83 protein-coding genes (1 of these 83 running past the window's edge) are annotated in these 115343 nt (G+C 62.9%); 47 read left to right on the top strand and 36 right to left on the bottom strand.

Annotated elements, in window-relative coordinates; genetic code table 11:
* The 27 genes from ACO06O_RS04220 to ACO06O_RS04090 form a co-directional block, all read left to right on the top strand.
* On the top strand, positions 1 to 1709 hold the final stretch of the coding sequence (locus ACO06O_RS04220; RefSeq protein WP_421876612.1) for a hypothetical protein. It extends 2287 nt beyond the left edge of the window; the window shows 1709 of its 3996 coding nt (coding positions 2288-3996); its start codon lies beyond the left edge, outside the window; it ends in the stop codon at positions 1707 to 1709.
* 126 nt (positions 1710 to 1835) lie between these two features.
* Positions 1836 to 3683 carry a hypothetical protein gene (locus tag ACO06O_RS04215; RefSeq protein WP_421876610.1) on the top strand — a complete coding sequence of 616 codons (1848 nt, stop codon included), beginning with the start codon at positions 1836 to 1838 and terminating at the stop codon, positions 3681 to 3683.
* A 60-nt stretch (positions 3684 to 3743) separates the two neighbouring features.
* Positions 3744 to 6395 (top strand): hypothetical protein, encoded by a 2652-nt coding sequence (locus tag ACO06O_RS04210; RefSeq protein WP_421876608.1) that lies wholly within the window; start codon positions 3744 to 3746, stop codon positions 6393 to 6395.
* 49 nt (positions 6396 to 6444) lie between these two features.
* A complete protein-coding gene (locus tag ACO06O_RS04205; protein ID WP_421876606.1) occupies positions 6445 to 7575 on the top strand; it encodes a hypothetical protein in 1131 nt (376 codons plus the stop codon).
* Positions 7575 to 9953, top strand: a complete 2379-nt coding sequence (locus ACO06O_RS04200) for a DUF7483 domain-containing protein (RefSeq protein WP_421876604.1) — start codon at positions 7575 to 7577, stop codon at positions 9951 to 9953. The genes ACO06O_RS04205 and ACO06O_RS04200 overlap by 1 nt, the downstream gene beginning before the upstream one ends.
* A 27-nt stretch (positions 9954 to 9980) precedes the next feature.
* Positions 9981 to 10634 (top strand): DUF4376 domain-containing protein, encoded by a 654-nt coding sequence (locus tag ACO06O_RS04195; RefSeq protein WP_421876602.1) that lies wholly within the window; start codon positions 9981 to 9983, stop codon positions 10632 to 10634.
* A 5-nt stretch (positions 10635 to 10639) separates the two neighbouring features.
* Entirely contained in the window at positions 10640 to 10822 is a 183-nt protein-coding gene (locus ACO06O_RS04190) for a hypothetical protein (protein ID WP_421876600.1), read from the top strand.
* Complete coding sequence (locus ACO06O_RS04185) at positions 10819 to 11274, top strand: hypothetical protein (RefSeq protein ID WP_421876598.1); 456 nt, start codon at positions 10819 to 10821, stop codon at positions 11272 to 11274. Before ACO06O_RS04190 ends, ACO06O_RS04185 begins: the two co-directional genes overlap by 4 nt.
* A gap of 46 nt (positions 11275 to 11320) precedes the next feature.
* Complete coding sequence (locus ACO06O_RS04180) at positions 11321 to 11569, top strand: hypothetical protein (protein WP_421876596.1); 249 nt, start codon at positions 11321 to 11323, stop codon at positions 11567 to 11569.
* 13 nt (positions 11570 to 11582) lie between these two features.
* Positions 11583 to 12425, top strand: a complete 843-nt coding sequence (locus tag ACO06O_RS04175; RefSeq protein WP_421876594.1) for a hypothetical protein — start codon at positions 11583 to 11585, stop codon at positions 12423 to 12425.
* A gap of 223 nt (positions 12426 to 12648) precedes the next feature.
* Positions 12649 to 13464: a phage capsid protein gene (locus ACO06O_RS04170; protein ID WP_421876591.1), complete on the top strand. Its 816-nt coding sequence runs from the start codon at positions 12649 to 12651 to the stop codon at positions 13462 to 13464.
* Positions 13465 to 13487: 23 nt separating this feature from the next.
* On the top strand, positions 13488 to 13889 hold the full coding sequence (locus ACO06O_RS04165) for a hypothetical protein (RefSeq protein ID WP_421876589.1): 402 nt from the start codon (positions 13488 to 13490) through the stop codon (positions 13887 to 13889).
* A gap of 182 nt (positions 13890 to 14071) precedes the next feature.
* On the top strand, positions 14072 to 14200 hold the full coding sequence (locus ACO06O_RS04160; protein ID WP_421876587.1) for a hypothetical protein: 129 nt from the start codon (positions 14072 to 14074) through the stop codon (positions 14198 to 14200).
* Positions 14201 to 14203: 3 nt separating this feature from the next.
* Entirely contained in the window at positions 14204 to 15754 is a 1551-nt protein-coding gene (locus ACO06O_RS04155; protein WP_421876584.1) for a portal protein, read from the top strand.
* A gap of 539 nt (positions 15755 to 16293) precedes the next feature.
* On the top strand, positions 16294 to 16683 hold the full coding sequence (locus ACO06O_RS04150; RefSeq protein WP_421876582.1) for a hypothetical protein: 390 nt from the start codon (positions 16294 to 16296) through the stop codon (positions 16681 to 16683).
* A 155-nt stretch (positions 16684 to 16838) separates the two neighbouring features.
* On the top strand, positions 16839 to 17216 hold the full coding sequence (locus ACO06O_RS04145; protein WP_421876580.1) for a hypothetical protein: 378 nt from the start codon (positions 16839 to 16841) through the stop codon (positions 17214 to 17216).
* Positions 17209 to 17739 (top strand): hypothetical protein, encoded by a 531-nt coding sequence (locus tag ACO06O_RS04140; RefSeq protein WP_421876578.1) that lies wholly within the window; start codon positions 17209 to 17211, stop codon positions 17737 to 17739. Before ACO06O_RS04145 ends, ACO06O_RS04140 begins: the two co-directional genes overlap by 8 nt.
* A gap of 783 nt (positions 17740 to 18522) precedes the next feature.
* The gene (locus tag ACO06O_RS04135) at positions 18523 to 19074 is read left to right on the top strand and encodes a hypothetical protein (RefSeq protein WP_421876576.1); all 552 of its coding nucleotides are present in this window, start codon (positions 18523 to 18525) and stop codon (positions 19072 to 19074) included.
* Positions 19075 to 19221: 147 nt separating this feature from the next.
* Positions 19222 to 19374: a hypothetical protein gene (locus tag ACO06O_RS04130; RefSeq protein WP_421876574.1), complete on the top strand. Its 153-nt coding sequence runs from the start codon at positions 19222 to 19224 to the stop codon at positions 19372 to 19374.
* 32 nt (positions 19375 to 19406) lie between these two features.
* Positions 19407 to 19727, top strand: a complete 321-nt coding sequence (locus ACO06O_RS04125) for a hypothetical protein (RefSeq protein WP_421876572.1) — start codon at positions 19407 to 19409, stop codon at positions 19725 to 19727.
* Positions 19728 to 19766: 39 nt separating this feature from the next.
* Positions 19767 to 20072, top strand: a complete 306-nt coding sequence (locus ACO06O_RS04120) for a hypothetical protein (RefSeq protein WP_421876570.1) — start codon at positions 19767 to 19769, stop codon at positions 20070 to 20072.
* Between the two features lie 30 nt (positions 20073 to 20102).
* Positions 20103 to 20570: a hypothetical protein gene (locus ACO06O_RS04115; protein WP_421876568.1), complete on the top strand. Its 468-nt coding sequence runs from the start codon at positions 20103 to 20105 to the stop codon at positions 20568 to 20570.
* Positions 20551 to 20955: a hypothetical protein gene (locus ACO06O_RS04110; protein ID WP_421876566.1), complete on the top strand. Its 405-nt coding sequence runs from the start codon at positions 20551 to 20553 to the stop codon at positions 20953 to 20955. The genes ACO06O_RS04115 and ACO06O_RS04110 overlap by 20 nt, the downstream gene beginning before the upstream one ends.
* 72 nt (positions 20956 to 21027) lie before the next feature.
* Positions 21028 to 21336: a hypothetical protein gene (locus tag ACO06O_RS04105; RefSeq protein ID WP_421876564.1), complete on the top strand. Its 309-nt coding sequence runs from the start codon at positions 21028 to 21030 to the stop codon at positions 21334 to 21336.
* A complete protein-coding gene (locus ACO06O_RS04100; RefSeq protein WP_421876562.1) occupies positions 21333 to 21587 on the top strand; it encodes a helix-turn-helix domain-containing protein in 255 nt (84 codons plus the stop codon). Before ACO06O_RS04105 ends, ACO06O_RS04100 begins: the two co-directional genes overlap by 4 nt.
* Positions 21588 to 21862: 275 nt before the next feature.
* Complete coding sequence (locus ACO06O_RS04095; protein WP_421876560.1) at positions 21863 to 22027, top strand: hypothetical protein; 165 nt, start codon at positions 21863 to 21865, stop codon at positions 22025 to 22027.
* Complete coding sequence (locus tag ACO06O_RS04090; protein WP_421876558.1) at positions 22024 to 22404, top strand: hypothetical protein; 381 nt, start codon at positions 22024 to 22026, stop codon at positions 22402 to 22404. Before ACO06O_RS04095 ends, ACO06O_RS04090 begins: the two co-directional genes overlap by 4 nt.
* A gap of 1 nt (position 22405) precedes the next feature.
* Here ACO06O_RS04090 and ACO06O_RS04085 read toward each other — a convergent pair whose 3' ends face one another.
* Positions 22406 to 22711, bottom strand: coding sequence for a hypothetical protein (locus tag ACO06O_RS04085; RefSeq protein ID WP_421876556.1), 306 nt, complete (start codon positions 22709 to 22711; stop codon positions 22406 to 22408).
* 67 nt (positions 22712 to 22778) lie between these two features.
* On the opposite strand from ACO06O_RS04085, the gene ACO06O_RS04080 reads away from it, so the two are divergent.
* Complete coding sequence (locus ACO06O_RS04080; protein WP_421876554.1) at positions 22779 to 23195, top strand: 3TM-type holin; 417 nt, start codon at positions 22779 to 22781, stop codon at positions 23193 to 23195.
* Between the two features lie 194 nt (positions 23196 to 23389).
* On the opposite strand, the gene ACO06O_RS04075 is transcribed toward ACO06O_RS04080, so the two are convergent.
* Together ACO06O_RS04075 and ACO06O_RS04070 are read right to left on the bottom strand one after the other, a co-directional pair.
* Positions 23390 to 23584 (bottom strand): helix-turn-helix transcriptional regulator, encoded by a 195-nt coding sequence (locus ACO06O_RS04075; RefSeq protein WP_421876552.1) that lies wholly within the window; start codon positions 23582 to 23584, stop codon positions 23390 to 23392.
* 67 nt (positions 23585 to 23651) lie between these two features.
* Positions 23652 to 24872, bottom strand: a complete 1221-nt coding sequence (locus tag ACO06O_RS04070) for a tyrosine-type recombinase/integrase (RefSeq protein WP_421876550.1) — start codon at positions 24870 to 24872, stop codon at positions 23652 to 23654.
* 262 nt (positions 24873 to 25134) lie between these two features.
* Here ACO06O_RS04070 and ACO06O_RS04065 point away from each other — a divergent pair, with 262 nt between their 5' ends.
* Entirely contained in the window at positions 25135 to 25953 is an 819-nt protein-coding gene (locus ACO06O_RS04065) for an AEC family transporter (protein WP_421876548.1), read from the top strand.
* Here ACO06O_RS04065 and ACO06O_RS04060 read toward each other — a convergent pair.
* The 7 genes from ACO06O_RS04060 to ACO06O_RS04030 all read right to left on the bottom strand — a co-directional run bounded on the left by ACO06O_RS04060 (position 25945) and on the right by ACO06O_RS04030 (position 31739).
* Positions 25945 to 26466, bottom strand: coding sequence for a hypothetical protein (locus ACO06O_RS04060; protein WP_421876546.1), 522 nt, complete (start codon positions 26464 to 26466; stop codon positions 25945 to 25947). The two genes, ACO06O_RS04065 and ACO06O_RS04060, sit on opposite strands and share 9 nt — an antisense overlap.
* The gene (locus tag ACO06O_RS04055; protein ID WP_421876544.1) at positions 26460 to 26939 is read right to left on the bottom strand and encodes a GFA family protein; all 480 of its coding nucleotides are present in this window, start codon (positions 26937 to 26939) and stop codon (positions 26460 to 26462) included. The genes ACO06O_RS04060 and ACO06O_RS04055 overlap by 7 nt, the downstream gene beginning before the upstream one ends.
* Positions 26940 to 26954: 15 nt before the next feature.
* On the bottom strand, positions 26955 to 27296 hold the full coding sequence (locus ACO06O_RS04050) for a cupin domain-containing protein (RefSeq protein WP_421876542.1): 342 nt from the start codon (positions 27294 to 27296) through the stop codon (positions 26955 to 26957).
* Positions 27297 to 27389: 93 nt separating this feature from the next.
* Complete coding sequence (locus ACO06O_RS04045) at positions 27390 to 28166, bottom strand: SDR family oxidoreductase (RefSeq protein WP_420417669.1); 777 nt, start codon at positions 28164 to 28166, stop codon at positions 27390 to 27392.
* A complete protein-coding gene (locus ACO06O_RS04040) occupies positions 28156 to 29313 on the bottom strand; it encodes a glycosyltransferase family 4 protein (RefSeq protein ID WP_421876540.1) in 1158 nt (385 codons plus the stop codon). Before ACO06O_RS04040 ends, ACO06O_RS04045 begins: the two co-directional genes overlap by 11 nt.
* Positions 29310 to 31223 (bottom strand): asparagine synthase (glutamine-hydrolyzing), encoded by a 1914-nt coding sequence (asnB, locus tag ACO06O_RS04035; RefSeq protein ID WP_421876538.1) that lies wholly within the window; start codon positions 31221 to 31223, stop codon positions 29310 to 29312. Before asnB ends, ACO06O_RS04040 begins: the two co-directional genes overlap by 4 nt.
* Positions 31224 to 31256: 33 nt before the next feature.
* Positions 31257 to 31739 carry an Lrp/AsnC ligand binding domain-containing protein gene (locus ACO06O_RS04030; RefSeq protein WP_421876536.1) on the bottom strand — a complete coding sequence of 161 codons (483 nt, stop codon included), beginning with the start codon at positions 31737 to 31739 and terminating at the stop codon, positions 31257 to 31259.
* A gap of 123 nt (positions 31740 to 31862) precedes the next feature.
* On the opposite strand from ACO06O_RS04030, the gene putA reads away from it, so the two are divergent.
* Both putA and ACO06O_RS04020 read left to right on the top strand, forming a co-directional pair.
* On the top strand, positions 31863 to 35024 hold the full coding sequence (putA, locus tag ACO06O_RS04025; protein ID WP_421876534.1) for a bifunctional proline dehydrogenase/L-glutamate gamma-semialdehyde dehydrogenase PutA: 3162 nt from the start codon (positions 31863 to 31865) through the stop codon (positions 35022 to 35024).
* Between the two features lie 78 nt (positions 35025 to 35102).
* Positions 35103 to 36293, top strand: a complete 1191-nt coding sequence (locus ACO06O_RS04020; protein WP_421876532.1) for a di-heme oxidoredictase family protein — start codon at positions 35103 to 35105, stop codon at positions 36291 to 36293.
* A gap of 23 nt (positions 36294 to 36316) precedes the next feature.
* On the opposite strand, the gene ACO06O_RS04015 is transcribed toward ACO06O_RS04020, so the two are convergent.
* From ACO06O_RS04015 to ACO06O_RS04000, 4 genes are all read right to left on the bottom strand, one after another.
* On the bottom strand, positions 36317 to 37990 hold the full coding sequence (locus tag ACO06O_RS04015; RefSeq protein WP_421876530.1) for an ABC transporter permease: 1674 nt from the start codon (positions 37988 to 37990) through the stop codon (positions 36317 to 36319).
* On the bottom strand, positions 37984 to 40005 hold the full coding sequence (locus ACO06O_RS04010) for an extracellular solute-binding protein (RefSeq protein WP_421876528.1): 2022 nt from the start codon (positions 40003 to 40005) through the stop codon (positions 37984 to 37986). The genes ACO06O_RS04015 and ACO06O_RS04010 overlap by 7 nt, the downstream gene beginning before the upstream one ends.
* A 54-nt stretch (positions 40006 to 40059) precedes the next feature.
* The gene (locus tag ACO06O_RS04005) at positions 40060 to 41481 is read right to left on the bottom strand and encodes a DUF4856 domain-containing protein (protein WP_421876526.1); all 1422 of its coding nucleotides are present in this window, start codon (positions 41479 to 41481) and stop codon (positions 40060 to 40062) included.
* Positions 41482 to 41705: 224 nt separating this feature from the next.
* Entirely contained in the window at positions 41706 to 42752 is a 1047-nt protein-coding gene (locus ACO06O_RS04000) for a Glu/Leu/Phe/Val family dehydrogenase (RefSeq protein WP_421876524.1), read from the bottom strand.
* A gap of 231 nt (positions 42753 to 42983) precedes the next feature.
* Here ACO06O_RS04000 and ACO06O_RS03995 point away from each other — a divergent pair, with 231 nt between their 5' ends.
* Positions 42984 to 43910 (top strand): nucleoside hydrolase, encoded by a 927-nt coding sequence (locus tag ACO06O_RS03995; RefSeq protein ID WP_421876522.1) that lies wholly within the window; start codon positions 42984 to 42986, stop codon positions 43908 to 43910.
* On the opposite strand, the gene ACO06O_RS03990 is transcribed toward ACO06O_RS03995, so the two are convergent.
* Positions 43907 to 44830, bottom strand: a complete 924-nt coding sequence (locus ACO06O_RS03990; RefSeq protein WP_421876520.1) for a LysR family transcriptional regulator — start codon at positions 44828 to 44830, stop codon at positions 43907 to 43909. The genes ACO06O_RS03995 and ACO06O_RS03990 overlap by 4 nt on opposite strands.
* A gap of 110 nt (positions 44831 to 44940) precedes the next feature.
* Here ACO06O_RS03990 and ACO06O_RS03985 point away from each other — a divergent pair, with 110 nt between their 5' ends.
* Both ACO06O_RS03985 and ACO06O_RS03980 read left to right on the top strand, forming a co-directional pair.
* Positions 44941 to 45360: a VOC family protein gene (locus ACO06O_RS03985; protein ID WP_420417681.1), complete on the top strand. Its 420-nt coding sequence runs from the start codon at positions 44941 to 44943 to the stop codon at positions 45358 to 45360.
* Positions 45353 to 45709 (top strand): nuclear transport factor 2 family protein, encoded by a 357-nt coding sequence (locus ACO06O_RS03980; RefSeq protein ID WP_421876518.1) that lies wholly within the window; start codon positions 45353 to 45355, stop codon positions 45707 to 45709. Before ACO06O_RS03985 ends, ACO06O_RS03980 begins: the two co-directional genes overlap by 8 nt.
* 9 nt (positions 45710 to 45718) lie before the next feature.
* Here ACO06O_RS03980 and ACO06O_RS03975 read toward each other — a convergent pair whose 3' ends face one another.
* The 6 genes from ACO06O_RS03975 to ACO06O_RS03950 all read right to left on the bottom strand — a co-directional run bounded on the left by ACO06O_RS03975 (position 45719) and on the right by ACO06O_RS03950 (position 50089).
* A complete protein-coding gene (locus tag ACO06O_RS03975; RefSeq protein WP_421876516.1) occupies positions 45719 to 46318 on the bottom strand; it encodes a 2-hydroxychromene-2-carboxylate isomerase in 600 nt (199 codons plus the stop codon).
* A 44-nt stretch (positions 46319 to 46362) separates the two neighbouring features.
* A complete protein-coding gene (locus ACO06O_RS03970; RefSeq protein ID WP_421876514.1) occupies positions 46363 to 47031 on the bottom strand; it encodes an N-acetylmuramoyl-L-alanine amidase in 669 nt (222 codons plus the stop codon).
* Positions 47028 to 47909 carry a DMT family transporter gene (locus tag ACO06O_RS03965; RefSeq protein ID WP_421876512.1) on the bottom strand — a complete coding sequence of 294 codons (882 nt, stop codon included), beginning with the start codon at positions 47907 to 47909 and terminating at the stop codon, positions 47028 to 47030. The genes ACO06O_RS03970 and ACO06O_RS03965 overlap by 4 nt, the downstream gene beginning before the upstream one ends.
* Complete coding sequence (locus ACO06O_RS03960) at positions 47906 to 48643, bottom strand: TerB family tellurite resistance protein (protein WP_421876510.1); 738 nt, start codon at positions 48641 to 48643, stop codon at positions 47906 to 47908. Before ACO06O_RS03960 ends, ACO06O_RS03965 begins: the two co-directional genes overlap by 4 nt.
* A 109-nt stretch (positions 48644 to 48752) precedes the next feature.
* Positions 48753 to 49529, bottom strand: coding sequence for a DUF3750 domain-containing protein (locus ACO06O_RS03955; RefSeq protein WP_421876507.1), 777 nt, complete (start codon positions 49527 to 49529; stop codon positions 48753 to 48755).
* An 89-nt stretch (positions 49530 to 49618) separates the two neighbouring features.
* Positions 49619 to 50089, bottom strand: a complete 471-nt coding sequence (locus ACO06O_RS03950) for a hypothetical protein (protein ID WP_421876505.1) — start codon at positions 50087 to 50089, stop codon at positions 49619 to 49621.
* Between the two features lie 467 nt (positions 50090 to 50556).
* On the opposite strand from ACO06O_RS03950, the gene ACO06O_RS03945 reads away from it, so the two are divergent.
* The 12 genes from ACO06O_RS03945 to ACO06O_RS03890 all read left to right on the top strand — a co-directional run bounded on the left by ACO06O_RS03945 (position 50557) and on the right by ACO06O_RS03890 (position 61923).
* Entirely contained in the window at positions 50557 to 51462 is a 906-nt protein-coding gene (locus ACO06O_RS03945) for a division plane positioning ATPase MipZ (RefSeq protein WP_421876503.1), read from the top strand.
* Positions 51463 to 51516: 54 nt separating this feature from the next.
* Positions 51517 to 52302, top strand: coding sequence for a hypothetical protein (locus ACO06O_RS03940; protein ID WP_421876501.1), 786 nt, complete (start codon positions 51517 to 51519; stop codon positions 52300 to 52302).
* A 44-nt stretch (positions 52303 to 52346) separates the two neighbouring features.
* Positions 52347 to 53075 (top strand): VWA domain-containing protein, encoded by a 729-nt coding sequence (locus ACO06O_RS03935; RefSeq protein WP_421876498.1) that lies wholly within the window; start codon positions 52347 to 52349, stop codon positions 53073 to 53075.
* Positions 53072 to 53791 carry a DnaJ domain-containing protein gene (locus ACO06O_RS03930; protein ID WP_421876496.1) on the top strand — a complete coding sequence of 240 codons (720 nt, stop codon included), beginning with the start codon at positions 53072 to 53074 and terminating at the stop codon, positions 53789 to 53791. Before ACO06O_RS03935 ends, ACO06O_RS03930 begins: the two co-directional genes overlap by 4 nt.
* 120 nt (positions 53792 to 53911) lie before the next feature.
* Positions 53912 to 55144 (top strand): SLAC1 anion channel family protein, encoded by a 1233-nt coding sequence (locus tag ACO06O_RS03925; RefSeq protein ID WP_421876494.1) that lies wholly within the window; start codon positions 53912 to 53914, stop codon positions 55142 to 55144.
* A gap of 36 nt (positions 55145 to 55180) precedes the next feature.
* On the top strand, positions 55181 to 55846 hold the full coding sequence (locus ACO06O_RS03920; RefSeq protein WP_420417694.1) for an orotate phosphoribosyltransferase: 666 nt from the start codon (positions 55181 to 55183) through the stop codon (positions 55844 to 55846).
* Between the two features lie 21 nt (positions 55847 to 55867).
* On the top strand, positions 55868 to 57577 hold the full coding sequence (locus ACO06O_RS03915) for a peptide ABC transporter substrate-binding protein (protein WP_421876492.1): 1710 nt from the start codon (positions 55868 to 55870) through the stop codon (positions 57575 to 57577).
* Positions 57578 to 57584: 7 nt separating this feature from the next.
* On the top strand, positions 57585 to 58553 hold the full coding sequence (locus ACO06O_RS03910) for an ABC transporter permease (RefSeq protein WP_421876490.1): 969 nt from the start codon (positions 57585 to 57587) through the stop codon (positions 58551 to 58553).
* Entirely contained in the window at positions 58550 to 59446 is an 897-nt protein-coding gene (locus tag ACO06O_RS03905; protein ID WP_421876488.1) for an ABC transporter permease, read from the top strand. The genes ACO06O_RS03910 and ACO06O_RS03905 overlap by 4 nt, the downstream gene beginning before the upstream one ends.
* A gap of 181 nt (positions 59447 to 59627) precedes the next feature.
* Positions 59628 to 60113 (top strand): hypothetical protein, encoded by a 486-nt coding sequence (locus ACO06O_RS03900; RefSeq protein WP_421876486.1) that lies wholly within the window; start codon positions 59628 to 59630, stop codon positions 60111 to 60113.
* Between the two features lie 120 nt (positions 60114 to 60233).
* Positions 60234 to 60623 carry a DUF423 domain-containing protein gene (locus ACO06O_RS03895; protein WP_421876484.1) on the top strand — a complete coding sequence of 130 codons (390 nt, stop codon included), beginning with the start codon at positions 60234 to 60236 and terminating at the stop codon, positions 60621 to 60623.
* Positions 60624 to 60705: 82 nt separating this feature from the next.
* Positions 60706 to 61923: a hypothetical protein gene (locus tag ACO06O_RS03890; RefSeq protein WP_421876482.1), complete on the top strand. Its 1218-nt coding sequence runs from the start codon at positions 60706 to 60708 to the stop codon at positions 61921 to 61923.
* A gap of 10 nt (positions 61924 to 61933) precedes the next feature.
* On the opposite strand, the gene ACO06O_RS03885 is transcribed toward ACO06O_RS03890, so the two are convergent.
* From ACO06O_RS03885 to ACO06O_RS03835, 11 genes are all read right to left on the bottom strand, one after another.
* Entirely contained in the window at positions 61934 to 62359 is a 426-nt protein-coding gene (locus tag ACO06O_RS03885; RefSeq protein WP_421876479.1) for a universal stress protein, read from the bottom strand.
* Positions 62360 to 62371: 12 nt separating this feature from the next.
* Positions 62372 to 65191 (bottom strand): TRAP transporter permease, encoded by a 2820-nt coding sequence (locus ACO06O_RS03880; RefSeq protein ID WP_421876476.1) that lies wholly within the window; start codon positions 65189 to 65191, stop codon positions 62372 to 62374.
* A 142-nt stretch (positions 65192 to 65333) separates the two neighbouring features.
* Positions 65334 to 66299, bottom strand: a complete 966-nt coding sequence (locus tag ACO06O_RS03875; protein WP_421876474.1) for a TAXI family TRAP transporter solute-binding subunit — start codon at positions 66297 to 66299, stop codon at positions 65334 to 65336.
* Positions 66300 to 66481: 182 nt separating this feature from the next.
* Positions 66482 to 67522, bottom strand: a complete 1041-nt coding sequence (locus ACO06O_RS03870) for a TAXI family TRAP transporter solute-binding subunit (RefSeq protein WP_421876472.1) — start codon at positions 67520 to 67522, stop codon at positions 66482 to 66484.
* A 145-nt stretch (positions 67523 to 67667) separates the two neighbouring features.
* Positions 67668 to 68681, bottom strand: coding sequence for a TAXI family TRAP transporter solute-binding subunit (locus ACO06O_RS03865; RefSeq protein WP_421876470.1), 1014 nt, complete (start codon positions 68679 to 68681; stop codon positions 67668 to 67670).
* A gap of 9 nt (positions 68682 to 68690) precedes the next feature.
* Positions 68691 to 69554, bottom strand: coding sequence for a 3-keto-5-aminohexanoate cleavage protein (locus ACO06O_RS03860; RefSeq protein WP_421876468.1), 864 nt, complete (start codon positions 69552 to 69554; stop codon positions 68691 to 68693).
* Positions 69555 to 69557: 3 nt separating this feature from the next.
* Positions 69558 to 70895, bottom strand: coding sequence for an aspartate aminotransferase family protein (locus ACO06O_RS03855; protein WP_421876466.1), 1338 nt, complete (start codon positions 70893 to 70895; stop codon positions 69558 to 69560).
* Between the two features lie 26 nt (positions 70896 to 70921).
* Positions 70922 to 71623 carry an ABC-type transport auxiliary lipoprotein family protein gene (locus tag ACO06O_RS03850; RefSeq protein WP_421876463.1) on the bottom strand — a complete coding sequence of 234 codons (702 nt, stop codon included), beginning with the start codon at positions 71621 to 71623 and terminating at the stop codon, positions 70922 to 70924.
* The gene (locus tag ACO06O_RS03845; RefSeq protein ID WP_421876461.1) at positions 71620 to 72999 is read right to left on the bottom strand and encodes an MlaD family protein; all 1380 of its coding nucleotides are present in this window, start codon (positions 72997 to 72999) and stop codon (positions 71620 to 71622) included. The genes ACO06O_RS03850 and ACO06O_RS03845 overlap by 4 nt, the downstream gene beginning before the upstream one ends.
* A gap of 20 nt (positions 73000 to 73019) precedes the next feature.
* A complete protein-coding gene (locus ACO06O_RS03840) occupies positions 73020 to 73793 on the bottom strand; it encodes an ABC transporter ATP-binding protein (protein WP_421876459.1) in 774 nt (257 codons plus the stop codon).
* Positions 73794 to 73797: 4 nt separating this feature from the next.
* Positions 73798 to 74928: an MlaE family lipid ABC transporter permease subunit gene (locus tag ACO06O_RS03835; RefSeq protein WP_421876457.1), complete on the bottom strand. Its 1131-nt coding sequence runs from the start codon at positions 74926 to 74928 to the stop codon at positions 73798 to 73800.
* A 95-nt stretch (positions 74929 to 75023) separates the two neighbouring features.
* Here ACO06O_RS03835 and ACO06O_RS03830 point away from each other — a divergent pair, with 95 nt between their 5' ends.
* Positions 75024 to 75539 (top strand): adenine phosphoribosyltransferase, encoded by a 516-nt coding sequence (locus ACO06O_RS03830; protein WP_421876455.1) that lies wholly within the window; start codon positions 75024 to 75026, stop codon positions 75537 to 75539.
* Positions 75540 to 75547: 8 nt separating this feature from the next.
* Here ACO06O_RS03830 and ACO06O_RS03825 read toward each other — a convergent pair whose 3' ends face one another.
* The 4 genes from ACO06O_RS03825 to ACO06O_RS03810 all read right to left on the bottom strand — a co-directional run bounded on the left by ACO06O_RS03825 (position 75548) and on the right by ACO06O_RS03810 (position 115246).
* Positions 75548 to 76756, bottom strand: a complete 1209-nt coding sequence (locus tag ACO06O_RS03825; protein ID WP_421876452.1) for an amidase — start codon at positions 76754 to 76756, stop codon at positions 75548 to 75550.
* Between the two features lie 43 nt (positions 76757 to 76799).
* A complete protein-coding gene (locus ACO06O_RS03820) occupies positions 76800 to 78116 on the bottom strand; it encodes an HlyD family type I secretion periplasmic adaptor subunit (RefSeq protein ID WP_421876450.1) in 1317 nt (438 codons plus the stop codon).
* 58 nt (positions 78117 to 78174) lie between these two features.
* On the bottom strand, positions 78175 to 80754 hold the full coding sequence (locus ACO06O_RS03815) for a type I secretion system permease/ATPase (protein WP_421876448.1): 2580 nt from the start codon (positions 80752 to 80754) through the stop codon (positions 78175 to 78177).
* A 196-nt stretch (positions 80755 to 80950) separates the two neighbouring features.
* On the bottom strand, positions 80951 to 115246 hold the full coding sequence (locus ACO06O_RS03810; RefSeq protein ID WP_421876446.1) for a DUF5801 repeats-in-toxin domain-containing protein: 34296 nt from the start codon (positions 115244 to 115246) through the stop codon (positions 80951 to 80953).
* Positions 115247 to 115343: the final 97 nt, after the last annotated feature.

The following is a 115343-nucleotide window of genomic DNA, read 5'->3' as shown; positions in this document are numbered from 1 at the left end:
AGAATTCGGAGAACGCGGCAATCATCGACAAGACCACCACCACCTTGGAACAGTTCGCCAAGCTTTTCGAGAACGGTAACGGTTTGGAAGCCGACCTACTGCCGTACTACGACCGTCTGGAAGAGGCCGGGGTATCCCAGGATCGTCTGGAGGAAATCCACCAATTCATGGAAGGAAAGCGTGCGGTCGGTCGCGGCATTACCGAGGCCGGTCAGTCCGACGCCTTCACGATCCGCGATCAACAGGCCCGCCTAGCCGCCGGTCTGATGGAGATCGATTCCGCCCTGAACGCCGGGACGATTGACCCGCAGGAAGCGGCCCGTCGCATGGAGAATATCGGGGCGCTGATTGAGGCGCAGAATGCCCGTTTGGAACAGATCGCGGAAGCGCCCCATGCGGTTGTACTGGACGGCGACGAAATCGACTACGGCACCCCCGAGGGGATCGCCCGCGCCCGCCAGCTTGTCGTGGAACGTGCCGGGGTTCACCCGAATACTGTCCCTGCCCTGCCGAAGACGGTTGCCGATCAGGTAGTCGCCGAACTTCGCAATGCGGAAACCACCGATGATCGCGCCAAAGCCTTGCTGGGTCTTTCGGAACGTTACGGCGCGGAGTGGAACCGCGTTGCGGATCAGCTTGAACTTACCGAGTTCGAACGCATGGCCATCGGGACCGGATCGCAGGAAGCGGCAATCCGCCTGTTGCGTGTCGAGGAAAACCGCGACGCCTTCAAGGGGCTGATCAAGGATAACGAACGCGATATTCAATCCGAGTTCGACGCCCATTTCGGCGATCTGTACCAGGGCGATCAGGTTCGCCGTTCGCAGCTATTCGATGCCTTCGAAACCCTGTATGGCTTCTATGCCCAGACCAGCAGCGCGCCGGGCCGCTATGCGTACCGCGATCTGGTCACGGCAAGCGGTCGCCGTATCGTGGAGGTCAGCGGGTCCAAGCTGATGGTACCGGCGTCCGCCAACGTCCAGGCGATCCAATCCACCATCGATCAGGTTTTCCGCAACCCGGCCAAGTTCGGCCTGTCGGTAGCGCCGTTCGAACTCTGGTCGGATATCGGCCCCGATGCGTTCCGTCCGTCCTACGTGAACGGTCACGTCATGTTGGGCACGAACGATACCCTTCAAGGGTTGCAGGTTCAGACCGGCGGCGGGTTGGCCCAGCCCCTGGCCATCGGGTTGGATGGAAAGATCAAGCCGTACGACGGCCCGATCCTGGAACGCCCGGAACTCTGGCAGACCGAAAGCCTGACCCTGGACCCGGCCAACTACCAGGAGGGGATCGAATGGATCGACGCCCTGGCGGGGGAAGCACGTACCCGAATCCTCAGCGGGGAACTCGGGGTGGATGACTTTGCCCTCCTATCGGTTCGCATGGACGGTCCAATCGAGAATGCGCCAATGGACTTCTGGCGACTTCAGGGACTGTCCCACTACCTCAAGGATAAGGACGAGGTTCCCGCCTTCGCACAGGCTTACCTGATGAAGAACCTGACCGGCTATACCGGGGCGAGTAACGCCATGGGGCCGAACGGTCCGGTCGGCGGTCGCGACGTGGTGAATTACTTCTGGAAGCACCGCACCCACGGCGTCACCTACGGCGGCGTGGAAATGTCGCCGCTCGCCACCCTAAGCCACACCTTGCAGGAACGCGCGGACAGTCCGTTCCGAGGTATCGGCGGTTTTGGAGCGCAGTAACCGATGGGAAATCACTCGCCATTCGTCAACACTGGCCCGGTATCAGGATTCAGCCGGAAGGATATCGGGTTCGGATCGTCCTTCGGACTCGGCTTCCGTGAGGGGTTGAGGAACACCACTGTGGGCATGGCCCGCAACACCCTGTTGCGCGACCGTGCCAGCCTGAAGTTGGACCCGGCCATTTCCGAAGACGATTGGCGCAGCAGTATCTATTATCGCCCCGGCTTGGAGTACAAGCCGAGGATGACCACGATATGGGCACGCGCCATCGCGGAGAATTACGACCGTGAACGCCGCAATGCCGTCCGACTGGAATCCATGTCCGGGTCATCTAAGGCCGGTTACTTTTTGGGTGCCCTTGGCGGCGGGGTATTCGACCCGATCAACCTCATTCCGTTCGGAATCGGCGCGACTTCCGTCAAGAGCCTGGGCGGGGCGATCCGTGCCGGTGCGGCGACCAACGTAGCGGCGGAAATCGCGATCACCCCGATGAAACTGGCCAGCGACCGCACCTTGCAGCGCGACGTTGACCTGGACGATTACATGATCGATTTGGGCTTCGCCGCGACCCTTGGGGGTATCTTCGGCGGTGCCGGTCATGCCTTGGGATCGGCGACCCGCGCCCTTCGTATTCGTCACCGACTGACACCGGACGCCCAGGCCAGCCTGGATCAGGTCATGGCACCGCCCGAGGGCGTCGATACGCCGAACCTGGACGTGCCCGAGGTTCGCCCCGAGGGTATCCGTGAGACCGTCCAGGATCGCCCAAACGTCCCCGAGGGGGCGAACCAGGCCCCCGTCGATTTGGACCCGCCCCAGCCGCGTCCGCGCCTTGTGCTGGACGATGGAACCGAGGTCGGCCCGGTCCAGGGCGATACCGCCGTTGGCCGTACGTTTGACAGGAACCAAACACCCCGCGTGACGTTCGACCAGATCGGCCCGCAACCCGCGCCGGGGCGCTTCGATGCGCCGCCGCAGGTTCAGCCCGTTGAGAGGATCGGCGCGTCGATCCGCCCGATCATCCTGGAAAGCGAGTCGGTAAACGGGATGCTGGATGTACAGTCCGGCGCTTTCCATTCGGCCCGCCGTACGGTCGATGGCACGACCACGACCCGCAAGTTGCCCGACATTGCGGAAGCCGAGTTCGGTACCAGCTTCACTGGCGCAATCGAAGCCGGTACCGCCGTCAGTCTGGCGAAGCGCAAGGACCGCGTAACGATCACCGGCAACCCGGATTCGCTTTCCCGACTGGCGGACACGATTGAAGACTTCATCCGAAACGACGAACTTTCTGTCGAAGTCGTCGTGCAAACCCCCAAGGGGAAGAAGACCCTACGCCTGGACGAAAACGGAGACCCCGAGGTCCAGCAGCTATCGGAGTTCCTGGACCTAAACCGTGAGGCCGCTTCGGCGGGGCCGCGCCGTGAATTCGTCGTGGAGTCGGAAGGTCAGGCCGTGGAAGCGTCCGATCTGATCCTGGAAGGCGTCGGACGTTTCGAACGTACCCGCATCCGCATCGGCGATGACGTTCATGACTTCGATGATTTCGAGGCGCTGCGCGTGTTCCTATACGGGCTGGGCAACCGCAACCGCATGGCCAACGTTCACGACGTTGCCGCCAAGCTGCAAACCGGCGACGCAACCCCGGCGGAAATCAACGCCGCCTTGGAATCGCCGGAAATCGATTACGCCGATGACGCCGCCCGCGTCCTGGAAGAAACCCAACGTGCCCAATTCGAAGCCGCCCAGGCCCGCGTCGGTACGGAAGCCGCCGAGGTGACGACCGCCCGCGAAATCCTGGGGGATAAATATGTCGAAGACGAAGACGGCTTAGCCGGTCTGTACGCGGACGCCGATACCAGCCGCCCCGAGGTCAAATCCATTCTTGATGAACGAGACCAGACGGTGGAGCGCCTGAAGACCAGCCGCAAGGCGCTGAGGGATGTCTTCGCCTGTATGTTTGGGGGCAAGTAACCGATGAACCAATGCGTACTCGACTTCTACAAAACCCCCTTGGGAAACCTTGGAGAGGAAGTGTCCGACGCTGAAATGGCGGCGGTGGAAAGCCTGATCCGTGCCTGGGAAGGTACGCTGAAGAAGAACGGCATCGACCCGAGTGACCGAACCGTCATCGATGAAGCCGCATTCAATCGCTTCTCCCAGGCCGCAAGGGACGCGGAAACCGCCGGGGAATACGCGGACGCCCTGGACCAACTAATCGATATCCAGATCAGCAAGCAAACGACGGCGGAAGCCTTGAAGTTGGCCCGTCGCTACATGAGCACGAAGGCGCGCATCGGTCTGCTCGAAAGGGTTCGCGGACTGGCCGAAACCTACAAGGGGAAGACCGAGGAAGCCGCCCGCAAGGCCAAGGGCAAGGCCCTGAAGGATATCGTATCGCGTTCTGTCGGATCGAAGGTCGATATCACCCTGGAGGAACTAATCCAGGCGACGCATCGCGATTCGTTCAACCTGGGTCTGCTACCCCGCCTGGACAAGGTGTTGGGCGGACCGAACCGCTACGCCGAACTTCGCGACCCGGAACTGTCTCAGGATGTGGTTCGCGAAGCCATGGCGCTGATGGCCGGACGTACCGACCGCGCAACCCGAAGCGATAAGGCGTTCGACGTGGCGAAGGTTCTGGTGGAGGAACTAGACTTCCTGCGCTTCAAGAACAACCGCGCGGGCGATCACATGCAGCCCAAGCGCGGCATGATTCAGCCCCTCCATGACTGGACAAGCATCCGCGATAACCGCGACGCTTTCGTCACGACCCTAGCCGAGTCCCTGGACGAAAGCGTCCATGGGGATATTGGACGCCGCCGTGCCCTGGCCGAGAAGATGTACCGGGATATCGAAATGAACCACGGGATCATCGACGTGAACGCCATGGGCGATACCACGCCGCGTACCGACTTCGGCGACCCGCTCCTGTCTGAGGCGCTGAAGGACGGCAGGGGGATCGACCCGGTTCTGGTCTTCAAGGACGGCGATAGCTGGATCAATTACAACAACCGCTTTGGCCAGCGTGATTTCATGGCGACCATCCTGAGCCAATTCGAATACATGAGCCGCCGCAACGCGCTGATGACCATGTTCGGCCCGAACTGGCAAACCACCTGGAATGAATTGGTCAAGTTCGCCAGTTCCACGGATGGAACCCGCAATGCCAACTCGACGCTGCGAAACCAACCCGACCTGAAACAGGCCGAATATCAGTTCCGCCGTCTCGCCTTGCCGACCATTCCGCAACGTCCGGCCTGGACCGCCGCGATGCAGACCGGGCGCAACGTGGAGATCGCATCCAAACTCGGATCGGCGACACTGGCCGCGCTTCTGGACGTGCCAACCGTCATGGCGTTTGGGTCCCGCATTCAGGATATGCCGGTCATGCAGAACATGGGCCGTATCCTCTCCGGCTACGGAAGTGGATCTTCGGAGGCAAGAACCTATGGGCGATACCTTGGTACTGCCGTGGAAGCGATGAACGGTTCCATCGTGGATCGCTTCATGGCCGGTGCCGATACCGCCGTGGGGAAACTGTCGAACGGTTCGTCCCGCATGGCGCATTTCGTCATGAAGGTTTCCGGTTTGGAATGGTGGACAGATAGCCTTCGTGCCGGTGTGACCGCGATGATGCGTTCCGACCTGGGCGACAAGATCGCGCAACGAATCGCGTGGTCTGAACTGACGCCGAAGTACCGCGACACCCTGTCCCGAACCGGAATCGGGGAAGCCGACTGGACCCGCCTGCTTAGGGAACAACCGCTGGACGCCGAAGGTAAGTTCGATCCGCTGGTCCTACGTGAGGCCGATACCCTGGACCCGAACGCGGAACCCGGCGTTACCCTGACGCACCGCCTGTTGGCTTGGTTCGATGAAGGCGCGACTTCCATGGTCATCGGACCGGACGCCCGCGACGTGGCGGCAACCGGTCTGTACTTCGAACCCGGTTCGGCGTCCGAACAGGTCGCCCGTACCCTGCTCGGGTTCAAGACGTTCCCGATCACCTACACCCGCAAGGTATTGGGGCGCACCGTCCACCAGCGCACGACCGTGGCGGATAAGGTCAACACCATCGCGACACTGACCGCGCTTACCGTCCTGAGCCAGTGGGTGGTGATGAACGCCCGCGAAGTCAGCAAGGGCAACCAATTGCTGGACCCGGCCCAGGCCGGTAACTGGCTGGAAGCCTTCACGTCATCCGGGGTGTTCGGACTGATCGGGGATTTCTATGCCGATACCGGGGGTAAAAACTTCTTCCGCATGCTGTTCAACGGCGAAATGCCGGAGCGCGTGGACGCATCCCGCCTGTTCCTGGGACCGTTCTTCACCGATGTAATGTCGATCATGGATAGCGGTGCCCGTACGGCTGGTGCCGGTGGACGCCTTCTTTTGGAGGAAGCCGGTCTGGTGGATCGTTCCCAAGAGGATATCGAAGGCGCACTGCGCGGCGGTACCCGCGATCTGTTCCGCACCATGTCGGGAACCGTACCGGGGCAATCCCTGTGGTTTGCCCGTGGCCTGTACCGCTCTGCCATCTACGACACCATGTTCGACTTCGTGGACCCGGAAGCCTACGACCGTGCCCAGCAGCGCGCGGAAAGGCTGGCCGAGGACAAGAACCTGAACGGCGAACTGCGCGGTCCGTACGGTCGATGGCTGGATCGCGCGTTCGGACGTTAATCAGTCAGGTAGGTCGGTAAATACCCTCAGCTACTGAGGGCACCGACCTATGACGATTACGACCACCGCAACCCGAATTGCCTATTCCGCGACTGGCGGCGCAACCTACAGCGTTCCGTTCGAATTCTTCGATGATTCGGACCTTGACGTTTTCGTCGCGGGAACCCAGCAGACCCTGACGACCCACTACACCGTTTCAGGCGGCGACGGTTCGAACGGCAGCATCACGTTTACCAGCGGCAACATCCCCACGGCGGCTACCGCCATCGTTATCGCCCTGGACCTTCCGCTGAAGCGCGACACCGATTACCAGCAATCCGGCCCGTATCTCGCTGATACCGTCAACCTGGACCACGACCGCGCCTGGGTCGCGATCAAACAGCTTTCGGAGGGGTTGGAACGCGCGATCCAGGTTCCGATCACCGATGGCAGTTCCGGTTACGATTGGCCGACGCCGACCGCTTCTACCGTGATCGGATGGAACAGCGCGGGCACCGCCCTGGAAAACGTCACCCTGGCCAGCATCGGTTCGGCAATCTTTCCGGGATCATCGACCGACAACGCGGTGCCACGATTCGACGGAACCGGCGGGCAATCCTTCCAGGGTTCGGGCGTCACGATCAGCGACGGCGACGACCTGACGGTTCCCGGCGTGATTGCCGACGCCGTGTTCACGTCGAACGACTCGGTCGGTACGTCGTCCCGCCTGAACTTCATCTCTTGGAACTCCAACTTCGGCCCGATCATCCGCGCAACCGGGGCCAGCAACTCGGGTCTCAACTTCGATTCTAACGGCACCGGCCCGTTCCGTTGGACGCATTCCAACGGCGTTACCACGCTGGCCACGCTGAACGCGACCGGCCTAACCCTGACCGGGAACCTGACCGCGAAGACCGGATACATTCCGTTCACGACGGACAACGACGGCACTCTCGATATGAGCGCCGCGCAAAACTTCAAGGTTACCCCGTCCGGCAACGTGACCCTGCAATTCAGCAACGAAGTGAATGGCCAATCCGGCTGGATCATCCTGGATAACAGCGGCGGTCACACGATCAGCTTGGGGGCCGAAGTGAAGGTACCGGGCGGCAGTCTGAGCCTGGGAACCGGCACGCACATTCTGAGCTACGTCAGTGACGGAACCAGCGTCTATGTGACGGCGGCAACGGAGGTCAGCTAATGCCGATCTTTCCCGCCGCCGCTATTGCTTCCGGTCAAGTCTGGGACGCCGATACCGTCGCCGCATCCGCGTGGTTCGACGGTAGCGCCGACTATCTGGCGAAGACATGGGGGAGCGCCCCGAACGATGGGTCGAAATGGATCGTGTCGGTTTGGGTCATGCGAACCGGGTTTGGTTCGTCGCCATTCATCTTCGAAAGCCGCACGGGCGGTCCCGGTTCTGGTCGCATCAATCTATACTTCAATTCGAACGCAATCTCGGTATCCGAGGATTCCGGCACGGCGATTACCACGAATGCGGTTTATCGCGATACCGGCTGGTTCCATCTGGTTCTGTCCCTGGATTCCGACGACGCTACCGCCGCCGATAGGCTGAAACTTTGGGTGAACGGGGAGGAAGTCACCAGTTTTGCATTGGACAACCGCGCGGCCAACATCGCATCCGGTGCGACCTACAACTGGATGGCCAACGGCGTTGAGAACGTCATCGGCACCTACAACAAATCGACGTTGTTCTTCGATGGATACATGGCGCAGTTCACCTCGCTGGACGGCGTATCGATCCAGAACGGCGACTACTCGATTACCGACTTCGGCGCGTTTACCGCCGCCGGAACCAACGGTTCGATCTGGTCGCCCATCGCGGATAGTGCCGCCGTCGCCATGGCGAGTGCGACCGGCGGCAACAGTTTCAGCCTAACCTCGGGAATCGGTGACGGCACCGACGCCAGTTCCAACTCCAATGACTTCACCCCGACCAGCATGTCTCAGGCGGCAAACGGTTCGGCCAACAGCCCGTCCAACCACTACGCCGTAATGAATCCGAATATCACCGGGGAACATCCGGCCACCTTCGCGGAAGGGGCACGCCGCGTAAGCCGTGCCAGTGCGGACGCCAGTGTTACACCTTCAACTCTGGCCTTTCCCGGTACCGGCAACTTCTACGCAGAAGCGCAGATCATTGCGGATGCCACTACCGGGCAGGCAGCAGTGGGTATCGATTACGCGCCGCAGATCGGCAACTACAACGTCACGGCCAACAACAACTATCTGGGCCGCACGGCAACCGCTTATGGTCTGACCTCCAACGGATCGCAAACCAACTGGCGCAACAACGATAGTTCAACGCAACTCGGTTCCGGGGCGGGATGGGCCGACAACGATATCATCGGCCTGCACTACGATAGCGGCGATCTGACTGTCTATCTGAACGGGGCGTTGGTCGGGACGATCAGCAGTATCGATACCTCGGTACACTGGCATTTCGCATCGGCATGCGAGTCCGGCGGCGATGTTCGCTGGTACTTCCAGGAAGACGAATGGACCTACTCGGCCCCGTCCGGCGCGAAGGCGCTTTGTACGGCGAACCTGAATACGGCGGCGTATCAGGGCGCGGACTATTTCAATGCCGTGCTTTACACGGGGAATGGTGCAACTGGACAGGCCGTTTCAGGTTTCGGGTTCCAACCGGACTTAGTGTGGGGGAAACACCGCGACCTAGCGGAGAACCACAACATTTTCGACGCGGTTCGCGGTGCGGATAAACGCCTGCGAACAAACGCAACAGATGCTGAAGCCACGACCTCGTACTTCGATAGCTTTGATAGCGATGGATTTACCCTGGACGGAACCGGCGACATTAACGCCGCCACCTACGCGGCTGTTTCCTGGGGCTTCAAAGCCGGTGGATCAGGTGCCGCAAACGCGGACGGTTCGATCAGCAGTACCGTTAGTGTGGCGGACGCCGGTCACTTCAGTGTCATCACCACGACTATGACGGGAGGCACAGACCAAATCGGTCACGGGCTCCCGGATGCGCCAGAATTGGTTATTATGAAGGACCTCTCGAACGCAACCAATTGGTACGTTTACCATAAGGATGCCGGGGAAACTAACGAGCTATATCTGAACCTTACTAACGCCGCGTCGGCCTCTGGACGTTGGGGTAATCTAGCTCCGACCTCGACGATAATCTACGCGCTGCTCGCCGCCTCTGATGCGGTCCTCTACGCATTCCGCTCCGTCCCTGGCGTCTGCAAAGTCGGATCGTACATCGGTAACGGCGCGGCGGGTGGTCCGTTCGTGTGGTGCGGGTTCCGCCCGCGTTTCCTGATGATCAAGGTCGCCAGCGGCGGCACCGGCAACTGGGAACTCTGGGATACCCAACGCCTCGAATACAACCCGCATACCGATAGCCTTCGTGCGAATAGCAGCGCCGCCGAGGTCACGTTCGCAAGTGGCGGACTGGATATCCTATCGGATGGCTTCAAACACCGCCAAACTAGCGGCGACATGAACACCAGCGGATACACCTACGTCTACCTAGCAATAGCCGACGTCGCCGGGGGTGGGAACCTGCCGCCGGTACCGGGACGATAAATAACAATAACAACGAGGGTACCCGCCATGTTCGCCGAAGTCAGAGACGATTCCGTAGTTCGCGTATTCCGCGCCGCCCGACCGATTGAGGTAGAGGGCGTGCGTTACCCCGCGTCGATCTTCCGGGACTTCACCAGGGCGGCACTCGCATCCCTTGGGTATCACCCGATCCAGAAGCAACCGGAGCAAAACCGCGCGTTCCACTTCGCAAATTCACCGACCTACGCGCTGGTCGATGGTGACGTTGTGGAAACCATCACCTTCACCCCCTGGCCGCTAGATCGCGTTCGTGACAAACGAAAAGCCGACGTGAAAGCCGAGTTTTCCGGGCGTATGGCGCAGGGGTTCGTCTACGACGATACGATTCCGGTTGATATCGACGCGAACTCGCAGCGGGATATCGACACCGAATTCACCGCCGCGACCGACCTGACGAACTTCCCGACGTGGCCGGAAGACTATCAGTGGCGCGGGTACGACAACGCTTTCTACGGCCTGGACCGCGCCGGGGTAGTCGCCATGGCGAAGGCCGCACGCGACCATAAGCGCGCCATGTACGCCGCAAAGTGGACCCATGAATCCGCCATTGATGCGCTGAATTCTATCGCCGATCTGGCCGCGTATGACGTGACCACGGGCTGGCCCGAAACCGCCGCCGAATGGTTGGCCGACCAGGAGTAACTGACATGCCCGAATTGGAAGTCCGCGTCACCGTCCTGGAAACCCACGAGAAGTACCAAGACGAAAAGATCGACCGCAACCAAAGCAGCTTGGCCCGCCTGTATGTCGGACTCGCATCCATCGGGATCAGCGCCGTTGGCGTGCTGGTCTACTGGGTCATGACCAAATCGGGGATTCCACTGCCATGACCAACACGCTTGAACATCGCCTATTTTACTGCACCCCGATGCGCCGCATTTTGACGGCGCTGATCGCCGGGCTATTCATCGCCTGGGCCTTCATCATGGTGACCCGAAACCCGGTCGAGGTACTAGCCGTCACGGTGCCGGAAGGGACCTATTCGGCGGGGGATTATCTAACGGTTGAATACACGGTGAACCGTCGCGAATCCTGCCCCAGCGATATCGTTGAGTTTTGGGTGGATCACGACGGGATTGCGCGAGTTCGTGCCACCATCGAAGGCGGCTACAGCCCGGTCGGAACCACGACGGTGCCGGTCCGATTGACCATTCCGGTAGAGATGGCGGGTTCCGAAACCGCAACATACTTCGGCTTTATCGAGAGTTACTGTCACGGCTGGTTCGGTCTGAGGAAGTCCATCACGACGTTCCCGGCGTTTACGGTCAGGCTAACCGACTGAGTTCCGTAAATAGGTTCGAACCGAAACGAACCGAACGGAACCTATCATGACGCGATGGACGCATAATCCAAAGCCGGACCCCAATACCGGCGACTCCGACCGAATGGACGAACGCTACGCGATGGTCTTCGGTTCGGAACAGGGCCTGAAGGTCCTAGACGACCTGCTAAAGCAGGTCGAATTCCCCAGCATCAACGACCGAGAAATCAACGCCAATACCTGCATCTGGAAAGAGGCGCGTAGGGCGTTGCTTTTGTATGTGCAGAACCGCGTCAAGCGCGGCACCCCAAAGTAGGAGGAAACCCCCAATGCCCGAAGCAGAGACCGCCCAGGCGGATAACGCGGCAACAACCGGCAATCAGACCGAAGGTGCCGCCGATACCCAGGAAACGCAAACCGATACCCAGACCCAGGAACAGCCCGTCGATATGGGTTTCCTGAACGGTATGGATGACGACGCCGAACAGGCCGAGTCGCGGGAAACGGATATCCAGGACAAGGATGATTCCGAAACCGATACCCAGGAAGACCGCCCCGAGTGGTTGCCCGAGAAGTTCAAGTCGCCGGAAGACATGGCGAAGGCTTATGCGAACCTGGAAAAGAAACTCGGCGAGAAACAGCCTTCCGCCCCGGAAAGCTACGACTTCGATACGGCGATCCAGGAACACGGTTTGGCGGAACTGTCCGACGATGAACGCACCATGATTACCGATGGGTTCAAGGAACTGAAGATGACCCAGGATCAGGTCAACGGGGTCATCGGGATGTACAAAACCCAGCTTTCCAGCTTCGCGGCCCAATACGGCCCGCCCGTCGATCAGGAAGCCCAGGCGAAGGCGCTGAGGGAATCCTGGGGTGACGACCTGGAGGATCGCCAACAGGCCGTCAGGTCATTCGCCCGCACCCTGGACCGTGACGTGCTGACCCATCCCCTGGGCAAGACCGCCAAGGGGATGGAACTGCTGTACTCCATGATGAAGGACCGTCGCGGCGTGGAAATCCTGAACTCGGATACCGCCGGGTCCGCCGATATCGAAAGCCGCCTGAGCGAAGTCGTGGCGGACCCGGAATACTGGGCGAATACTCCGCGCGGCAAGAGGCTTCAGCAAGAGGCGAGCGAACTGTCCGGGAAACTATCCCAGGTCAAGTAATACGGATAACCGAGTATCCGCACGGAACCCCCCGCAGAAATGCGGGGGGTTTGTCGTTTGTGGTCGGTAAATAAAGAAGACAACCCCGTACGGCCCGATCACGAGGCGCAACTCTGGCCCGCATCTAGTGCGGAGAACCGGATTCCAGACGACCTTACTCATACGGATAACCGACGCGGTGGATTGGCGAAAACCCAAACCATCTAGTCGGAGGAATATCCCGATGAGTACCACAATCGATAATACCTTCATTACCCAGTGGACGGCGGAAGTTCATCACAACTTCCAGCAGTTGAACTCGAACCTGCGTGGCGCGGTTCGTACCGTCAACAACGTCGTGGGTGAAGCCTACAAGTTCCCGGTGATCGGTACCGGATCGGCGACCAAGAACAAGGCCCGCCATGCCGACCTTCAGCCGATGGACGTTTCCCACAGCATCAAGACCGCAACCCTGTCGAACTGGCACGGCGTCGAATGGATCGATGACCTGGATCAGTTCAAGACGAACGCCGACTACCGCCGTGAGTATCTGACAACGGTGACCGGCGCGATCAACCGTGGCCTGGAGGAGGAAATCGTCACCGCGATGGCGACGACCACCAACTCTGCAACGGCGGGCGCGATGGACACCGATCTGGTCGCGGAACTCCACAAGGAACTGACCAAGAATAAGGTGCCGATGGGAGACCGCTATCTGATCATTCACTACGGTGCGCTCGAAGACATGCTGAACGACGCCAAGATCGCGTCCAACGACTATCTGTCGAAGGAAGCTTTCACGACCGGCTTCGTGAAGGGCGTCATGGGCTTCAATGTCATCCTGATGGAAGACGCCGACCTTCTGCCGGTCGATACCGCATCGAAGCACACCTGCTTCGCCTTCCATAAGTCCGCGCTCGGACTGGCCATCGGCAAGGACATCTCGCTCCGCGTCGATTACCGCTCCGACAAGGACCTCTGGCAGGTCATGGGCAAGCTGTCGGCTGGTGCCGTGGCGGTTGACCCGGCTGGGATCATCTCCGTGGAAGTCGATGACTAAGCGGTAACAGGAGGATAAGAACAATGACCCAGATTACCTACAGCGACTTCCAGGTCATCAAGATGACCGCAACCCTTAACGCCGTGGCGGATAGTACCGGGGAAGTCACCCTCGGTACGGTTCCCGCCGGATTCGTCGTGGTGCAAGCCTTCGTCGATATCGAACAGTTGACGACAAACAACGAAATCGATATCGGCCCGGACGGCGGAAACCTGGATGCGATCTTCGACGGTCTGGACCCGAGTTCCGGTGCGGTTGCCGCATCCTGGAACACGGCGACGGTTCCCGGAGTGGACGCGACCACGCTGAACCGTTACGCGGCTGACACCGTTCTGGTGGCAACCAACGTCGGTTCCGCCGCAACCCCGTCCAGCGACAAGACCCTGAATCTGTACCTGATTGGGTACCGCGACTACACGGTCTAACCGGACGCGCAAGCAGAAGCTAGAAGGGCCAGCCTTAACCGGGCTGGCCCTTTGCGTTGATGGGTAAATAACTCCAGGAACCAAGGAGGATACCCGCAATGTGTGCAGGACCACTAGCCCCGCCGAAAACAAACCTTCCGCCGCCGCCGCCGCGTCCCGAAGAAGCCGTGGAGCAGCGCGAAATGGAAGCGAAGCGTGCCGCTGAAGCTGAACGCCAGCGCCGCGCCAAATCCCGCGCCAAGAACACCACGCTGAACCCCGGAACCGGGTTCCTCGGCCTGGACCAGGAAAGCGACGGTCTGGGGCTTTAATCGATGGATCAGACGAAGGCCGCTCAGATCAAGAAGAGGTACAAGCTTGCGTGTTCCAAGAAGGAACATCACGCGGAGCATATCAACGAATCGTACCTCTACACATACCCGGCACGCGAACCAAAGCGTGAAGCCGGTGAGTCGGTCTACCGTGAACTCTACGATAGTACGGCAACCAAGAGTGCGGATCAGCTAATCAGTACGATCCTGTCATTCCTTATCCCGAACGATTCGAAGTGGGCCGTCCTGGACGTGGAACCCGAGTTGGTGAAGAACCGACCGCATGGGGAACTGCGTCGCCAACTGGCTGGACAGACCACGATACTGTTTCACCACCTGAACCAATCGAACTTCTACATTGCCGCCGCTGAGGCCCTGAAGGACGTGATCGTCGCCGGGTCCGCATGTCTAGCCGTGGAGTACGACGATAGCGGACTGCGCTACACGGCGGTCCCGGTGCAGGAACTGGCCTATATGGACAACGGTCGCGGCGACGTGGACACGGTGTTCCGCGATCACGAACTGCCCGCCCGTACGCTGGTCGAAATGTACCCGGACGACGCCCCGCAGGAACTCAAGGACATGGCGCGCGACAACCCGGACAAGCCGGTGCCGGTAATCGAGTCGATGACGCCGAACGGAAAGCGTTCCGACTACGCGCTGCACCTCAAGAAGGGGTGGCACAAGCTGTTCATGAAGACTGTAAATTATATGCCGTTCGTCGTGTTCCGCTGGACGAAGGGCGCGAACGATACCTGGGGCGACTCCCCGGTTCGCCAAACGCTGGCCCATATAAAAACCGCAAACAAAATCGTGGAATGCATGCTGGACCACGGCGACTTCGCCGCGCATGGGGCGTGGTTCACCGACGACGAAGGCATGAAGGACCAGACTCTGTATCCGGGCGCGGTTCTCTACACTTATGGGGAGGGGCTGAAGCCAATCCCGTTCCCCGGCGATCTGCGCGTGGATAACGCCCTGCTGGAACAGACCCGCGCCCAGATCAGGGAAGGTTTGTACTCGGATGCGCTTCCGCCGCCCGATCCGGCCAACCGCATGACCACGGCGGAAGTCACCGTAAGGCAGGGGCAGTTCCTTCGCAGCATCGGGCCGAACGCGATCCGCTTGGAAAAGGAATTTCTGAAGCCGATTGTCCTGGCGACGATTCGCCTGCTTCAGAATGCCGGGGTCATGGAATCATTCAAGGTGGACGCCAAGCCGATTACGCTGCTGACCTACTCGCTGGTCCGTCGTCAAATGGCGATGGAAGAAATTACCCGAACGGTCGAAATGATCGGACTGGCGACCAGCCTGTTCGGGCCGATTGGTCTGGCCAACATCGACGTGCCGAAGCTGACCCGACATATTCTGGAAGCCGGTGGGGTATCCCCCCAGATGCTGAAGCCGATGGAGCAGGTCGAGCAGGAAATGCAGGCCATCAACACGGTCCAGGCCATGATGGGCGCGCAACAGGCGCAGTCCGGTCAGGGCAACCCGGAAACCGCGCAGGCAACCGGACAGGCATTGGGCGGGCTGGTAGCCGGTCAAGGCTAAGCCGTAACACCGTTCGGATTGTCAGGAATAAACCGAAAGACCCATCTAGGAAACCCGGCTGTTCAGTCTGCCGGAACCTGAACGGAACGCCGGACAATACCGGAACATCCGTTCTCTTTAAACCGGATCGAAATCCACCCCGGATTTCCGCCCGGTTTCGCCCGATCCTGCACACTTGGCACGAATCGACGCGGTGCGATACTCGGGTTCCCGGATTTCAACTCTACACGCTGGACGGGCACCCAAGGCGCGACGGTCGGTATATGGAAGGATCGGAACCGATTCCCCGTCGCACGGATATTTACCCGAATGTGTCTGGAATCCTGTCCGCCTCAAGGTGTGCCCAGAAATGGCCTTGTTTCGCCAATGGCACCGCGCCGCCTACAATGGGGTTGCAAGTCGCTCCGATACCATGTTAGAGAAGTTCAGCCCGGATGGTCTGGGCTGTTATTGGAACTGTAAATGCGCCGAACCCCGGACGGTAACCCCGTCCAGGCCCTAGGCGTATCATCATCGTGAAAACAGAGGAGAGTATGACAATGGCGAAACAAGCTTCGATCCTTGCCGGTCTGACCGCGACGGACGTTACCAAGCCGAAATCGACGAAGACCAGCAGCATTGCGGACGCCCGCGAAGTGTTCGTGAAGGCCGCGAAGACCCAAATCGAGACCATCGATAAGGAAATCGCCGACCCGGAAGCCACCCAGGGCATGCGCCGCTGGTACTTCGAAAAGGGCGGTGCCTACTTCGTCGCCCCGTACTACGGGAACCGGCAAATGCCCGTGAACGGTTCGCCCAGCTTCCAAGCGGGGGATTCCCTGGCCGCATGTAAGACGGTCCTGGAAACCCTGATCAAGGCCGCTGAAGCCGGGGAACTGGACAAGGCAATTTTGGACGCCAAGGCGAAGGGAACCCCCAAGGCGAAGTAACCCAAGTCGATACCCCGAACGAGAACCCCCAGGCTAACCCCCTGGGGGTTTTTGTTTGTCCGGGTTGTCGCCATCGGTCCCGCCGTGATATAAGGGCGAATCGCCAATGGCGACAAATAGCGATTGGAACCGCTAGAACCGTGAAAGGAAAAGGAATGTCACAACTCGCATACGGAACCCTAGAAGCGGTCCGGTCTATCGGATCGGATTGGGGATGGTGCGCGGCTTCGAATATCGACTTGCCGGATATCGGAACGGTGCCCCGAAAAGATATCGACTGGAAAGGATGCGACCCGGTAACGGACGAAAACACCGCCTGGGAAGTCTTCGAAGTCATCGCCCAACACTATCAGGAAACCGCCCGGTTATTCGGAACCGAGTTCAAGGGGTACGTTCAGGACATCGATTCGCGCCCGGATACGGCCCAGGCATGGGAAGCTTTCGAAGCCGGGGTATCGGATGGGCTATACCAGAATTTCGAAGAAAGGGTGAACCGTTCCGGGTTCTATCAGGGGGGAACCGACAATGCATAATCGACTGGACGCGGAAAGCTTCGCCCTGAATGAACTACTGGAATGTCTGAACTACCAGCCGGACCTGGAATCGGCACGGGAAGCCGCAGAGAACAATCTGTATGCTACGGAGTTCGCCTTCTACGATCTGGACGACATTTTCAGCGACTACGAACAGGACCACTATTCGGACGCGGACGAACTGACCAGCGGAACCGAGTACAAGGCCGGTGATTGGCGCAGCGCACGGGAAGCCTACGCCAACGCCCTGGCACTGTCCGCATGCCGTGCCGAACTGGACGACGCGGTAACGACCATCAAGGAACGCCTGGACGATCTAACCGAGACCGTCGCCGAATACACGGACCAGGAACCCAAACCGGAAACCGGATGGGGTTGCACCCATGGATGGGCCGCACACGACCTGGAAACCGACTCGGGGGTATGCGTGTGGAAGTCCCGCCAACTGGACGGAGTGAACGGCGCGGCGGTGCAGTTGGGTTGCGGCTACTGGGCAAGCGTCACCTGGAACCCGGACGCCTAGCACGTCGCACCCTGTAGAGCCTGAGAGAACCCCCTAGGATCGCCTGGGGGGTTTTCCTTTGCCTGGACGCCTGAGAGCCTACAGCCAAGCCTGGACGGGCCGTAGCGGCTTCCCTGGCGGTGCCACACCCTCACGGCCTGGACACACCCCAGCGACGCCTGGACGGTCTACCAGGGCGCGGCAAGTGTCTACCAGGGCGCACCATCCTATGAGGGTATCGGAGCCAAACCCATACAACCCCACAAGATCACGCATCGGTAACGGTCTGGGTACGCATGGTCGGACGCCTGGGCGGATAGTCGGGTAAATACCTGGGCAAACAGGGCACGATACAAGGATTCCCTAGGCTGTTCGGTACTTCCATAAATAGTTGCGTATCGTGCCCCGCTTTGTCCCCTCGACAATGCGGCTTTAGGTATGCTCAAACCCCAAGACCCTAGCCCGATCTGTTCTCATCCCGTACACACGAATGAGAACATCAGGCGTGTTCTCGTTCCCCCAACCCGATAGACCCTCAATCGCACCACGAATCCGCGCCGTACGTTGTCCTAGTGTTGTCCTAGCCTGGGATGTACGTGCGCAAACCATTGGAAAACCTATGTTTTTCCCCGTGGTGTACGTTCTGGCATGACAATTCGACTGTTCCGAGGGTACCCCCCGCCCGGTACCCGGTTCCCCTTTGTTCTCTTTTCGCGCCGTGGGGGGGTGCCTTTAAAAACACGCGCATTTTTCTGAGAATCGTACTAGGCGTCGCTTATTGTCCACCGAACCTGGGACCACGCGATGGGTAAAGAACCGTCCGATAAGCCGTCGATAGAAGTCTCTGCGATACGAGAACCGACCCCGGAAGAATGGGAACAGGGAAGGCGGTTTTTAGAGCAGGAAACGGAAGCCGAAAAAGATGCCGACGAGGCACTACAGTTGGCAGTTCAGTCTCTTCAGTCTGATATCGCGGAGGATGCCCGCCGCGCTATGCGGAACCTGACTGTCAGTTCCCTGACGGTGATTCTTCTTAGGTATACCGGTTGGCCTATGAACCAGCTTAATCTGTTAGGCATTGCGTTGCCCAAGGAACACCTCTCAACCTATCAAATTCTCATGCTGGTAGGGGTGTCCTATTTCATGGTGGGTTTCGTTGTTCGGTACCTTCGGTCTTTTATGTTCCGGTACTATACTAGAAACCTAACCAAAACCGGGGTTGCGATTGCATTCTATGATATTGCACCGATTTCAACAGTTAATAAGATATTCTTTTATCTGCGTCGCCTAGACGCGCTGGTAGCTTTTCTAACCGGCGCATACGCGATCTGGATATTGGGTTACGCTATTTCCTGATACTATTCCTGCCGATTACTTCTGCGGAAACGATTCGTCCTTCCTTCGCCGAAACCCGGCGAACCCTGGAACTGTTACCCAAAGTGCATACCTTTTGGTCTAGTCGGGTAAGTAACTCGGCAACCAATAGATCGAGAGGAAAAGGCAATGACCGAATCCTTACTATCCGAAGCCGAAGCCAGGGCGTTGTTCCCGATGGGTACGATGGTCCTGGACATGGGCTGGTACGCGCTATTGCCGCCGGTTCTCGTCGGGCTGGTCCTGTTCGGGGCGCTGTACCTCTACACCCACCTAAGATGAACCCCAGGTCGATAAGAGGAGGAATAACCCCCATGACCGAAATCACCGATACCTACATCCGAACCGTTCTGGAACAGTCCGGTATCCCCGTGGACGAAGACGGATTGCGAGAGGCCGTCCACCGCGTCAATTGGATGAACGAGAACGGTTACAGCCGGATCACCCAGGGTGTGGCCGACCGTCTGCTGCTTCTGCATGCCGAACGCCTGTTCTACTATATGAATCCGAGTTCCTACCGCTGGTACCAACGTATCGGCATGGCCCTGTACTTCCTGTTCGGATCGATGACCGGGAAGGTCCGCGCCTTCAGGCAGAACCAGCGCATCGGAATTGCGCCGTTCACCCAGGTGTAACCCCATGCCGATTCGAAACGGACAACAGGATGAACCAAAATGACGGTAGAAGAGCACCTAGAAATTTTTTGGGCGGGCGTGATCTGTGCCGGTGCGGTCTTCATTTGCATCACCGATGATCCGACCGTTCATACCGTTGCCATAATCAATGTCGCTGTCTGGTTCTGGTACTACGTCACCAAAGCGGGCGTCGAATTCAGCAACAAGGTCACGAACCCAGTGGTAGCGAACGCGCTAACCCCAGTCTTGTTGGTTCTGACTTTGCCGATGTTGATCGTTTCGTATGTCCTTTACCGACTCGGTTCGGTTGTCCGCAGAACCGAAAGGCTCATTACCCGGTCCTAACCGGACCCAACAATAAGAGGGAAAATCCCCATGACATTCCAAGTTCCGCAAACCAATCGCATTGTCGTCACGGATGACGAATACCGCTGTGAGGTGGAAATCCTTGACCACAACCTGATCATTCGCGTCGAGACACCTTACTTCCATGCCGCCCAAGGCAACGTACAGAAAGGCGGATTGGGCAACTATGGCGGAGTCGAACTGTTGATCGACGGGTTTCTCGAAGACAGCCGTAAAATGATCGATTGCCCAAACCCGGACGGTGTTTTGGAGCGCATCCGATACATGCTCCATGAAGCTTTGTTCCAACTCGCCATTAATATTGCGGTCATACAGTTCCGCGATTTGGACGAAGCCGAATTGACCGGATGGACGCATGGTTTCAATTCAGCATTCGGGTTCCGCGTCCGAAACACATTATCCCCACTGTACAATTCGGAAGGAACCCCATGCCAGTCCGCAAACTGGAATATGCCCCATGCCGGTCCGCAACGCTGATCTTATTCGGGAACTTGACCTGAGCCGGGACCGGCTTGACCGGAACCCCGATGCTGGTCCTGGGGCGGCGATGACGCCGGAACTCGCCCGGATGCTCGACCACATGGTTTGGAACTATGCGCGCAAGCCGAACTTCAACGGCTACTCCTATCTGGACGACATGAAGGCCGATGCCTTGGTCAACCTATGCCGGGTCTGGCCGAAGTTCGATCCTTCCCGTCAGAAGTACCCGAATCCGTTCGCCTACTTCACGACCTGCATTCACCGGGCGTTTCTCAGCGTGATCGAACACGAGAAGAAGGCCGCGACCATTCGGGATGACCTGATGGAGCAAAACGGCTTCCAAGGTTCCTATAACCGTCAGGTGGAGAACGCCACCGTGTAGGACCGATGGCGACTATCCATGTTGCCAATGGCGACACGCCGCCTGTACAGTGTCACCGGAAGGAGATCGACCATGCGTGTACTCATTGCGGCCCTGGGCCTGTCCGTGGCCCTCTCAGCGCCGGTCATGGCTCAGACCGCGCCCGAGACCGTGACCGAACCGTCCGGGCCGACCGAACTGGAACCCTACTTCTGTGGTTCGTTCATCTGCTACCGTCCGAAGACGCCCGATCCGACCCATCGTTGGCTTTGGGATGCGCAGACCGAGTATTGGTCGGGACGATTCCAGACCGATCCGCAGACACCCCCGATGACGCCGGAACAGTCCGACCGGAACCTGGACGTGCTGTTGAACGGTGCCCCGCCGTTGCGATCCGAATGAACCCCGAGGAATTTGCCCTGCTGGTCGCCCGGAACGTCCGGGCCTGTCGGGTTCGGTCTGGACTATCCCAATCGGAACTCGCTGATCGCGCCGGTCTGGAATCCGATTGCCTTGCCCAGGTCGAAGCCGGGTCCGTCCCGGTCAGTTCCCACGTGCTGTTCGAACTCGCCCACGCCTTGGAGTGTCCCGTCCAGGGTTTCGTCCAGGAAAACCAATCCGAACCTAAATACGCCGGGGGAAGCCCGCCATAGCGTTCGCGACGTTGGCTATGGACAGGCCCTCTGTTTCGTTTGGCCCCGGCGGTGACCCCTTTCCCCCGCCGGGGCCGTTGCGTTCCGCCCTCTTGAGTTCCCGTCAATTCCCGCTACATACCCATGCAGTACCGACCGCGCCCGCTTGGGCGCTCCATCGGGCGGGTCCGTCCAACATGGCGGCGGCTAGGGGTTCGACCCCCCTGGGACCCTCTGAGGCTCAATCCTGAGCCCGCCCCGGCATGACGCCGGGGAACCGTATGGAGTGTCCCGATATGGCCGAAGTAATTCTGTTCCCCGTACCCGCCCCGCAACCGTCTGTCCCGACCCCGATCCTGGATCGGCTGGTTCCGTCCGGTGAACGTCACCCCCTGACGTTTGACCGTTTCCTGGACCGGCTAGTGCCTGCCGTGGTCCGTCCCGTGGAGGAAGCGGCATGATCTACCAGCATGGCGAAGACTTCCTGAACACGGATTCGTCCGAATTGGTTGGGCGCGTCTGCTACTCACACCCGAAGGGGCAGCGCGTGCTGGAACTGCACACCGACACCCAGGGCCGTTTCTGGAAGGTCGATATCGGACAGGCCAAGGGGAAGCCGTATCACGAAGCGGAACTGCTCACGCTCAATCAGTTCGCCTACTACGTGACGAAGTGGTTTTCCCATACCGGCGTCCGCGAAGACGAATACAGAATCGAGGTCATGGAAGCCGACATGGTGGAAACGCTGATCGAAGCCGCGCCGCATCTCGGGGCGAACATCTCGTCCGAATCCATGCAGAAGGTGGCGCTGATGTACGACCTGCACCACGCCGAATAGGTCATTCCACCGGGTTGGCCAGATCGCGGGCCGTAACCGGGGGGAGGATCGCACGCATGGTCTCGAATAGCACGTCCGCGTCCGCCTGGGATTGGGCGGGCCAAGTGACGTAGCGACCATTGACGTACCCGACGTAGATACGGGGCGGTGACGATTCGTCGCCCTCTACCGGCTTGCCGAAGTCCGGGTCCAGACCCGCCCTTTCATTCGCCTTGCGACGCTGAGCGCACCAATGACGCGCAACCCATTTGTCGCGGTCGAACTCCTTTTTGCAGAACACGCACTTCTTAACCTTCTTCAGAGTCATGGTCGCTACCTCCTGGGGTACTTACCCCGGAAACTAAATACTCCTGCACCAAGCGGGAGTTTTCATCATGTCGTTATTCGCACTAGCAGGAACCCTTCTGGGCGGTATCTTCTCGGTCATCGATAAGTCGGTAGCCGACAAGGACGAAGCGGCGCGACTGAAGGCGGAACTCCAAACCCGCTACCTGGAAGGCAGTCTGATCGAGTACAAGGAAGCCGCCAGCATCATCCGTGCGGAAGCCCAGTCCGAACACTGGCTGGCCGCTACGTGGCGTCCGATCCTGATGATGGTTATCGTCGCGATCATCGCGAACAACTACATCCTGGCACCCTACGTCGGCTTGTTCGCCGGACCCGAATACAGTCTAACGCTGGAACTCCCCGACGTTATGTGGGAAACCATCAAGATCGGCCTGGGCGGATACATCGTGGGCCGATCTGCGGAGAAGGTAGCCAAGGAATGGAAGGGGCGTGGTGAAGGATAGGCCGACGAATAGGGACTTCCGGGAGTTGGTCGCCGAATCCGGTATGGACCGCGATCAATTGTCTGAGGTTCTGGGCCTGGACCGGAAGACCGTGTACCGCTACCTCACCGATATCAACCTACCCAGCGCCCGCCGGGTACCCCATCCTGTTTACCGGCTGTTGTGGCTATACTTGCACGCCAAGAAGAACGGCGTCAGTGTTGGCTTTCCGAAGTAGCGACCGCGTGGATATTGATCCACCGTTCCAAGTCGCGGCGGCGGTATCGAATCTGACGCCCGAAACGGATGAACTTCGGCCCCTTGTTCAGGCAACGCCAGTTTTCCAGTGTGTGGGCTGAGAAGCCGAGTTCCCCCGCCGCTTCTTCCGTCGATAGCAGATTCGTTTCCATTCCGATTACTCCAAGAAAATACCGGGCACCTTTCGGTACCCGGTATGTAGCGGGAATACGACCGGCGTCAACCCGCCAGCGACAACCCCATGGCCTGACCGACGCGATTACCGATCTTGGTCTGGGCGTCGGTACGGCGTTCGTCGCGGAACACCTGATAGTGTTTGCGAGTCGTTTCGGTCTTGGCGTGGTTGATCGCCTTCGACACCGTATCCAGGTCCAGGAGTTCCGACCCGACGTTGATCCACGTGGATCGCAGCGAGTGCAGTTTGTAGTCTTCCAGGCCCACCGCAACGCGCAGCTTCTTCCAGACGTTCGAGAAGGTCGCCGCCGGAACGTCTCGGTACATGCCGGTGTATTTCAGTTGGACGAAAAGGTAGTCCGTATCCAGGTTCTCCTGCTGGTGGACGTTTCGGACCTGCTGGATGATGAATCGTACCGGGTCGGTAAGGGCCGTCGTCTTCGTGCCGGTCTTCTTCGCGGTCTTATGGTCGGTCCATCGGATCAACCCGGCTTCTTCGTCGATCTGGTCCCAGCGAAGGGTACGCGCTTCCCCGTGACGTGCCCCGGTGACGGCAATGAACAGGATACCCAGCAGGAACATCGGATTTTCCTGACGGCGCTGAACCCAGTCCAGGGTCACTTCCCCGAGAGTCCGAAGCTGTTCCGGCGTGATATCGCGCTTGTGCGACCCGGCGGGGTACTCCTTCACGCGGCGCGTCGGCTTGACGTAATCCTCGGGAAGGTACCCGCTATCGATGGCGTAGTTGTAGGCCGTCGCGATGTACCCCTTCATGGCGTTGAACGCGCCGGGGGTATCCGCCATGTCGCGGCGCAATTGGAGCATATCGGATCGCTTGAAATCGACCGCCTTGTATTCGGCGTAGTCCGAAACGTAGTGGTCGAACTGATAGGTGATCTGCTTGACGATAAGCGGCTTGGACTGTCCTTCCAGCTTCTCCGTGACCCAAGCCATGTAGAGTTCGCGCAGAGTCATCGAATCCTTGCGCTGGTTGCGCACCGCCGCCGGGTCGATACCTTCGACACGCGCCGACTTGAATTCGTAAACCTTCGTTCGGGCCGCTTCCAGGTCCATGCCGGGATGGTCGCCCAGCTTCATGCGCTTGGACTGACCGTTCGTTCCACGGTACGCATAGACGAACGATTTGTTCCCCTTCGGCGTCACCTTAACCCCGAACGCGGGTAGGTCCGCATCCCAGTAGATAACGTCCTTCGATTCGCCCTGGACAGAAGCCAGCCACTTCTTGTTGATCTTAGTCTTTGCCATTTCTCGTTCCTCACGGTGAAAGTTCCAACTACGCGGATATATCCCGATTTCCCATGTCCGCAACCCGCGCCAGTACAACCTCAGTACAACAAGACAATACATGATGCGGTAACTAACGGTATTTACCGGGAAGTCGATATACCGCTGACTCGCAACGGTTTCGCCACAATTTCAAAGCGTTGTCTTTTCAATCAATGGCTTACCGAAGCGGCTGGAATCCTAGAACGTTTTTTGGAACCTGAACGACAAGATCGTCTATTGGGTGCTGTTCCCGGCCCTGTTGTTCCACACGACATCGACCCTGCAGCTTTCCAGCGGCATGTTCGGATCCTATGCCGCGATCATATTGTCGGGTTTCGGCGGGGCGGTGATCTTCAGCTTGATCTCGGCGCGCCTGTGCGGCATGCCGGGAACCATCGGCAGTTCGGTACTGCAGGGCGCGGCGCGGCATAATACGTTCATTGCCCTGGCCGTGGCCGACCGGGTCTTTGGAACCGACGGCCTGGCGCTCGCCGCCCTGGTCACGGCGGTACTGATCCCGGTCACGAATATCGTCATCGTAACGCTGATGGTCGGGATGCTGCCCCAGAAGGAGGACCGCAGCGTCGTCCGGGCGATCCTGCGCGATCTGGCGCGCAACCCGCTGCTGATCTCCGTCCTACTGGGCGTCGTCTTCAACCTGTCGGGAATCGGTCTGATCCCGGTGCTGCACGATACGACCGACATTCTGGGCGGCGCGGCGCTGCCCATCGTGTTGCTCTGCATCGGTGCCAATCTGCGGCTGACGCAGATGAAGGCCAGCACCGTGCCGGTCGTCCTGTCCATGGCGGGCAAGTTCCTGATCTTCCCGGCCGCCATGTTCGCCGCGATTCAGATCGTCGGCATGCAGGGACTGCCGGCCCTGATCGCGATGATTTTCGCCTGTGTGCCGACGGCGGCGTCCAGCTTCACCCTGGCGCGCCAGATGGGCGGCGACGCGCCGCTGATGGCGGCCATTGTCACGCTTCAGACCCTGGTATCCTTCATCACCCTGCCGATTGCGATCGTATTGCTGGGCCGCGTCTTCGGCGTCTCATTCTGACGGCAGTTCCGCGTACCATTGGCGTTGCAGATCCTCGTCCACATCCGGATCCGCCAGGACCAGACGGATCGTATCCTTCTCGTAATCCTCCAGCCGTACCGTCAGATCCGGCTCCCAGACGCGCAGATAGGAGCCGGAAAACATGGCGTTGCGTTTCGCCACATCCGGTTCGCCGAACCGTTCGCGCAGGCGCGCGTCCACCGCTTCCAGATCGAACCCATTGGGATACTTGTCCTCGACCTCAATGCGATAGACGGTGCCGTCATCCGGCCGCACCGTGAAGAAGATGCCGAAATGGTATTCGCGGTACCGGCACAGGGTTCCATGATGGCGGCGGTATCCGTGCTGGATCGCCGGTTCGCAGAAGAACCGGAAATGGCTCAACGTCTCCAGCGCCGCCTCGCGCGACATGCCCAGCGTCAGGCCGCGCAGGTTGCGGACCGCCTCCTCCGCCTGAACCGGCCCCGACAGACAGAGGCAGGCGGCAAACAAGGCGGTCAGGCGTGTCAGCATGTCAGGCCGCGTTTCTCATGCCACTCGGCCAGAGATTCCGACGGGTACTCGTCAAATCGCGGGTCATTGTCCTTACCCTCCGTTTCGCACCAGGGCGCCTTGTAGCGGACCATCAGATGGACATATTCCGGTGGCGTGGGCAGCGGTGTGTCGATGGCCGATGCGAAGGGATGGACGAGGTCGGGCCAGCGCGGGTCATAACACCACAGGCCGGATCCGCATTTGCCGCAGAAATGCCGGCGCAGAGGACTTAAGCCGTCTTCGAAGTCGTCGTTTTGCGCCTGATAGACGGTCACCGCATCCCGCCCCTCGACGGTCAGCGATTCCGACCGCGCGCCCAGATTGACGGCAAAGCCACCCCCGCCCTGCGTCTTGCGGCAGATCGTGCAGTAGCAGCGGTTATAGGGGTAGGGTTCCGGCGATTCGACCGTGAATCGGACCGCGCCGCAATGGCAGCTTCCTTCCAGTTTCATCGGGCGGCCTCCGGCTTACTCATGACCGACCGGGTGATAGTCATAGGGGCCGATCCCCTGCACCAGGATCAACCGCGCCTTGTCGGACCCGATATTGCGCACCTCGTGGGCGACTTTCGGATCCATCGCGCAGGAACCACCCGCGGTCAGCCGGTGCATCGATTTCGGGGCACGGGATTCGATCTCGACTGTGCCGTCCAGGCAATAGAAGCGGTCGACGATGTTGGAATGCCAGTGCCAGGGCACCTTTTCCCCCGGCGCCAGCGTCATTTCCAGGACTCGAAGGGTCGGCGTTTCCTCGACGACTTCGATCCGTTCCACATGGAACTGTTCTTCCCAAGGTCGGGTATCGGTCATGGCGCATTCCTAAACCGGAGGGACAAACCTTATGGTCGCGCCGATCCGCGCCGAATGCAAATTCGGACCGATCCCGTCTTCGTGAACATTCGGCTATCGCAGGTACTGGGTATCCCCGTCGACGCTGAGCGCCTGGCCGGACAAGGTCCCGCAATCGTCCGACGCCAGGAACATGGCCATGGCGACAATGTCGGACGGCGGGATCAGCCGGTTCATGGAGGCAAGACCGGTATACATCTGCTTCATCTCGTCGAAGGGCACGCCCCGCGCGGCGGCCTTGGCGGCGATGACGCGGTCGATCCGCTCGCCCTCGACCGCGCCGGGCAGGATCGCGTTGACGCGGATATTGTGCGGACCCAACTCGGCCGCCAGCGACTTGGTGAAGCCGACGACGCCCCATTTCGACGCCGAATAGGGCGTGCGCAGCGGAAAAGCGAATTTGCCCGCTGCCGAGGACAGGTTGACGATCGCCCCGCCGCCATTCGCTTTCAACAGCGGCACGACCCGCCTTGTGCACAGGAAATGGCCCATGACATTGATCTGCAGCGTCCGCTCGAAATCCGCCGGATCGATATCCTCCACCGCGCCGGTCGGCCCGGCGATCCCGGCGTTGTTGACCAGCACGTCAACGCCGCCCAGGAATTCGAAACCAGTATCGATGAACCGGTCGACCGCCGCCCGGTCAGCGACGTCCGCCTGAATTTGACCTATCTTCGGCCGCGCCTTGGCCAGGTCGGCCAGCGCCGCGTCATCAATGTCGCAGACGTAGACCTTGGCCCCGGCGTCGGCCATGGTTTCCGCCATCAGGCGTCCGATCCCCGCCCCGCCGGCGCTGATCAGAATGCGTTTGCCGCTCAGGTCATAGCTCATTCTTCGGTCCTCCCTGCAAGGCTTGTTCATAAAGCGCCATCGTTTCTCCGACGACGATCGCTTCGGCAAATTCCGTTTCGACGGCGCGCCGCGCCCCGTCCGCCAGTTTCCGGCGCAGACCGGCGTCCTCCGCCAGGCGCTGCAACGCATCCGCCAGCGGCGCGACGGATTTCAGCGGCACCCGGATGCCCGTTTCACCGTCGCGGCAGATTTCGCGGCACCCAGGGACATCGGTCGCCACAACCGGACGGCCACACGCCGCCCCTTCCAGCAGCGATTTCGGCAGTCCTTCGCGATAGGACGGCAGCACCGCGATATGGGCATCGCGGTAGGCACCGGGAATGTCATCGGACGGTCCGGCGACCTCGACCAATCCTGAATCCTGCCAGGCTTTCAGCGTCTCGACCGGTATGCTGGCCGGGTTGGCATCGGTCGGACCGACCAGACGGATGCGGATGGACACGCCGCGCTGTTGCAGGATGCGGGCGGCCTCGACCAATTCGCCGATCCCCTTGTCCCACAGCATGCGGCTGACGCAGACCGCGACCGGCACGCCCTCCGGTTCCGGTCCCGGACGAAACCGGTCGATATCGACACCGGACCCGCGGATTACCCGAATCCGGTCGCGCGCCACGCCGATGCGATCCGCGAATAAATCCGCATCGTCGCCGTTCTGGACGATCAGAACCGTGTTGCGGCGATTGCCCAATTTCCGGAACGACCATTCCACAATCGGCCGGATCACCCGGATTTTCAGCCCATCGGCGATGAACAGGAAACCGAGACCGGCCATGGCGTTGATCACCGCCGGAATCTTCGCCAGCGCCGCCGCGATGCCGCCATACAGGACCGGCTTCATGGCGACATGGTGAACCAGATCCGGCTTTTCCCGGCGATAGAGGGACAGGATGGCGCGCACGGTCTTAAGATCGCGCAGCGGGTTCAGCCCCGAGCGGTCGAAGGGGATATCGGCGGCCTGGAACCCTTCGGCCAGGATGCGGTCGCGATGCGCCGCCATGCGGCTGGCAACGATCACGCGGGCACCGGAATCCCGCGCGGCGCGGGCGAAGGGCAGGCGATGGGACCAGAAATACCAGTCCTCGGTGACGAGGTAGAGAACGGTCTTGCCTGTCAGCGCCCCGCTCATGCCCGACCGATCCAGCGTTCCGCCCAGGCCTCCAGCATGCACACGCCCCACAGCGCCTCGGCCCGGGCCCCGCGCCCGTTCAGATGATCCCGCCAGGCACGGCGAACCGGCACCGGGTCGATCCAGCCGCGCGCCTTCAGGCGGTCCTCGGCCAGCAGGGTCTCCGCCCAGTCGCGCAACGGCCCCGACAGCCACTCGCCCAGCGGAATGGCGAAGCCGGATTTCGGCCGGTCGACCAGTTCCTTCGGCACGTGCCGGTATAGAACCTCGCGCAACGGCCATTTGGTGACACCGTTACGGATTTTCGCATCGGTCGGCAGGGTCCAGGCGAATTCGACCACCCGGTGATCCAGCAGGGGCACCCGCGCTTCCAGGCTGACCGCCATGCTGGCCCGGTCGACCTTGGTCAGGATGTCATTGGGCAGATAGCCGACCGTATCCGCCCAGGCCGCCCGCGCGGCCGCGTCCCGGTCCGGCGCGCCGTCGGGCATCGCCGTCGCGCGGCCCAGGCCGGTCAGGTCTTCCGGCCAATGGGTGATCAGGTCCAGATAGCGCGCATCCGACGATTCGGCCGCCAATGCCCGCGCCAGTTTCTGCGCCTTCGTCCCGGCCATGCGGGGGCGGTATTTTGCCGGGATGGCCTGCGCCAGACCATTCCACAAGGCCGGCCCCGGTGCGGCCAGCGCGCAGCCGGCCAGTCGCCGCAACGGGCCCGGCACGCCACCCAGCCGCCGTTCCATCGCATTCAGCGCGCGATGCCGGTTATAGCCGAAAAAGACCTCGTCCCCGCCATCGCCGCTCAGCGCCACGGTCACGCTCTGCCGCGCAAGACGGCAAACCAGGAAGGTCGGCAGGGCGGAGGAATCCGCGAAAGGTTCGTCAAACCAGTCCGGCAGATTTGGGATCAGGTCGCGGGCCTCGTCGGCGGACAGGCTCAATTCGGTGTGGTCCGTGCCGATATGGGCCGCCACGGCCTTGGCATGCTCCGCCTCGTCATAATCCGCGGCGCCGAAGCCGATCGTATAGGTCTTCACCGGACGGTCCGACGCCTTCTGCATCAGGGCAACAACCGTCGAGGAATCCACCCCGCCGGAGAGCAGCGCCCCCAGCGGCACATCCGCCACCATCCGGCGCCGGACGGCATCGGACACAAGCTCCTCCGTCCGGTCCACCAATTCCCGGTCGCCAAGGTCCTGGACCGGCTGGCGCCCGACATCGGTCATCGCCCAGAAACGCTTGCGGGAAATTTCGCCATTGGCCTCGATCACGGCGTAGCCACCCGGATGCAAGGCCTCCATGTCGCGATAAATGCAACCCGGCGCCGCGACGGCGTTGCCTTTCAGGAACCCGTCCAGCGCCAGCGGATCGACCTCCGCCCGAAAATCGGGATGGGCGCGCACCGCCTTCAGTTCCGAGCCCCAGAAGACCTGCCCGCCCTGACGCCCGAAATACAGCGGCTTGATGCCCAGCCGGTCGCGGATCAGGGTCAGACGCCGTTCCTGACGATCCCACAGGGCGATGGCGAACATACCGATCAGGCGCGGAAGCGTCTTCTCCACCCCGTCGCGGGCGAACAGTTCCAGCATCACCTCGGTATCGGACGAGCCCCGGAATGTGTGGCCACGCGCCGCCACATCCTCGGCCAGTTCGCGATAATTATAGATCTCGCCATTATAGGTGATGACATAGCGCCCGTCGGCGGAATGCATCGGCTGATGGCCTGCGGGCGACAGATCGATGATCGCCAGGCGGCGGAAGCCCAGACAGATTCCGGCCGCTTCGTCGCCCCAGACATCACCCATATCCGGGCCGCGATGATGCATGGCATCGGTCATACCGCGGCCGATCTCCGTCAGCCGCCGCGCGTCGGTCCGTTTACCGGTATCGAAGAAACCCGCTATCCCGCACATGGCGCCGGACGATACAGCGCTTCACGCCCATCGTCATCCGGGTATCGGTACCGCATCGCCTTCTTTCACCGTTTCCATCGCGACATAGGTGGCCGTCGAGATCACGCCCGGCAGGCCGTTCAGCACATCGCCCAGGAACCGGCGGAAGGCGTCCATGTCCTTGGCGCGGACTTTCAGCAGGTAATCGAAGCCGCCGGCGACCATGTGGCATTCGGCGATGCCCGGCACATCGGTCACGGCATCGCGGAACTGATCGAAGATATCGCTGGTGGTCCGGTCCAAGGTGACCTGGACGAAGACGGTCAGCCCGGCGTCCAGGCGCATCGGGTCCAGCCGGGCCGCATAGCCGCGAATGAAGCCTTCCCGCTCCAGCCGCCGCACCCGCTCCAGACAGGGCGTCGGGGACAGGTTGACCTGCTTCGCCAGGGCGACATTGGTCAGCCGCCCATCGGCCTGCAGGGCGCGCAGGATGTTGCGGTCGATGCGGTCAAGCGGGCGTACCGGGTCGGCATTCATAGCATAACTCACTACTAAAATGACGTTTGACTGCAGGATATATCGTTTAAATCGGAAAATCAGAAGCACATTCGGCTGATTTCGGCGTAGATTCCGCCCGTCCGATTGATGGGAGACCTCGACATGTTGTTGACCGACGACCAAGCCAAACGCCACGCCTCCGTTTCCGAATTGCGCGCCGCTGTCCGCGATGCTTATCGCATGGACGAGCCCGATTGCGTCGAAGCTCGCCTGTCCCAGGCCAATCTCAGCGCGTCGGCCCGCGACCGGATCGAAGAGCGCGCGCGGCAATTGGTCGTCGAAGTGCGCAAGGACCGGGTCAAGTCGTCGGGCATCGACGCTTTCATGCATGAATACGAGCTGTCGTCCCGCGAAGGCGTCGTCCTGATGTGCATGGCCGAGGCGCTGCTGCGCATCCCCGACGCGGACACCGCCGACGCGCTGATCAAGGACAAGATCGGCGGCGCCAACTGGGAATCCCATCTGGGCCATTCGGAAAGCTGGTTCGTCAACGCGTCGACCTGGGCGCTGATGTTGACCGGCCGGGTCGTCAATGTCGACGAACAGGGCGGCGACCGCGACTGGCGCACGACGATGCGCAAGCTGGTTCACCGTTCCGGCGAGCCGGTTATCCGCCAGGCCGTCACCCAGGCCATGCGCGTCATGGGCCGCCAGTTCGTCATGGGCCGCAAGATCGACGAGGCCTTGGACCGGGCGAAGAATTTCGAAAGCCGGGGCTACCGCTATTCCTATGACATGCTGGGCGAGGCCGCCCGGACGATGAAGGATGCCGAGCGGTACTTCAAATCCTACGCCGACGCCATCGACCGGATCGGCAAGGCCGCCAAGGGACGCGGCGTGATCGAAGCGCCGGGCATTTCCGTCAAGCTGTCCGCTCTGCATCCGCGTTATGAATTCGGGCATGAAGACCGCGTCTTCGCCGAACTGACGCCGCGCGTCATCGACCTGTGCCGCAAGGCCAAGGAATACGATATCGGCCTGTGCATCGATGCGGAGGAAGCCGACCGTCTGGATATCTCCATGGACGTGATCGAGGCCGTGGCGGCCGACCCGTCCCTGGCCGGCTGGAACGGGCTGGGCCTCGCGGTCCAGGCCTATCAGAAACGCGCCTATCCGCTGATCGAATGGCTGGCCGATCTGGCGAAACGCACCAAGCGGCGGCTGATGGTGCGCCTGGTGAAGGGCGCTTATTGGGATACCGAGATCAAGCGCGCCCAGGAACTGGGCCTGGCGGATTATCCCGTCTTCACCCGCAAGGTGTCGACCGATGTCTCCTATCTGGCCTGCGCGCGGTTGCTGCTGGAAGAACAGGAAGCCTTCTATCCCTGTTTCGCGACCCACAACGCCCATACGCTGTCCGCCATCGCGGAAATGGCCGGGAACCGCAGCGATTTCGAATATCAGCGCCTGCACGGGATGGGCGACGCGCTATACGATCAGGTCGTCGGCAAGGCGGGCAGCGGCGGCTACCCGGTGCGCATCTATGCCCCGGTCGGCAGCCATGAGGATCTGTTGGCCTATCTGGTCCGTCGCCTGCTGGAGAACGGCGCGAATACCAGCTTCGTGAACCGCATCGTGGACGAGAAGCTGCCGATCGCCGAGATCGTGTCGGACCCGCTGCGCGAGGCGGAGCGCCTGAACCCGGTGCGCCACCCGCAGATCCCGATGCCGGAAGCACTGTTCGGCGAGGGCCGCCGCAACTCCGAAGGCCATGACGTCACCGACGCGCCGACCCTGCTGCGCCTGCGCGAGGGCATGGCACGGGCGTCGAATGAACCATGGCTGGCCGCGCCGCTGGTCGGCGGTGCGCCGGTGAAGGGCGAAACGCGCACTGTCTATGCGCCCGCCGACCGCGGCCGCCGCATCGGCGAAGTAACGGATGCCACGGCCGATACCGCCAAGGAAGCCTTCGAACGCGCCTTGCGCGCCCATCCGCTGTGGGACGACACGCCGGCCAATGACCGAGCTGCCGCCCTGGAACGGGCCGCCGATCTTTACGAAGAACACGGATCCCGCCTGATGGCCATCGTCATGCGCGAGGCAGGCAAGACCCTGAACGACGCCATCGCCGAACTGCGCGAAGCCGTCGACTTTCTGCGCTATTACGCCGCCCGCGCCCGGATGGAATTCGCCGAACCGACAATCCTGCCCAGCCCGACCGGCGAAATCGACACGATCGCCCTGCATGGGCGCGGCGTCTTCCTGTGCATTTCGCCCTGGAACTTCCCGCTGGCAATCTTCACCGGGCAGGTTTCGGCCGCGCTGGCGGCGGGCAACGCCGTCCTGGCCAAGCCGGCGGAGCAGACGCCGCTGATCGCTTATGAGGCGGTTAAGCTGTTGCATGCCGCCGGGGTGCCGGTCGATGCCCTGCACCTGCTGCCGGGCGACGGGCCGACCATCGGCAATGCGCTTTTGTCCGACCCGCGCCTGGGTGGCGTCGCCTTCACCGGGTCGACCGACACGGCGCGGCTGATCAACCGCAAGCTGGCGGAACGCGACGGTCCGATTGTCCCGCTGATCGCCGAAACCGGCGGCCAGAATGCGATGATCGTCGACAGTTCCGCCCTGCCGGAACAGGTCACGCGCGATGTCGTAATCTCGTCCTTCCAAAGCGCCGGTCAGCGCTGCTCCGCCCTGCGCTGCCTGTTCGTTCAGGAAGACGTGGCCGACAAGCAGATCGCCATGATCGCCGGTGCGATGAAGGAATTGCGGGTCGGCGATCCGGCCTGGATTTCGACCGATGTCGGCCCGGTCATCGATTCGGAGGCCAAAGCCGCCCTGAACGCCCATATCGCGGAAATGAAAAAATCCGCGAAACTGGTCGGGGAAACGCCGCTTGGCACCGCCTGCGACAAGGGGACTTTCGTCGCGCCGACCGCGTTCGAAATCTCCGGCATCGACACGCTGGATCGCGAACATTTCGGCCCGATCCTGCATATCGTGCGGTTCAAGTCGCATGAACTGGATGCCGTGGTCGACGCGATCAACGCCACCGGATACGGCCTGACCTGCGCGCTGCACAGCCGGATCGACGACACGGTCGCCCGCGTGCTGCGCCGCCTGAAGGTCGGCAATGCCTATGTGAACCGCAACCAGATCGGTGCCATCGTCGGGGTTCAGCCCTTCGGCGGCGAAGGTCTCAGCGGCACCGGCCCGAAAGCGGGGGGGCCGCGATACTTGCATCGTTTCGCTGCAGAGCGCACGATCTCGATCGACACTACCGCCGCCGGCGGCAACGCGTCCCTGATGACTTTGGAGGCCTGATTTAGAGGCCCTTCACGGAAAAGGAAGGAACGCGGCGCGGCCGGCATTCTTATGTCCGGCGTATTCGAGACGAGACCCGTGCCGCGTTTCCTTACCGTCCTTTTCCTGATCCTGACTTGTGCCATTGGCGGGTCCGCCGCCGCCCAAACGCGCCCCGCCGATCCGCTGGCCCCACCGGACGGAATCGGCCCCGATCTGCGCGCAGCCTATGAAACGGGCCGTTTGATCTTCAACGGCCATTGGCGGCCGTCCGGGACCGACGGACCGGATAAGCTGGAGGGGCTGGGACCGCTCTATAACCGAATTTCCTGCGCCTCCTGCCACAGTGCCGGCGGCCGCGGGAAGCCGCCCGGCGGGCCGGGGGAGAATTTCCTGACCGCCCTGGTCCGCATCGGCGTGGTCGGCGAGGACGGGTCGGTCGAACCGCATCCCCTCTACGGCCAGCAGATTCAGGACCGCGCAATCCCCGGCATGAAGCCCGAGGCGGAATTGTCCCTAACCTGGCGCTATGAGAAGGGCCGCTTTCCGGACGGGACCCCCTATGAACTGCGCCGGCCGGACCTGACCATCACGCCGGATCCGGGCCCCGACGCGCGCTGGTCGATCCGGGTCGCCCAGCCGCTGCACGGGGTCGGGAAATTCGCCCATGCGGTACCGGGTCCCGACGATACAGGCCGCTTCGGCTGGAAGGCGGCGATGCCCAGCCTGGCGATGCAGAACGCTTCGGCCCTGTCCCAGGACATGGGTGTCACCAACCTGTTCTTCCCCGACCCGATCTGCCCGCCCGCCCCGGAACCTTGCGGCGGGAACCGGAACGAAGCCGGTGGTGTCCGGCTGATGTCCCTGACGTTGTTCACCGAATTGCTGCCGCCGCCGGACCTGTCGCAACACCGGAACGGCAAGGGCGAGATGCTGTTCATGAAAATCGGTTGCGGCGGCTGTCATAAGCCGGAAATCGCACTGCGCACCGGACCGGAACGGATCATGGCCTATAGCGACCTGCGACGCCACCGGATGGGCGAAGGGCTGGACGACGGCCTGCCGGAAGGCGCGGCGGCCAGCGATGAATGGCGGACCGCGCCGCTATGGGGCCTGGGCGCGGTTCTGGCGGACGATCCGCGCGCGCCGCTGCTGCATGACGGCCGGGCGCGCGGCGCGGAGGAGGCGATCCTGTGGCATGGCGGCGCGGCGGCGCGGGCGCGCCACGCCTTCGTCAACCTGTCGCGGGAAGACAGGGGCTATCTGCTGGAATTTCTTGGCGGTCTGTAAGCAGGGGCGGTCTGTAAGCGGGATCAACCACCCCGGCCTGCCCCGATCCGGCGCAGCGCGGCATTCATCAGGATAACAGGCCCGATCCCGGCGGCGACGATCATCAGGGCCGGCAGCGCCGCTTCCTCCAACAACTCATCCTTGGCGTATTGATAGACATGGGTCGCCATGGTTTCGAAATTGAAGGGCCGCAGCAGCAGGGTCATCGGCAATTCCTTCATCACATCGACGAAGACCAACATGCCGCCCGCCAGGATGGAGGTGCGCACCAGCGGCAGGATGACATGGCGGAAACTGCTGGCGAATCCATGCCCGAGGACCCGGCTGGCATTCATCATGTTCGGCGGCAGACGCTGAACGCCTGTGGTGATCGCACCATAACCGACGGCCATGAAGCGGACGGCGCAGGCGAAGAGCACCAGACCGATCCCGCTGGACAATAACGCGCCGGACGGAACCCCGGTCAACACCTCTACCGAGGCGGAAATGCCTGAATCCAGTGCCCCGATGGCGGTGACGACGCCAATCGCCAGGATCGTGCCGGGAAAGGCATAGCCGACAGCCGCCATCGCCGCCAGGATCCGCATCCAGCGCCCGCCGCGATAGACCGAAACGAAGACGATCAGCGCCGCGACCGCCATGACCGTTGCGGCGGTCGCCCCCGAGATCAGCAGGGAGTTCAGGACCGCATCCAGTGCCGCGTCTTCCAGCGACAGGGAATAACCGCGCAGGACGAAACTCAACAACACCCCGACCGGCACGACGAACCCCACGACGATCGGGGTCAGACATGCCGCCAGGCACCAGGCCGTGCCGGCCGGACCGGGCTGGATGGCGGTCTGCGCCACAGCCTTGCGGCCGGTATCCGAGTATTGCCGCCGGGACCGGGCGTAGCGCTCCAGGATCAGCAGGGCCAGGACGAAGAAGAAGGCCAGACAGGCGATCTGCGCCGCGGCGGGCAGGTTGTTCATACCCAGCCAGACATTGAAAATGCCGAGCGTCAGCGTCTCGACCGCGAAATACTCGACCGTGCCGAAATCCGAAATCGTTTCCATCAGCACCAGTGCCAAACCGGCGACAATCGCCGGCCGCGCGATCGGCAATCCGACCGACCAGAACAGGTTGCGGTTGGCCAGGCGTCCGGCTTCGAACAACGATGCCGGGGTCAAGGTAAAGGCGGTGCGCGCCATCAGATAGACATAGGGATACAGCACCGCCCCCATGACCAGGGACGCGCCTTCCAAAGAGCGGATTTCCGGGAACCAGTAATCGCGGGCGCTGGACCACCCGAACAGGTCGCGCAAGGCCCCCTGCACCGGCCCGGCATATTCCAGGAAGTCGGTATAGGTATAGGCGATCAGATAGGCCGGGACCGCCGCGGGCAGCAGCAGCATCCATTCGAACAGCCGCCGTCCGGGGAACCGATAGCGCGATACCGCCCAGGCGCCCGGAATACCGAACCCCAGCGCGACCAACGCCACCCCGACCATCAGGCCCAGCGTATTCGCCACATAGCGCGGCAGGACCGTCTCGAAGAGATGGCCCCACAAACCTTCCGCGTCCCCGGTGGCTGCGACGAAGACGAACAGGATCGGCGTGATGCAAACCAGGCAAAGCAGGATGGCGGCCCAGGACCACGCGGCGCCCCGGGATCGGGTGCCGCGTAAAATGCTGGTCGCCGCCGGTGTGTCTACCATCCTACCCGATCAATGATCATCTGCGCCTGAGGCGCCAATTCCGCGATCCGCGAAATCGGCATGTCGTCCTCTTTGAACGCGCCCCAGGACTGCAATTCCTCGGAAGCTGGCACGTCCGGATTTACCGGATACTCGTAATTGACTTCGCCGTAAAGCCGCTGCGCCTCCTCGGAGACCAGGAATTCCAGGAAGCGGACGGCCTCGTCCTTGTTCTTGGAATGGATCGCGACGCCGCCGCCGGAGATATTCACATGGGTGCCGCGCCCGTCCTGATTGGGGAAAACCAGCTCGGCGGCCTCCGCCCATTCGCGGTGTTCCGGCGATTCAGAGGATTTCAGCTTGCCGAAATAATAGTTGTTGATGACCGCGACATCGCAGACGCCTTCGAAGATCGCCTTGACCTGTGCGCGGTCGTCGCCCTGCGGCCGGCGGGCCAGGTTGTCGACCACACCCTGGGCCCAGGCCTGGGCGGCTTCCTCGCCATCGGCATGGATCATCGACGCGATCAAGGCCCGGTTATAGACATGGCTGCCGGGGCGCGAGCAGACGCGGCCCTGCCAGGTTTCCGACGCCAGATCCTCGTAGGATTTCAGCTTATCCAGGTCTTCCAGCCCCTTGCGGACCGCGAAGATACGCGCACGTTTGGAAAAGGCGAACCAGCGATTGCCGGGATCGCGCAGATGTTCCGGCACGCTTTTCGCCAGAATTTCGGATTCGACCGGGGCCAGCAGATCCTTGTCGGCATAGACGCTCAAACGCGCGATATCGACGGTCAGGATCACGTCGGCCGGGCTCAACTCCCCCTCCGCCTGCAGCCGCTGCGCCAGTCCTTTGGAGGCGTAGACGATATTTACCTTCGTGCCGGTCTGGGCGGTGTAGGCCTCGATGAACGGTTCGATCAGGAAGGGCTGGCGATGGGAGTAGATATTCAGTTCCTGCTCCGCCGCCGCGCGCGCCGGGGAGAGAAGCAGCAACGCCGCCACCGCGGCGGTCAACGCGAGTCCCAGCCGGAACGCGGACAGGGCGCGGGTCGTAACCAGATTTTGCATCGCAATCCATCCTTTGGACATATACGCGCGGAGGCATAGCGCCGCCTCCGCGAAGGGAGAGAGGTAGAGGGCGCGAAGCCGGTGATCAACCGTTGCGCCGTCGCCGAGGCCGAAACGGATGCGTTCCCGCGCGGCGGACACATGCAGGGTTCCGCCGATCCAATCCCATACCGCCAGAGCCGCACCGAAATTCCGGTCGAAATGCCGCACGGCGTCGGAATGGTGGATCTGATGTTGACGCGGCGAGATCAACACGCGCTCCAGCCAGGCCGGATAGGAGAAAGGCACATGGGAATGACGCAAATTCGCGCCCATCGCATTGAAGGCGAACAGAAAGACATTCGCACCCAGCACCGTCGTCAGGGTCGCCCGGTCACCGAAGAAGAAGACGAATACGGCCACGCAAACCGCCTGACTGAGCGCCGATCTCAGCGCGAAAAGCACCCCCTCCACCGGATGGGTCCGGAACACCGTGAACGGCGTCAGCGTCTCGGCGGAGTGATGAACCTTGTGGAAGGCCCACAGGACCGGCCAGCGGTGCAGCCATCGATGCAGAAGGTATTTCGAGGCATCGTCGGCGAGAAACTGGCTCAGCGTGAATAGGATCGCCACCGCCCAGACAGGCGCGCCGGTCCACACCGCCGGGCGCCCCGCGAACCAGACATGCAGCGTTTCGAAAAGCAAGGTTGCGACCGTCAAGGTCGACAGCAGCCGGGGCGCAAGCCCCATCATGATGCCCTGATTTATCGCGAAAAGCCGGAAATCGGCCTTGGACGATCCAGACAGCCAAACCGTTTTTCGGAAGAGATGCCCGATCAGCGATCGGGGCGACCGGCGTGTGCGCCACCAGAGGACGGCGAAACCGATCAGCGCTGCGGCGACCAGATAGCCGACAAAAATCCGCTTTGTCGGATCGATGAAGAGACCCGCGAACTGTTCCAGATAGTCCGTCGCGAATGTCGGCATGGCCGCCCGAAAAAATCCGCGCCGGGGGACAGCCCCCGGCGCGGCGCAAGGTGGTTAGTCGTTTTCGGCGCTGCTGCCGCCGCCCAAAGCGTTGGACAGATCGGCCATGTCGCCCATGACATTGTTGTCCTGTGCCTTGATGCCGAAGGAATCGATCATCAGCTTCTGGACCTTCAGCATATGCAGCATGTATTCGCCGAAGCTCGGGCCCTGGTCGCGCAGGTAATTGCCGTCGCTGTCGATATCGACGACCTGGCTGGCATTCGGCAGCAGCGGGCCGAAACCAATCAGGCGGTTCAGGCGGACAGCGGTTTCACCCAGATTGTCCTTGCCCGTCTGCAGCGCCAGGCTGAAGCCCTTCAGCTCACCCCAATGCTTGACGTAGTCGCCCAGAACTTCCGCTTCGTTCCCGCCGGATTCGACGACGGCCTTCAGCTTGGTCAGGTCCTTGTAGACCGACCCGGCATATTTGAAGACCGCTTCCGCCAGCACCTTTTCCCAATTGTCCGAGATCACGGCCGCATAGCCGCGCAGTTCGGTGCGCTGTGCGTCGGTCAGCTTCTCGCCATTCGCGGCGACCAGCAGCTTCCGGCCGTCCAGGAAGGCCTGCACGATGGTGTGCAGATAGTTCGTGGCGTTTTCCTTGCCCGCCGACGATTTGTCCGCGCCGGCTGCGTAATAGGCCGGGCCGAAGACCATTTCGGTCTTCAGATCGACCACGCCGTCCTTGTTGTAATCCGCCAACGCAAAGGCTTCTTCCTTCATCTTGGCGATGTCATAGACCTGCGCGGGCGTCAGGGTCAGGGCATGGGCCGGGGCACCGAAATAGCCGAAGGCCTCATCCCAGGAATGTTCCTTGCCGGTATAGGCCGCGCCATCGCTATAGGGCTGGTCGTTCGGCTTCTTTTCCGCCGACAGGTTTTCGTCCAGATAGCCGTCGACCGCCTGGTTGTAGAAAACCGCACCCATGATGAATTTGGAGATGAGCTGCGGATAGTCGTAGCCATTGACCAGATCGGCGCCACCTTCGGCCGCGGCTGCCTTTTCGATCCAGAAATTGACCAGTTCTTCACCGGTCCGGTTGTTCGGCATGCCGGTGATGGTACCGCCATAGGTCTTGCCGGACAGGTTGGTGTCGCTGATCTCGCCAATCGTCGTCTGTTTGATGACGAAGGCGCCCTTGCTGGCCGGGGCCAGGATCTCGCGGTCTTCGCCCTTGCCGGAGTAGTACAGGTTCAGCGCCGCCAACAGCTCTTCATTGGCCGCGCCATTCCCTTTGCCCGCCAGCTTCTTCAGCGAGTCGTGCAGCGCCTGGCGGCCGATCTGACCGGAATAAGCGACGGACGTCGTCTTGTCGCCCGCGTAGCCTTTGACGGTGATCGGGAAGCCAGCATAAACCTTGTCGTCCGCCAGGGCCGATCCGGCCAGCAGCGTCATGGTCAGGGCGGCAGTTCCCGCGAAGACATGTTTCCTCATAGCATCCCTCTCTTGATCGGATGGGTGATCTCCGCTAATGCAAGTCATTAGCACCGGCCTTGCTTAATATGCCGCCAGTTCCTACGCAAGGAGAATGCGTCGCAGTTTCATTTACTGCGCACGGAATCACGGTTTGTACCGGAAATGGGCGAAAGAAAACCCGCCCGCGCCTGGATCGGCGCATGGCGGGTTCAGTCGGGTACTCACCAGGAGGAAACGGGTTCCTATTCCGCAGCGTGCGCGACCGGACGAAGACGGTCCTGCGCCTGCCGGTCGGCGGCGATATGCGTCGCGACCCCGTCCCGCTTCGCACGGGCGAAAATCCGGGTCAGTGTGTTCGCGATGCCACCGATATGATCGAAGGCCGCCTTACGGTCGAAATTCGGGCCTTCGTGATAGATGTGGATCACGCCGCCCGCATTGATGACATAGTCGGGCGCGTACAGGATCCCGCGTTCGGCCAAACGGTCGCCATGGCGGTCTTCGGCCAATTGGTTGTTGGCCGCACCGGCCACAACGCTGGCCTTGATCCGGTCGACCGTGGCGTCATTGATGGTCGCGCCCAGCGCACAGGGCGTGTAGACATCGACATCGGCGTCATAGATCGCATCCAGCCCCACGGCGGTCGCGTTCAGTTCGGCCTCCGCCTTCTGTACCGCCGCGCTGTCGATATCGGTGACGGTCAGTTCCGCGCCGGCTGCGTGCAACTGGCGGGCAACGTCATAGCCGACATGGCCCAGACCCTGGACCGCGACGCGAATGCCCTTCAGGTCGGCCGCGCCCAGGCGCTCGCGAACGCTGGCCTCGATCCCCTTGAACACGCCATAGGCCGTACCCGGCGACGGATCGAAGCCGACGCCTTTCACACCGCGCACATGCTTGGTTTCCTTCGCCATTTCGAACATGTCGTCCGGCGAGGTTCCGACGTCTTCCGCCGTGATATAGCGGCCGCCCAAACTGTCGACGAAACGGCCCATGGCGCGCATCATCGCGGGCGTCTTGTCGGTTTTGGCATTGCCGATCAGGACAGACTTGCCGCCGCCCCAAGGCAGGTCGGCCAGCGCGTTCTTGAAGCTCATGCCGCGCGACAGGCGCAGGACGTCGGTCAACGCCTCCGCATCGCTGGCATAGGCCCACATGCGGCAGCCGCCCAGCGCCGGGCCCAGAACCGTGCTGTGCACCGCGATGATCGCGCGCAGGCCCGTTTCCGCGTCGCAGCCGAACGCGACATGTTCGTGATCGTCGAAACTCTCGGATGAAAACACGCTCATGGCTACCTCCTTGCTCGATGGCTGAACCGTGGGCTTTCCGAGCCGCATCGGCAGCGAACGAAATATTATTACTCCCAATATGGTCCTATTTCGGGACTTTCGGAAGCGGGATTCGCGACGCAAACAAAGAAAGACCGAATATCTCGAAGCACTGCCGAAAGGATGAAATCTTCGTGCGCGCCAAGGCGTCGAATGATAATTCCGATACTGGATCGAACGGGGGCCGGGGCGATGGAACGGAAGCGAATTTGGCTGGATTGCGATCCGGGGCTCGATGACGCGGCGGCCTTGTTCATGGCGCTGGGTGCCGCCGACCGGCTGGACCTGGAAGGCGTGTCCACAGTCGCAGGGAATGTCGGGATCGACCCGGTGACCCGCAATGCCCGGGGTCTTCTGGCCTTGGCAGGGCGGGAGGATATCCCCCTGCATGCCGGCTGTCCGCGCCCGCTGATGACGGCGCCGGTCGACGCGGCCGCCGTTCACGGCACGGACGGGATCGGTGGCGTTCCCCTGCCCGCCCCGACGGTGCCGCCGCAGACCCTGCATGCCGTCGACGCCATCGACGCCTTCTGCCGTCGTGGCCTGACCGGGGCGAAGGGGACTTTGGTTCTGACAGGGCCGATGACCAATGCCGCCCTGGCCATCGTGCGCGCGCCGGACATGTTGGCCGGGCTGGACCGCATCGTGTTCATGGGCGGCGTCGCTTTTGGCGCGGGCAACATCACCCCGGCGGCGGAATTCAACTTCGCCAGCGATCCGCATGCGGCCAAGATCGTCTTGGGCAGCGGTCTGCCCTGCATCATGATGGGTCTGGACGTGACCCGTCAGGCGGAAATCACGCCGGCGCGCATCACTGCCCTGGCAGATATCGGCAGTCCGGTCAGCAAAAGCCTGGCCGCGATGATGACCGCCTATCAGGGGCGGGTCGGCAAACCCGTGCTGCACGACCCCTGCACCATTGCCTGGCTATTGCAGCCGGACCTTTTCACCGGAACCGACTGCCACGTCGATGTCGATTGCGAAAGTTCGCTGAACCTCGGCCGCTGCGTCGCCGACCCTTATGGCGCAACCGGCAAACCGGCCAATGCGACCGTGATGACCGGATTGGACGCGAAAGGGTTTTTCGATCTGCTGACGGATTGCGTCGGGCGGGTTTAACCCGATGGCATGGCGCGGTCCCAGTAGGGCGTGTCACCGCCGAAACGCTCCCGCATGAAGTCGATGAAACTGCGGACCTTGATCGGCAGATGCCGGCGTTCCGGAAAAACCGCATAGAACGCCTGTTCCGGGAAAGCGAAGTCCGGCAACAGTCGGACAAGCCGCCCGGCCGCCAAATCGCCGGAACAAACGAAGGTCGGTATCCGGCCAATACCCGACCCGGCCAGGACCGCCGCCAACAGGGCCTCGCTGTTGTTGACGCAGTATCGCGCGGCGGTCGCGACCCGGACCTCGCCTCCCGGGCCGGTCATGACCCATTCCCGGCCGTCGCTGGCGTTCGAATAATGCAGGCAGTCGTGCTGTGCCAGATCCGCCGGCACGGCGGGGCACCCCATCCGTTCCAAATAGTCGGGCGATGCGCACAAAACGTTACGGATCGGGGCGATGCGGCGCGCGACCAGACCGGAATCCGACAATGTTCCGCCCCGGATCGCGATGTCATAGCCGTTGGCCACGATATCGACGACCGTATCGTCCATGACCATGTCGACGTCGATCTTCGGAAAGCGTGCCAGGAACTGCGGTATCAGCGGCGCGATGTGCAGTCGCCCGAAAGACATGGGCACGTTCAGGCGCAGGCGTCCCTGCGGTGTCGTCTGCATTTCGGATACGGAATCCTCCGCCAGTTTGGCCGCCGCCAGCGCCTCGACCGCATAGGCGAAATACCGCTCCCCGGCTTCCGTCAGGCTTAGTTTGCGCGTGGTCCGATGCAGCAGGCGCACCCCCATACGCTCCTCGGCGTGGGAAATGCGCTTGCTGACCGCGGATTTGGATACCCCGAGAAGCCGGGCCGCGGGCGCGAACCCGCCCTGTTCCACAACGGCCACAAAGACCGGTATCACACCGATTGGATCGATCATACTAGCGTCAACCTTAACTCAACGATGAATTTCATTCTGAGATTATTATCATATTTTTAGAAACGATTAAATCTCTTCGCATCGGCCCCCCAATCAAAAGGAGACCCCCGATGCAAAGGCTCGAACATGTGAATCTGGTCGTGAAGGACATCGCGTCGACCGCCGATTTCTTGATGACCGCATTTCCGGAATGGCGCGTGCGTGGCGCAGGAACACAAACATGGCACGGCAAGCCGCGCCATTGGTCGCATATCGGCGACGACGACACCTACATCACGCTGAACGACAATGGCGAGGGCGAGAACCGGGATCTCGCTGGCCACAATCCCGGCCTGGCGCATATCGGCTTTGAAGTCGACGACCTGGACGCTGTCCTCGCCCGGTTGCTGGGCGCCGGGTACGAAATCGACATCGACGGGTTCGAACATCCCTTCCGACGCAACGTCTACTTCGTCGACCCGGCGGGGTTCCAGTTCGAATTCATTCAGTATCTCAGCGAGAAACCCGAGGAGAAAAACCGCTATGACTGATCGAGAAACGCAGGTCCGGGCCCTCTACCATACGGTCGACCGCCGGGACGCCCCCGCCCTGGCCGAATTCCTAACCGAAACCGTCCGTTTTCAACTGGGCAATTATGACCCGATCATCGGCCGCGACGCCGTCATCGACGCGAATGCCGGCTTCTTCGGCACGATCCAGGACATGCGCCACAGTCTGAACGGGATCTGGAGCGTGGCAGAAACAACGATCTGCAATGGCGAAGTCCACTACGTTCGGAACGACGGGTCGACGCTGACGCTGCCCTTCGCGACCGTCCTGACTTTTGAAGACGGGCGCATCGCCGACTACCAAGTCTACGTCAATGTCACGCCGCTCTGAAGTCCGGGGTCAGCGTGCGGCCAGAGTGGCCTCCAGGAGGTCCAGGCGGTCCTGGCCCCAGAACCCTTCACCGTCGAGGGAATACCAGGGAACGCCGAAACAGCCGGCGGCCAGCGCGGCCTCGCATTCCGCCAAGGCCGCCGTCTGAACTTCCTCCGTCTGGGCTTGATCGACCAGCGCCGCACCGTCCAATCCCAGGCCGTCGGCGATGGCTTTCAACTCGTCCCAGTCGGCGACATTGCGCTCGTCCTGCCAGACGCCCTTAAGGATGGCATAGGACAGGTCGGCGAAGTCGACGCCGGCCGTCCGCGCGGCATGGGTCAGATACAGGGCGGGCCGATCGTCGGCAGGAAAGAATTTCGGTTCGAAATTGATCGCGACGCCCAGATGCTTCGACCAGCGCTTCAGTTCGACCATGCGGTAGGCCCGGCGTTCCGGCGGCCGCTTGGCCAGCGGCAGACCGCCGGTCTTCGGGAAGACTTCTGCGACGGTGATCGGACGAAAGGCGATGGCCGCACCATGACGAGCAGCGATATCGATCAGCCGACGGTGGCCCAGAAAAGTCCAGGGCGAAACATGGCTGTAGAAATAGTCGATGGTCTTGGTCATGGATTTCTGCCTCCCTCGGCGATTGGCTTCTAGTCGGTTGGGTCTTAGTCGATCAGGCTCAGATAGGCGGCGGCCAGGGCGGCGCATTCCGCATCCGCCTGCCCGTCGATCCGGCCGGGCCGGAACCGGCGCTGAAACGCCGCGATGGCATCGTCCGCATCGGGGTCGTAGCCGACATCCGCCAGCAATCCCGGAAGAGGCCGGTCGGTCGGCACGCCGCGTTCAGGATAGGCCCCGATTCCGCGCGCGGCCAAATCCCACCAGGGAAACAATTCCCCCGGATCGGTCTTGCGGTCCGGTGCGATATCGGAATGGCCGACGATCCCGCTAGCGGCGATCGGATGCCGCGCCAGGATCGACAGGCATAGGGCCGTCAGGATCTCGATCTGCGCCTCCGGAAACGCGCGATAGCCGAATTCGTGTCCGGGATTTTGAAGCTCGATTCCGATCGAATGAGAATTTACGTCCCTTATGCCGCGCCAGTAGGATAAACCCGCATGCCAGGCACGCTGCGATTCGTCGACAAGTTGGTGCAGCGTCCCGTCCTCGTCGATCAGGTAATGGGCGCTGACCTCGGATGCCGGGTCGCATAGACGTCGCAGCGACTCCTCGGCGCTGCGCATGCCGGTATAGTGCAGGACCAACAGGGTCGGCCGCTCGACGTCCCGGCGCGGTCCGAAATTCGGCGACGGCGTATCGACGATCCGCATCATGACGGCACTTTCGGCTGGTGTGGTGCCGCGCGCATTGCCTGGCGCAGGGTGACAATACCGACGCCGATCATCACCAGGATGCCCCCGACGATCATGTAAGGGGTCAGCGCCTCGTCCAGGATCAGGACACCGCCGGCAACCCCGACGACCGGCAACAGCAGGGTCAACGGAATCACGCGGCTGATCGGATAGCGTTTGATCAGCCCGTACCAAAGGCCGTAGCCGACGATGACGACCATCACCGACTGGAAGAAGATCGCCCCCCAGCCCAGCCAGGACAAGTTGGTCATGATCTCCCACTGGCCGTCCTCGACCATGAATGAAATCGCCAGCAATTGCGGCGCGGCCATCGCCGCCATCCAGCCGTTCAGCGCGAAGGGGCCGATCTCGCCGATCTGCTTGATTTGAACCGCCGCGACGGCCCACAGGAAAGTGCCGCCAACGACCAGCAAGGCGGGCAGCAATCCGCCTTCGAACCGGGGTTCCCCCGCAATGACGGCACAGCCCGCGAAGGCGATGACGATACCCAGAATCCGCCGCCAGCCCGGATAGTCCTTGAACACGATCGCCGCCAGAATGACCGCCCAGGGCGTATTCAACTGGCTCAGCAACGCGACCGTCGCAGCGTCGGCCAAATGCATCGCGTTGAACATCATCGCAAAATGCAGCACGCCCAGCACAATCGAATAGGCCAGCAGCGGTCGGAACTGACCCTTCGGCCAGCGAATGAAAGGCAGAAGAATCGCCGCGACGACGACAAACCGCATCGCCATGAACAGAAAGGGCGGCATTTCCTGAACGCCGACCTTCACGACGACGAAATTCAACCCCCAGATCACAATGACGAAAAGTGCGGTCGCCAGGTCCAGCGGCTTCATTGCGGCGCCCCGGCGCGCATCTGGCGAATTCGGTCATGGGCGGCATTGATCTTTGCCACGCGTTCATTGGCGACGGCGACGAATTCTTCCGGCATGCCCTTGGCGATCAGGCGGTCGGGATGGTTCTCGACGACCAGCGCACGGTGCGCCTTCTTGATCTCGTCATCGCTGGCGTCCTTGGACACACCCAGGATCTGATAGGGGTCGGCCTGTCCGCCGTCCAGTTGCAGCGCCGTCACCCGTTCGAAAGTCGCGCCGTCGAAGCCGAAAATCTCGGAAACGCTGGTCAGGAAGGCCAGTTCCCCCGGATGGATAATGCCGTCCGCCTTGGCGATATGGGCCAGGCACCACAGCAATTCCTCCAGCACTTCCGGCGAATTGCGGAACATGCCGGCGACCTGTTCGGCATAAGGTTCGAAGCCGCGGGCGTCCTTGCGCGCCTGGTTGAAGACCCGCGCGACATTCTTCATCTCGGATTCGGGGACTTGGAAGACTTCCTTGAACGCGTCGACCTCGTCCGGGGTGACGACCCCATCCGCCTTCGCCATCTTCGCGCCCAGCACGATGACCGCAATGGTAAAGCCGACGGACCGCTTCGCGCGCTCCGGATCCGGCTCCTGATCCGGGCGCAACCGGTCGACGAAATGCCCGCCAACGGCCCCGACGAGCAGGCCCAGCGGACCGCCCATCGCGAAGCCGGCGGCACCGCCGACGATTTTGCCCCAGATACTCATGTCGCTTGATCTTTATATCGAACCGTTTCGCAGCGCACACACTCTAGTCATACAGCCCCTAGCGGCAAGCCAATCGGCAACGCCCGCGCGGTATTGCGGTCCGTTGCGTTCAGGGGCGCGCCGGATTGGGGTCCGGACCGATCCGGCCGATTCCCGGCAACGACAGATTCATGTCCAAGGGATCGACCCCCAGGCTCAACCCCAGAATGTTCACTTCCAAACCCTCCCGGGCGGCGGCGGTGATGCCCAGTAGCCCCGCCAAGTTGAACTGCAATCCCGTATGGCTGGGCGTGAAATCGGCGAAGCGCGTCCGTCCCAGATAGTCCTTTCCGACCGCCAGCGGCGGCATTTCCAATTCCAGTTCCGGCACCGACCGGCCGACCCAGGCAATGAAGGTGTTGCTGTTCGGCCCCGGCCAGGCCCGGTATTCCTCCGCGAAAGGATAGCTGGCAACGGCGTCTTCCACCTTGTCGATCAGGTCTTCCGTCCCATCGCCGCGCATGTCCAGGACCAGACTGGGCGCCGCACCGTACCAGTAGCGGTCGGGAATGTCGGTCCGGCTGCGGACCTTGTTGCCAGAATACCACCCGATGACGTGATGCGTCCGGTAGCTGTCGGCATAGGCGCGCTTGGTCGCGATCCAGGTATGGACCGCGAAGGCCCCGCGCCAGCCGAAGGTCCGCGCGGCATAGACCTGGATCACCGCCCCCCGTTCGGCATCCGGCGACGGGGCCAGGCCGGCACTGATCCGGCTGGCGGTCGACCAGCTGACCGGCTCCTGGCGGTCCGACAGAAATACATAGCCCGGCCCGATCAACAGCAGCAGAACCAGAAGGCCCGCGCGGATCGACCAGCGCAGAATTGTTTTGAATACGGTCGCGATCATGGCGGCCAGTCTAATCTCCTAATAGGCAAAAAAACGGCGGGGGCGTGTCAACACCATGTAGCTCGCTCAATCGCCCGTTCCATGGGCGCTTAGCCGTCCGGGGTCAGTGACGGATCGCCTTCCTGGACCCTGACGGCGCGCACCACCGTTTCCGCCTGACCGTCGGTCAGCGTTTCCCCAGGTGCGGCACAATAATAGCCCAAGAGATGCCGGGTGACGGCCCCTTCCTCCGGATCGACATTCTGGGTGAAGAGGACACAAACCTGCGGCCCCATGACGAAACGCCGCCACAGCACCGGTCCGACCGCGTTGCGGCTTTCGTACAGAACCTGGAAATCCAACTCCCTTATCCTCAGCCGCTCCCAGTACTGTCGTGCGTCCGACGGCGTGGGGGCAGGTCCGATCGGGACATATTCCAAGTGCCGGATTTCGATCAGCGAGGCCTCCACCGCGTTGCCCGGCGGTCCGCGCCAGGATCTGCGGCGGACCAGCAGTGCCTGTTCCAGATCGCGCCGTTCGTCATAGAAGGACGCGCTGTCGTTCAGGGTCGGTAAATCCATTTGCAGCAAGACCGGCGGCGCGGGCACGACGGTCCGATTCGCGGAAAACGTATCCGGGCTTTCCGGATCCAACGGATTCCAACCGAATTCGTCGCAGCCCGCCGGAAATGCGCAAGCCGCTAAAAACAATAGTATTTTAGTCAAATTTTGCATGCTATCATCAGGGTCGCCGGCCCGAGGCGCTTGTGTCGTACATCCAGGACGCCCAGAGTGAGGTCAGAAACCTTACGAGTCCAGTATCCGACGCGTCAGGGAATGAGCGGCAGGGAATGGAATTTCGGACGGCGGCCGGGGGGCCGCAAGGTTTTCGAAAGCGGGGCGGCATGGCATGGTCCGGCGTAAATTGGATGGTTCGGCACGGCCTGATCCGACGGCAGGGTCCGGCCGTTTCGGCGAAGGCGGTCACCGCCCCGGCGGTAAAATCCGCGCCCGCATTGAGAATAGCGACATCTAATACGAAGGGTACAATGGCGGACCAGGGTACAGCGACGAACCGGACCAACGATCAGGACGGCACGCAGTCCGCGTCGGCCGCGCCGAAGACGCGCGGCGACGCGCGGATCGTCGTTATCGGCAATCAGAAGGGCGGATCCGGCAAATCCACGACGACGATGCATGTCATCGCGGCGCTGATGGCCACCGGCGCGCGCGTCGCCAGCATCGATTTGGATGCCCGCCAGGGCACGCTCTCACGCTATATCGAAAACCGGCATTCCTATATGACGCGGACCGGCACGGAACTGCCGATGCCGACCCATCGCGCGATCGAACCTTCGACCGTGGCGTCGATCGACGTGGCGCGCGCCCATGACGCGCATGCCGTCGAAAAGGCGGTTACGGACCTGTCGACCCGGCACGATTACATTGTGATCGACACGCCCGGTACGGACAATTTCCTCAGCCGCGTCGGCCATTCCTACTCCGACACGCTGATCACGCCGCTGAACGACAGTTTCGTCGACCTGGACGTCCTGGCGACCATCGATCCGGAAACCTATGCCATGGTCCGGCCCAGCAAGTATGCCGAGATGGTGTTCCAGGTGAAGATGCAGAAGGCCCGGCGCGACAAGTCCAACCGGACCTTCGAGTGGATCGTCATGCGCAACCGGACAGGCCAGTTGGATTCCCGCAATCAACGCGCCATGGACGACGCGCTGGGGAAACTCAGTGGCCGCATCGGGTACCGTCTGGTCGCCGGTTTTTCAGAGCGCGTGATCTTCCGCGAATTGTTCCTGGACGGCCTGACCCTTTTGGATCTGCGCAATCCGGGCACCGATATCAAGATGAACATGTCCCATCTGGCGGCCCGTCAGGAAGTGCGCGACCTGATGGCGGCGATCGGCCTGGACAAGGCGGAAGCGATCGGCGCGTAGCGGGCGACAGCGATCCTATTGGCGCGGTACCAAGGTCCGTGTAGGGTCGCCGCCATGTTCGATTTTTCCCTTCCCGGCGCGACCCGCGAAATCATGGATGGCGGCCAGATCGTCCCCGTCATGTCGCCCGACCCGTCTCTGGGCGAGCGCTATTTCAATCCCCTGCCCGCCTACCGGGAAAGCTATCCGCTGACACAGATCGTCACGAAGAACGACCTCTTCTGGGGCGCGACCAGCGGCACCAATCAGCCCTATTCAATCCGCGAAGGCCTGCCCGATCCCGTCGTCCTGGCTTATACGAACAGCGCGCCGATCTATGCGACCTTCGTGATCCAAGGCATGACGGAAGCGCTAGCGGAAGGCGGAAGGCGCGTTCGCCTGGCACCGCTGCACCAATATCAACAGTTCAAGTTCCTGGTGCGCCGGAATGGGCGGCCCGTCTGGGATGGTGCGAATCCCGGCGACACGGCCGCCTTGCAGGCCGCGATCGAAGAAGGCTGCCACTACCGTGTCGTGATGGAAATCGAGGACGGCACGATCCTGTCCTTGCCGGTCGACATCCCGATGTATTTCCCGCAAGACAACAGCCTGAACATCACCACACATCCCGGGACCTTGCCGGCCTTCTTCGGCGATCCGCAATCGCTGATCGACGGGCTGGCGGCGCATAATGCCGGCATGCTAACCGCCGAGAGTGCGGCGGCGGAATCGGCGGTGGTGACCGTTTCCCTCTTTCCCGTCTTCTTTTCGATCCGATCCGACGGCACCTATTACGGTGTCGGCGAAATCCTGTCGGGCGAGCCCAAGAAATGGTCCCAGGTGCGATTGTATGCGTATTAGGCTGCGTAGGTGAAACTCGACCCAGCCCATGGCATATTAGTGTAATGGCCAAATCCCCGACGCGCCCCAACCCCAACCGTACCGAAATCGACGCTTTCCTGGCGAAGGTAGCGGCAACCCCGGCCCCTGCTGCGGGCGGGCGCGGCAGGCTGATTTTCGCCCTGGACGCAACGATGAGCCGGGAGCCGACCTGGGATACCGCCTGCCAGATCCAGGCGGAGATGTTCGAAGCCACACGGGCGATCGGCGGGCTGGACGTCCAGCTGGTCTTCTTCCGCGGCTTCGGCGAATGCAAATCCGGGAAATGGCAGCCGAACGCCGAGGGTCTGGCCGCGCAGATGGGCAAGGTGCGCTGCCATGCCGGGCGTACCCAGATCGGCAAGGTCCTTGCGCATATCAAACGTCAGGCGGAAAAAACCAAGATCGGCGCCGCGATTTTCGTCGGGGATGCGTTTGAAGAGGATATCGATTCCGTCTGTCACACCGCCGGGGAGATCGGTCTTCTGGGCGTTCCGGTCTTCGTGTTCCAGGAAAACCGCGACCCGCTGGCCGAGAAGGCATTCCGCGAAATCGCCAGGCTGACGGGCGGTGCCTGGTGCCCGTTCGATCTGCAGAGCGCAGCGATGCTGAAATCCCTGTTATCCGCGGTCGCCGTCTACGCCACGGGCGGTATGAAGGCGCTACAGGATTACAGCGCATCCGGTGGACGGCGGGAGGCCGTCGCCTTGATCGAGCAGATGACCCGTCCCGGCAAGGGTAGCGGACAGCGATGAGTTTTTTCTTCCTTGGCCTCGCGCTTCTGATTGGAGGCCTGCTGTTCGTGAACTGGTTCACGACGGCCAACCCGAAATCCGTCCTGAAAGGCGCCAAATGGACGGCCATCGCGATTGTCGCGGGTGTTGTTCTGTTGGTTCTGCTGACGCGCAATTTCCATCTGATCTGGGCCGGGCTGCTGGGACTGTTGCCATGGATTGCGCGGTTTCGGATGCTGCGGAATCTCTGGAAGACGATGCGCGGCCCCAGCCCAGGACAACGGTCGGCGATTTCCTGCCGCTTCTTCGACATGCATCTGGACCATGATTCCGGCGCGATGGATGGCCGTATCCGGGAGGGCCAATTCGCCGGGTCGCTGTTGTCGGAATTGTCGCTGGACGAATGCCGAACCCTGTTCGACGCCATTCGCGCCGCCGGCGACCAGCAGTCGCTGCGCCTCATGGAGGCCTATCTGGACCGCACGCATGGCGCCGCCTGGCGCGAAGGCAGGGAACAAGACGATCAGGCGGACGCGAAAGACGCTGGCTTCGGCGACGGTGCGATGACGGAGGCGGAAGCGCTATCGCTCCTAGGTCTGGAACGCGGCGCGACCGAGGCCGACATCAAAGCCGCTCACCGGCGGCTGATGAAGCAGGTTCACCCCGATGCTGGCGGGTCGGCCTATCTGGCGGCGAAGATCAATGCTGCCAAAGACTTCCTGTTGAAGCGCAGCTAACGTGCGGGCGCCATTAGGTTCTTTTCAAAGGCGGGGCCCGGACGGTAACATCCGGGCACGGGGGCGGTTGATCCATGCAGCACACCAGAAGCGGTTCCAAAATTGAAGCCGGCGGCGGCCATGTCGCAGGATGATCGTGCCGTGACCGATCCGGACGATGCGGCAGGTCCGGCGGGGCGGGATGCCCCCGCCGCCGAGACGGCGCCCGGTCCGTCCGCGCCGGTGAAGACAGTGACTGTGAAGGCGAAACCGCGCAAAGCCGCGAAACGCAAGGCAAAGGCCAAGAAGGCCAAACCGCCCGTATCGACGCCCGACGCCCCGCCGAAAACCGCCTCTGAACCCAAAACCGCCGCCGTGGCGGAGGCCCCTTCGGAAGTGCCGATTCCAGCCAGTTTGCAGCATATGCCGGCTGGCCTGTTCGGGGCCGGTCTGGGTATTGCCGGATTCGCGACGGCCTGGCGTGAGACATTGGTCGCCTTCGAGCTTTCACCGGTTCCCGCCATTATCCTGGCCGGAATCGCCTGTGGCGTCTTCATCGCCCTGCTGGCGCTCTATGCCGTGAAGGTCTTGCGCCATTTCGACGCCGTGAAGGCCGAATTCCGACATCCGATACAGGGGAATTTCTTCGCCGCGGCGACAATGACCGCGATGATCCTGACCAGCAATCTGGTGACCACCTTGCCCGGCATCGCGACCGTGATCTGGGCGGTGGCGGCCATCGCCAATCTGACAGTCACAATCGTCATCATCTCGATCTGGATGTCGCGCGACGGCCATATCAGCCATGCCGCGCCTGTCTGGTTCATTCCGGTCGTGGGCAATTTGATCATCCCGATCGTCGGGGCACCGCTGGGCTATACCGACATCGGCTGGATGATGTTTGCGGTCGGTCTTTTGTTCTGGGTCGTCCTGTTCACGATCGTCTTCTACCGGCTGCTGTTCGAATCCCGGTTGGAAGGGCCGCTGCGGCCGTCTCTGTTCATCCTGATCGCGCCGCCGTCGCTGTGTTTCATCGCCTATGCCGTACTGAACGGCGGACTGGTGGACGGGCCCGCCGTGATGTTTCTGGGTCTGGCGCTCTTCACCCTTCTGATCCTGTTGCCGCAGGTGCCGTCGCTGTTGCGATTGCCCTTTGGCCTGGGATGGTGGTCCTACACATTCCCGCTGGCGGCGTTGTCCGTCGCCTGTACGCTCTATGCCGACGCCGTGGGGGGTGTCGTGCCGGCGGCCTTGGCCCTGGCCGCTATCGCGCTCGTCACCCTTGCCGTCACCGTCGTAACGGTGCAAACGATCCGCTACATCCTGGCCGGCAAGGTCTTTCTTCCGACGGAATCCCCCTTGCCCAAGCCCTGACCCGATCCAGATTGCTGACCAACAAGGCTGATCCGAATGACGCTTTCCCCCGCCCGCATCACCGCCCGCATCCTGATCGAAACAAAATCCGTTCTGTTTCGGCCGGAAGATCCGTTCACGCTGACCAGCGGACGGGCCAGCCCGGTCTATGTCGACTGCCGCCGGTTGATCGCCTTCCCGCGCGCGCGGCGGCGGTTGATGAAAATGGCGGCGGCGACGGTTGAGGAGAAGGTCGGCTTCGAGTCGCTGGACGTGGTGGCCGGGGGCGAGACGGCCGGTATTCCATTCGCCGCGTGGCTGTCCGATCATCTGATGCTGCCGATGTGCTACATCCGCAAGAAGCCCAAGGGGTTCGGCCGCAACGCCCGGATCGAGGGCAATCTTGAAGAAGGCCAGCACGTTCTTCTGGTCGAGGACATGGCGACGGATGGCGGGTCCAAACTGTCCTTCGTCGACGGTATCCGCGAGGCTGGCGGCGTCTGCGGCCACACATTCGTGATTTTCCATTACGGCATTTTCCCGGAAGGGGAGAAGATGCTGGCCGAGGCCGGCGTGGCACTGCACAGCCTGGCGACCTGGTGGGACGTCATCGCCTGCGCCAAGGAGGAAGGCTATTTCGCCGAGGGTCAGGCGGAACAAGTCGAAGCCTTCCTGCACGATCCCAAGGGCTGGTCGAAGGCCCATGGCGGCAAGGAGGACTGACCCGTCGACGGGGGAGACCGGATGGCGACGACGCATACCAGAGTGCCGGCCGCGCGCGCGATTGCGGCGGCCCTGACGATCATCGCGGCCGCCGCGATCTGTTCCATCCCGTTCTGGTCCACCCCGTCCGGCGCCGCCGACAAATCCCGCCTGACCATCGGGATGAGCCAGTATCCGGCGACACTGAGCCCGGTTTTCGAATCCATGATGGCGAAGGCCTATGTTCTCGCCATGGCGCGGCGGCCGATCACCGTCTATGACCAGGACTGGCGCCCGACCTGTCTGGTCTGCACCAAATTGCCCAGTCTGGAAGACGGGACCGCCGTCTGGGAAACTGCGGAAAACGGCGATCCGGGCATAGCCATTTCCTATACGCTGAACCCGGCGGCGGTCTGGGGGGACGGGACGCCGGTCACCACCGATGACGTGTTGCTGTCGGTCGAAATCGGCCAGGATCCGCAGACAGGTGCGCTGAACGCCGAGCTGTTCCGCCGGATCGACAAGGTCACGGTGCAGGATGACAAAAGCTTCACCCTGCACATGAACAAGCGGACCTGTAACTTCGAGAACATCGCCGGGCTGGCCCTGCTGCCCAATCATATCGAACGGCCGATTTACGAGGCGGATCCGCAATCCTATCGCCGCCGCACCGCCTACGATGCCGATCCGACCAATCCGGGCCTGTGGTTCGGCCCCTATCGTGTGGCGCGGGTCGCGGTCGGCCAGAGCATCCTGTTGGAACGCAATCCGTCCTGGTGGGGCCCGGAACCCTATTTCGACGAGATCGAAGTCCGTGCGATCCAGAACACATCGGCCCTGATTGCCAACCTGCTGGCCGGGGATATCGACATGATCGCCGGCGAATTGGGCCTCGCCGCAGACCAGGCGCTGGGGTTCGAATCGCGCAGCGGCGACGATTACCAGTTCCTCTATAAATCGGGGCTGGTCTACGAACATATCGACGTCAATCTGGACACCCCGTCCCTAGCCGACCTGCGCGTCCGGCAGGCGCTGATTCACGGCATCGACCGGCAGGCGATCAGCGAGCAGCTGTTTCAAGGCAAGCAGCCGGTCGCACATGGCAACGTCAATCCGCTGGACAAATGGTACGATCCCGACGTGCCTAAATACGATTACGACCCCACAAAGTCCGTCGAACTCCTGAAAGAGGCCGGATGGGACGCGGGTCCGGACGGCATACGGGTCAAAGATGGCGAACGCCTGACCCTCACCTTTCAGACCACCGCCGAAAACAAGACCCGCGAATTGGTGCAGCAGGTCATCCAAAATCAATGGCGGGCCATCGGCGTCGAGGCGGTATTGAAGAACGAACAGCCGCGCATCTTCTTCGCCGAGACGATCACCAAACGCGCCTTCGATGGCGTGGTCATGTATGCATGGCTCAGCGCGCCGGAATCGATCCCCTTCTCCACCCTGCATTCCAGCCAGATCCCGACCGAGGAGAATGCCTGGCAGGGCCAGAACTATCCCGGCTACAACTCCCCGGAGATGGACGAGACCATCGACCGACTGGAAACCGATTGCGCGGACGAGGTACAGCGCGTCCTGTGGTCCGACCTTCAGGCCCGCTATGCCCGGGACTTGCCGGTGCTGCCGCTTTACTTCCGGGCGGAACCTTATGTCCTTCCGAAGAACATGACGGGTTTGCGCCCCACCGGCCATCAATACCCGTCCTCGCTCTGGGTCGAGGAATGGCGCCTGACGGAGTGACGGGGAGATGTTGAGCTATACGGCGCGGCGTCTGGCGGAAAGCCTGCTCGTGCTGCTGGCCGTGTCTTTCGCCAGTTACATTCTGATCGGATTGATGCCGGGCGACCCGGTCGATCTGATGTTCGCGGACGATCCCGAAATCACCGCCGAGGATATCGCCCGCCTGAAGGCGCTTTACGGCCTGGACCGGCCCCTGTTGGAACGCTACGGCCATTGGCTCGCCAATGCCGTCTCAGGCGAGTTCGGCTATTCCAGGCTCTATCAGCAGCCGGTCGGCGATATCCTGATGCCCCGCCTTCTGGCGAGCCTCCAGCTCCTGGGCACCAGCACGGTTCTGGGACTGATGCTGGCCATCCCGCTCGGCGTTCTGGCCGCCGCCCGCGCCAATTCCGCCACCGATTACGGCATCAACCTGTTCTGTTTCGCCGGAATTTCGGTGCCGCCCTTCTGGCTGGCGCTGATGTTGATCGCCTATATCGCCGTGCCGGTCGCCTGGATCCCCGCCGGCGGTTCGGCGGAGCCGGGCAGCGGGTTGCTGGAGACCCTGCGCCATATGCTGCTGCCGGTGCTGGCGCTGACCCTGGCCGAAATCGGCGGCTTCACACGTTTCATGCGCGGCGCGATGCTGCAGACTTTGGGACAGGACTATATGCGCACCGCGCGGGCCAAGGGTGCCTCTGCGCGCCGGCAATTGTTCGGTCATGCGCTGCGCAACGCCCTCCTGCCGCTGGTCACGGTCATCGCGCTCAGTTTCGGCACCCTGTTCTCCGGCACGCTGATCACCGAGGCGATCTTCAGTTGGCCCGGCATGGGGGTCATGATTTACGAAGCGATCATGGGGAACGATTACAATTTGGCCCTGATCGGCCTGATGATCGCCACCGCCTTCACGCTTCTGGCCAATATCGCGGCGGATATTGCCTATGCCGCGCTGGATCCGCGCATCACCGCGCGCGGCGGGGATGACGGGCCATGACGGCGGGGGTCGGGCGCGGGGCGCGGATCCGGGGCCGGTTTCTGGCAAACCGCATGGCAATGGCGTCCGCTGCGGTCCTGACCTGCCTTGTCGCCATTGCCGCCTTCGCGCCTTGGATCCTCGATCTCCTGGGTTTGGACGCACAGGCAACGAACCTGTTCGCGCGCAGCCAGCCGGCAGGCCCGGACCACCTCCTGGGGACGGATGAAGCCGGAAGGGACATTCTGGCCCGGCTGATCCTCGGCAGCCGCGCCTCGCTGGCCGTCGGCCTGACCACGGCCGTGACCGCCGCCGCGATCGGCACCCTCATAGGCCTCTTCGCTGGGTATTTCGGGGGTTGGTTGGACCGGGTCTTGATGCGCTGCACCGACGGCGTCATCAGCCTGCCGCTGCTGCCCCTGTTGATCGTCCTGTCCGTGATCGATTTTGACAAGCTGGGGATCGGCTGGATCGATGGTGGTTCAGGCCTGACGCTGATCGTCTTCATCATCTCGCTGGTCGCCTGGCCGACGGTCGCGCGGCTTGTCCGGGCCGAGACGCTGAGCCTGAAATCGCGCGAATTCGTCACCGCCGCCCGCGCACAGGGCGCACCGCCGCTCTATGTGATCCGGCGGCATATCCTGCCGAACTGCCTATCGCCGATCATCGTCGCGACGACCCTTTCGGTGGGCAAGATCATCCTGCTGGAAAGCGTGCTGAGCTATCTGGGCCTCGGCATTCAGCCGCCGACACCGAGTTGGGGCAATATGTTGACCAACGCCCAGGATTATCTTTTCTCGGCGCCGGAACTGGCACTTTGGCCGGGCCTCGCGATCCTGACCGCGGTGGTCGCGTTCAACTTTTTGGGAGACGGCCTGCAGGACGCCTTCGACCCCCGTCGGGACCGGCGCTAGGTCCACCGAACGGGCCTTCGTACGAATTAGATCAAATGCTGCCTAATCATTGAGTTTTCCGCCGAATTCGCCTATATTGCCGAGTATCCAGATGTCCAAACACCGGCTTCTCCGGTCGCGACATTCCGGATGGCGCGGCAAACCCGTTCAGGCGGGGCCGCATGACGAATGAGGTGACGGTATGGCCGACATCGGTGGTATTGGCGGATTTAACCTGGCGACGACCCGCAGCGTCTTCGATACGGAAGCCGCGGCGCAACGGCGCACGGAAGAGGCCCAGCGGCAGGAAGCCCTGCGTGAAGAGCAGCGCGTGGAAGAGGCGGCCGATGAGGAAGCCCAGGTCCAGGAAGCCGCTGCGGAAGAAGAGGGTGCGTCTCAGGCCGCCCAGGAAGATCAGGAAGACACGATCGTCCTCAGCAATGCCGCCCAGAGCTTCCTGGTGCAGGCGCAGGACGATGCCGAGGCCGCCAATGATGACGGCACGGTCGGCGGCGTCGGCGCGACCGGCGGTGTCGATGCTGTGGTACAGACCACCCAGGTGGGCGGCGTGAACGGCACCAATCAGCAGACGGCGGACGAAGAGAATTCGTCAACGGTCAATGGCAACCAGGACCAGCAGTCGGAACAGACTCGGGCGCTGGGACAACTGGTCGATCAGTTCGCCTGATTGCCCGCCAATAGGATCTTCTCAGGACCCGCCCCGGCGGGTCCTTTGTTTTTGACGCCTATTTGTCTGAATCCTGAATCGCGATAGGACCGGCCGACCACAAGATTGGGAGGCTCAAGCATGGCGCGCGTGTTCATGATTCTTGCAGGATTGACCGGCGCCGCCGGTGTCGGCTTTTCCGCGATGGCCGCCCACGCGCTGCAGGATCAGTTGACCGCGCAAGCTGTCGATTGGGTCGAAACCGCCGGGACCTATCTGCTACTGCACGCGCCGGCCTTGGCGATCTGCGCGATCCTAGCCCATCGGCGGCCGCATCGGATGCCCCTCGCAGCCGGAACCCTTTTCGTTCTGGGTCTCGCCGGGTTCAGCGGGGGCCTATTACTTCTCGCCCTTGCGGAGTTGCGGCCGGCCATCGCCGTCGTGCCGGTGGGCGGCACACTCCTCCTGCTCGGCTGGCTCGCACTGGCGGTCATCGGCTTGACTTGGCCGCGCAACCGCCAAGATTCGTAAAATATACCTTCCGAATCGGGTGCGAATCGGTCTATCGACTCCACCGGGCAGGTCTAATCTGGAGCGAGGGCGGAGTATGGGCATGGCAACCAATGGAGCGCGCAAGTCGAAACACGCGCGGTACATTGCTTGGGCGGGAACCCTGGCAATCGGCCTGACTGCCGCCACCGGCTCGCACGCCGAAGAAATGGCCGAAGCGAAAGCCTGTTATCTGGCCCAGAACACGGAAGGCGGCACAAGTTCCGCCCCCAGTCCGGAAGCGCTGGACGATGCCTATGACTGCTTCGAGGAGCAGCTCCTGGCCGGTTATGCCAAATCGAAGCACGTCCTGGCGCGCGTCTTCGGCGACTGGGACCGGTCGACCTATGCACCCTTCCAGTATGACGAAATCGGATCGCGCTATCTGGTGGTCTATGGCAATGACCGCGCGGTCGGCGAAGAATCGACCCTTTGGCTCGATCGGGACCTGCCGGTCGGCGGGACCGTGGCGGCGGCCGGTTTCTCAATCGCGGAGGACGGCAAACTGATCGCCGAGCCGCTGATGATCTATGAGAAGATGACGCAGGGTTATACTTTCGGACGCGGCAACTGGCGACAGACCATGATCGGTCCGGACGGCGCCATCATCGGCGTTACCAAAGGACCGGGCGCCGACGCATTGACCGTTTGCCAGGATTGCGCCGCGCCGTCGGCGGACCGGGTCTATCTGGCACTGTTGAACGACGGCATGATGCCGGCCAACGCGCCGGAACCGTCGGCCCCGATCACCGATAACGAGTTGCTGGATGGCGGCGGCGCGACGCTGGATCCGGGTGCGATCCTGTCCCCGACGAACAATTCCGCGCCGCTCGACCCGCTGGCGCCGCTTGATCCGTTGGCACCGCCGCCGGCGGAAAGCTTCGATCCGAACGCGACGCTTCAGCCGAACATTTCGTCGGATCCGCTGGCGCCACTCGACCCGCTGGCTCCGCTCGACCCGATGCAGCCGCTGGACTCGAACGCGCCGCTCGACCCGCTGGCGCCGCTGGAGGACAGCGAGCAAAGCGGGCTGGGCCCGACGCTCGCGCCGCCGCCCAACACGGCGACCGTCGACCCCGTCCCGTCTCTCGACAAGGAAGAGACGATGGGCGAAATGCCGTCCGACGATACCGAGGTGACGGAAGCACCGGCGCCGAAAACGCCGGTGACCGGGCTGGACCTGGAATTGTCGGAAGCAACGGATCCGCTGTTGCCGATCCCGCAGTTCGAAGTAGAGCCGCCGCCCTTCCTGGAAAATCCCGAGAACGGCGCCGGAATCTAATTCGCTTCGTCTATTCCCGGACAATCAAGACGGAACAGGTCGCACGAGATACGACACGGGACGCGACCGATCCCAGCAAGGCATGATCCATGCCAGGCCGGTGCGATCCGATGACGATAAGGTCGGTCGGAACCTCTTTCGCCGTCGCCAGAATCTCCTCCGCCGGCGCGCCGTGCTTCACGATATGCTGGACCTTGGTGCCGGCCGGAACATGGTCCGACACGAAGGCGTGCAAGCGGTCATTCGCTTCCTTCAGCGCCTTCTTTTCGTAATCCTGCGGAAAGAAGGACCCGACGATTGTCATGCCGAAATCCGGCACCACGGTCATGATGTGCAGCACACCCGACCCGCCTAGAACGGTCAGCGCCTCCGGCAGCGCCCGTTGCCAGGACAGATCCTCACCCAGGTCGACTGCCAGTAGAACATTCTTATACATCTCGGGCCCTCCCTATGCCGTTGCCAGAGCCTTCTGGCGGCGCGATTGAAGCAGCGCCACCAGGATCAGGACAACGATGGCCGGAATCCAGATCAACTCCTTCGGCGGTTGATCCGACGCCACCATGACATCGACGATCTTCTGGTCCCAATCGAAGACGCCCTGCGCCTCGGCCGGGCTGTCGAAGGTGACATTGTCGATGACGACGTCATTGCCGTCGATGATCAGTTCCAGGCCGAAATTGGCGATCCGCTCTTCCCCGGTGGCACCTTCCGGCACTTCGACGATGGCGGTGAAGGACAAGGGCTCGCCGACACTGTCCAGACCATCGACAAGCAGCCGCAGTTCAGTGCCTGGTTCGGCCCTTTCGAACTGTTCGACGATGCTGCCGGGCGGGACGCTGGTCGTCGGATCGACGATCATATCCATCCAAAAGCCCGGCCTGAACAGAGAGAAGGCAACCAGGATCAGCAGCACCGATTCATAGATCCGCGACCGGGCGAAGAAATAGCCCTGGAAGCCGGCCGTGAAGATCAACATGGCGGCTGTGGCCACGATGAAGACCAGGACCGCCTCCACCGGTCCCACGTCGATCAGCAGCAGATCGGTGTTGAAGATGAACAGGAAGGGCAACAGGGCCGTCCGCATCGAATAGAAGAAGGCGACAAAGCCGGTCTTGATCGGATCGCCGCCCGACACGGCCGCCGCCGCGAAGGATGCCAAGCCGACCGGCGGTGTCACATCCGCCATGATGCCGAAATAGAAGACGAAGAGATGGACCGCGATCAGCGGCACCACCAGACCGTTCTGCTGCCCCAACGCCACGACGACGGGCGCCAGAAGCGAGGAGACGACGATATAGTTCGCCGTCGTCGGCAGGCCCATGCCGAGGATCAGGCTAAGCACCGCCGTCCAGATCAGGATCAGGATCAACTGCCCCTGGGACAGCAACTCGACCAGATCGGCCAAGGCGCTGCCGATCCCGGTCTGCGAGACCGCGCCGACGATAACGCCGGCAGCCGCTGTCGCAATGCCGATGCCGATCATGTTACGCGCACCGGAGATCATGCCGTCGACAAGATCGCGGACACCCTGCCCCAATTGGCCGCCGGTCTCGCCCCGGAAGAAGGCGAACAGACTGCGTTGGGTCACCAGGATGAACATCATCAGCGCCACCGCCCAGAAGGCCGATAGGCTGGGCGACTTGCGCTCCACCATCAGCATCCAGATCAGCAGGAGGACCGGCAGCAGGAAGTGCAGACCCGACATGATGGTCGGTTTCGGCAGCGGCAGGGACACGATCTCGGAATCCGGATCGTCCGGTTCCAGGTCCGGATAGGTCGCGCAGATGCGCACCAGGAAGACATAGACCAGGATCAACAGCGCGCCGACGACCCAGGGCAGAAGGAAGCTCATCCCGGCACCGTCCAAGCCCTGCTCCAGCGTATCCAGCAGATACATCAGGAACACGCCGCCGACGATGCAGTAGCCGACGACCATGGTGAAGGTGGAGAAGACCGCCGCCTTCGTTCCCTCAGATGCAGAGGCGGAAATCACCTTACACAGCACGATGATTGCGGCCAGCGCGACGCCAGCGGCAATCATCAGGGACGGCGCGGATTGCAGCGCCAGATACGCTTCGGAAAGCCAGGCGACGCCGCCGCCGATGGCGACGAACATGGCGGCCGACATCAAGAAAGACAGCAATTGCAGTTTCACCGGCTTCGCGACGGTGGCACGCGGCAGGGCCTGCATGTCCTGCTTCATCGCCTCCAGATGGACGATGTAGACCAGCGCGATATAGCTGATGATCGCCGGCAGGAAGGCGTGTTTCACCACGTCGAAATACGGAATGTTGACGTATTCCACCATCAGGAAGGCGGCTGCGCCCATGACCGGCGGCATGATCTGCCCGTTCACAGAGGAAGCAACCTCGACCGCGCCCGCCTTTTCGTTGTTGAAGCCGACCCGCTTCATCATCGGAATGGTGAAGGTCCCGGTCGTCACCACATTGGCGATGGACGAACCGGAGATCAGCCCGGTCATGCCCGACGCCACGACCGCGGCCTTGGCGGGTCCACCGCGCAGGTGCCCCATCAGCGAGAAGGCGACCTTGATGAAGTAACTGCCTGCGCCGGCCTTATCCAACAGCGCGCCGAACAGGACAAACAGGAAGACGAGATCGGTCGACACACCCAGCGCGATGCCGAAAACGCCCGACTGAGACAGCCATTGGTGATAGGCCATGGCGCCGAAGCTGGCGCCCTTCCACTGCAACAGGCCGGGGAAGTACGGCCCGAAATAAGTATACAGCAGGAACAGGATACCCAGGATCGCCAGCGGCGGACCCAGGCTGCGGCGCGTCGCTTCGAACAGGCAGAATATGCCGACGCAGAAGACGACGATATCGAACGTGTTCGGATTGTTCGGCCGATCGCTGAGGCGGTCGCCGAAGATTTCCCCAACGATCGCCAGATCGGCGACGAACAGGTAGAAGGCACAGAACGCCCCGGCGATCAAAAGTATCCAGTCGGTGACCGGGATATGATCGCGCGGGCTGCGCTTGAAGGCCGGATAGGCCATGAAGCAAAGAATAAGAGCCAGCCCCAAGTGAATGGATCGGGCCTCGCGGCTGGAAAAGACGCCGAAGCCGACTTCGTAAGGGATCGGTGAGGCGATCCAGACCTGGAACAGAGCCCACAGGAAGGCGATGATCGCCATCGCCTTGAGGATTGCCTTATTCGAGGGGTTCCGGCCGCCCGTGTCGCTGGACGCGACGAGATCGTCCAACTCCTCCTGGCTCAGCCCCGAACCGCTGTTCTGCTCGCTCATGCCCAATCCCCCTGATCGACCGACTGCGTTTTTCTAAATGTGCAACACATACCAAAGTAACGAACGAATGAGGCGAAGGGGCCGCGGCGCCAATGCCGGCGCCGCGGCGCCCCCTTACTCTATCGACAGAACTTGAGCCGGATTACATCCAGCCCCGTTCCTTGTAGTACTTGACCGCACCGTCATGCAGCGGAGCGGACAGGTTGTTCTTGATCATCTTCGCTTCTTCCAGGTTCGCGAAGGCAGGATGCATCTTCTTGAACCGATCGAAATTGTCGAAGACGGCCTTCACAACCTGGTAGACGGTTTCTTCGCTGGTCGCGGTGGACGCAACGAAGGTCGCGCCGACGCCGAAGGTCGTGACGTCATTGTCCGTGCCCTTGTACATGCCGCCCGGAATCGTCGTCATCGCATAGTAGGCGTTGTCGGAGGCCAGTTTCTGGACAACGTCGTTGTCGACGTCGATCAGCACGGAATCACAGGTCGTCGTGGCTTCCTTGATCGTCCCGGCCGGGTGACCGACGGTGAAGACGATGGCGTCGACCTTGTTGTCGCACAGCGCCGCCGCCTGTTCCTTGGAGTTCAGGTCGGAAGCCAGCGAGAAGCTGTCCATCGTCCAGCCCATCTTCTCCATGACGACTTCCATCGTCGCGCGGGCACCGGAACCCGGATTGCCGACATTGACGCGCTTGCCGACCAGATCCTCAAACTTCGTGATCCCCGAATCGGCACGGGCAACGACCGTGAACGGCTCCGGATGGACCGAGAAGACGGCGCGCAGATCGCCGAAGGCGCCTTCCGGGAACTTGTCCGGCGCGGTGCCGTTATAGGCGTGGTACTGCCAGTCGGACTGGGCGACGCCCAGATCCAGGTCACCGTTGCGGATACCGTTGATGTTGGCCACGGAGCCGCCGGTCGTGTGCGTGCACTTGATGTCGTGATCCGACGTGCCGCGATTGACCAGACGGCAGATTGCGCCGCCGACCTGATAATAGACGCCGGTTTCACCACCGGTCCCGATGACGATGTTTTCTTCCGCGGTTGCGGCGGTGGAGAACATGGCGGCGCCCATCAGAGCGGCCGTCACGCCCAATTTCTTGATCATCATTTGTAGAACTCCCTTCTTGTAAACACTCGCTGGATTTCCCCGTTCGGGTTCCCTGTACCTTTTTCGCGGGTTTCGTCCCGCTTCTCTTTCTCGTTGCGGAACCGGCCGGCCGATGCCGTGCCGATCCCCTTTCCACACCCGCCGCCGATCCGACGACGCGTATTCCAATCCCCGGGACCGCGCTAGTTTCGGACCAGTCCGACCTCCCGGTAATACTTCTCAGCCCCCTGGTGCAGCGGCGCGGACAGACCGTCGGCCACCATGAATTCGGGCCGCAAGCGCGACAAGGCATCGTGCTGAACCTTGACGCCCGCCAGATCGGTGAAAACCGCCCGCACCATGGCATAGACATCGTCTTCACTGGTCGAGGCCGAGGTTACGACCGTCGCAAGGCCGCCGAAGGTCTTCACCGGATCACCCGCCCGGCCATACAGGCTGACATCGATGGTCACGGCGGCGAAGTTCCGATCGCTGGCCAGAATCGCCGCGACTTCCGGTCCGTCGACCGGCACCAGATAGCTATCGCAGGTGAAAAGCGCCTCGCGGATCGATGCGTTGGGATGGCCGACCATGAAGACGATGGCGTCCACCTGACCGTCGCACAGCGCCTGGGCCTGGTTCCGCGAGGTCAGTTCGCTGGCCTGGGCAAAGCTGGCGGAGGTCCATCCCAAACCCGCCATGACCGTTTCCATCACACTGCGCTGACCGGAACCCGGATTGCCGATATTGACGCGCTTGCCTTCCAGGTCGCGCAGATCCGCAATCCCCGACCCGGCACGGGCCACAACGGTGAACGCCTCCTCATGTAGCGAGAACAGGGCCCGCAGGTCCTTATGTGCCTTACCTTTGAAGGGACCATCGCCACGATAGGCCTGATACTGGACGTCGGATTGTACGATAGCCAGGTCAAGATCCCCATTCATCACCGCGCCAACGTTGTAGACCGAACCTGCGGTCGCCTCGACCGAACAGCGGATACCGTGGTCCTTGCGCTGATTGTTGATGACACGGCACAAAGCGCCGCCTGCCGGGAAGTAGACCCCCGTCACGCCACCGGTGCCGATCACGACAAATCGTTGTGCTGCCTGGGCGCTTTCGGAAAGGGGAGCAATTGGGGACAAGCCGATCAGCACCAGCGCCAAAATCGCGAAGATTCGGCGCAATTCACGGCCAAAGCCATTATTCCCGCCTGTAATCCAGGCGTTGTCGGCGAGACTGTTCACCCTGTTCCTTACCCGCGCCGCTTGTCCCAAGGGAAAATCCCGATCCAGGCCGGACGCGGCAAATTATCGTCTTCTTGGAAAAAGTATGCCGCGCCGCCCGAAGGTCGTCAATCGACGCGGGCCGAGGAACAGCAGGTCGGGTCGGTTACTGCCCGGCGACACCGAGGGCCTGTGCCGCGGCGGGATGCAACGGCGCGAAACTGGCAGCGGTGGCCAGGTCGTCGATTTGGATCGTCGCAAAGGCAGGATGGGACGCATTCAGCCTGTCCAACCCACGGGCGATCGCGGTCGTCAGGGCCCCGACAATAGCCGGATCGGCATCGACCGTCGTCGCCAGGACCGGTCGCAGCCCGACTGTGCGCACCGGCACGGTCTGACCCGGATAGGTCTTGGCCGGGATGATGACCTCTGCATAGCCCAGAAGCGCGCTCAGCATTTCCGAGACCTCACCATCGGTGAAGGACAGGGGCGCGATCCCGCAGCGCCGGCCTGCCGACGTCAGCAGTTCCGCCGGGTGCACGGCCATCACCACCACCGCATCCGTGCGCCCGTCGCACAATCGCTCAATCGCGCCGACGACCGGTTCACCGCTTGCTTCCGCCAAGTCGTCGCGGTCCAGACCTCCGGCATCCAGCGCCACATCGGCCATGATACCGCGATAGCTGCCGGCTGGCCCGACACTGACGCGCTTGTCTTCCAGGTCCGCCAGGCTGGTGATCGGTCCGGTCGCCTTGACGAAGATCGTGAAGGCTTCGGTATAGAAGGCGGCAATGGCCCTCAGGTCTTCCGAGGGGCCGGTTTCCTGATACCGACTGGTACCTTGCACAGCATGATGCAGCCAGTCGCTTTGCACGATGGCGAAGGGCATTTCACCCGATGTCAGGGAGTCGATGGCGGCGGCACTGTCGGCCAGGCTCGCCACGGCGCAGGGCTGCGGTGCGGATCCGGTTTCCAGCAGACGGCACAGCGTCCCGGCCATCGGGAAATAGAGGCCGAAGGGCAGGCCACCGCCGATCAGCAAGCGCTCGCCCGCACCCGGCAGGGCCAGATCGACACTGGTCGACGGTGATTGGGCCGCGGCGCTTCCCGCGCCTAAACCGCCCAGCACCAATCCCGTCGCGGTCAGGGCGCCCAGCGCCAGTTTACGAATGCCCAACATCCTTCCCCCTCATTCCATCCCAAGTACAGTGCGCGCCGCGTCCGGGTCTGCGAGGACCCGGCCAGCCATGCCGGCTTGTTCCGCGACTTGCGAAATCAGCGCCGCATTGTCGGGCGCGACCTCTCCATTCGCAAGGTAGAGATTGTTCTCGAACCCGATTCGGCTATGTCCGCCCAGCGCCGCGGCCGTCAAGGCACAGGCCGCCTCTTTCGGCCCGAAGGCGCAGACCGACCATTGCACGTCCAGTGCCTCTTCCCGCGCGGCGGTCAGAAACGGCAACAGGTCCGCCGGCTGCGAGCGCTGACCTTTGCTATAACGGCCCAGCACATAGAGCACAAAAGGCGGGTCGTCCGCGATCAGCCCGCGCCGACGTAGATCGGCATAGCGCCGGACATCGTCCGCATCATAGAGGATATATTGTGGCGCGATCCGCTCCGCCTTCATCCAGGCCGCAAATTGGGCGAATTCCGGTTCCGCCGCCGCATCCGGCACCAACTCGCGGATGGCCAAAGAAACCGCTTCCGGGCGCAAATCGCGCACCATGGCACGCTGTTGTTCCGGCGCGTAGATTCCGACCGCTTCCGACGTGACCTGAACGATCAGCCCGTCGCCCGCCTCGCGCCGAACGGCCGCGATGGCATCGCGGTACAGATCGACATCGAGGGAATGGGTCCCTTCGGCATTGCGAACATGTAGGTGGATCAGGGAAGCCCCTGCATCTTTGCAGGACGCGGCGGTATGTCCGATTTCCGCCGCGCCCATCGGCAGGGCCGGATGGTCGACCTTGGTCTTACGCGCGCCGTTCGGGGCGACCGCCAGGATCAGCGGCGGTAAATCCGCCCTATCTTCTGCCTTGTTTGCCTCTGCCGTCATCGGTCAGGCTAGGCCCGCATCGGCCAGGGCCGCATCGACCGCATTGCCCAGTTTCTCGACGATCTCCTCGACATGGCTGTCGTCGATGATGAAGGGCGGTGCCAACAGGATGTGGTTGCCCCGCTTGCCGTCGATGGTCCCGCCTCCCGGATAGCACATCAGCCCCTGAGCCATGGCGTGCTTCTTGATCGCCGCATGGATCTTCAGTGCCGGGTCCAACGGTTCCTTGGTGCCGCGATCGGCGACCAGCTCGATACCGATGAATAGCCCCCGCCCCCGGATATCACCGACCAGCGGATGGTTGCCGAACCGCGCGGTCAGCCGCTCCATCAATTGCGCGCCGCGTTTGCGTACATTTGCCAGCAGGTCGTCTTCTTCGATTACCTGCTGCACCGCCAGGGCCGCCGCGGCCGCGGTCGGATGGCCCATATAGGTGTGGCCATGCTGGAAAAAGCCGGACCCGTCGCGGATCGTCTCATAGATTTCCGTGGTGCACAGCATCGCGCCGATCGGCTGATACCCGGCCCCCAGCCCCTTTGCTGTCGCCAGAATATCCGGCGCGATCCCGTCCTGCTCGCAGGCGAACAGGGTCCCCGTGCGCCCCATACCGCACATCACCTCGTCCAGGATCAGGAGGATGCCGTGACGGTCGCAAATCTCGCGGATACGCTTCAGATAGCCGGGCGCCGGGACCAAAGCGCCCGCCGTCGCGCCCACCACCGGTTCCGCGACGAAGGCGACAACCGTCTCCGGACCGACTTCCTGCAGGCTGGCTTCCAGTTCGTCCGCCGCCCGGCGGCCGTATTCCTCCAGGCTCTCGTCATCGCGCTTTTCGCGATAGGCATAGCAGGGTGAGATATGCTGTGCGTCGATCAGGATCGGGGCGAACTGATCCCGCCGCCACATATTCCCGCCGACCGCCAACGCCCCCAGCGTATTGCCGTGATAGCTCTGACGCCGGGCGATGAAACGGCGGCGCTGCCCGTCGCCCTTCTCCCAGAAATATTGATAGGCGAGTTTCAGCGCCGCTTCCGTCGCTTCCGACCCGCCGGACACGAAATAGACATAGTTCAGATCGCCCGGCGCGCGCTCGACCAGGAAATCGGCCAGCTTTTCGACCGGATCATTGGTAAAGAAGCCGGTATGCGCGAAGGCGATCGCATCGACCTGATCCTTGATCGCTTGAATGACCTTCGGGTGAGAATGGCCCAGACAGCTGACCGCTGCCCCGCCCGACGCGTCCAGATAGCGCTTGCCGTCGGCATCGACGATGTAGCAACCGTCCCCTTTGACGGCGGTCGGCGGTGTCGCGCCACAGGTCCGATGGAAAACATGCGTCATGGCTGCTGGTCTCCCAACCAAAGGCTTCAGGTGTTCTTCGCGCTGTAGATACGCTGTCCTTCCTCCAGCGTCCAGCCGACGATCCGTTTCAGGGTCTTGCCCAGTGCCTCGTCAAAACCGGCAATGATGTCGACCATGCCGGGCCCTGGCGCCTGGATAACATATTCGATGGTGCGCGAACCCGCGATGGTCCGGTGGGGCATCCTTACCAGTTTCGCATTCATCCTGATGCGGATATTCGGGGGCGACCCGGCCGGCAGGGGATTGCCATTGTCGTCCATGTATTCCGCCTGGAACTCGCGCAGGTCCGACTTCAGGATGAAATCGGACCGCAGACCGATGGCCTGGCGGCCGACCGAAACGATCTTCTCCGAATTCTCAAAGCTTTCGATCAACAGGGTCTGGATCATCAGCGGCGCGCTGTCGGTCCAGGCCGCCCGTGCGAAGTACTCAAGCTCGATCAGCGACCGGCGCAGGGCGATCCGCGCCGACGATATGCCGGCTGCCGCCTGGGGCGGTTCGATCAGCAATTGCCAATCGACGCTGGGCAGATCGTCGCCGAATGTGCTTTTCGGTGTCAGGACGTAAATGCGCGGGGGTTCGCCGCTGCCCGGAAGAGCGACGGAACAACCGCCGAGCATCAGCGCCGCCCCGGCGCCAAGCCCGAAGCCGCGCCGCGTCGGCGCAAAGGTCTCAACCGGACCGAAGGGTTTTCGGGAACGCGTCATTGAACCTCGTATCCTTGCTGCGAGTCGCCGAAGAAGAACTGCGCCGGGTCCCGTTCGATCTGGTTCGTGATCCGTGTCAGCGACGAGACAAGGGTGCGCATGTCGGCCAGCAACTGGGTGAATTCGAAAAGCCCGGTACTGGTAAAGCTGGTCACCGGATCCCGGTTCTCGGCGATCAGATGCTTCGCCTCGTCCGCCGCGGCCGCGATATTCGTGGCGGCCAGACGCAGATCGGCGGAAATCGCGCTGAAATTGGCGACCGCCGAAGACGCGTCGCGGGCGACGCCTTCGACCATCGGCGCGACATTGCCGGCGAGTTGCGAATAATCCCCCAATGTGGCTTCCGCCGTGTCGGCAACGTCATTGATCCGATTGTCCGCTGTCTTCAGGGTCGAATCCACATTGGCGAGAGATTGCTGGGCACGTTCCAGCAGCATGCCGATCCGCGTGTCGGTCTTGCCGATCATCCCGTCCATGCGGTCCAGCGTGTCGGACAATTGGGTGGCCAGCCGACCGACCTCGCCGCGCATGTCCTGTCCCAGATCGGCATAGCCCTTGACCATGGCGTTGGCGTTGTCGAGCACCGGGGTCGCCTTCATCGCCAGCGTGTCCAGCCGCTGGGTGAAGGCGCGCATATCCTGTACCATGGCCTGCGCCTCCAGCACCGTCGTCTCGGCCGCCCCGGCCAAGGTTTCCGACCGGTCGGCGAAGGCGCCGACGAAACGCTCCGCCTCCACCGCCGTGCGCCGGAATTGCTCCATCGTGCTGGCGCCTTCCTGCAGGATCATCGCGACGTCTTCCGAACTGTCCCCCAGCGCGTTGGAGAACCGGTCGATATTGGCCAGAGTGTTCTGGATATGGGCGACATTCTGATCGTTCAGCAGCTTCGTCGCCTGTTCCGCCAGGATTTCCAGATCGGCCATGATTTCGGGCGCGGAATCGAACACTTGCTGCAGGGATGATTTCTCCGACCGGATTTCCGCCCGCTCCTGCCCCGCCTTCGCTGTCAGGGGAGCGGCGGCTTCCGTGCCGCCGTCGATCTGGATAAAGCCGACACCCGTGATGCCCTGATATTCCAGGCTGGCCACAGCGTCTTCGCGGATCGGCGTGTCCTGAGGCACCTCGATCACGACCTGGATCTCGCCGAACCGGTCCTGGCTGATCCGCATATCGGTGACGATGCCGATGGGAATACCGCCGTAACGCACCGGATTGCCGACGGACAGGCCGGAAACCGATCCTTTGAAGAAGACGTCGTACAGCACGACATCGTCGTCGATATCGACATCGGCCAACCAGACGACGGCCATGACGATCGCAACGAAAAAAGAAAGGACGAAGGCCCCGACTATGACGAAACTGGCACGTGTCTCCATACGCTTAAGCCGTCCCCCGTCTATTCGGCCGCGATGCCGCCGGCTGCCCGGGCGCGCGGTCCGTGAAAATATTCCTTCAGCCACGGATGGTCGTCGCGCATGAGCTCCGCCATGGTACCGACCGTAACTTGTTTGTCCACAAGGGCCGCGATGCGGTCGCAGATGGCGGCTAGGCTGTCCAGGTCATGCGTGACCATATAGACCGTCAATCCCAGGCTGGTTTGCAGCGATCGGATCAACTGGTCGAATGCGGCCGCCCCGATCGGGTCCAGCCCCGCCGTCGGCTCGTCCAGGAAAACGACATCGGGATCGAGGGCCAGGGCGCGGGCCAATCCCGCACGCTTGCGCATCCCGCCCGACAATTGCGACGGCAGTTTCGACCCGGCCTCCGGCGGCAGGCCGACCATCGCGATCTTCAAGGCCGCCAGCTCGTCCATCAGGCTTTTCGGCATGTCGAGATGTTCGCGCATCGGCACCTGGATGTTTTCCGCCACGGTCAGCGACGAGAACAGCGCCCCATCCTGGAACAGAACCCCGATCCGCGTCCGCATCCGGGTGCGTTCCGCGAAACCGGCATTCCAGACATCCGTACCCAGCAATTCGATGCGCCCGCCGCTGGGTCGCTGCAACCCGATGATCTCACGCAGCATGACCGATTTGCCGGTACCGGAACCACCGACCACGCCGATTACCTCACCCCGCCGCACATCCAGATCCAACCCGTCATGGATGACCTGGGCCCCGAACTGGGTGCGCAGGCCGCGTATGCGGATAGAGATCGCGTCGTCGGTCATGCGCCTAGATCCCCAGGGCCGAGAACAGGATGGAGAACAACGCGGTCGCGACGATCACCAGGAAAATGGATTCGACGACGGATGTCGTGGTCTGCCGCCCGACACTTTCCGCCGTGCGCTGAACCTTCAGCCCTTCGTAGCAACCGACCACCGCGATGATGTAGGCATGGACGGGCGCCTTCACCATGCCTACGAGGAAGTCGTTCAATTCGATGGCATTCTTCAGCGCGGTCACGAATTGGGTCGGGGTCAAATCCAACGCCAGAACCGTCATGACCCCGCCCCCCAGCACGCCCATGATATCGGCGAAGAAGGTCAGGACCGGCAAGGTGATCATCAGCGCGATGATGCGCGGCAGGACCAGAACCTCGACCGGGTCGAGGCCCAGCGTCCCCATGGCGTCGATTTCCTCGTTCACCTTCATGGTGCCGATCTGGGCCGTGAAGGCGGATCCGGACCGACCGGCGATCATGATCGCGGTGATCAGGACCGCGACTTCGCGCAGCATCGACAGTCCGACCAGATTGACGGTGAAGACTTCCGCCCCGAACTGACGCAACTGATCCGACATCAGATAGGCCAGGACCACACCGACCAGAAAGGACAGTAGGCCGACGATCGGCAGCGCATTCAGACCGGTCTGTTCGATCTGGGTGACCAGCGCCTTGGGACGGAACCGACCCGGCGAGGTCAATGCCCGCAGGAAGACCAGCGTCACCATGCCGACGAAGTTGAGCAGCTCCAGACCCTTGGTCGCCGCCCCCACGGCGCCGCGCCCGGTCCGGTCCAACAGCGCGATCAGCGCGTTCGGCCGTTCGTCCCGCACGGCCTTCGCGCCGCCGCGATCTTCAACGATCTGAAGCAACGGCCCGTGGCGTTCCGCGACACCGGTAAAGTCCGTCTCGATGCCTTCGTCCCGCAGGCGGGCGGCGGTTTTGAACAGAAGCCAGGCCCCGGCGCTATCCAGGCGGTCGATCTGGGACAGGTCAAAGACGACGCGACGCGCCGCCCCCGGTTTCAGACTGTCGACGATTTCATTCAGAGAGGCCGAGCCCGCGACCGTCCATGCGCCGCCGGCGAGGACGGTCAAAGCGGACCCGCCGCTTTCCGTACGCATCCAGCCTTCGGCAGCCATCGTAACCCCCTCTGCCGCGCGCATTGCAGCACCCTGGCGCTGCCTATAGGATGCGCGCGTTTTGCTCCCCACTTAAGCGGACTTTAGAGGCAGCGATGGACATTGCGCAACATATCCGAACCGTGCCGGATTTTCCGAAACCCGGCATTTTGTTCTATGACATTTCAACGCTGCTGGCGCATCCCGGGGCCTGGCGGTCCTGTGTCGACCAATTGGCGGAGGTTTGCCGCGACTGGAATCCGGACATTCTCGTGGGAATTGAAAGCCGCGGCTTTCTGACCGCCGCACCCCTGGCCCTGGAATTGGGCCTGGGCTTCGCCATGGTCCGCAAACAGGGTAAACTGCCCGGCCAGACGGTCAGCCATGTCTATGAACTGGAATACGGCACCGATACGGTCGAGATCCAGGCGGACGCGATTGCGAAAGGTCAGCGGGTCGTCGTTCTGGACGATCTGATGGCGACCGGCGGCACGATGAGCGCCGCCGTCGACCTGATCCGCAAAGTTGGGGGTGAGGTCGTAGGGGTCGCCTGCATCATCGAACTAGACGGGCTGGGCGGCGCGGACGAAATCGACGTGCCCTTCCATTCCCTGGTGAAGTTCCCCGTCTAACGGCAATCTCAATCCTTCATCGGCGCGAGACCATCGACGGCACTGCCGCAGCAAGCTTCTGCCAAGGCCAACAAGGTCTCGTCCGATCCGGGGGCGCCCATCAGCGACAGGGCGACAGGCATCCCTTCCACTTTCGCGACCGGCAAAGAGATTTGCGGAACCCGGGCGAGCGGCGCGATCCCGGATAGCCGGATGATCTTGGCCCGCACGGTATCGGACGCGACCGCGGCCTGACCGGCGGGGATCGCCGGGCCCGGCGCGACCGGCATGACCAGAACCCCGCCATCGCGTGTCACCTCGGCGACCCGATCCGAGATACGGGCGCGTTCCGCATCCGCCGAAACGCGCATTTCCGGGCCAATGCTGGAACACCAGCTCAGGCGCTCCTTGATGCCCGGTCCGATTGTCGGCCCTACCGATTCGATCCAATCGCCCAGGGTCTCCCAGATCTCCGCCCCTTGCGCGACCCGGAACGTTTCGAACCAGCGATCCAGTCCGGCCCCTTCCGAAAGGGAAACCGGCTCCGCCGGACCATAGAGTCGCTCCAGCCGCTTCAGGGCGTGCCCCAGCACCGTCCGTGTCTCCGGATCCGCCTGATCCCACGCGTCGGTCGGATAAAGCAGGCGAACCGGCGCAGCGGTTTCCGCACCGGCCGCGTCGTCCAGGAGGATCTTCCCGATACGCCGCATCAATCCAGGTTCCCGTGCGAACCAACCGGCCGTGTCGAAGGAAGGGGCAAGCGGGAACACGCCCTGAAGCGAGACGCGGTCATGGGTCGGGCGCAGCCCGAACAGGCCACAGAAGCTGGCCGGCACCCGGACCGACCCGCCGGTATCCGTACCCAGTGCAAAATCGGCCAGCCCGCCCGCGACGGCGGCCGCAGACCCGCTGGAAGACCCACCGCATACGCGGCCGGGCGCGTTCACATTTTCCGGCGTCCCGAAATGATGGTTCTCGCCGACGATGGAGAAGGCAAATTCGTCGGTGATGGTCTTGCCGCGCACCGAGGCTCCGGCCGCCAGCAATTGCTGAACCGCCTCCGCCGTTTGCGCCGCCGGGCCATGTGTCCGCCCCCAATCGGGATTGCCGCAGTGAGCGACCATGCCTTCGATGTCGTATAGGTCTTTCACGGCGAATGTCGTGCCGCTCAACGGACCACCCGCGGCGCCATCCAGCGACAAATCTTCATCCGTATAGGCGTTCAGCCGTCCGGCCATAGGTTCCCCCGGGTTCATGTGGTTTGGTTGGCCTGAAACCGCCTTACCGTTCGTTCAGGGCGTTCTCACGCGCTTTCAGGATCGGCTTCAACAGGTAATCCAGAACGGTCTTCTCGCCGGTGATGATATCGACAGTGACCGTCATGCCTGAGATGATCGGCTTATCCGGCCCGAGGCTGGTTTCGTTTGTGGTCAATCGGACGCGGTAATAGGGCTCGCCTTCTTCGTCCAGGATCGTATCGGCGGAGATATCGACCAATTCGGCGTCCAGCCCGCCATGGATCGAAAAATCATAGGCGGAGACTTTCACCACCGCCGGCAGGCCGGGATAGAGTTGGGCGCGGTCCGACGGGCGGATACGCGCCTCGACCAGCAGGGAATCCTCCAATGGCACGACTTCCGCGACAGGATCGCCGGGCTTCACGACCCCACCAATCGTGTTGATCAGGATCTTGTTGACCGTCCCACGCACCGGCGACGTGATCTCCGTCCGGCGTGCCCGGTCCTGTCCGGCGCTCAGTTCTTCACGCAAGCGTTCGGCGTCGGCGCGAACCTGGCTCAGTTCCTGCTGCGCCTTGGCGCGGAAGGCGGACAATTCCTGCTGGATCGTCGTCGTCGCTTCCTGAATCTGCGAGCGAATTCGCGGAATCGACAATTGCACGTCTTCCAATTCCGCTTCCAACTGGATCACGCTGCGTCGGGATGTCAGCAATTCCTGCTGGGATGCGGCGCCGCTGGCGACCAGCGGCTGGACCAGCGCCAGTTCCTCGCGGGCGATCGACAATTGGTTTTCGATCTGCGCGACCTGGGCCGTCTTCTGACGCAATTCCTGCAGGGCCTGGGTCCGTTGGGTTTCGCGAATGCGGATCTTGCCCTGCAGTTCCGCCAGATTGGTCTGGAACACGTCAAGCTGATCGCGGGCCCGGTCGGGCGCGCTTTGCTGCACATCGCCAGGGAAGCTGACACTTTCCGCACCTGTCGCCTCCGCCTGAAGCCGGGACGCCTGGGCCTGAAGGCTGAGATACTGCTTCGTCTTTTCCGCCAGTTCGGCCTCGGCGAGACGGTTTTCGACCCGCATCAGAACCTGGTTGGCGTCAACGATCTGGCCTTCGCGGACAGGGATCTCGGCAACGATGCCGCCTTCGAAGTGCTGCACGATCTTGGTTTGGCCGGATGGGATAATTTTACCCTCACCGCGCGTCACCTCGTCCAGGACCGCCTGATGCGCCCAGACCAGGAAACAGACGAAAAAGCTGGCGATCAGGAACAGCAGGATATGCGCCCACATCCGCGCGCCGCGCCCGACGCCCGATTTGCTTTCGGCCTCAAATATGCCGTCGTCCCAACTGCCAGCAGACATTTCTTTCGTCCGTCTAAAATCCTACCCGAAAAACTCTGGGCTCAACCGTGCCGGAAGTCTAGACCTTCGCCGCTTGGATCCGGCCGGAGGCCAAGGCTTCCATGACGATTTCCTTCGGCCCGTCGGCCACGATCCGCCCGCCATCCATGACGATCAGCCGATCCACCAGGGTCAGCAGCGACCCGCGATGGGTCACCATGATCAGCGTCTTGTTGGTCAGAACCGTGCCGAGCCGCGCCTTGAACCGGCCCTCAGTCGTGTTGTCCATCGCGCTGGTCGGTTCGTCCAGCAGCAATATCGGCGGGTCCAGCAACAACGCGCGCGCGACCGCGACCGCCTGACGCTGACCGCCGGAGAGTGTCATGCCGCGCTCCCCGACCGGCAGGTCGAGACCCAGCGGGTGTTTCGAAACGAATTCGTCCACGCCGGAAATCCGCGCCGCGCGCAGGATCGCCGTATCGTCGGCATAGGGCGCACCAATGGAAATGTTCTCCTTCACCGATCCGAAGAACAGATAGATATCCTGCGGCACGACACCGACGGCACGGCGCAGATCCGCCGGATCGATCTGGCGCACATCGGTGCCGTCGACCAGCACCGATCCCTGATCCGGGTCGTAGAGGCCCAGCAGCAACCGTTCAATGGTCGACTTGCCGGACCCGATCCGGCCGATGATGCCGACCTTCTCCCCTGCCTCGATCTTGAACGACACGTCGTTCAGCGCGGCGGTCTTCGCTTCGGGATAGGTAAAGTTGACGTTCTTGAATTCCAGCGTGCCGTTGAATTCCGGCCGGTGAACGAAGGTTCGCCCTTCCGGCCGTTCGACCGGCGTCTGCATCATCTTGTCCAGTGCGATCAGCGATTCCCGCGCCTGGTTGAAGCGCGTCGCGATGGCCGCGATCTGCCCCAGCGGCGCCATGGCGCGCCCGGACAGCATGGTGCAGGCGACCAGCGCACCGACCGACATATTGCCTTCCTGGATCTGATAGACGCCGACGAAGACGACGACGACGGTCACGAACTGCGTGAACAGACCGCTGAGATTGGTGGCGAACTGGGAATAGCGCGTCGCCTTCATCGACGAATGCGCGGTCTTGCCGACAAAGGTTTCCCAGTTCCGCTGCATCCGGCCTTCCGACGCGGTTGATTTGATGGTTTCCGCGCCGGAAATCGCCTCGATCAGGATGGCATGCTTCTGCTGTGCCTCGCGGGTGGTTTCCTGCACGATCTTGCGCATGCGGATCTGAACGATGAGCCCGACCAGGATCGCGGTGATCACCATGACCGCCGGAATGGCGACGATCTGCGGCGTTCCGACGATCGCGATCACGCCCAGGAACAGGAAGATGAAGGGGAAGTCGATCAGCGCCGTCATGGTCGACGAGGTGAAGAATTCCCGCAGACTTTCGAATTCCCGCATCGTATTGGCCATACCACCCGCCGATGGCGGCCGATTGGCCATTTTCATCCCCATGACCTGCTGGAACAGGCGCGAGGCGATCTTGGTATCCGCCGTCTTACCCGCCACGTCGACGAGGTAGCCGCGGATCAGTTTCAGCAGGAAGTCGAAGCCATAGACGATGGATATGCCGAGCGCGAGCACCCAAAGCGTCGCCTCCGCGAAGTTCGGCACGACGCGGTCATAGACGTTCATGACGAAGAGCGGGCTGGCGAGCGCGAAACAGTTGATCATGATCGCGGCGATGCCGACCTCGATATACAGCTTCCAGGACGACAGCAGCGTGCCCCAGAACCAGCCTTTCGGATCGGCAACCCGGTCGTCCTGGGCGCGCTTGTCGTATTGGAATTCCGGCCGCGCGAACAGGGCGTAGCCGACATATTCTTCGCTGAGTTCCTTGTAATCGACATCGCGCGTCCCGGCGCCCATCTCCGGCAGGATAATGGTCGCGCGGCCTTCGTTGCGCTTGATGTCGGTCAGAACGCAGGCGCGCTGACGGCTGAGCAACAGGACGCAGGGCAGCGACAGTTTTGTGATCCGGTCCAGATCGCGCCGTTGCAGGCGAGACGACACGCCCGCCCGCTCCGCCGCGCGCTGGAACAGTTCCGGCGTCAGCATCCCGTCGACCAGCGGCAGGCCCGAGGTCAGCGCCTCCGAGGAAATATTCCGCTCCAGCAAGGTACACAGGATCGTCAGACAGCCCAGAAGCGGGTCGTCCTTGGTGCCCGGGGTGGGACGAATTTGCCACCCGGTGCCGCGCTTGCGGCGATCCTTGCCGTCGCGCCCGCGCGTGCGCCGATCCTTGCTGCGCCGTTCCGCGGCCATTGCTTCGGTGCCGTCGCCTTCGTCCGGCGGCGGCGCGCGCCGTGTCGCGCCGGCGGCCTCCGCGCCTTCCCGCGCGGCGTCGCGCAGGACCTGGGCGGTGTCATTGGCGGCATTGGATGTATCGATGTGGCGCTGCAACGCCTCGGGCGACAGTAGGTCACGCTCGGACCGGCCAGCATTTGGATCGTTCCGGGATTCGTCGACAGGCGCCAACAACCCAGCGCCCTTGGGCACATCGCCGCTATCGAGACGGTCTGGCGGCGCGGTCTCGGCGCCCTTTCCGGCGGAGTCCGCCGAATAGGTCGGCGGGCGCTTGGCCCTGCGCCGCGCGTCGTGTTCCGTTTCACTCGCCATCTATTGAACCGCTACCTCCGAGGCGCCTAGCCTCTGCCACGCCGATCGCGGCGCTCCAGCAGCGCACCGCCCCGAACACTTAAGCATGATTCAGGCCAAAGTTCACCCCGGGAAGGAAAAAAAGAAACGGCGGGGTCCGGGCTGGGACCGCCGCCGTCTCGTAACGAGGGGTACTGTATTTAAGCGAGGTCGAAGCTTACCCGTTCTGGGGGTCTTCGTTCCCGCCGGCGTCGGTCAGACCGGGTTCAACCGGCGCGACCATAACGATACCGGCGTCTCCGGCGCTCGGCGGGGCGCTGCCGCCCTGCCCACCGCCATCGGCCAGCACGTCATCTCTCAACTCCATCAGCTCGTCGATGCTCAGCGCGCCGCTGCCGTCGGTATCGGCGTCGTAGCTGGCAATGTTTTCGTCCGTGCCGAAGAGATCTGCGTCGACACCGACCAGTTTGATCGCGCCGCCATCGCCCAGGCTGATGATCGTGTCGTTCCCTTCTTTCAGGATCGTCATCTCGCCCCGGTCATAGCCGCTGATGAACAGCTGGTCCGTGCCCATTTCGAAGTCGTGGATCGTGTCGACGCCGTCGCCGCGGGCATAGAAGAAGGCATCCTTGTCGCCATCGCCCGTGCCGCCGACTTCGCCGCCCCACAGTTGGTCGCCCGCCTGGAAGTCCGCCGCGGTCGGCGCCGGACGAACCGACAGGATGGCGTCGTTGTAGTCCTGATCGCCACCGTTCAGCAGGTCTTCGAAGCCGATCAGCGTCTCGCCGGAGCCACCCACGACCACTTCCGGATCGCTGGAGGACTGGAAGCCAGACACCGTGCCGTAGCTGAGGTCGTTGCCGTTGCCGGAAACATCCTCGACCGTCTTGCTGCCGCTGTCATAGCCGCCGAAGCGATAGTCGGCGACGACATTGTCGGCGTCATCCGGCAGGGGCTCGCCCGCATTCTGGGCGATTTCGACCGGGTCCCGCAGATCGTCGAACAGGCGCGCCTGGGTATAGGTACCCGAGAAGACCTGATCGCTGTCGTAGCCGCCGCCGTTGCTGTCCTGCTCCTGCCCGAAGACCAGCGTGCCGCCACCCTGGATCGACTGACCCTGGGCGATGCCCGTGGTCGCGAAGCCTTCCACACCGTCGACATAGACCTTCAGGTTGCCGTTGGTGCCGTCCCAGCTGGCCGAGACCATGTGCTCGTCCCCATCGAACAGGCCGGAGGCCAGGATGTTCGTGGCGACGGAGACACCGGCGACGAGGATCGTCAGGACACCGTTCTGCGCCCCGATGGTGAACTCGTTCCCGTTGTTCCGGCCGGCCGAGTAGGACAGCAGCGGCGTGAAGTCGCTGCCCAGCTCCGTCGACTTGAAGCCGACTTCGACGGTGACCTTCTGACCCGAGAAGCCGACATCGTCCGTGCTGAGCACGCCGTTCTTGCCGTCGGTGTTGATGGTCAGGCCGACGCCGTCCGCGATCTCCGTGATCTGGGTATGGTTCACGCCGTCGGGGTTCAGGGTCGGCGGGTTTGAGAAGTACGCATTCGCGTCCTGCCCCTGCAGTGCCTGTCCGTCGGCATAGACCGTAACCGATCCGTCCGTATTCTCGCCGAAGGTCACGACCGTCCCGTCCGCAAGGCCGGCATTCATGTCGCCACCATCCGGGATCAGGAAGAAGCCGATATCATCCTGGTCGAAGCCGTCCAGCAGGATCGTATGGGTCGAGCCGACATCGGTCTGATGCAGGTTGGCCCAGATGACCTCACCGGTTTCCGGCGTGCCTTCATCGTCCAGGACATAGTAGCCGACCGAGTTGGAATAGCCGGCATCCGTGCCCTGGAAGGTGACGGTGATCGCCTGCGGCGCCGTGCTGGCGGAACCGCTGTCCGTGCCGCCCATGATCCAGTCACGACCCGCGCCGCCCGCGACGATGTCGTTGCCCGACCCGCCCTGCAGGAAGTCGTTGCCGTACTGGCCATGGATCTGGTCATTGCCCGTGCCGCCATGGATGACGTCGTCGTAGGACACATCCCCATCCGGCGTATCCGGCACATCCGACCCGACCGGCACCGCCACGATCCCCTTCAGCAGGAAGTCGGAATTGTGGCCGCTGTGACCGGCGCCGTCATCGACCGGCGTCAGTTCCAGCTTGGTGATCGGGAAGTCGGTGTCGATCTTGGCACTGACCAGACCGTTCACCGTGCCGTTGATCACGCCGGTGGCGGACTGACCGTCGGGGCCATAGGCGACCCAGCGGGCCTGTTCCAGGTAGCCCGGATCGAACGGACCATGGTCCGCGGTGATCTGGGATTCGCCGTCGAACAGGGCAGACAAGGTGACCGTGACGGAGTCCATCGCCGTGTCGAAGGTCATCCGCATGACCTCGGTACCGGTGCCGTCACTGCCGTCCTGGGTGTCGATCTCGCCACCGTCGATGCCGCCCCCGACCGCGATCCCGGCGTAGTTATACGTGCCGTGGATGCTGGCGTCGGCAGTATGGCTCGAATTGATGGTGAAGCTGACATTCTTCGTCGAGAACGGCGCGTCGGTATAGCTGTCGGTGCCTGCATTGTAGCGCAGCGCCTGCAGCGTGACCCCAGCGTCGTCCCAGGCCGAGACAACGGCCGAGGTATTGACGTTGGTGCCGGTGATGTCGAGCGACAGCGTCTCCGTGCCGCCTGAAGCCAGATCGTCGATATTCTCGATGAAGTAGCCGGTGCCGTTATCGACCATCGACGCCACCTGATCCGCGGTCAACGCCCCGTCGAACAGCGCCGGGCTGTCAATTCGGCCGCTCAGATAGTCGCGCAGATTGTTCGCGGTATCGTCGCCGCTATGCGTCTGCGATGCCGCAAAGGTCCACGGATTCTGGTTCGAGGCCATGTTCCAGTCAGAGGCAACGCTGTCGACCAGATTGCCGTCGACGTAGAGCGACACGGTCGTGCCGTCCCAGGTCACGGTGGCGTTGTGCCAATTCTGGTAGTCGATGCTGCCGCCTTCCAGATAGAAGGTCTCGTCCTCGGTCTGGATTCGCAGCTTCACCTCACGGTCGCTGTCGATTTCCATATTGAAGTGACCGCCGTCGTCGTAGCCGCTGGAGTCCTTGGACGCCAACGTGCCGTTGTTCCAGGCCAGGAAGTCGATGGTGAAGGTCCCAGTCTGGGTTTCCATCGAGGCATGGTGCGGGACTTCGATATAGTCGCAGTCGCCGTCGAACTGGGCCGCGCCGCCATCCGGGCCGTTGGTCGAGCCGGTACCGCCCTTGGCCGTGCCGGTCAAACCGTTGACATTGTCGGTGACGGTTTCGTTGCTGCTCCAGGAGACATCGTCCAGACCGAAGTGGAAGATGGCATTGACATCAGAGCCGGTCTCGCCGCCCCCGACTTCGCCACCAACCATGCCGGTCACTTCGATATCCTTGAAGCGAACCGTCATTTCCTCGCTCTTGGTCGTCTTGGCATTGTTGTAGCCGCCCAGCGTGACCGAATGTGCGCCCGGCGACAGGTTGCCGATATCGATCGTGACCGTCTGCCAGCCACTGTCGAAATCATCGCCGCCATTGCCGTTGCCGCTGACTTTCTGGATGTAGTCGTTGCCGTTCAGCACGACTTTCTGGCCGTCGATGGCAACCCAGACCTCGCCGTATTCATTCGATTCATAGTCGCGATCGAAGGTCATCCGGTAGGTGAATGTCAGGGTCCCGTCGGTCGCGGCATCGTCCACCGTGAAGTTGGTGGTGTAGCCGCCGGCCATGTTGCAGATGTCGCAATCGTCCTTGCCGCCGATCTTGACGACATAGTCGCCACTATCGGTGTAGCCCTTGGCGTAGGAGTCGCCGTTGTTGGGATACAGGTTCAACGGGTCGTCCGAATAGCTCGGCGTGGTCAGACCGAAGGAGACTTCAACCGGTTCCGGCGGAGGCGGAGGCGTGCCGCCACCGGGGGCCTGCATGCCAGGACCGTTATCGCCATAGATGATGTCGTCGCCCTGCTGACCGTAGATCGTGTCCGCACCGCTGCCGCCGTGGATCGTGTCGTCGCCCGGGACGCCGGTTCCGCCCGACGTGTCCGGAATGTCGATATCGATCGTGGCCGACACCGTGCCGGTATCGGTCTCGCCCCGGTCCGGATCGGTATCCAGCGACGTGACTTCGACCGACAGGGTGAAGTCGCCGGTGCCGTTCGGCACGCGAATCTGCAGCCCTTCCAACTGATCCGGCGTCAGGACATGGACCTGCGAGCCCGAGAAGGTGTCGCCCGCCGTGTTGAACAGCGTCGCACCCTGCGGAACGTTGCCGATCTCGACCGTCAGGACTTCGGACCCGTCGATATCGTTGTCGCCGACGGTGATCGACACCGGCGCCGTGAAGCAGCCGTCATAGTCCTGACCCAGCGGGTCATCGCCATAGATCACGTCGTCGCCCTGCTGACCGTAGATCTGGTCGTTATCGGCACCGCCGTAGATCGTGTCGTTGAAGCTGTCACCCTCGATATCGGACACGATCTTCGTGCCGGTATCGGTCAGGATGATGTTGTCCAGCGACATGCCGCGGCCATAGGCCTGATCGTTGTCGGAGTTCTCGACGAACATGATCCGCATCGGCGAGCCGTTGCCGGTGAAGGTCACCGTCACCGTCTGCCAGTCGTGGTTCGTCTGGTTCTCCATGTCGTGGCTGTAATCGCCCAGCGTGTTGCCGTTGACCGACACCAGCATCTTGTTGACGGTCTCGTCATAGCCCGGCCGGCCGGAGTAGCTGAAGGTCAGTTCATAGACCTTGCCCGCTTCGGTCGGAACGTCGCGGTAGATGCCGTCCGAGTCGGAATAGACATCGCTGGTGACGTTGTTCAGTTCGACGAAGTTGTGACCGTCCGCCGCCGAGGTCTTGCCGTCCGGCTGATCGCCCAGATCGCGGACCAGATTGTCGGTCCAGATCTCAACGTCTTCCGCCGTGGTGGTCCAGCCTTCGATGCTCTGCGCGAAGTAGCTCGGATTCGACTGCTGGACATCGCCCGGCATGGTCTCGAACGACGTCTGGAACACGACGGTCGGCTGACCGACCACCACGACCCCGTCGCCATCCGCATCCGGACCGCCATCGCCGTACAGGACATCTTGACCGCCCTGACCCAGGATCGTGTCGTCACCGCCCATGCCGATGATGGTGTCGTTGCCGTCACCGCCGGCGATGACCTCGTCATCCGCGGTACCGGTCAGGACATCGTCGCCCACCGTGCCGGAGATATCCGCCGTCACGCCGCCATTATCCGGCGCGTCGATCGTATACCGCTCGACATCCATGTTGACGTCGTTGAAGTCGTTGTCGCCGCCGCCCGGGATATCCTCCCAGTTCTGGTTGCCGACAACGGCGTTGTCCTGGGTGTAGTCGAAATTGCCTTCGTTCAGACCCGGCGTCGAGAAGATCACCGGATCGCCCTGACCGGACAGCGGGCCGTTCGCCGTATGGGCAACCCAGTTGCCGCTGCCGTTCTGCTGGAAGGTGATTTCCGTCCCGTTGGCCAGGCCCGGGTTCAGGCTGGCGCCGTTGGAGATCACGAAGAAGCCGACGCTGTCCGGGTCTACGCCTTCGATTTCCTTGGTGACGCCGATTTCCTGCTTCGTGTTGGCGAACAGGATCTGACCGACGGTCGGGACGCCGCCCGCACCGATGATGAAGTAGCCGTAGCTGTTGTTATAGGCGGCGCTTTCCTGACCCATATTGGTCACGCGCAGCCCTTCGCCCGGCTCGGTCGGATCGTCGCACGGCGCCGCCGTCGCGTCTTCGACTTCCAGATCGATTTCGTCGACGACCGGGGCCACGAAGACCGTGAAGGTCTCGCTGTCGGAGGCGGTGTCGCCGTCGACATCGGTGGTATCCGCGGTCAGCGTCAGAGAAATCTCGCCGGAGAAGTCTTCCGTCGCCCGCAGGGCCAGACCGTCCAGATCGGCTTCGGTCAGGCTCCAGACGCCCGCCGAAACTTCCGTACCGGCATTCAGGGTCGCCCCGGCCGGCACGCCGGACAGGGTGAAGGACACATCGCCCGGACCTTCGCCCGTCGCGGTGTAGGTGATGTCCAGCGGGACCCACTGATCCTCGAGGCCGCCGCCCGACGCCGTCACATCCAGATCCGGATTGGTATCCGCGATGTTGATGGTCGCCGTCGCGGTCGACATGTCGCCGTCGCCGTCGGTGATCGTGTAGGAGAAGACCTCCTGCTCGGTCTGACCGTTCGTCGAATGGTCGATGCTGGCATTGGCCGTGAAACTGTACGTCCCGTTGGCCTGAACCGTCAGCGTCCCGGTCTGGGTCGTGACCGTCGAGCCGGGCACGCCGGTCTGCTGGTTGCCGTTCGCATCCGTATAGGTGAACGAGGTCAGGGTCGAGCCGTCGGCGCCCAGATCGTCATTCGCCAGCAGGTTGCCGGTGACGGCCTGACCGCCTTCGACCGTGCTGTTGACGTCATTGACCGCGACCGGAACCGTGTCGCCGACATTGATCGTCAGCGTGGCATCGTCGCTGCCGTACTGGTTGGTCACGGTGTAGGTGACGGCCTCGCTCAGGCCGCCGCCGCTGTGATCCTCGGACGGGTCGGACGTGTAGGTGTAGCTGCCATCTGCCTGGACCGTCAGCTGACCATAAACCGTGTCGACCGTGTCGCCCGCCGACGCCGTGCCGGTGGAGCCGTCTTCCTTCGTGTAGGTGAAGGACGTGATCTGACCGCCGCCGGTGTCGTCGTTGCTGAGCACGTTGCCCGTGACGGTCTGACCGCCTTCGACCACCGAAGCCGTATCGTCGTTCGCATCCACCGGATCCGGCAGCGGCGGGCCGTCGAGCTGGACGTCTTCCCAATCCTGGACGGTGATGCCCAGGGCGGAGAAGGTCCGCTCGGCCCCGCTGTCGGTCAGCGGGTTCGAGTTGTCGGCGATGAACTGCTGAATTTCGCGCAGTTCCTGAACGATGGCCGGGTTCTCCAGGTCCGCCGCGCTGTACTTGATGCGCAGCGTATCCGTACCCGTGCCGCCGTCATACCGCTCCCCGACGCCGCCTTCGCCGACCGTGAACAGGCCAAGGTCGTCTTCCGACCCGGCATGGACATCGTCGATGCCCTTGCCGCCGTCGACCGTGTCGCTGTCGGCACCGCCGCGCAAGATGTCATTGCCCTTTTCGCCATAGAGCTGGTCGTTGCCTTCTTCGCCATAAATCGTGTCGTTGAAGGTGTCCGCCGGCGTCTCTCCGCCACCGGTCTGGACCAGATCGGCGTTGCCGACGATATGGCCGTCCGCGAAGGCGATGGCTTCAACATTGTTCACCGTCAGCATCTTGCCGGTGTCGAGGTCGATGACCTGCGTGTTGATGGACCCGTTATTGTTCGTGAAGTTCTGGAACTGATAGGACGTCGACGCCTTGCTGAGATACAGCACGTCGTCGCCGGCCCCGCCATCGACCGCGGTATTGCCCTGGATGTTCTCACCCGGGTTCACGCTGTCGTTGCCGTCGCCCATGTTCAGGTTGTTGCCCTGATTGGTGTCGCCGTTGACGATCAGAACGTCGTTGCCGTCTCCCATCTGGAAGTTTTCGTTCATCTTCAGATCGCGATCGACCACGAAGGTATCGGAACCCGACGTGCCGTGATGGTTCATGCTGCCATCGTCGACGAAATCGTTCTCCCCAACGGTCAGGCCGCCGCCCGTCGTACCGCCCGAGGTCGGAACCGTCGCCGTGAAGGAGAACGGATCCGGCAGCGGCGCGCCGCTGGCACCGTGATCTTCGTCATGGTCGGACGTGTAGCTGAAGCTGCCGTCGGCATTGACCGTCAGCATCCCATACTTGGTGTCGACCGTGACGCCGTTGGTCGCATCGACCAAGGCCGTCAAAGCCTGGCCGCTTTCGGCGGTATAGGTGATCGACGTGACCACGCCCGCGCCGACGCCGCCCAGCGTACCGGTGATCGTGAAGCCGCCTTCGGAGACGTGACCCGCCTCGCCCGGTTCGCCGATATCGCCCGAACCGCTGTCCTCGCCAATGGAGAGGAACGGACCCCGGTCGGTGACATAGACCTGCTGCGAGCCGTTGACGATTTCATGATCCGGCGGGCAGGCATCCGGCCCGTCGCCATACAGGACATCGTCACCACGGTTGCCGTAGATCGTGTCGTCGCCGGCCCCGCCGGTGATCGTATCGTCCCCGTAGCCGTCGCCGCCCGGCAGGCTGACGCTGATGGTCTGGACCACATCCGCCGACGTGTCGGTGGTGCTGTCATCCGCATCGGTGTCGACCGTCCGCGCCGCGACCGTGATGTCGAACGCGTCCGTCCCGGCCGGGAAGGTGACCGTCAGCCCCTGCAGGTCCGCGACGGACAGCTGCGCCGTGCCGTTGGTGACGGTGATCGCACCGTTGTCGGAGCTGAGCGTCGCACCTTCCGGCAGGCCGCTGAGGGTCAGGGAGGCCACTTCGGACCCGTCCTGATCGATCAGGCCGACGCCGATGTTGAGCGCGGCGGACATGAAGCCGTCATACTCGTCCCCGATCAGCAGGTCGTTGCCGCCCTGGCCGTCGATCGTATCGTCGCCCGCGCCGCCCAGCAGCGTATCGCTGCCGGCGCCGCCGATCAGGATGTCGTCGGTGCCTTCGTCGCCCACCGCAACCACATCGGCGGTCACGCTGAGGGTCGGGCCGTCGGCGATCTCATGGACCGTGACCGGCAGCGGCATCGGATCGGTGGTGAAGGTTTCGCCGGTGACCGAATGGGTCGCCGTCGCCGTCACCGTGATCCCGAAATCGTCCGCCGAATGCAGGCCGGCCTGGATGGTCAGACCTTCCAGATCGTCCGGCGTCAGCGTGTAGCTGGACGAACCTGTCAGGGTCTGGCCCGTTCCGGTGACCAGCACCGCGTCGGTCGGCACATTGCCCAGCGTGACACCCACGGTCACCGCATTATTGGCCTGGGCCAGATCGGCCGAGATGGACAGGCCGATCGGCTGATCCTCATAGCCTTCCGCCGGGCCGATCTGCAGCGACAGTTCCGGCAGCGTGTCTTCGATTTCGAAGCTATGCGTCGCCGAGGACGTATCGCCGTCCGCATCGGTGATCGTGTAGGTGATCGCATCCGTCACGGCATCGCCGTTCGGATTATCGACCGACGTGTTGGACGTGTAGCTGTAGCTGCCATCCGCCTGAACGGTCAGGGTACCGTGTTCGGTCTGAACTTCCTGACCGACGGCACCGGTCTGCGTATCGCCGTTGACGTCGGTGTAGGTGAAGGAGGTGACCGATGCGCCATCCGCGCCCGCCACGTCATTGCCCATCAGCTGGCCGGTGACGGTCACGCCGCCCTCGTCCAGCGTGACCTGGCCGTCATCGACCGCCAACGGCACGTCGTCGATCACGTTCACCTGGAAGCTGTGGCTGAACTGCACCCCGTCGAAGGAGGCCGGGTCGAAGTCGAAATCTTCGGCCGAGGCCGCCGCGGCGGCGGTCGGGATCCCGATCAACCCGAAGGTCAACGCCTGGACGTTCTGACCGGCCCCGTTCTGATGGTCGATCGACCCTTTCAGCGTGAAGGTGAATGTGCCGTCGGCATTGAGCTGGACCGTGAAGACGTCGCGCCCGCCGGCCGTGGCCGTCAGAACGTCGCCATTCTGCTGATACGTGACCGCATCGCCCTGAGAGGTCAGGCCCGCCGGACCTTCGATCGTGAAGGTCAGGTCGCTGTAGCCCAGGCCCGTCGGAGCGCCGGCCGCGGCACCGTCGGCGCCGTAGTCGATGCTGATCAGCTCCTCGCCCGCCAGGCCAAGGTTGCCGTTGACCGCAAGGGCACCGGCATCCGGGCTGCTGCCGTCGGCCAGGTCGTCTTCGTCGACCGTCGGGATCGTCGTCGTGGTGATGACCTCGACATTGATGTTGACGTCGTTGAAGTCGTTGTCGCCGCCGCCCGGGATGTCTTCCCAGTTCTGGTTACCGGCAACTTGGTTGTCGACCGTGTAATCGAAGTTGCCTTCGTTCAAGGACGGGTCGTCGAACAGGACCGGATCGCCCTGGCCGGACAGACGGCCGCCATCGGCAACCGCATGCCATTCGCCGCTGTTGTCCTGCTCGAAGGTCACCGTCATCCCGTTCGAGATGCCGCCGTTCAGCGACGCCCCGTTCGAGATCACGAAGAAGCCGATATCCGCCGCGTCGTGACCTTCGATCGTGTAGGTCTCGCCGATATCCTGCTTGGTGTTGGCGAAGATGATCTTGCCTTCGGTCGGTTCGCCGTTCGGGCCCTTCACATAGTAGCCGTAGGTGTTGTTATAGGCCGCGCTCTCCTGGCCCATATTCGTGACCTGGATGATCTGCTCTTCATTACCGCCGACCGGAACGGTGTTCGCGGTCGCGACCGGCACATCATCCTTCACGTCGACCAGGATCGAGCCGGAGGCCGCATCCCCATCGCTGTCGGTCACCGTGACGGTGAACGGCAGGTCGGCAATCAGGTTCTCGCCCTGGCCCGCGGCATGGTCGAGATTGCCCGTCAGATCGAAGGTCCAGCCGAAGCCGTCCGTCGCATTGCCCGTCAGGGTCATGGTGAAGACGGTCTCGCCATCGGCCGACGCCGTGATGGTCATGCCATCGCCCGACACTTCGTAGCTGACCGGCTGGCCGCCCGAAGTCAGATTCCGCCCCTCGAGTTCCGCCGGAACCGACAGAGCGATCGACCCGAAGCCGTCTTCGCCCAACGTCAGCTGGATATCGCCACTGACCGAAGAAGGCTGGTTCTGATCCGTGCCCTGGTCGGTATCGCCGGCCTCGACGCCCAGATCGTCCTCGTCCACGAAGGCACCGTCCGGTCCCATGTTGGGATCGTCGTCGCCCGGATAGAAGATTTCGATTTCCGGCTCGTCATCGTCGGTGATCGTGACACTCAGGGTCGCGGAGGACGTGTCGCCATCCGCATCCGTCAGCGTGTAGCCGAAGTTTTCCACATGGGTGTCGCCGCCGCTCACCACATCGCCATTGGCGGTGAAGGTGTAGCTGCCGTCGGCCATCACCGTCAGCGTGCCGGCTTCCGTCGTCGCCGTCCCGCCATTCTGCGGATCGACGGTGACGGACACGGTCTGGCCGTTCGCATCCTTGTAGGTGAAGGACGTGACCGTCGCGCCATCGGCGCCTTCCGTGTCGTTCGACGTCATGACGTTGCCCGACACCGAATGGCCTTCTTCCACCGGACCGGCGCTGTCATCCACCGCCGTCGGCACGTCGTCGACCACATTGACCTGGAAGCTGTGCGTGAACGCCACCCCGTCGAACGAGGCCGGATCCAGATCGTAGTCGGTGATCGCGCCCGCATTCGGAACGCCCGTCAGGCCGAAGGTCAGGGCCTGCACGTTCTCGCCCGCACCGGTGGCGTGGTCGATCGTGTCCTTCAGGGTGAATGAGAAGCTGCCGTCCGCATTCAGCGTCACCGTGAACACTTCGCGGCCACCCGCCGTCGCCACCAGTTCGCCCGGCGTCGAATTGTCATAGGTGATCGCTTCGCCTTGCGACGTCAGGCCCGCAGGACCGTCGATGGTGAAGGTCAGGTCGCCATAGCCCAGACCCGACGGCGCTCCGTCGGCCGGACCATCCGCGCCGTAATCGATCGTCACCAGCTCCTCGCCCGCGAGGTTCAGGTTGCCGTTCGCCGTCAGACCTTCCTTATCCAGATCGGACCCGTCGATCAGGTCGTCTTCGTCCAGCGTGACCTGCTCGGCGACAACGCCACCGCCGGTAACGGTCTGCTGGAACTGCACCGAATGGACCAGGAAGTCGTGCCCGCCGCCGCTCGGCGCCGTGAACACGATGCTGTCGAACGGACCGCCGTCATCGGCCGTGGCCGTGAAGGCCGCGTCGATCTGATCGGTCACCCCGTCCACCGTGGCCGTGCCGACCGGCTGGCCGTCGCGGTACAGGGTATAGGTGCCGTCTTCCTGGCTGTTCATCCAGGAATAGGAGATCGTGACCTCGGTGATCGGCGTATCGAAGTCGATATGCAGCTCTTCCGAGATGCCGTGGTTGTTGCTGTAACCGATTTCGGACTGGTCGCCCGACGCCGCGCCCGTCACGCCGAAGCCCGGCGGGTTGGCATTGGTCGACACCAGGGCACCCGACTTGTCGGTCAGCGTGCCGTCCGGATTGATCTGGCGGCCCGTCACCGTGAAGCCGGTGTCGGTTTCGCTGTAATTCTCGGCCGTGATCGTCACGGTGACAATTTCCGGCTCGCCGGACAGGTCGTTGGCCGTGGCAACCGGCACGTCGTCGACAACAGAGACCGAGATCGTCTGCGTCACGCTCGCCGTATCCAGGCCCTGGACCGGGTCGCCGTCACCGTCGACCGCCGCTGCAATCGCCGCCGCGCTCGGCACGCCGGTCAGGGTGAAGCCCAGATCCATGGCGTTCTGACCCGCGCCGTCGGCGTGGTCCAGACTGTCCTGCAGGTCGAAGGTGAAGCTGCCGTCGGCGTTCAGTTCGACCGTGAAGACCGTGCGGCCGCCCGCTTCGGCGGTCAGCACGTTGCCATTCTGGCTGTAGGTCACCGCTTCGCCCTGCGAGGTCAGACCCGCCGGACCTTCGATGGTGAAGTCCAGATCGCTGTAGCCGATCCCGGCCGGGGCGCCTGCCGCCGGACCGTCCGCGCCATAATCGATGGCAATGACATCGCCCGAGCCGAAGCCCAAATCGCCGGACACTGAGGTCGACTGGCTGCCGTCCGTGCCGTCCGCCAGATCGTCCTCATCGACCGAGACGGATTCCGCCTGTCCGATGACGGGCGCGTCATTGGCGACCGCCGGGACGTCGTCGACGACCGACAGGGAGACCGTGCCAGAAGCCTGGCTTCCGTCGCTGTCGGTGATGGTGATCGCGACCGGCATGCTCAGCACGTTCTCGCCCGCACCCGCCGGATGGTCCAACTGACCCACCAGATCGAAGGTATAGGCCATCGTGCCGCTGGCCGGATCGCCGCTCAGGGAGACGGTGAATACAGTCTCGCCATCCGCACTGGCCGTCAGGGTCAGGCCGTCGGCGGACACCGTATAATCGATCGCCGTGCCGCCTGATGTCAGCCCCATATCCTGCAGCGCCTGCGGCGCGGACAGGACAATCGGGTCCGTCGTGGCCGGACCGTCGGAGCCATATTCGACGTCGAAGGACTTGGTAATCGTCGACGCCTGCGCACCGTCAGTGCCGTTGACTGCATCGCCGGCCGCCGTCGTCAGGTCGTCCTCGTCCAACGTCGCCGTCGCAGCGGCGCCCAGATTGAGGTTCAGGCAACCATCGGTAATGACGATTGTCTGGCTGGCCGACGACGTGTCGCCGTCGCCATCCGTCAGCGTGTAGGTGAAGGTGTCGCTGGCATCGCCCGCATCGTTCGCCACCTGCTGATCGACCGTATAGCTCCAGGTTCCGTCCGAATTGACCGTAAGGGTACCGTGGATCGTATCGACGGTCTCACCCGCCTGGGCTTCATGCTGCTGACCGTCCTCACCCATGTAGGTGAAGCTAGTGATCGCGCCGCCATCTGCGCCCAATTCGTCATTGGCCAGCAGATTGGCCGAGCCCTGATCCGTTCCGACCGTGACCGACACCGTAGCGCCATCCGACAGCAGGCTCGGATTGTTCGGGCCGATATACATGCCGTTGAAGGCATTCGCGGCGGTCCATTCGACATCGGCATGCGCCGCCGTCGGCAGGTCTCCAGCGGTGTAGCCATCGTCGGTGATGAACAACTCGCCCTCACCCGGACCGTAGCCCGGCGTCTTGTTGTTCCCCGCCTTGACGGTCAGCCCCGCAACCAGCGTCGAGTTCGGGTAGTTGGCATCGACAAACTGCTGGATCGGCAGATGATCCGGATCCCGGACCCCATCCATCTGGTCGAAGTCTTCGATCTTCACCTTCGTGATCTCGCCGGTCGTATTGTCGGCGAGATAGAGAACGATGTTCGAGATATCGTGGCTCATTTCCGGCAGATCGCCGCCGCCGCCACCGGTCGAGCACTCCCCGACCGTGACCACACCGTCGTCATGCGCCACCGGCACATCGTCGACGACATCGATTTCCAGCGTCGCCGTCGCGGTACCGCCGTCGCCGTCGGTCACCGTTATATCGAAGGGCAGATCGTTGATGACGTTCTGACCCTGGCCGGTCGGGTGATCCAGCACCCCGGTCAGATCGAAGTTGAAGCCGTAACCGTCGGTCGAATTGCCGCTCAGCGTCAGCGTGAAGACAGACTCGCCCCCTGCAGAGCCGGTAATCGATTGACCGTCCTGCGACAGCGTATAGGTCACCGAGGTGCCACCCGAGGTCAGATTCATGTCGATCAGACCCTGCGGAATGCTCAGCATCACGCTGGCAATGCCGTCGGCACCGCCGTCAATGTCGAGCGTACCGGAAGTCGAGCTGTCCTGGCTGCCGTCGGAACCGGTCACCAGATCGCCGGCTTCGCTGCCCAGATCGTCCTCGTCGACCAGGAACTCACCCGCTCCGATGGACGGATCGTTCTCGTCGCCCGTCGGCGGCGTGGTCGGCGGGGTCGGCGGGGTGATGGTCGGGCCGTCATCGGTAATCGTGAAGGCCTGGACCGCCGACGAGCTGTCGCCGTCATTGTCGGTGATCGTGTAGGTGAAGCCTTCCGTCAGCGGCTGGCCGTTCGTATGGGTCTCGTTCGCATCCGACGTGTAGGTATAGGACCCGTCCGCCGCGATGGTCAGCGACCCGTATTGCGTGTCGACCGTGACCCCGTTGACCGGGTCAACCGACGCCGTCACCTGCTGGCCGCTTTCGTCCGTATAGGTGATCTCCGTCACCGTCACCGGATCGTCCGCACCGCGGATGTCGTTGTCCATGACGTTGCCGGTGACGGATTCCCCGCCCTCTTCCAGCGTCTTGGTCGCGTCGTCCACCGCCGTCGGGACATCGTCCACGACCGAGATGTGGAACGTGCTGGACGCCGTCGAACCGTCGCTGTCGGTCACCGTCACCGTGAACGGCAGGTCGACTTCGTTCGCGCCCTGGCCTTCCGGATGATCGATCTGGCCGACCAGCTCGAACGCATAGCCCGTGCCGCCGCCCGTCAGCGTCATCGTGAAGATGGTCGTGCCGCCGGCCGTACCGGTGATCGTGCCGCCATCGTTCGAATAGGTGATCGGAACGCCGTTCGACGTCAGCGCAGGCAGGTCGCCCTCGCCCGTGAACGCAACACCGCCGGGGCCGTCATTGCCATAGTCGATGTTCAGCTCGCCCGTGACCGTCGTGCTTTCCTTGTCCGCATCCGACCCATCGGCCAGATCGTCCTCGTTCACGCGGCCCGCATTGATGCCCAGCTCCGGATGGTCCGGATCTTCCTCACCAACCGGCGGCTCGCCCGGGGGCGGCGGTTCCGGCGGGTTCGGCGGCGTCGGCGTCGGCGGGTCGATCGTCGGACCCGTGTCCTTGATCGTGAAGGCCTGGACCGCCGACGAGCTGTCGCCGTCATTGTCGGTGATCGTGTAGGTGAAGCCTTCCGTCAGCGGCTGGCCGTTCGTATGGGTCTCGTTCGCATCCGACGTGTAGGTATAGGACCCGTCCGCCGCGATGGTCAGCGACCCGTATTGCGTGTCGACCGTGACCCCGTTGACCGGGTCAACCGACGCCGTCACCTGCTGGCCGCTTTCGTCCGTATAGGTGATCTCCGTCACCGTCACCGGATCGTCCGCACCGCGGATGTCGTTGTCCATGACGTTGCCGGTGACGGATTCCCCGCCCTCTTCCAGCGTCTTGGTCGCGTCGTCCACCGCCGTCGGGACATCGTCCACGACCGAGATGTGGAACGTGCTGGACGCCGTCGAACCGTCGCTGTCGGTCACCGTCACCGTGAACGGCAGGTCGACTTCGTTCGCGCCCTGGCCTTCCGGATGATCGATCTGGCCGACCAGCTCGAACGCATAGCCCGTGCCGCCGCCCGTCAGCGTCATCGTGAAGATGGTCGTGCCGCCGGCCGTACCGGTGATCGTGCCGCCATCGTTCGAATAGGTGATCGGAACGCCGTTCGACGTCAGCGCAGGCAGGTCGCCCTCGCCCGTGAACGCAACACCGCCGGGGCCGTCATTGCCATAGTCGATGTTCAGCTCGCCCGTGACCGTCGTGCTTTCCTTGTCCGCATCCGACCCATCGGCCAGATCGTCCTCGTTCACGCGGCCCGCATTGATGCCCAGCTCCGGATGGTCCGGATCTTCCTCACCAACCGGCGGCTCGCCCGGGGGCGGCGGTTCCGGCGGGTTCGGCGGCGTCGGCGTCGGCGGGTCGATCGTCGGACCCGTGTCCTTGATCGTGAAGGCCTGGACCGCCGACGAGCTGTCGCCGTCATTGTCGGTGATCGTGTAGGTGAAGCCTTCCGTCAGCGGCTGGCCGTTCGTATGGGTCTCGTTCGCATCCGACGTGTAGGTATAGGACCCGTCCGCCGCGATGGTCAGCGACCCGTATTGCGTGTCGACCGTGACCCCGTTGACCGGGTCCACCGACGCCGTCATCTGCTGACCGCTTTCGTCCGTATAGGTGATCTCCGTCACCGTCACCGGATCGTCCGCACCGCGGATATCGTTGTCCATGACGTTGCCGGTGACGGATTCCCCGCCTTCTTCCAGCGTCTTGGTCGCGTCGTCCACCGCCGTCGGGACATCGTCCACGACAGAGATGTGGAACGTGCTGGACGCCGTCGAACCGTCACTGTCGGTCACCGTCACCGTGAACGGCAGGTCGACCTCGTTCGCGCCCTGGCCTTCCGGATGATCGATCTGGCCGACCAGCTCGAACGCATAGCCCGTGCCGCCGCCCGTCAGCGTCATCGTGAAGATGGTCGTGCCGCCGGCCGTACCGGTGATCGTGCCGCCATCATTCGAATAGGTGATCGGAACGCCGTTCGACGTCAGCGCCGGTAGGTCGCCCTCGCCCGTGAACGCAACACCGCCGGGGCCGTCATTGCCATAGTCGATGTTCAGCTCGCCCGTGACCGTCGTGCTTTCCTTGTCCGCATCCGACCCATCGGCCAGATCGTCCTCGTTCACGCGGCCCGCATTGATGCCCAGTTCCGGATGGTCCGGATCTTCCTCACCAACCGGCGGCTCGCCCGGGGGCGGCGGTTCCGGCGGGTTCGGCGGCGTCGGCGTCGGCGGGTCGATCGTCGGACCCGTGTCCTTGATCGTGAAGGCCTGGACCGCCGACGAGCTGTCGCCGTCATTGTCGGTGATCGTGTAGGTGAAGCCTTCCGTCAGCGGCTGGCCGTCGGTATGAGCCTCGTTCTCGTCGGAGGTATAGGTGAAGGAGCCGTCGGCATTGACCGTCAGCGTGCCGTATTGCGTGTCGACCTGGACACCGACCGAACCGGTCTGCGTCGAGCCGTCCTCCGCCGTGTAGGTGAAAGAGGTGACGACCGCGCCGTCGGCGCCTTCGACATCATTCGCCATGACGTTGCCGGTGACGGATTCCCCGCCTTCCTTGAGCGTCAGCGTGGCGTCGTCATTGGCAACCGGGACGTCGTCGACGACATCGACCAGGATCGTGGCACTGGCGGCGTCGCCGTCGGCATCGGTCACCGTCACACCGAACGGGATGCCGGCGATGATATTTTCGCCCGCGCCCGCCGGATGATCCAGCTGACCCGTCAGATCGAAGGTCCAGCCGAAACCGTCGGTCGGATTGCCGGTCAGGGACAGCGTGAAGACGTCTTCACCGTCCGCCGTTGCGGTGATCGTCTGCCCGTCGCCGGACAGGGTATAGGTCACCGCCGAACCGCCGGAGGTCAGGCCCATGGCCTGCAGTTCCTGCGGCACCGTCAGGGCGATGGAGCCGAAGCCGTCATCGCCGGTATCGATGTTCAGACCGCCGCTGACGGACGAACCCTGGCTCTGGTCGGAACCGTCGACCAGGTCGCCGGTTTCGCTACCCAGATCGTCCTCGTCGACCACCGCGCTGTCCGCATTGGCGCCGGGATAGGAGATTTCGATCGTCGGCTCGTCATCGTCGGTGATGGTGACCGTCAGGACCGCCGTATCCTGATCGCCGTCGCCGTCGGTCAGGGTGTAGGTGAAGCTCTCCGTCACCGCCTCGGAGCCGGTGACCGCGTCTTCGGCCGTCGTGAAGGTATAGCTGCCGTCGGCCTGGACCGTCAGGCTGCCGGTCGGCGTCGTAACCGTGACGCCGTTGACCGGATCGACCGTCGCCGTCGCCGGATTGCCGTTGACGTCGGTATAGGCGATGTCGGTAACCGTCGCGCCGTCCGCACCCGGAATGTCGTTCGGATCGATCAGGTTGCCGCTGACCGATTGGCCCTCTTCGACCGGGCCGGCATTGTCGTCGACCGCGGTCGGCACGTCGTCGACCACCTGGACCGAGAAGCCATGTTCGAAGACCAGACCGTCCAACGCGGCCGGATCGAGGTCGAAGTCTGTACCGCCGATACCGTCCTTCGGCACGCCGAGGATCGAGAAGTCGAAGGTCAGGACGTCTTCCGCCGTGAACTGCGGGTGATCCAGCTGATCCACCAGTTGGAACGTATAGGTCGCATCCGGGTTCAGGGTCACGGTGAAGACCGGGCGCTCATTGGCCCCGCCCGCATCGGCCGTCGCCGTCAGCACGCCGTTCTCTTGCGTGAAGGTGACGGCGTCGCCGGCGGCGGTCAGGTCGGTCGGCAGGCTCGCCATGTCGAAGCTGAAGTCCAGATCGCCGTATTGCAGCGCCGTCGGGGCGCCCGGAGCCGGGCCGTCCGCGCCGTAATCGATGGTGATCAGGTCCTCGCCGGCGAGGTTCAGATCGCCGATCGCCGACAGGCTTTCCTTGTCCGTGTCGGAACCGTCGGACAGATCGTCCTCGTCCACCACGACCGTCTGGCCGGTGACTTCGGAACCGCCCGTGCCGGTACCGTTCGGGTCGATATAGCTGAAGTCGATCCCGGTGATCCAGTAGTCGGAGCTGTCCTGGGTCGTCGTCTGACCGTCTTCCGCATCCGGAATGCCCTGGGCATACGGGGTCGCAGTGAAGACCAGCTGATCGATCGTCACACCTTGCGGCAGGCTGATCTCATAGCTGCCCTGGTTGTTACCGATATTGGCGGTGAAATCGCCCTCCGCGACCAGCTGACCGTCCTTATAGGCCGCCCAATGGCCCTGTTCGACGCCTTCGCCTTGACGGAATTCGTTGTTGTAGAGGTTGGCGACCGTGAAGGTGACACCGGTGACGTCGTAGTCGAAGTCGACCACCAACTGCTCGGAAACCGCCTCGGTCGGGTCGTAGCCAAGCTGACCCGCGACGCCGGATTCCGGGGTCGCCTTGACACCCAGGCCGGGCCCGCCGGTCGAATTGCCGACCGACACATTGTTCGCCGACAGGGTCGTCAGATTGCCGTTGCCGTCGATCTGACGCGCCGAGACGGTGAAGCCGGTATTCGGATCGTCGTAGGTTTCGGTGTCGATCCGTCCGGTCAGGATGGTCGGTCCGCCGGTCGTCAGCTCGTTGACCGTCGCCACCGGCACGTCGTCGACAATTTCGACGCCGAAGCTCTGCGGCACAACCGCATCCACCAGACCGTCGATCGCATCCTGATCGAAGTCCTTCTCGGCCAGCGCCGCCGCACTCGGACGGCCTTCGATGTTGAAGGTCAGGCCCTCGATGTTCTGACCGTTCGCATCCTGGTGATCCAGCGCATCCTGCAGCGTGAAGGTGTATTCGCCCGTCGCCGCGTCGATCGACACGGTGAAGACCGGACGCGCATTCGTGCCGCCCGCATCCGCCGTCGCCGTCAGCACGCCATTGGCTTGCGAGAAGGTAATCGCGTCGCCATTGCTGGTCAGACCGGTCGGCAGGTTGACGAAGGTGAATTCCAGATCCGCCGCCGTCAGACCGGTCGGGGCGTTGGCGTCCGCCGGCCCGTCCGCGCCGTAATCGATGCTGATGAGGTCGCCCGTGCCGAAGCCCAGATTGCCTGTCGCCGACAGGCTTTCCTTGGTGTCGTCCGTCCCGTCGGCCAAGTCGTCCTCGTCCAGCGAGACAGACTCCGCCCCTTGAACGCCCGAAACGTCCACGACGGCCTCCGGAACATCGTCCGTCACGTCGACGCCGAAGCTCTGCGTGATCGTCTGACCCGACAGCGCGTCGGCGGCGTCCTGATCGAAGTCTTTGACCGCGTCGATGGCCGCCTGGCTCGGCACGCCTTCGACCGCGAAGGCCAGACCTTCGACGTTCTGACCGTTCGCATCGGTGTGATCGATGCTGTCCTTCAGCGTGAAGGTATAGGAACCGTCGGCGTTCAGTTCGACCGTGAACACTTCGCGACCGCCGGCTTCCGCCGTCAGCGTGTCGGTGCCAGCATCATAGCTGTAGGTCACAGCATCGCCCTGGCTGGTCAGACCCGCCGGGCCCGTCACCGTCCAGTCCATGTCCGCGTAGCCCAGAGCCGCAGGAGCCCCGGCTGCCGCGCCGTCCGCACCATAGTCGATGGTCACCAGATCCCGGCCACCGGCCAGACCCAGATCGCCGCCCGTCGACAGGCTTTCCTTCGTATCGTCCGTCCCGTCCGCCAGATCGTCTTCGTCGACCGATCCGGTGACAGCCGTTCCGACCGCGGACTGGTTCGCCATCGCTTCCGGCACATCGTCCGTCACGTCGACGCCGAAGCTCTGCGTGATCGTCTGACCCGACAGCGCGTCGGCGGCGTCCTGATCGAAGTCTTTGACCGCGTCGATGGCCGCCTGGCTCGGCACGCCCTCGACCGCGAAGGCCAGACCTTCGACGTTCTGACCGTTCGCATCGGTGTGATCGATGCTGTCTTTCAGGGTGAAGGTATAGGAACCATCGGCATTCAGCTCGACCGTGAACACTTCGCGACCGCCGGCTTCCGCCGTCAGCGTGTCCGTGCCCGCATCATAGCTGTAGGTCACCGCATCGCCCTGGCTGGTCAGACCCGCCGGGCCCGTTACCGTCCAGTCCATGTCGCCATAGCCCAGAGCCGCAGGCGCACCCGCGGCCGCGCCATCCGCGCCGTAGTCGATGGTCACCAGGTCGCGGCCACCGGCCAAACCCAGATCGCCGCCCGTCGACAGGCTTTCCTTCGTGTCGTCCGTCCCGTCCGCCAGATCGTCTTCATCGACAGAACCCGTCACGGCCGTACCGACCGCAGACTGGTTCGCCATCGCTTCCGGAACATCGTCCGTCACGTCGACGCCGAAGCTCTGCGTGATCGTCTGACCCGACAGCGCGTCAGCCGCATCCTGATCGAAGTCTTTGACCGCGTCGATGGCCGCCTGGCTCGGCACGCCTTCGACCGCGAAGGCCAGACCTTCGACGTTCTGACCGTTCGCATCGGTATGATCGATGCTGTCCTTCAGCGTGAAGGTATAGGAACCGTCGGCATTCAGCTCGACCGTGAACACTTCACGACCACCGGCTTCCGCCGTCAGCGTGTCCGTGCCCGCATCATAGCTGTAGGTCACCGCATCGCCCTGGCTGGTCAGACCCGCCGGGCCCGTCACCGTCCAGTCCATGTCGCCATAGCCCAGAGCCGCAGGCGCACCCGCAGCAGGACCATCCGCGCCATAGTCGATGGTCACCAGATCCCGGCCGCCGGCCAGACCCAGATCGCCACCCGTCGACAGGCTTTCCTTCGTATCGTCCGTACCGTCCGCCAAATCGTCTTCGTCGACGGACCCGGTGACAGCCGTGCCGACCGCACCCTGGTTCGCCATCGCTTCCGGCACGTCGTCAACGACATTCACCTGGAAGCCGTGGCTGATCTGGACATCGCCGGCCGAAACCGTGTCACCATCCCCGTCCGTCACGGACTGGTTGGAGGTGACGGTCCCGGAGACGCCGAAATTCAGGGCGATGGTGTTCTCGCCGCTACCGGCCGCATGGTCGATGCTGCCCTGCAGGTTGAACGTATAGGTATCGTCCGAATTCAGCGTGACGGTGAAGATCGTCTCGCCATTGGCCGAGCCGGTCAGCACATTGCCGGTCTGGCTGTAGGTGATCGCTTCGCCGTTGGAGGTCAGCCCCGCCGGGCCGGTGATGGTCAGATCCGCCGGATCGTAGGTGACCCCGCTGCCCGAGGCCTGTGCCCCGTCGGCATCGGCGCCGAGCGCCGCCGAGAAGGCAATGCCGCTGAGACCCAGCGCACCGGTGGCGGAGGTCGACTCGCTGCCGTCCGTACCGTCGGCGGTGTCGTCCTCGTCCACGGTCACGGACTGTGCCGCGATCGGGCCGGAAACCTGCACCAGTTCCGGAACATCATCGACGACATCGATATTGATGCGGCCGACCGCTTCGGAGCCGTTGCCGTCGGTGACGACGACGTCGAAGGGCAGATCCTCGATGACATTCTCGCCCGCACCCGCCGGGTGGTCGAGATTGCCGGTCAGATCAAAGGTATAGCTGTAGCCGTCGGTCGGATTGCCGTTCAGGCTGAGCGTGAAGACCGTATCCGTGCCATTCGACGCGGTGATCGTCATGCCGTCGGACGACAGGGTATAGGTGACCGTCTGACCGTCGGAGGTCAGGCCCATATCCACCAATTCCTGCGGGATGCTCAGGACGATCGGATCGGTCGCCGCTGCGCCGTCTTCGCCGAAATCGACATTGATGTCCTGGCTTACCGAAGACACGCCGGTCTGGTCGGTGCCACTGTCGACATCGCCCGGCTGGGTGCCCAGATCGTCCTCGTCGACCGAGCGATTGCCGGTCGGCGCGTCCGGCTGGCCAGGCTCCTTGAAGGTGATGGTCGGGACGTCTTCGCCGATCTCGATCCGCTGGGTCGCGGTATCGGTGTCGCCGTCGCCATCGACGATCGTGTAGGTGAACGGGTCGATGACGTCGTTTTCGACGTTATTCGGCACGTCCTCATTGGCCTGATAGGTCCAGGAACCGTCCGAATTGACCGTCAGCGTCCCGTATTGGGTCGAGACGGTATCGCCGGCATTGGCCACCTGCGGGTCGCCGTTGACGTCGTTGTAGGTGAAGCTGGTCAGCGTGATGCCGTCCGCCCCGGCGATGTCGTTGGTCAGGACGTTGCCGCTGATCGGGTCGCCGCCTTCTTCCGCCTTGACGCTGTCGTCGTCCTTGGCTTCCGGCACGTCGTCCCGGACGTCGATTTCGATCACGCCGCGCGCCGTCGAGCCGTCACCGTCGGTCGCGACCAGAGCGAAGGGAATGTCCTCGATCAGGTTCTCACCCAGCCCGGCCGCATGGTCGAGCTGCCCGACCAGATCGAAGGTATAGGTGTAGCCGTCCGTCGGATTGCCGTTCAGCGCCATCGTGAAGACGGTCTCGCCGCCCGCAGACGCCGTGATCACCGTGCCCGACGCATCCAGCGTATAGCTGAGCGCCTGGCCGCCGGAGGTCAGGTTTTTGCCGATCAGACCGGACGGATCGCCCGCCGTGTTCGGATCTTCGAACAGCAGCGCATCGCTGGCCGCCGGGCCGTCATTGCCGAAATCGACCGCGACCGGACGCGTCACCAGGGACGCGTCGCTTTGATCAGACCCATCGACGGAATCCGTCGGGGTGGCCAGATCGTCCTCGTCGACCAGGCCGCCGCCCGTTGCGGTCGGCTCGCCCGAGCCGCTCGGCGGCGGGAAGTAGATTTCCGGACCGTCATCGCCGATGACGATATTAACCGTCGCCGTGTCGCTGTCGCCGTCGCCGTCGGTCAACGTGTAGTTGAAGTCGTCCGAGACATCCTGGCCGCCGACATTCACGACGTCGAGATCGGCCGTATAGGTCCACGCGCCGTCTGCACCGACGGTCAGCGACCCGTGCAGCGTATCGACGGTGACACCGTTGACCGGATCGACCACGGCGGTCGCGGCATTGCCGCTTTCATCCGTATAGGTGATCGCGGTGATCGTCGCGCCATCCGCACCCTGCGTATCGTTGTCGATCAGAAGGTTGCCGGTAACGGAATTGCCCGTCGTCTCACCCGCCTGCTCCAGGCGGTATTCGCCATCGTCCTTCGCATCCGGGACATCGTCGCGGACGTCGATTTCGATGACACCCGTCGTGGTCGAGCCGTCGCCATCGGTCGCGATCAGACCGAACGGGATATCCTCGATCAGGTTCTCGCCGTCACCCGCCGGGTGATCCAGATTGCCCACCAGATCAAAGGTATAGCTGAACCCGTCCGTCGGATTGCCGTTCAGCGACATCGTGAAGATGGTCTCGCCGTTCGCCGTGGCGGTAATCGTGTTGCCAGCCAGCGAATAGGTCAGCGCCTGGCCGCCAGAGGTCAGGCCCTTCGCGATCAGACCCGTCGGGTCGCCCGGTGCGTTCGGATCCTGCAGCACCAGCGGATCGGTCGCCGCAGGACCGTCTTCGCCGAAGTCCACCGCGACCGGACGCGTGACCAGGGACGGATCGCTCTGATCCGACCCGTCGACCAGATCGCCGGGCTGGTTCAGATCGTCTTCGTCGACCAGGCCGCCGCCCGTTGCCGTCGGCTCGCCCGAACCGCTCGGCGGCGGGAAGTAGATTTCCGGACCGTCGTCGCCGACCACCAGATGAACGGTGGCAGTGTCGGAATCCCCGTCGCCATCGGTCAACGTGTAGTTGAAGTCGTCTTCGACATCCTGACCGCTGACATTCACGATGTCGGTGTCGGCGGTATAGGTCCAGGCGCCGCCGGCATCGACGGTCAGCGTACCGTACTGCGTATCGACGGTGACACCGTTGACCGGATCGACCACGGCGGTCGCGGCATTGCCGCTTTCGTCCGTATAGGTGATCGCGGTGATCGTCGCGCCATCCGCACCCTGCGTGTCATTGTCGATCAGCAGGTTGCCGGTCACCGTGTTGCCGGTGCTGTCGCCCGCCTGTTCCAGACGGTATTCGCCATCGTCCTTCGCATCCGGCACATCGTCGCGGACGTCGATTTCGATCAGACCCGTTGACGTCGAGCCGTCGCCGTCGGTCGCGATCAGACCGAACGGGATATCCTCGATCAAGTTCTCGCCGTCACCCGCCGGGTGATCCAGATTGCCCACCAGATCAAAGGTATAGCTGAACCCGTCTGTCGGATTGCCGTTCAGCGACATCGTGAAGATGGTCTCGCCGTTCGCCGTCGCCGTGATCGTGTTCCCGGTCAGCGAATAGGTCAGCGCCTGGCCGCCAGAGGTCAGGCCTTTCGCGATCAGACCCGTCGGGTCGCCCGGCGCGTTCGGATCCTGCAGCACCAGCGGATCGGTCGCCGCAGGGCCGTCCTCGCCGAAGTCCACCGCGACCGGACGCGTGACCAGGGACGGATCGCTCTGATCCGACCCGTCGACCAGATCGCCGGGCTGATTCAGATCGTCTTCGTCGACCAGGCCGCCACCCGTTGCCGTCGGCTCGCCCGAACCGCTCGGCGGCGGGAAGTAGATTTCCGGACCGTCGTCGCCGATCGCCACCGCAACATTCGCGGTGTCCTGATCGCCGTCGCCGTCCTGCAGCGTGTAGGTGAAGTCGTCGCGCACATCCTGGCCGCCGACATTCTGAACATCGCCGTCGGCGGTGTAGCTCCAGGTACCGTCTGCATTGACGGTCAGCATCCCGTGCTGGGTGTCGACAGTGACACCGTTGGTCGCATCGACCGTCGCCGTCTGCGTCGCACCGTTCTCGTCGGTATAGGAGATTTCGACGATGGAGGCGCCTTCGCTGTCGGCGCCGACCGTGTCGTTGTCGGTTAGCAGGTTGCCTTCGACCACATTGCTAGTCGTGCCGCCGGCCTGCTGGACGCGGTAGACACCGTCGTCGCGCGCTTCCGGCACGTCGTCGATGACATCGATCTCGATCGTGCCGGACGCCGTCGACCCGTCACCGTCGGTAACCGTCACGGTGAACGGGATGTCGGAGATCAGATTCTCGCCAGCACCCGCCGAATGATCCAGGTTGTCCACCAGATCGAAGGTCCAGCCATAGCCATCCGTCGCGTTGCCGGTCAGCGTCATGGTGAAGACCACCGCGCCGCCGACACCGGCCGTCGCGGTGATGGACTGACCGCCCGGCGCGGTCGAGTAGACCAGGCCGACGCCGCCGGAAGACAGATTCATGGCGGTAAGCTCGGTGGGGACCGACAGTTCGACCGCCGAGACGCCATCCTGGCCACCGTCGATGGTCAGCGTGCCGGACACCGCGCTGCTGCCCGCGCCGTCCGTCCCGGTTTCGCCGTCGCCTTGGGCCGGGGACAGGTCGTCCTCGTCCACAAACGCGCCGTCCGTGCCCAAATTGGGGTCGCCGGGAGGCGGCGGGTTGACGGTGATCGTCGGCTTGTCGTCACGCACCTTGATCGGCTGTTCCGCCGATGCGGTATCGCCGTCGCCATCCGTGATCGTATAGGTGAACCCATCCGACAGGGCCGTGCCGGTCGGAGCATGATCGGCCTCGTTATTCGGCGTATAGCTCCACGTGCCGTCGCTATTGACGGTCAGTTGGCCATACTGGGTCGTCACCGTATCGCCGGCCGGCGCCGTCGCCAGTTCGCCATTGGCATTGGTGTAGCGGAAGGCCGTCAGGCTCGCCCCGTCGCTGTCCGCGCCGAAGCTGTCATTGGCAAGGACGTTGCCGGCAACCGTCGAACCGCCCTCGGTCGCGAAGACCGTCGCGTCGTTCTTGGCCACCGGGATATCGTCGGTCACGTCGACGCCGAAGCTCTGCGTGATCGTCGCCGCATCCAAGCCCTCGATGGTGTCCTTATCGAAATCCATCGCGTCCAGAACGGAATCCTTGACCGTCCCGGTCAGACCGAATTGCAGGTTCAGGGTGTTCTGACCCTGGCCGGCCGGATGGTCCAGCGTGTCCAGCAATTCGAAGGTGAAGGATCCGTCGCCGTTCAGCGTGACCGTGAAGACATCGCGGCCGCCCGCCGTACCGGTCATGACATTGCCGGTCTGGCTGGTCGACACCGCGTCGCCCTGGCTGGTCAGCTGGGCCGGGCTGGTGACGCTGATCGCGAAATCGAAATCATCGTATTGCAGGGCGGTCGGCGCGCCATTGGCGGGCCCATCCGCACCATAATCGATGGAAACCAGATCGCGTCCGGCCAGACCCAGATTGCCGGAGCTCACCAGATCGTTGCCGTCGCCATCCGCGACATCGACCGTCAGGCTGTCCTTGCCGGAAATGAGGTCGTTTCCACCGTTCAGATCGTCTTCATCGACCGCCGCGGTATCGGCCGTGCCGACCGCGTTCTGCAGGAAGGTCGCCACCGGAACATCGTCCGTCACGTCGACGCCGAAGCTCTGCGTGATCGTCTGGTTGGCCAGCGCGTCGGCGGCATCCTGATCGAAGTCTTTGACCGCATCGATGGCCGCCTGGCTCGGCACGCCTTCGACCGCGAAGGCCAGACCTTCGACGTTCTGACCGTTCGCATCGGTGTGATCGATGCTGTCCTTCAGCGTGAAGGTATAGGAACCGTCGGCATTCAGCTCGACCGTGAACACTTCGCGACCGCCGGCTTCCGCCGTCAGCGTGTCCGTGCCCGCATCGTAGCTGTAGGTCACCGCATCGCCCTGGCTGGTCAGACCCGCCGGGCCCGTTACCGTCCAGTCCATGTCGCCATAGCCCAGAGCCGCAGGCGCACCCGCGGCCGCGCCATCCGCGCCGTAGTCGATGGTCACCAGATCGCGGCCACCGGCCAGACCCAGATCGCCGCCCGTCGACAGACTTTCCTTCGTATCGTCCGTCCCGTCCGCCAGATCGTCTTCGTCGACCGATCCGGTGACAGCCGTTCCGACCGCGGACTGGTTCGCCATCGCTTCCGGCACATCGTCCGTCACGTCGACGCCGAAGCTCTGCGTGATCGTCTGACCCGACAGCGCGTCGGCGGCGTCCTGATCGAAGTCTTTGACCGCGTCGATGGCCGCCTGGCTCGGCACGCCCTCGACCGCGAAGGCCAGACCTTCGACGTTCTGACCGTTCGCATCGGTGTGATCGATGCTGTCTTTCAGGGTGAAGGTATAGGAACCATCGGCATTCAGCTCGACCGTGAACACTTCGCGACCGCCGGCTTCCGCCGTCAGCGTGTCCGTGCCCGCATCATAGCTGTAGGTCACCGCATCGCCCTGGCTGGTCAGACCCGCCGGGCCCGTTACCGTCCAGTCCATGTCCGCGTAACCCAGCGAGGCCGGAGCCCCGGCCGCAGGACCATCCGCGCCGTAGTCGATGGTCACCAGGTCCCGGCCACCGGCCAGACCCAGATCGCCACCCGTCGACAGGCTTTCCTTCGTATCGTCCGTGCCATCCGCCAGATCGTCTTCGTCGACCGATCCGGTGACAGCCGTTCCGACCGCAGACTGGTTCGCCATCGCTTCCGGAACATCGTCCGTCACGTCGACGCCGAAGCTCTGCGTGATCGTCTGACCCGACAGCGCGTCAGCCGCGTCCTGATCGAAGTCTTTCACCGCATCAATGGCCGCCTGGCTCGGCACGCCCTCGACCGCGAAGGCCAGACCTTCGACGTTCTGACCATTCGCATCGGTGTGATCGATGCTGTCCTTCAGCGTGAAGGTGTAGGAACCGTCCGCGTTGAGCTCGACCGTGAACACTTCACGACCGCCGGCTTCCGCCGTCAGCGTGTCCGTGCCCGCATCGTAGCTGTAGGTCACCGCATCGCCCTGGCTGGTCAGACCCGCCGGGCCCGTTACCGTCCAGTCCATGTCCGCGTAACCCAGAGCCGCAGGAGCACCCGCCGCCGCGCCATCCGCGCCGTAGTCGATGGTCACCAGATCCCGGCCACCGGCCAGACCCAGATCGCCGCCCGTCGACAGGCTTTCCTTCGTGTCGTCCGTCCCGTCCGCCAGATCGTCTTCGTCGACCGATCCGGTGACAGCCGTTCCGACCGCGGACTGGTTCGCCATCGCTTCCGGCACATCGTCCGTCACGTCGACGCCGAAGCTCTGCGTGATCGTCTGACCCGACAGCGCGTCGGCGGCGTCCTGATCGAAGTCTTTGACCGCGTCGATGGCCGCCTGGCTCGGCACGCCTTCGACCGCGAAGGCCAGACCTTCGACGTTCTGACCGTTCGCATCGGTGTGATCGATGCTGTCTTTCAGGGTGAAGGTATAGGAACCATCGGCATTCAGTTCGACCGTGAACACTTCGCGACCGCCGGCTTCCGCCGTCAGCGTGTCGGTGCCCGCATCATAGCTGTAGGTCACAGCATCGCCTTGGCTGGTCAGACCCGCCGGGCCCGAAACCGTCCAGTCCATGTCGCCATAACCCAGAGCCGCAGGAGCCCCGGCTGCCGCGCCGTCCGCGCCATAGTCGATGGTCACCAGATCCCGGCCACCGGCCAGACCCAGATCGCCACCCGTCGACAGGCTTTCCTTCGTATCGTCCGTGCCATCCGCCAGATCGTCTTCGTCGACCGATCCGGTGACAGCCGTTCCGACCGCAGACTGGTTCGCCATCGCTTCCGGAACATCGTCCGTCACGTCGACGCCGAAGCTCTGCGTGATCGTCTGACCCGACAGCGCGTCAGCCGCGTCCTGATCGAAGTCTTTCACCGCATCAATGGCCGCCTGGCTCGGCACGCCCTCGACCGCGAAGGCCAGACCTTCGACGTTCTGACCATTCGCATCGGTGTGATCGATGCTGTCCTTCAGCGTGAAGGTGTAGGAACCGTCCGCGTTGAGCTCGACCGTGAACACTTCACGACCGCCGGCTTCCGCCGTCAGCGTGTCGGTGCCCGCATCGTAGCTGTAGGTCACCGCATCGCCCTGGCTGGTCAGACCCGCCGGGCCCGTTACCGTCCAGTCCATGTCCGCGTAACCCAGAGCCGCAGGAGCACCCGCCGCCGCGCCATCCGCGCCGTAGTCGATGGTCACCAGATCCCGGCCACCGGCCAGACCCAGATCGCCGCCCGTCGACAGGCTTTCCTTCGTATCGTCCGTCCCGTCCGCCAGATCGTCTTCGTCGACCGATCCGGTGACAGCCGTTCCGACCGCGGACTGGTTCGCCATCGCTTCCGGCACATCGTCCGTCACGTCGACGCCGAAGCTCTGCGTGATCGTCTGACCCGACAGCGCGTCGGCGGCGTCCTGATCGAAGTCTTTGACCGCGTCGATGGCCGCCTGGCTCGGCACGCCCTCGACCGCGAAGGCCAGACCTTCGACGTTCTGACCGTTCGCATCGGTATGATCGATGCTGTCCTTCAGCGTGAAGGTATAGGAACCGTCGGCGTTGAGTTCGACCGTGAACACTTCGCGACCGCCGGCTTCCGCCGTCAGCGTGTCCGTGCCCGCATCATAGCTGTAGGTCACCGCATCGCCCTGGCTGGTCAGACCCGCCGGGCCCGTTACCGTCCAGTCCATGTCCGCGTAACCCAGCGAGGCCGGAGCCCCGGCCGCAGGACCATCCGCGCCGTAGTCGATGGTCACCAGGTCCCGGCCACCGGCCAGACCCAGATCGCCACCCGTCGACAGGCTTTCCTTCGTATCGTCCGTGCCATCCGCCAGATCGTCTTCGTCGACCGATCCGGTGACAGCCGTTCCGACCGCAGACTGGTTCGCCATCGCTTCCGGAACATCGTCCGTCACGTCGACGCCGAAGCTCTGCGTGATCGTCTGACCCGACAGCGCGTCAGCCGCGTCCTGATCGAAGTCTTTCACCGCATCAATGGCCGCCTGGCTCGGCACGCCCTCGACCGCGAAGGCCAGACCTTCGACGTTCTGACCATTCGCATCGGTGTGATCGATGCTGTCCTTCAGCGTGAAGGTGTAGGAACCGTCCGCGTTGAGCTCGACCGTGAACACTTCACGACCGCCGGCTTCCGCCGTCAGCGTGTCGGTGCCCGCATCGTAGCTGTAGGTCACCGCATCGCCCTGGCTGGTCAGACCCGCCGGGCCCGTTACCGTCCAGTCCATGTCCGCGTAACCCAGAGCCGCAGGAGCACCCGCCGCCGCGCCATCCGCGCCGTAGTCGATGGTCACCAGATCCCGGCCACCGGCCAGACCCAGATCCCCGCCCGTCGACAGGCTTTCCTTCGTGTCGTCCGTCCCGTCCGCCAGATCGTCCTCATCGACAGAACCGGTGACGGCCGTGCCCACGACCGCCTGGTTGTTCGTCACCGCCGGGACATCGTCCACGACATCGACCGTGAACGAACCCGTTGCGGTTTCACCGTCGCCATCGGTCAGCGTGACCGTGAATTCCAGATCGTTGATGACGTTCTCGCCCGAACCCGCCGGGTGATCCAGATTGCCCACCAGATCGAAGGTCCAGCCAAAGCCGTTCGTCGCGTCGCCGGTCAGCGTCGCGGTGAATACCGTCTCGCCGTTTGCCGTCGCGGTGACCGTCGTCCCGTTCGTCGCATAGCTGATCGGGTGACCGTTCGAGGTCAGACCCATCGCCGTCAGCGACGGCGCCGCGTCGATCGTCAGCGACCCGAAGCCCGCATTGCCGACATCCAGCGTGATCGGACCCGACACTTCGGACGCACCCGTCCCGTCGGTCCCGACATCGTTGTCGCCCTGCGCCAGGGTCAGATCGTCCTCGTCGACGAAGGCCCCGTTCGCGCCCAGATTCGGATCGCCCGGATCCGGCGGGTAGACCGTGATCGACGGACCCTTGGTCACCGTCAGGTCCAGAACCGCCGTATCGGTGTCGCCATCCGTGTCGGTGATCGTGTAGGTGATCCCTTCCGTGACCGAATTGGCCCCGTTGAAATTCACCACATCGTTCGGTTCGAACGTATAGCTGCCGTCCTGGTTCAGCGTCAGCTTGCCGTATTGCGTGTCGACCGGCGTGCCGAAAGTCCCGGCAACCGGCGCCCCGCCGCCAGCCGGCGTATAGGTGAAGCCCGTCACCGTCAGCGTACCGTCGGTATCCGCGCCCGACAGATCGTTCGTCAGAACGTTCCCCGTCAGATCCGCACCGCCCGCCTTCGTGCTGCCGCCATCGTCATCCGCCGCTACAGGAACGTCGTCGACGATCGAGACACCGAAGCTCTGCGTCAGCTTCGCGCCGGCCAATCCGTCGATCGCATCCTGATCGAAATCCTTTCCGGCCAGGGCCGCCGCGCTGGGCACGCCCACGATGTCGAAAGTCAGGGCTTCGATATTCTGACCGTTGGCGGTCTGGTGATCGATATTGTCCTGCAGCGTGAAGGTGTATTCGCCTGTCGCCGCGTTGATCGAAACGGTGAAGACCGGACGCGCATTCGCGCCGCCCGCATCCGCCGTCGCCGTCAGCACGCCATTGGCTTGCGAGAAGGTAATCGCGTCGCCATTGCTGGTCAGACCGGTCGGCAGCGTGCTGGCGTCGAAGCTGAATTCCAGATCCGCCGCCGTCAGGCTGGTCGGGGCGTTGGCATTGGCCGGCCCGTCCGCGCCGTAATCGATGCTGATCAGATCGCCCGTGCCGAAGCCCAGATTGCCCGTCGCCGACAGGCTTTCCTTGGTGTCGTCCGTCCCGTCGGCCAGGTCGTCCTCGTCCAGCGAGACAGACTCCGCCCCTTGAACGCCCGAAACGTCCACGACGGCCTCCGGCACATCGTCCGTCACGTCGACGCCGAAGCTCTGCGTGATCGTCTGACCCGACAGCGCGTCAGCGGCGTCCTGATCGAAGTCTTTCACCGCATCGATGGCCGCCTGGCTCGGCACGCCTTCGACCGCGAAGGCCAGACCTTCGACGTTCTGACCGTTCGCATCGGTATGATCGATGCTGTCCTTCAGCGTGAAGGTGTAACTGCCGTCGGCGTTCAGTTCGACCGTGAACACTTCACGCCCACCGGCTTCCGCCGTCAGCGTGTCCGTGCCCGCATCATAGCTGTAGGTCACCGCGTCGCCCTGGCTGGTCAGACCCGCCGGGCCCGTCACCGTCCAGTCCATGTCGCCATAGCCCAGAGCCGCAGGCGCACCCGCCGCAGGACCATCCGCGCCGTAGTCGATGGTCACCAGGTCGCGGCCGCCGGCCAGACCCAGATCGCCGCCCGTCGACAGGCTTTCCTTCGTATCGTCCGTCCCGTCCGCCAGATCGTCCTCATCGACAGAACCGGTGACGGCCGTTCCGACCGCGGACTGGTTCGCCATCGCTTCCGGAACATCGTCGGTCACATCAACGCCGAAGCTCTGCGTGATCGTCTGGTTGGCCAGCGCGTCGGCGGCGTCCTGATCGAAGTCCTTCACCGCATCGATAGCCGCCTGGCTCGGCACGCCTTCGACCGAGAAGGCCAGACCTTCGACGTTCTGACCGTTCGCATCGGTGTGATCGATGCTGTCCTTCAGGGTGAAGGTATAGGAACCGTCGGCATTCAGCTCGACCGTGAACACTTCGCGACCGCCGGCTTCCGCCGTCAGCGTGTCGGTGCCCGCATCATAGCTGTAGGTCACCGCATCGCCCTGGCTGGTCAGACCCGCCGGGCCCGTCACCGTCCAGTCCATGTCGCCATAGCCCAGAGCCGCAGGCGCACCCGCAGCAGGACCATCCGCGCCATAGTCGATGGTCACCAGATCCCGGCCACCGGCCAGACCCAGATCGCCGCCCGTCGACAGGCTTTCCTTCGTATCGTCCGTGCCGTCCGCCAGATCGTCTTCGTCGACAGAACCCGTCACGGCCGTACCGACCGCGGACTGGTTCGCCATCGCTTCCGGAACATCGTCCGTCACGTCGACGCCGAAGCTCTGCGTGATCGTCTGACCCGACAGCGCGTCGGCGGCGTCCTGATCGAAGTCTTTCACCGCATCGATGGCCGCCTGGCTCGGCACGCCTTCGACCGCGAAGGCCAGACCTTCGACGTTCTGACCGTTCGCATCGGTGTGATCGATGCTGTCTTTCAGGGTGAAGGTGTAGGAACCGTCGGCGTTCAGCTCGACCGTGAACACTTCGCGACCGCCGGCTTCCGCCGTCAGCGTGTCCGTGCCCGCATCATAGCTGTAGGTCACCGCATCGCCCTGGCTGGTCAGACCCGCCGGGCCCGAAACCGTCCAGTCCATGTCGCCATAGCCCAGAGCCGCAGGCGCACCCGCAGCAGGACCGTCCGCGCCATAGTCGATGGTCACCAGGTCGCGGCCGCCGGCCAGCCCCAGATCGCCGCCCGTCGACAGGCTTTCCTTCGTGTCGTCCGTCCCGTCCGCCAGATCGTCTTCGTCGACAGAACCGGTGACGGCCGTGCCCACGACCGCCTGGTTGTTCGTCACCGCCGGGACATCGTCCACGACATCGACCGTGAACGAACCCGTTGCGGTTTCACCGTCGCCATCGGTCAGCGTGACCGTGAATTCCAGATCGTTGATGACGTTCTCGCCCGAACCCGCCGGGTGATCGAGATTACCCAACAGATCGAAGGTCCAGCCAAAGCCGTTCGTCGCGTCGCCAGTCAGCGTCGCGGTGAATACCGTCTCGCCGTTTGCCGTCGCGGTAACCGTCGTGCCGTTCGTCGCATAGCTGATCGCGTGACCGTTCGAGGTCAGACCCATCGCCGTCAGCGACGGCGCCGCGTCGATCGTCAGCGACCCGAAGCCCGCATTGCCGACATCCAGCGTGATCGGACCCGACACTTCGGACGCACCCGTCCCGTCGGTCCCGACATCGTTGTCGCCCTGCGCCAGGGTCAGATCGTCCTCGTCGACGAAGGCCCCGTTCGCGCCCAGATTC

This window comes from Pacificispira sp., assembly GCF_965228185.1.
Taxonomy (GTDB): domain Bacteria; phylum Pseudomonadota; class Alphaproteobacteria; order UBA8366; family Aestuariispiraceae; genus Pacificispira.
The sequence above is the reverse complement of the archived record's forward strand: the minus strand, read 5'-3'. Positions and strand labels throughout refer to the sequence as shown.

Bases quoted from the DNA above. Each gene is read 5' to 3' on its own strand.
- ACO06O_RS04215 (WP_421876610.1), top strand. From the start codon at position 1,836: ATGGCCCGCAACACCCTGTTGCGCGACCGTGCCAGCCTGAAGTTGGAC.
- ACO06O_RS04205 (WP_421876606.1), top strand. From the start codon at position 6,445: ATGACGATTACGACCACCGCAACCCGAATTGCCTATTCCGCGACTGGC.
- ACO06O_RS04200 (WP_421876604.1), top strand. From the start codon at position 7,575: ATGCCGATCTTTCCCGCCGCCGCTATTGCTTCCGGTCAAGTCTGGGAC.
- ACO06O_RS04195 (WP_421876602.1), top strand. From the start codon at position 9,981: ATGTTCGCCGAAGTCAGAGACGATTCCGTAGTTCGCGTATTCCGCGCC.
- ACO06O_RS04190 (WP_421876600.1), top strand. From the start codon at position 10,640: ATGCCCGAATTGGAAGTCCGCGTCACCGTCCTGGAAACCCACGAGAAG.
- ACO06O_RS04185 (WP_421876598.1), top strand. From the start codon at position 10,819: ATGACCAACACGCTTGAACATCGCCTATTTTACTGCACCCCGATGCGC.
- ACO06O_RS04180 (WP_421876596.1), top strand. From the start codon at position 11,321: ATGACGCGATGGACGCATAATCCAAAGCCGGACCCCAATACCGGCGAC.
- ACO06O_RS04175 (WP_421876594.1), top strand. From the start codon at position 11,583: ATGCCCGAAGCAGAGACCGCCCAGGCGGATAACGCGGCAACAACCGGC.
- ACO06O_RS04170 (WP_421876591.1), top strand. From the start codon at position 12,649: ATGAGTACCACAATCGATAATACCTTCATTACCCAGTGGACGGCGGAA.
- ACO06O_RS04165 (WP_421876589.1), top strand. From the start codon at position 13,488: ATGACCCAGATTACCTACAGCGACTTCCAGGTCATCAAGATGACCGCA.
- ACO06O_RS04160 (WP_421876587.1), top strand. From the start codon at position 14,072: ATGGAAGCGAAGCGTGCCGCTGAAGCTGAACGCCAGCGCCGCGCCAAA.
- ACO06O_RS04155 (WP_421876584.1), top strand. From the start codon at position 14,204: ATGGATCAGACGAAGGCCGCTCAGATCAAGAAGAGGTACAAGCTTGCG.
- ACO06O_RS04150 (WP_421876582.1), top strand. From the start codon at position 16,294: ATGGCGAAACAAGCTTCGATCCTTGCCGGTCTGACCGCGACGGACGTT.
- ACO06O_RS04145 (WP_421876580.1), top strand. From the start codon at position 16,839: ATGTCACAACTCGCATACGGAACCCTAGAAGCGGTCCGGTCTATCGGA.
- ACO06O_RS04140 (WP_421876578.1), top strand. From the start codon at position 17,209: ATGCATAATCGACTGGACGCGGAAAGCTTCGCCCTGAATGAACTACTG.
- ACO06O_RS04135 (WP_421876576.1), top strand. From the start codon at position 18,523: ATGGGTAAAGAACCGTCCGATAAGCCGTCGATAGAAGTCTCTGCGATA.
- ACO06O_RS04130 (WP_421876574.1), top strand. From the start codon at position 19,222: ATGACCGAATCCTTACTATCCGAAGCCGAAGCCAGGGCGTTGTTCCCG.
- ACO06O_RS04125 (WP_421876572.1), top strand. From the start codon at position 19,407: ATGACCGAAATCACCGATACCTACATCCGAACCGTTCTGGAACAGTCC.
- ACO06O_RS04120 (WP_421876570.1), top strand. From the start codon at position 19,767: ATGACGGTAGAAGAGCACCTAGAAATTTTTTGGGCGGGCGTGATCTGT.
- ACO06O_RS04115 (WP_421876568.1), top strand. From the start codon at position 20,103: ATGACATTCCAAGTTCCGCAAACCAATCGCATTGTCGTCACGGATGAC.
- ACO06O_RS04110 (WP_421876566.1), top strand. From the start codon at position 20,551: ATGCCGGTCCGCAACGCTGATCTTATTCGGGAACTTGACCTGAGCCGG.
- ACO06O_RS04105 (WP_421876564.1), top strand. From the start codon at position 21,028: ATGCGTGTACTCATTGCGGCCCTGGGCCTGTCCGTGGCCCTCTCAGCG.
- ACO06O_RS04100 (WP_421876562.1), top strand. From the start codon at position 21,333: ATGAACCCCGAGGAATTTGCCCTGCTGGTCGCCCGGAACGTCCGGGCC.
- ACO06O_RS04095 (WP_421876560.1), top strand. From the start codon at position 21,863: ATGGCCGAAGTAATTCTGTTCCCCGTACCCGCCCCGCAACCGTCTGTC.
- ACO06O_RS04090 (WP_421876558.1), top strand. From the start codon at position 22,024: ATGATCTACCAGCATGGCGAAGACTTCCTGAACACGGATTCGTCCGAA.
- ACO06O_RS04085 (WP_421876556.1), bottom strand. From the start codon at position 22,711: ATGACTCTGAAGAAGGTTAAGAAGTGCGTGTTCTGCAAAAAGGAGTTC.
- ACO06O_RS04080 (WP_421876554.1), top strand. From the start codon at position 22,779: ATGTCGTTATTCGCACTAGCAGGAACCCTTCTGGGCGGTATCTTCTCG.
- ACO06O_RS04075 (WP_421876552.1), bottom strand. From the start codon at position 23,584: ATGGAAACGAATCTGCTATCGACGGAAGAAGCGGCGGGGGAACTCGGC.
- ACO06O_RS04070 (WP_421876550.1), bottom strand. From the start codon at position 24,872: ATGGCAAAGACTAAGATCAACAAGAAGTGGCTGGCTTCTGTCCAGGGC.
- ACO06O_RS04060 (WP_421876546.1), bottom strand. From the start codon at position 26,466: ATGCTGACACGCCTGACCGCCTTGTTTGCCGCCTGCCTCTGTCTGTCG.
- ACO06O_RS04055 (WP_421876544.1), bottom strand. From the start codon at position 26,939: ATGAAACTGGAAGGAAGCTGCCATTGCGGCGCGGTCCGATTCACGGTC.
- ACO06O_RS04050 (WP_421876542.1), bottom strand. From the start codon at position 27,296: ATGACCGATACCCGACCTTGGGAAGAACAGTTCCATGTGGAACGGATC.
- ACO06O_RS04045 (WP_420417669.1), bottom strand. From the start codon at position 28,166: ATGAGCTATGACCTGAGCGGCAAACGCATTCTGATCAGCGCCGGCGGG.
- ACO06O_RS04040 (WP_421876540.1), bottom strand. From the start codon at position 29,313: ATGAGCGGGGCGCTGACAGGCAAGACCGTTCTCTACCTCGTCACCGAG.
- asnB (WP_421876538.1), bottom strand. From the start codon at position 31,223: ATGTGCGGGATAGCGGGTTTCTTCGATACCGGTAAACGGACCGACGCG.
- ACO06O_RS04030 (WP_421876536.1), bottom strand. From the start codon at position 31,739: ATGAATGCCGACCCGGTACGCCCGCTTGACCGCATCGACCGCAACATC.
- putA (WP_421876534.1), top strand. From the start codon at position 31,863: ATGTTGTTGACCGACGACCAAGCCAAACGCCACGCCTCCGTTTCCGAA.
- ACO06O_RS04015 (WP_421876530.1), bottom strand. From the start codon at position 37,990: ATGGTAGACACACCGGCGGCGACCAGCATTTTACGCGGCACCCGATCC.
- ACO06O_RS04010 (WP_421876528.1), bottom strand. From the start codon at position 40,005: ATGCCGACATTCGCGACGGACTATCTGGAACAGTTCGCGGGTCTCTTC.
- ACO06O_RS04005 (WP_421876526.1), bottom strand. From the start codon at position 41,481: ATGAGGAAACATGTCTTCGCGGGAACTGCCGCCCTGACCATGACGCTG.
- ACO06O_RS04000 (WP_421876524.1), bottom strand. From the start codon at position 42,752: ATGAGCGTGTTTTCATCCGAGAGTTTCGACGATCACGAACATGTCGCG.
- ACO06O_RS03995 (WP_421876522.1), top strand. From the start codon at position 42,984: ATGGAACGGAAGCGAATTTGGCTGGATTGCGATCCGGGGCTCGATGAC.
- ACO06O_RS03990 (WP_421876520.1), bottom strand. From the start codon at position 44,830: ATGATCGATCCAATCGGTGTGATACCGGTCTTTGTGGCCGTTGTGGAA.
- ACO06O_RS03985 (WP_420417681.1), top strand. From the start codon at position 44,941: ATGCAAAGGCTCGAACATGTGAATCTGGTCGTGAAGGACATCGCGTCG.
- ACO06O_RS03980 (WP_421876518.1), top strand. From the start codon at position 45,353: ATGACTGATCGAGAAACGCAGGTCCGGGCCCTCTACCATACGGTCGAC.
- ACO06O_RS03975 (WP_421876516.1), bottom strand. From the start codon at position 46,318: ATGACCAAGACCATCGACTATTTCTACAGCCATGTTTCGCCCTGGACT.
- ACO06O_RS03970 (WP_421876514.1), bottom strand. From the start codon at position 47,031: ATGATGCGGATCGTCGATACGCCGTCGCCGAATTTCGGACCGCGCCGG.
- ACO06O_RS03965 (WP_421876512.1), bottom strand. From the start codon at position 47,909: ATGAAGCCGCTGGACCTGGCGACCGCACTTTTCGTCATTGTGATCTGG.
- ACO06O_RS03960 (WP_421876510.1), bottom strand. From the start codon at position 48,643: ATGAGTATCTGGGGCAAAATCGTCGGCGGTGCCGCCGGCTTCGCGATG.
- ACO06O_RS03955 (WP_421876507.1), bottom strand. From the start codon at position 49,529: ATGATCGCGACCGTATTCAAAACAATTCTGCGCTGGTCGATCCGCGCG.
- ACO06O_RS03950 (WP_421876505.1), bottom strand. From the start codon at position 50,089: ATGGATTTACCGACCCTGAACGACAGCGCGTCCTTCTATGACGAACGG.
- ACO06O_RS03945 (WP_421876503.1), top strand. From the start codon at position 50,557: ATGGCGGACCAGGGTACAGCGACGAACCGGACCAACGATCAGGACGGC.
- ACO06O_RS03940 (WP_421876501.1), top strand. From the start codon at position 51,517: ATGTTCGATTTTTCCCTTCCCGGCGCGACCCGCGAAATCATGGATGGC.
- ACO06O_RS03935 (WP_421876498.1), top strand. From the start codon at position 52,347: ATGGCCAAATCCCCGACGCGCCCCAACCCCAACCGTACCGAAATCGAC.
- ACO06O_RS03930 (WP_421876496.1), top strand. From the start codon at position 53,072: ATGAGTTTTTTCTTCCTTGGCCTCGCGCTTCTGATTGGAGGCCTGCTG.
- ACO06O_RS03925 (WP_421876494.1), top strand. From the start codon at position 53,912: ATGTCGCAGGATGATCGTGCCGTGACCGATCCGGACGATGCGGCAGGT.
- ACO06O_RS03920 (WP_420417694.1), top strand. From the start codon at position 55,181: ATGACGCTTTCCCCCGCCCGCATCACCGCCCGCATCCTGATCGAAACA.
- ACO06O_RS03915 (WP_421876492.1), top strand. From the start codon at position 55,868: ATGGCGACGACGCATACCAGAGTGCCGGCCGCGCGCGCGATTGCGGCG.
- ACO06O_RS03910 (WP_421876490.1), top strand. From the start codon at position 57,585: ATGTTGAGCTATACGGCGCGGCGTCTGGCGGAAAGCCTGCTCGTGCTG.
- ACO06O_RS03905 (WP_421876488.1), top strand. From the start codon at position 58,550: ATGACGGCGGGGGTCGGGCGCGGGGCGCGGATCCGGGGCCGGTTTCTG.
- ACO06O_RS03900 (WP_421876486.1), top strand. From the start codon at position 59,628: ATGGCCGACATCGGTGGTATTGGCGGATTTAACCTGGCGACGACCCGC.
- ACO06O_RS03895 (WP_421876484.1), top strand. From the start codon at position 60,234: ATGGCGCGCGTGTTCATGATTCTTGCAGGATTGACCGGCGCCGCCGGT.
- ACO06O_RS03890 (WP_421876482.1), top strand. From the start codon at position 60,706: ATGGCAACCAATGGAGCGCGCAAGTCGAAACACGCGCGGTACATTGCT.
- ACO06O_RS03885 (WP_421876479.1), bottom strand. From the start codon at position 62,359: ATGTATAAGAATGTTCTACTGGCAGTCGACCTGGGTGAGGATCTGTCC.
- ACO06O_RS03880 (WP_421876476.1), bottom strand. From the start codon at position 65,191: ATGAGCGAGCAGAACAGCGGTTCGGGGCTGAGCCAGGAGGAGTTGGAC.
- ACO06O_RS03875 (WP_421876474.1), bottom strand. From the start codon at position 66,299: ATGATGATCAAGAAATTGGGCGTGACGGCCGCTCTGATGGGCGCCGCC.
- ACO06O_RS03865 (WP_421876470.1), bottom strand. From the start codon at position 68,681: ATGTTGGGCATTCGTAAACTGGCGCTGGGCGCCCTGACCGCGACGGGA.
- ACO06O_RS03860 (WP_421876468.1), bottom strand. From the start codon at position 69,554: ATGACGGCAGAGGCAAACAAGGCAGAAGATAGGGCGGATTTACCGCCG.
- ACO06O_RS03855 (WP_421876466.1), bottom strand. From the start codon at position 70,895: ATGACGCATGTTTTCCATCGGACCTGTGGCGCGACACCGCCGACCGCC.
- ACO06O_RS03850 (WP_421876463.1), bottom strand. From the start codon at position 71,623: ATGACGCGTTCCCGAAAACCCTTCGGTCCGGTTGAGACCTTTGCGCCG.
- ACO06O_RS03845 (WP_421876461.1), bottom strand. From the start codon at position 72,999: ATGGAGACACGTGCCAGTTTCGTCATAGTCGGGGCCTTCGTCCTTTCT.
- ACO06O_RS03840 (WP_421876459.1), bottom strand. From the start codon at position 73,793: ATGACCGACGACGCGATCTCTATCCGCATACGCGGCCTGCGCACCCAG.
- ACO06O_RS03835 (WP_421876457.1), bottom strand. From the start codon at position 74,928: ATGGCTGCCGAAGGCTGGATGCGTACGGAAAGCGGCGGGTCCGCTTTG.
- ACO06O_RS03830 (WP_421876455.1), top strand. From the start codon at position 75,024: ATGGACATTGCGCAACATATCCGAACCGTGCCGGATTTTCCGAAACCC.
- ACO06O_RS03825 (WP_421876452.1), bottom strand. From the start codon at position 76,756: ATGGCCGGACGGCTGAACGCCTATACGGATGAAGATTTGTCGCTGGAT.
- ACO06O_RS03820 (WP_421876450.1), bottom strand. From the start codon at position 78,116: ATGTCTGCTGGCAGTTGGGACGACGGCATATTTGAGGCCGAAAGCAAA.
- ACO06O_RS03815 (WP_421876448.1), bottom strand. From the start codon at position 80,754: ATGGCGAGTGAAACGGAACACGACGCGCGGCGCAGGGCCAAGCGCCCG.